At 62.2% G+C, this 105,585-nt stretch carries 97 protein-coding genes and 2 tRNA genes (1 of these 99 running past the window's edge); 62 read left to right on the forward strand and 37 right to left on the reverse strand.

Features of this window, described 5'->3' with window-relative positions:
• The 9 genes from QKW60_RS14635 to QKW60_RS14675 all read left to right on the forward strand — a co-directional run.
• On the forward strand, positions 1 to 20 hold the end of the coding sequence (locus QKW60_RS14635) for an ABC transporter permease (RefSeq protein WP_282369740.1). It extends 925 nt beyond the left edge of the window; the window shows 20 of its 945 coding nt (coding positions 926-945); its start codon lies off the left edge, out of view; it ends in the stop codon at positions 18 to 20.
• A gap of 11 nt (positions 21 to 31) precedes the next feature.
• Positions 32 to 916 carry an ABC transporter permease gene (locus QKW60_RS14640; RefSeq protein WP_282369744.1) on the forward strand — a complete coding sequence of 295 codons (885 nt, stop codon included), beginning with the start codon at positions 32 to 34 and terminating at the stop codon, positions 914 to 916.
• Positions 916 to 1,887, forward strand: coding sequence for an ABC transporter ATP-binding protein (locus QKW60_RS14645; RefSeq protein WP_282369745.1), 972 nt, complete (start codon positions 916 to 918; stop codon positions 1,885 to 1,887). Before QKW60_RS14640 ends, QKW60_RS14645 begins: the two co-directional genes overlap by 1 nt.
• Positions 1,884 to 2,870, forward strand: a complete 987-nt coding sequence (locus tag QKW60_RS14650; protein ID WP_282369747.1) for an ABC transporter ATP-binding protein — start codon at positions 1,884 to 1,886, stop codon at positions 2,868 to 2,870. Before QKW60_RS14645 ends, QKW60_RS14650 begins: the two co-directional genes overlap by 4 nt.
• On the forward strand, positions 2,867 to 4,504 hold the full coding sequence (locus tag QKW60_RS14655; RefSeq protein WP_282369749.1) for an amidohydrolase: 1,638 nt from the start codon (positions 2,867 to 2,869) through the stop codon (positions 4,502 to 4,504). Before QKW60_RS14650 ends, QKW60_RS14655 begins: the two co-directional genes overlap by 4 nt.
• Positions 4,501 to 5,931: a C69 family dipeptidase gene (locus QKW60_RS14660; protein ID WP_282369751.1), complete on the forward strand. Its 1,431-nt coding sequence runs from the start codon at positions 4,501 to 4,503 to the stop codon at positions 5,929 to 5,931. Before QKW60_RS14655 ends, QKW60_RS14660 begins: the two co-directional genes overlap by 4 nt.
• Positions 5,932 to 6,012: 81 nt before the next feature.
• Complete coding sequence (locus QKW60_RS14665) at positions 6,013 to 6,645, forward strand: CDGSH iron-sulfur domain-containing protein (protein WP_282369753.1); 633 nt, start codon at positions 6,013 to 6,015, stop codon at positions 6,643 to 6,645.
• A gap of 195 nt (positions 6,646 to 6,840) precedes the next feature.
• Positions 6,841 to 9,018, forward strand: a complete 2,178-nt coding sequence (uvrB, locus tag QKW60_RS14670; protein ID WP_282369755.1) for an excinuclease ABC subunit UvrB — start codon at positions 6,841 to 6,843, stop codon at positions 9,016 to 9,018.
• Between the two features lie 95 nt (positions 9,019 to 9,113).
• Positions 9,114 to 9,977: a hypothetical protein gene (locus QKW60_RS14675; RefSeq protein WP_282369757.1), complete on the forward strand. Its 864-nt coding sequence runs from the start codon at positions 9,114 to 9,116 to the stop codon at positions 9,975 to 9,977.
• A gap of 294 nt (positions 9,978 to 10,271) precedes the next feature.
• On the opposite strand, the gene QKW60_RS14680 is transcribed toward QKW60_RS14675, so the two are convergent.
• The 7 genes from QKW60_RS14680 to QKW60_RS14710 form a co-directional block, all read right to left on the reverse strand.
• Positions 10,272 to 11,156, reverse strand: a complete 885-nt coding sequence (locus QKW60_RS14680; protein ID WP_282369759.1) for a sulfotransferase domain-containing protein — start codon at positions 11,154 to 11,156, stop codon at positions 10,272 to 10,274.
• Between the two features lie 193 nt (positions 11,157 to 11,349).
• Positions 11,350 to 11,904 (reverse strand): F0F1 ATP synthase subunit B, encoded by a 555-nt coding sequence (locus QKW60_RS14685; protein WP_282369760.1) that lies wholly within the window; start codon positions 11,902 to 11,904, stop codon positions 11,350 to 11,352.
• A gap of 4 nt (positions 11,905 to 11,908) precedes the next feature.
• Positions 11,909 to 12,475, reverse strand: a complete 567-nt coding sequence (locus tag QKW60_RS14690; protein ID WP_282369762.1) for a F0F1 ATP synthase subunit B' — start codon at positions 12,473 to 12,475, stop codon at positions 11,909 to 11,911.
• An 80-nt stretch (positions 12,476 to 12,555) separates the two neighbouring features.
• Complete coding sequence (locus QKW60_RS14695) at positions 12,556 to 12,795, reverse strand: F0F1 ATP synthase subunit C (RefSeq protein ID WP_263720507.1); 240 nt, start codon at positions 12,793 to 12,795, stop codon at positions 12,556 to 12,558.
• A gap of 47 nt (positions 12,796 to 12,842) precedes the next feature.
• Positions 12,843 to 13,613, reverse strand: coding sequence for a F0F1 ATP synthase subunit A (locus QKW60_RS14700; RefSeq protein WP_282369767.1), 771 nt, complete (start codon positions 13,611 to 13,613; stop codon positions 12,843 to 12,845).
• 2 nt (positions 13,614 to 13,615) lie between these two features.
• Positions 13,616 to 13,945 (reverse strand): AtpZ/AtpI family protein, encoded by a 330-nt coding sequence (locus QKW60_RS14705; protein ID WP_282369768.1) that lies wholly within the window; start codon positions 13,943 to 13,945, stop codon positions 13,616 to 13,618.
• 181 nt (positions 13,946 to 14,126) lie between these two features.
• A complete protein-coding gene (locus QKW60_RS14710; protein ID WP_282369770.1) occupies positions 14,127 to 15,038 on the reverse strand; it encodes a DMT family transporter in 912 nt (303 codons plus the stop codon).
• Positions 15,039 to 15,189: 151 nt separating this feature from the next.
• Between QKW60_RS14710 and QKW60_RS14715 the strand changes: the two genes are divergently transcribed.
• Complete coding sequence (locus QKW60_RS14715; protein WP_282369772.1) at positions 15,190 to 15,528, forward strand: ArsR/SmtB family transcription factor; 339 nt, start codon at positions 15,190 to 15,192, stop codon at positions 15,526 to 15,528.
• A 27-nt stretch (positions 15,529 to 15,555) separates the two neighbouring features.
• Here QKW60_RS14715 and QKW60_RS14720 read toward each other — a convergent pair whose 3' ends face one another.
• Together QKW60_RS14720 and QKW60_RS14725 are read right to left on the reverse strand one after the other, a co-directional pair.
• Positions 15,556 to 16,467: a DMT family transporter gene (locus tag QKW60_RS14720; protein ID WP_282369773.1), complete on the reverse strand. Its 912-nt coding sequence runs from the start codon at positions 16,465 to 16,467 to the stop codon at positions 15,556 to 15,558.
• Between the two features lie 2 nt (positions 16,468 to 16,469).
• The gene (locus QKW60_RS14725; RefSeq protein WP_282369775.1) at positions 16,470 to 17,351 is read right to left on the reverse strand and encodes a LysR family transcriptional regulator; all 882 of its coding nucleotides are present in this window, start codon (positions 17,349 to 17,351) and stop codon (positions 16,470 to 16,472) included.
• Between the two features lie 239 nt (positions 17,352 to 17,590).
• Here QKW60_RS14725 and QKW60_RS14730 point away from each other — a divergent pair, with 239 nt between their 5' ends.
• The gene (locus tag QKW60_RS14730; protein ID WP_282369777.1) at positions 17,591 to 17,857 is read left to right on the forward strand and encodes a hypothetical protein; all 267 of its coding nucleotides are present in this window, start codon (positions 17,591 to 17,593) and stop codon (positions 17,855 to 17,857) included.
• A gap of 78 nt (positions 17,858 to 17,935) precedes the next feature.
• Here the strand turns inward: QKW60_RS14730 and QKW60_RS14735 are convergent, their stop codons facing one another.
• From QKW60_RS14735 to dapE, 3 genes are all read right to left on the reverse strand, one after another.
• Positions 17,936 to 19,192, reverse strand: a complete 1,257-nt coding sequence (locus QKW60_RS14735) for a lytic murein transglycosylase (RefSeq protein ID WP_419762689.1) — start codon at positions 19,190 to 19,192, stop codon at positions 17,936 to 17,938.
• 101 nt (positions 19,193 to 19,293) lie between these two features.
• The gene (rnr, locus tag QKW60_RS14740) at positions 19,294 to 21,549 is read right to left on the reverse strand and encodes a ribonuclease R (RefSeq protein ID WP_282369779.1); all 2,256 of its coding nucleotides are present in this window, start codon (positions 21,547 to 21,549) and stop codon (positions 19,294 to 19,296) included.
• Between the two features lie 98 nt (positions 21,550 to 21,647).
• Complete coding sequence (dapE, locus tag QKW60_RS14745; RefSeq protein WP_282369781.1) at positions 21,648 to 22,796, reverse strand: succinyl-diaminopimelate desuccinylase; 1,149 nt, start codon at positions 22,794 to 22,796, stop codon at positions 21,648 to 21,650.
• Between the two features lie 304 nt (positions 22,797 to 23,100).
• Between dapE and QKW60_RS14750 the strand changes: the two genes are divergently transcribed.
• Positions 23,101 to 24,186 (forward strand): Hint domain-containing protein, encoded by a 1,086-nt coding sequence (locus QKW60_RS14750; protein WP_282369783.1) that lies wholly within the window; start codon positions 23,101 to 23,103, stop codon positions 24,184 to 24,186.
• Between the two features lie 3 nt (positions 24,187 to 24,189).
• Here the strand turns inward: QKW60_RS14750 and QKW60_RS14755 are convergent, their stop codons facing one another.
• The 4 genes from QKW60_RS14755 to QKW60_RS14770 all read right to left on the reverse strand — a co-directional run bounded on the left by QKW60_RS14755 (position 24,190) and on the right by QKW60_RS14770 (position 28,035).
• Positions 24,190 to 25,245, reverse strand: a complete 1,056-nt coding sequence (locus tag QKW60_RS14755; protein WP_282369785.1) for a hypothetical protein — start codon at positions 25,243 to 25,245, stop codon at positions 24,190 to 24,192.
• Positions 25,245 to 25,661, reverse strand: coding sequence for a hypothetical protein (locus tag QKW60_RS14760; protein ID WP_282369787.1), 417 nt, complete (start codon positions 25,659 to 25,661; stop codon positions 25,245 to 25,247). The genes QKW60_RS14755 and QKW60_RS14760 overlap by 1 nt, the downstream gene beginning before the upstream one ends.
• Positions 25,662 to 25,663: 2 nt before the next feature.
• Positions 25,664 to 27,151 carry an FAD-binding oxidoreductase gene (locus QKW60_RS14765; protein ID WP_282369790.1) on the reverse strand — a complete coding sequence of 496 codons (1,488 nt, stop codon included), beginning with the start codon at positions 27,149 to 27,151 and terminating at the stop codon, positions 25,664 to 25,666.
• 95 nt (positions 27,152 to 27,246) lie between these two features.
• Positions 27,247 to 28,035: an exodeoxyribonuclease III gene (locus QKW60_RS14770; RefSeq protein ID WP_282369792.1), complete on the reverse strand. Its 789-nt coding sequence runs from the start codon at positions 28,033 to 28,035 to the stop codon at positions 27,247 to 27,249.
• Between the two features lie 140 nt (positions 28,036 to 28,175).
• Here QKW60_RS14770 and QKW60_RS14775 point away from each other — a divergent pair, with 140 nt between their 5' ends.
• Positions 28,176 to 28,718 (forward strand): hypothetical protein, encoded by a 543-nt coding sequence (locus QKW60_RS14775; protein ID WP_282369794.1) that lies wholly within the window; start codon positions 28,176 to 28,178, stop codon positions 28,716 to 28,718.
• A 77-nt stretch (positions 28,719 to 28,795) separates the two neighbouring features.
• A complete protein-coding gene (locus QKW60_RS14780; RefSeq protein WP_282369796.1) occupies positions 28,796 to 29,200 on the forward strand; it encodes a DUF6636 domain-containing protein in 405 nt (134 codons plus the stop codon).
• Positions 29,201 to 29,340: 140 nt separating this feature from the next.
• Here the strand turns inward: QKW60_RS14780 and QKW60_RS14785 are convergent, their stop codons facing one another.
• On the reverse strand, positions 29,341 to 30,027 hold the full coding sequence (locus tag QKW60_RS14785; protein WP_282369798.1) for a response regulator transcription factor: 687 nt from the start codon (positions 30,025 to 30,027) through the stop codon (positions 29,341 to 29,343).
• A gap of 159 nt (positions 30,028 to 30,186) precedes the next feature.
• Between QKW60_RS14785 and ribA the strand changes: the two genes are divergently transcribed.
• The 6 genes from ribA to QKW60_RS14815 all read left to right on the forward strand — a co-directional run bounded on the left by ribA (position 30,187) and on the right by QKW60_RS14815 (position 36,994).
• Complete coding sequence (gene ribA / locus QKW60_RS14790) at positions 30,187 to 31,275, forward strand: GTP cyclohydrolase II (protein ID WP_282369800.1); 1,089 nt, start codon at positions 30,187 to 30,189, stop codon at positions 31,273 to 31,275.
• Entirely contained in the window at positions 31,272 to 31,781 is a 510-nt protein-coding gene (locus QKW60_RS14795) for a L,D-transpeptidase family protein (RefSeq protein WP_282369802.1), read from the forward strand. The genes ribA and QKW60_RS14795 overlap by 4 nt, the downstream gene beginning before the upstream one ends.
• A 151-nt stretch (positions 31,782 to 31,932) precedes the next feature.
• Positions 31,933 to 33,186, forward strand: coding sequence for a sarcosine oxidase subunit beta family protein (locus tag QKW60_RS14800; RefSeq protein ID WP_282369803.1), 1,254 nt, complete (start codon positions 31,933 to 31,935; stop codon positions 33,184 to 33,186).
• A 13-nt stretch (positions 33,187 to 33,199) separates the two neighbouring features.
• Positions 33,200 to 33,487: a sarcosine oxidase subunit delta gene (locus QKW60_RS14805; RefSeq protein WP_282369804.1), complete on the forward strand. Its 288-nt coding sequence runs from the start codon at positions 33,200 to 33,202 to the stop codon at positions 33,485 to 33,487.
• A complete protein-coding gene (locus tag QKW60_RS14810; protein WP_282369805.1) occupies positions 33,484 to 36,435 on the forward strand; it encodes a sarcosine oxidase subunit alpha family protein in 2,952 nt (983 codons plus the stop codon). Before QKW60_RS14805 ends, QKW60_RS14810 begins: the two co-directional genes overlap by 4 nt.
• Positions 36,428 to 36,994, forward strand: a complete 567-nt coding sequence (locus tag QKW60_RS14815) for a sarcosine oxidase subunit gamma (protein WP_282369807.1) — start codon at positions 36,428 to 36,430, stop codon at positions 36,992 to 36,994. Before QKW60_RS14810 ends, QKW60_RS14815 begins: the two co-directional genes overlap by 8 nt.
• A gap of 4 nt (positions 36,995 to 36,998) precedes the next feature.
• Here QKW60_RS14815 and QKW60_RS14820 read toward each other — a convergent pair whose 3' ends face one another.
• Positions 36,999 to 38,006: a GlxA family transcriptional regulator gene (locus tag QKW60_RS14820; protein ID WP_282369808.1), complete on the reverse strand. Its 1,008-nt coding sequence runs from the start codon at positions 38,004 to 38,006 to the stop codon at positions 36,999 to 37,001.
• A 127-nt stretch (positions 38,007 to 38,133) separates the two neighbouring features.
• Between QKW60_RS14820 and QKW60_RS14825 the strand changes: the two genes are divergently transcribed.
• Positions 38,134 to 38,763, forward strand: a complete 630-nt coding sequence (locus tag QKW60_RS14825) for a helix-turn-helix domain-containing protein (protein ID WP_282369809.1) — start codon at positions 38,134 to 38,136, stop codon at positions 38,761 to 38,763.
• A gap of 3 nt (positions 38,764 to 38,766) precedes the next feature.
• On the opposite strand, the gene QKW60_RS14830 is transcribed toward QKW60_RS14825, so the two are convergent.
• From QKW60_RS14830 to QKW60_RS14845, 4 genes are all read right to left on the reverse strand, one after another.
• Complete coding sequence (locus QKW60_RS14830) at positions 38,767 to 39,807, reverse strand: heme-dependent oxidative N-demethylase family protein (RefSeq protein ID WP_282369810.1); 1,041 nt, start codon at positions 39,805 to 39,807, stop codon at positions 38,767 to 38,769.
• 11 nt (positions 39,808 to 39,818) lie between these two features.
• A complete protein-coding gene (locus QKW60_RS14835) occupies positions 39,819 to 40,784 on the reverse strand; it encodes a PDR/VanB family oxidoreductase (RefSeq protein ID WP_282369811.1) in 966 nt (321 codons plus the stop codon).
• Entirely contained in the window at positions 40,781 to 41,389 is a 609-nt protein-coding gene (gene dmmA / locus QKW60_RS14840) for a dimethylamine monooxygenase subunit DmmA (RefSeq protein WP_282369812.1), read from the reverse strand. The genes QKW60_RS14835 and dmmA overlap by 4 nt, the downstream gene beginning before the upstream one ends.
• A 72-nt stretch (positions 41,390 to 41,461) precedes the next feature.
• Positions 41,462 to 42,601 (reverse strand): aminomethyl transferase family protein, encoded by a 1,140-nt coding sequence (locus QKW60_RS14845; protein ID WP_282369813.1) that lies wholly within the window; start codon positions 42,599 to 42,601, stop codon positions 41,462 to 41,464.
• Between the two features lie 375 nt (positions 42,602 to 42,976).
• On the opposite strand from QKW60_RS14845, the gene QKW60_RS14850 reads away from it, so the two are divergent.
• The 6 genes from QKW60_RS14850 (at position 42,977) to glnT (ending at position 49,018) form a co-directional block, all read left to right on the forward strand.
• The gene (locus QKW60_RS14850) at positions 42,977 to 44,347 is read left to right on the forward strand and encodes an ammonium transporter (protein WP_282369814.1); all 1,371 of its coding nucleotides are present in this window, start codon (positions 42,977 to 42,979) and stop codon (positions 44,345 to 44,347) included.
• Positions 44,348 to 44,359: 12 nt separating this feature from the next.
• A complete protein-coding gene (locus QKW60_RS14855) occupies positions 44,360 to 44,575 on the forward strand; it encodes a hypothetical protein (protein WP_282369815.1) in 216 nt (71 codons plus the stop codon).
• A gap of 125 nt (positions 44,576 to 44,700) precedes the next feature.
• Positions 44,701 to 45,597, forward strand: coding sequence for a class II glutamine amidotransferase (locus QKW60_RS14860; RefSeq protein ID WP_282369816.1), 897 nt, complete (start codon positions 44,701 to 44,703; stop codon positions 45,595 to 45,597).
• Between the two features lie 2 nt (positions 45,598 to 45,599).
• Positions 45,600 to 46,283, forward strand: coding sequence for a GXGXG domain-containing protein (locus tag QKW60_RS14865; RefSeq protein WP_282369817.1), 684 nt, complete (start codon positions 45,600 to 45,602; stop codon positions 46,281 to 46,283).
• Between the two features lie 10 nt (positions 46,284 to 46,293).
• Positions 46,294 to 47,634 (forward strand): FMN-binding glutamate synthase family protein, encoded by a 1,341-nt coding sequence (locus QKW60_RS14870; protein ID WP_282369819.1) that lies wholly within the window; start codon positions 46,294 to 46,296, stop codon positions 47,632 to 47,634.
• 76 nt (positions 47,635 to 47,710) lie between these two features.
• Positions 47,711 to 49,018, forward strand: coding sequence for a type III glutamate--ammonia ligase (glnT, locus tag QKW60_RS14875; RefSeq protein WP_282369821.1), 1,308 nt, complete (start codon positions 47,711 to 47,713; stop codon positions 49,016 to 49,018).
• 345 nt (positions 49,019 to 49,363) lie between these two features.
• Here the strand turns inward: glnT and QKW60_RS14880 are convergent, their stop codons facing one another.
• A complete protein-coding gene (locus QKW60_RS14880) occupies positions 49,364 to 50,248 on the reverse strand; it encodes a LysR family transcriptional regulator (protein ID WP_282369823.1) in 885 nt (294 codons plus the stop codon).
• Between the two features lie 195 nt (positions 50,249 to 50,443).
• On the opposite strand from QKW60_RS14880, the gene dctP reads away from it, so the two are divergent.
• The 4 genes from dctP to QKW60_RS14900 all read left to right on the forward strand — a co-directional run bounded on the left by dctP (position 50,444) and on the right by QKW60_RS14900 (position 54,082).
• Positions 50,444 to 51,427, forward strand: coding sequence for a TRAP transporter substrate-binding protein DctP (gene dctP, locus QKW60_RS14885; RefSeq protein ID WP_282369824.1), 984 nt, complete (start codon positions 50,444 to 50,446; stop codon positions 51,425 to 51,427).
• A 71-nt stretch (positions 51,428 to 51,498) separates the two neighbouring features.
• The gene (locus QKW60_RS14890; RefSeq protein WP_282369825.1) at positions 51,499 to 52,008 is read left to right on the forward strand and encodes a TRAP transporter small permease; all 510 of its coding nucleotides are present in this window, start codon (positions 51,499 to 51,501) and stop codon (positions 52,006 to 52,008) included.
• Positions 52,008 to 53,309: a TRAP transporter large permease gene (locus tag QKW60_RS14895; RefSeq protein ID WP_282369828.1), complete on the forward strand. Its 1,302-nt coding sequence runs from the start codon at positions 52,008 to 52,010 to the stop codon at positions 53,307 to 53,309. Before QKW60_RS14890 ends, QKW60_RS14895 begins: the two co-directional genes overlap by 1 nt.
• On the forward strand, positions 53,309 to 54,082 hold the full coding sequence (locus QKW60_RS14900; RefSeq protein WP_282369829.1) for an alpha/beta fold hydrolase: 774 nt from the start codon (positions 53,309 to 53,311) through the stop codon (positions 54,080 to 54,082). Before QKW60_RS14895 ends, QKW60_RS14900 begins: the two co-directional genes overlap by 1 nt.
• 522 nt (positions 54,083 to 54,604) lie before the next feature.
• Here the strand turns inward: QKW60_RS14900 and QKW60_RS14905 are convergent.
• Positions 54,605 to 55,366, reverse strand: a complete 762-nt coding sequence (locus QKW60_RS14905) for an IclR family transcriptional regulator (RefSeq protein ID WP_282369830.1) — start codon at positions 55,364 to 55,366, stop codon at positions 54,605 to 54,607.
• Between the two features lie 309 nt (positions 55,367 to 55,675).
• On the opposite strand from QKW60_RS14905, the gene QKW60_RS14910 reads away from it, so the two are divergent.
• The 4 genes from QKW60_RS14910 (at position 55,676) to QKW60_RS14925 (ending at position 60,033) form a co-directional block, all read left to right on the forward strand.
• Positions 55,676 to 56,809, forward strand: coding sequence for an iron-containing alcohol dehydrogenase (locus QKW60_RS14910; RefSeq protein ID WP_282369832.1), 1,134 nt, complete (start codon positions 55,676 to 55,678; stop codon positions 56,807 to 56,809).
• Positions 56,810 to 56,880: 71 nt separating this feature from the next.
• Positions 56,881 to 57,975: a TRAP transporter substrate-binding protein gene (locus QKW60_RS14915; RefSeq protein WP_282369834.1), complete on the forward strand. Its 1,095-nt coding sequence runs from the start codon at positions 56,881 to 56,883 to the stop codon at positions 57,973 to 57,975.
• A 91-nt stretch (positions 57,976 to 58,066) separates the two neighbouring features.
• Positions 58,067 to 58,675, forward strand: a complete 609-nt coding sequence (locus tag QKW60_RS14920; protein ID WP_282369835.1) for a TRAP transporter small permease subunit — start codon at positions 58,067 to 58,069, stop codon at positions 58,673 to 58,675.
• Entirely contained in the window at positions 58,672 to 60,033 is a 1,362-nt protein-coding gene (locus QKW60_RS14925; protein ID WP_282369837.1) for a TRAP transporter large permease, read from the forward strand. Before QKW60_RS14920 ends, QKW60_RS14925 begins: the two co-directional genes overlap by 4 nt.
• A gap of 323 nt (positions 60,034 to 60,356) precedes the next feature.
• Here QKW60_RS14925 and QKW60_RS14930 read toward each other — a convergent pair whose 3' ends face one another.
• From QKW60_RS14930 to QKW60_RS14945, 4 genes are all read right to left on the reverse strand, one after another.
• Complete coding sequence (locus tag QKW60_RS14930) at positions 60,357 to 60,866, reverse strand: anthrone oxygenase family protein (protein WP_282369839.1); 510 nt, start codon at positions 60,864 to 60,866, stop codon at positions 60,357 to 60,359.
• A gap of 67 nt (positions 60,867 to 60,933) precedes the next feature.
• Positions 60,934 to 61,344: a DUF4345 domain-containing protein gene (locus QKW60_RS14935; protein ID WP_282369840.1), complete on the reverse strand. Its 411-nt coding sequence runs from the start codon at positions 61,342 to 61,344 to the stop codon at positions 60,934 to 60,936.
• 88 nt (positions 61,345 to 61,432) lie between these two features.
• Complete coding sequence (locus QKW60_RS14940) at positions 61,433 to 62,488, reverse strand: MBL fold metallo-hydrolase (RefSeq protein ID WP_282369841.1); 1,056 nt, start codon at positions 62,486 to 62,488, stop codon at positions 61,433 to 61,435.
• Between the two features lie 105 nt (positions 62,489 to 62,593).
• On the reverse strand, positions 62,594 to 63,598 hold the full coding sequence (locus QKW60_RS14945) for an AraC family transcriptional regulator (protein ID WP_282369843.1): 1,005 nt from the start codon (positions 63,596 to 63,598) through the stop codon (positions 62,594 to 62,596).
• 283 nt (positions 63,599 to 63,881) lie between these two features.
• On the opposite strand from QKW60_RS14945, the gene QKW60_RS14950 reads away from it, so the two are divergent.
• Complete coding sequence (locus QKW60_RS14950) at positions 63,882 to 64,286, forward strand: DJ-1/PfpI family protein (protein WP_282369844.1); 405 nt, start codon at positions 63,882 to 63,884, stop codon at positions 64,284 to 64,286.
• 9 nt (positions 64,287 to 64,295) lie between these two features.
• Complete coding sequence (locus QKW60_RS14955; protein WP_282369846.1) at positions 64,296 to 64,763, forward strand: GlxA family transcriptional regulator; 468 nt, start codon at positions 64,296 to 64,298, stop codon at positions 64,761 to 64,763.
• A gap of 415 nt (positions 64,764 to 65,178) precedes the next feature.
• Here QKW60_RS14955 and QKW60_RS14960 read toward each other — a convergent pair whose 3' ends face one another.
• Complete coding sequence (locus QKW60_RS14960; RefSeq protein ID WP_282369848.1) at positions 65,179 to 67,419, reverse strand: hypothetical protein; 2,241 nt, start codon at positions 67,417 to 67,419, stop codon at positions 65,179 to 65,181.
• Between the two features lie 462 nt (positions 67,420 to 67,881).
• The gene (locus tag QKW60_RS14965) at positions 67,882 to 68,193 is read right to left on the reverse strand and encodes an ETC complex I subunit (RefSeq protein WP_282369850.1); all 312 of its coding nucleotides are present in this window, start codon (positions 68,191 to 68,193) and stop codon (positions 67,882 to 67,884) included.
• 239 nt (positions 68,194 to 68,432) lie between these two features.
• Between QKW60_RS14965 and QKW60_RS14970 the strand changes: the two genes are divergently transcribed.
• The 5 genes from QKW60_RS14970 to QKW60_RS14990 all read left to right on the forward strand — a co-directional run bounded on the left by QKW60_RS14970 (position 68,433) and on the right by QKW60_RS14990 (position 72,096).
• Positions 68,433 to 68,714, forward strand: coding sequence for a helix-turn-helix domain-containing protein (locus QKW60_RS14970; protein WP_336619167.1), 282 nt, complete (start codon positions 68,433 to 68,435; stop codon positions 68,712 to 68,714).
• Positions 68,715 to 69,213: 499 nt separating this feature from the next.
• Positions 69,214 to 70,107, forward strand: a complete 894-nt coding sequence (locus tag QKW60_RS14975; RefSeq protein WP_282369851.1) for an SPFH domain-containing protein — start codon at positions 69,214 to 69,216, stop codon at positions 70,105 to 70,107.
• Positions 70,107 to 70,379, forward strand: coding sequence for an NfeD family protein (locus QKW60_RS14980; protein ID WP_282369852.1), 273 nt, complete (start codon positions 70,107 to 70,109; stop codon positions 70,377 to 70,379). The genes QKW60_RS14975 and QKW60_RS14980 overlap by 1 nt, the downstream gene beginning before the upstream one ends.
• Entirely contained in the window at positions 70,369 to 70,797 is a 429-nt protein-coding gene (locus tag QKW60_RS14985; protein WP_282369853.1) for an NUDIX hydrolase, read from the forward strand. Before QKW60_RS14980 ends, QKW60_RS14985 begins: the two co-directional genes overlap by 11 nt.
• A gap of 45 nt (positions 70,798 to 70,842) precedes the next feature.
• The gene (locus QKW60_RS14990; protein ID WP_282369854.1) at positions 70,843 to 72,096 is read left to right on the forward strand and encodes a DNA polymerase IV; all 1,254 of its coding nucleotides are present in this window, start codon (positions 70,843 to 70,845) and stop codon (positions 72,094 to 72,096) included.
• Here QKW60_RS14990 and QKW60_RS14995 read toward each other — a convergent pair whose 3' ends face one another.
• Positions 72,097 to 72,966 (reverse strand): N-formylglutamate amidohydrolase, encoded by an 870-nt coding sequence (locus QKW60_RS14995; RefSeq protein ID WP_282369855.1) that lies wholly within the window; start codon positions 72,964 to 72,966, stop codon positions 72,097 to 72,099.
• A gap of 152 nt (positions 72,967 to 73,118) precedes the next feature.
• Here QKW60_RS14995 and QKW60_RS15000 point away from each other — a divergent pair.
• The 4 genes from QKW60_RS15000 to QKW60_RS15015 all read left to right on the forward strand — a co-directional run bounded on the left by QKW60_RS15000 (position 73,119) and on the right by QKW60_RS15015 (position 76,488).
• Positions 73,119 to 73,193: transfer RNA gene (locus QKW60_RS15000), tRNA-Val, on the forward strand.
• A 68-nt stretch (positions 73,194 to 73,261) separates the two neighbouring features.
• Positions 73,262 to 73,387 (forward strand): type B 50S ribosomal protein L36, encoded by a 126-nt coding sequence (gene ykgO / locus QKW60_RS15005; protein WP_263739877.1) that lies wholly within the window; start codon positions 73,262 to 73,264, stop codon positions 73,385 to 73,387.
• A 444-nt stretch (positions 73,388 to 73,831) separates the two neighbouring features.
• Positions 73,832 to 75,994 carry a spermidine synthase gene (locus QKW60_RS15010; protein ID WP_282369856.1) on the forward strand — a complete coding sequence of 721 codons (2,163 nt, stop codon included), beginning with the start codon at positions 73,832 to 73,834 and terminating at the stop codon, positions 75,992 to 75,994.
• 74 nt (positions 75,995 to 76,068) lie between these two features.
• Positions 76,069 to 76,488, forward strand: coding sequence for a DUF6484 domain-containing protein (locus QKW60_RS15015; protein WP_282369857.1), 420 nt, complete (start codon positions 76,069 to 76,071; stop codon positions 76,486 to 76,488).
• Between the two features lie 6 nt (positions 76,489 to 76,494).
• Here the strand turns inward: QKW60_RS15015 and tssH are convergent, their stop codons facing one another.
• Complete coding sequence (tssH, locus tag QKW60_RS15020; protein WP_282369858.1) at positions 76,495 to 79,227, reverse strand: type VI secretion system ATPase TssH; 2,733 nt, start codon at positions 79,225 to 79,227, stop codon at positions 76,495 to 76,497.
• A gap of 152 nt (positions 79,228 to 79,379) precedes the next feature.
• Between tssH and QKW60_RS15025 the strand changes: the two genes are divergently transcribed.
• From QKW60_RS15025 to tagF, 14 genes are all read left to right on the forward strand, one after another.
• On the forward strand, positions 79,380 to 81,467 hold the full coding sequence (locus QKW60_RS15025) for a serine/threonine protein kinase (RefSeq protein WP_282369859.1): 2,088 nt from the start codon (positions 79,380 to 79,382) through the stop codon (positions 81,465 to 81,467).
• A gap of 76 nt (positions 81,468 to 81,543) precedes the next feature.
• Entirely contained in the window at positions 81,544 to 82,677 is a 1,134-nt protein-coding gene (gene tssA / locus QKW60_RS15030; RefSeq protein WP_282369860.1) for a type VI secretion system protein TssA, read from the forward strand.
• Between the two features lie 15 nt (positions 82,678 to 82,692).
• Positions 82,693 to 83,226, forward strand: coding sequence for a type VI secretion system contractile sheath small subunit (gene tssB, locus QKW60_RS15035; protein ID WP_282369862.1), 534 nt, complete (start codon positions 82,693 to 82,695; stop codon positions 83,224 to 83,226).
• Positions 83,227 to 83,229: 3 nt separating this feature from the next.
• A complete protein-coding gene (tssC, locus tag QKW60_RS15040; protein ID WP_282369864.1) occupies positions 83,230 to 84,735 on the forward strand; it encodes a type VI secretion system contractile sheath large subunit in 1,506 nt (501 codons plus the stop codon).
• Positions 84,736 to 84,798: 63 nt separating this feature from the next.
• Entirely contained in the window at positions 84,799 to 85,296 is a 498-nt protein-coding gene (locus QKW60_RS15045) for an Hcp family type VI secretion system effector (protein ID WP_282369866.1), read from the forward strand.
• A gap of 26 nt (positions 85,297 to 85,322) precedes the next feature.
• Positions 85,323 to 86,039 carry a type VI secretion system baseplate subunit TssE gene (locus QKW60_RS15050; RefSeq protein ID WP_282369868.1) on the forward strand — a complete coding sequence of 239 codons (717 nt, stop codon included), beginning with the start codon at positions 85,323 to 85,325 and terminating at the stop codon, positions 86,037 to 86,039.
• Positions 86,039 to 87,913: a type VI secretion system baseplate subunit TssF gene (gene tssF, locus QKW60_RS15055; RefSeq protein ID WP_282369870.1), complete on the forward strand. Its 1,875-nt coding sequence runs from the start codon at positions 86,039 to 86,041 to the stop codon at positions 87,911 to 87,913. Before QKW60_RS15050 ends, tssF begins: the two co-directional genes overlap by 1 nt.
• On the forward strand, positions 87,877 to 88,914 hold the full coding sequence (gene tssG, locus QKW60_RS15060; RefSeq protein ID WP_282369872.1) for a type VI secretion system baseplate subunit TssG: 1,038 nt from the start codon (positions 87,877 to 87,879) through the stop codon (positions 88,912 to 88,914). The genes tssF and tssG overlap by 37 nt, the downstream gene beginning before the upstream one ends.
• A complete protein-coding gene (tagH, locus tag QKW60_RS15065) occupies positions 88,911 to 90,185 on the forward strand; it encodes a type VI secretion system-associated FHA domain protein TagH (RefSeq protein ID WP_282369873.1) in 1,275 nt (424 codons plus the stop codon). The genes tssG and tagH overlap by 4 nt, the downstream gene beginning before the upstream one ends.
• Positions 90,178 to 90,624, forward strand: a complete 447-nt coding sequence (gene tssJ / locus QKW60_RS15070; protein ID WP_282369875.1) for a type VI secretion system lipoprotein TssJ — start codon at positions 90,178 to 90,180, stop codon at positions 90,622 to 90,624. Before tagH ends, tssJ begins: the two co-directional genes overlap by 8 nt.
• Before the next feature lie 21 nt (positions 90,625 to 90,645).
• On the forward strand, positions 90,646 to 91,977 hold the full coding sequence (gene tssK / locus QKW60_RS15075; protein WP_282369877.1) for a type VI secretion system baseplate subunit TssK: 1,332 nt from the start codon (positions 90,646 to 90,648) through the stop codon (positions 91,975 to 91,977).
• A gap of 4 nt (positions 91,978 to 91,981) precedes the next feature.
• On the forward strand, positions 91,982 to 93,370 hold the full coding sequence (icmH, locus tag QKW60_RS15080) for a type IVB secretion system protein IcmH/DotU (protein WP_282369878.1): 1,389 nt from the start codon (positions 91,982 to 91,984) through the stop codon (positions 93,368 to 93,370).
• Between the two features lie 2 nt (positions 93,371 to 93,372).
• Complete coding sequence (gene tssM / locus QKW60_RS15085) at positions 93,373 to 96,912, forward strand: type VI secretion system membrane subunit TssM (RefSeq protein WP_282369879.1); 3,540 nt, start codon at positions 93,373 to 93,375, stop codon at positions 96,910 to 96,912.
• Positions 96,894 to 97,415 (forward strand): type VI secretion system-associated protein TagF, encoded by a 522-nt coding sequence (gene tagF / locus QKW60_RS15090; protein ID WP_282369880.1) that lies wholly within the window; start codon positions 96,894 to 96,896, stop codon positions 97,413 to 97,415. The genes tssM and tagF overlap by 19 nt, the downstream gene beginning before the upstream one ends.
• 3 nt (positions 97,416 to 97,418) lie before the next feature.
• Here the strand turns inward: tagF and QKW60_RS15095 are convergent, their stop codons facing one another.
• The 4 genes from QKW60_RS15095 to QKW60_RS15110 all read right to left on the reverse strand — a co-directional run bounded on the left by QKW60_RS15095 (position 97,419) and on the right by QKW60_RS15110 (position 103,910).
• Complete coding sequence (locus QKW60_RS15095) at positions 97,419 to 99,746, reverse strand: type VI secretion system Vgr family protein (RefSeq protein ID WP_282369881.1); 2,328 nt, start codon at positions 99,744 to 99,746, stop codon at positions 97,419 to 97,421.
• Positions 99,747 to 99,862: 116 nt separating this feature from the next.
• Entirely contained in the window at positions 99,863 to 102,292 is a 2,430-nt protein-coding gene (locus tag QKW60_RS15100) for an ImcF-related family protein (protein WP_282369883.1), read from the reverse strand.
• 4 nt (positions 102,293 to 102,296) lie between these two features.
• Positions 102,297 to 103,151 (reverse strand): M15 family metallopeptidase, encoded by an 855-nt coding sequence (locus tag QKW60_RS15105; RefSeq protein ID WP_282369885.1) that lies wholly within the window; start codon positions 103,149 to 103,151, stop codon positions 102,297 to 102,299.
• A gap of 3 nt (positions 103,152 to 103,154) precedes the next feature.
• Complete coding sequence (locus QKW60_RS15110) at positions 103,155 to 103,910, reverse strand: PP2C family protein-serine/threonine phosphatase (RefSeq protein WP_282369887.1); 756 nt, start codon at positions 103,908 to 103,910, stop codon at positions 103,155 to 103,157.
• Positions 103,911 to 104,056: 146 nt separating this feature from the next.
• On the opposite strand from QKW60_RS15110, the gene QKW60_RS15115 reads away from it, so the two are divergent.
• Entirely contained in the window at positions 104,057 to 104,740 is a 684-nt protein-coding gene (locus QKW60_RS15115; protein ID WP_282369889.1) for an OmpA family protein, read from the forward strand.
• A 72-nt stretch (positions 104,741 to 104,812) separates the two neighbouring features.
• Here the strand turns inward: QKW60_RS15115 and QKW60_RS15120 are convergent.
• Positions 104,813 to 104,901, reverse strand: a tRNA-Leu gene (locus QKW60_RS15120).
• Between the two features lie 302 nt (positions 104,902 to 105,203).
• Between QKW60_RS15120 and QKW60_RS15125 the strand changes: the two genes are divergently transcribed.
• A partial coding sequence (locus QKW60_RS15125) for a hypothetical protein (RefSeq protein ID WP_282369891.1) occupies positions 105,204 to 105,585 on the forward strand: 382 nt, incomplete at its 3' end.

A 105,585-nucleotide genomic window follows, 5' to 3' on the forward strand; every position in this document is an offset into this window, starting at 1 on the left:
GTATCCGGGCGGGGAAATAGGGGGCGGGATCATGACAGACACAGCCGTATCACTGCCAAAGCCCCGTTCCGAACTGGGCGAAATCTTTCACCACCTTGTCCGCGATCCCCTCGGCCTTGCCGGGCTGATCATCGTGACGCTGATCGTTGCCTCCGCACTTTTCGCGCCCTGGATCGCGCCCTATGACCCGGTCGCGATGAACATTCCCGACCGTTTGCAGGGGCCAAACCTTGCCCATCTGATGGGCACCGACCAGCTGGGCCGCGACACGTTCAGCCGTGTCATCTGGGGTGGGCGTGTGGCCCTTCAGGTGGCTTTGCCGACCATCGCGGGGGCCATCGCCATCGGTCTGGTGCTTGGCATGATCGCAGGTTACGGGCCGAAATGGCTGGATAACCTGATCGTCCTTTTCTTCGACACCGTGCGATCCTTCCCGACCGTCATGTTCGCGCTGGCCGTCGTGGCGCTGGTCGGGCCCAGCCTGAACACCGTGATCCTTGTGATCATGGTCACCTCGATCCCGACCTATGGCCGCGTCGTGCGCACGCTGACCCAGTCGCTGAAGGAAGCGGAGTTCATTACCGCCGAGAAGTCTCTCGGCGCTTCGACGGCCCGGATCATGTTCATCCACATCGTGCCGAACGTTCTGGGGCCGCTGGCGGTTCTGGCCGCGATGGACATCCCGACCGTTGTCGGGCTTGAGGCGGGCCTGAGCTTTCTCGGCATGGGGGTAAAGCCGCCCACGCCGTCCTGGGGCTCGCTTTTGAATGACGGCTATTCGCTGATCCGAAATACGCCGTGGATCATCATCGCCGGGGGCATTCCGCTGATCCTGACGACGCTTGGCTTCACCTTCCTGGGCGAAGCGCTCCGCGACGTCGTCGATCCGAAACTTCGTGGCAAGGGGGGCAAGTGATGGCCGTTCTCGACATCCGTGACCTGTCGGTCAGCTATGCCACGCCGCGCGGGCCGCTGAAGGCCTTGCGCAATGCCTCGATGACGATCTCGGAAAAGAAGATCACCGGCATCGTCGGCGAAAGCGGCTGCGGCAAGTCCACACTGATTTCGTCGATCATCCGGCTGATGGCGCCCAACGCCAAGGTCGGGTCCGGCGAGGTCCGGTTCAAGGGTGAAAACCTGCTGGCGCGCTCTGAAAACGAGATGCGGGCTCTGCGCGGCACTGAAATATCGATGGTCTTTCAGGACCCGATGCAGACCCACAATCCGGTCCTGACCGTAGGTCGGCAGATGATCGACATCCAGTATCGCGACAAGCTGTCGAAGGCCGAAAAACGCAAACGCGCGGCGGAGATGCTGGCCCTTGTCGGCATCCCCGACCCCGAGGCGCGGCTGAACCAGTATCCGTTCGAGTTTTCGGGCGGCATGCGCCAGCGCATCGCCATTGCCATGGCCCTGATGGCGAAACCCTCGCTTCTGATCGCGGATGAACCGACGACCGCGCTCGATGCCACGCTGGAAGTGCAGATCATCAAGCGGCTGCGCGAGTTGCAGGATGAGATCGGCTGTTCGATCCTTTTCATCTCGCACCATCTGGGCGTTATCGCCGAGCTGTGCGACGAGGTTGTCGTGATGTATGCGGGCGAGGTGGTGGAAAGCGGCACGGTCCGCGATGTCTTCCACAACCCCGCGCATCCCTATACCCGCGCGCTTCTGGAATGCGATCCGGGTCATATCAAGGTCAGAACGCGCAACCTGCCCACAATCCCCGGCAATATCCCCGACCTTGTCAGCCTGCCCTCGGGCTGCATCTTCGCCGAAAGATGCGACAAGCGCCATGAGGCCTGTGAAAAGCGGCCCGCGATGGGAACCGCCGGCCCCGGCCATCACGCCGCCTGCCATCTGATTGCAGAAAGGGAAACCGCATGAGCGCGCTTCTTGAAATTCGCGATGTCTTTGTGCGGTTCAAACTCCGGGGCGGCGTCTTTTCCTCTGCCGGGACCATCGACGCGGTGTCGGGTGTCAGCCTCGATATCGAAGAGGGCAAGACCTATGGCATCGTCGGTGAAAGCGGGTCGGGCAAGACCACGCTGGCCCGCGCGGTGGCAGGGCTGCATCATGCTTCCGAAGGCTCCATCCTCTATCGCGGGCAGGAACTCGTCGACCTGCCGGAGGCAGAGTTCCGCAAGCTGCGCCGCGAGATCGTGATGATGTTTCAGGACCCGATCGGGTCGCTCAGCCCTCGTCTGACCATCAAGTCGCTGATCACCGAACCCTTCCGCATTCAGGGCATGAGCGACCGCGATCTGGAGGCAGAGGCGAAGCGGTTGCTGACCATGGTCGGCCTGCCGCCGGAATTCGCCGCGCGCTATCCCTACCAGATTTCCGGCGGTCAGGCCCGCCGGGTGGGTGTGGCGCGGGCACTGGCGCTCGATCCGAAACTGCTGATCGCCGACGAACCCACAGCCGGGCTCGACGTCTCGATTCAGGGTGAGATGCTGAACCTTCTGGCGCGGCTTCAGGATGAGCTTGGGCTGGCGATCATGATCATCACCCACAACCTGAACGTGGTGCGGCATATCACCGACAAGGTGGGGATCATGTATCTGGGCAAGCTCGTGGAGGAAGGTCCGACCGAAGAGGTCTTCGCCCGCCCGCAACACCCCTATACGCTGGCCCTGCTGGCCGCGAACCCCGAACCTGATCCGGACGCGCAACTGATGCGCGTCGAATTGCAGGGCGAACCGCCTTCGATCCTGCGCCGACCGACGGGGTGCGAGTTCCACACGCGCTGCCCCTTTGTGCAATTGCGCTGTTCAACAGAAGTGCCTGCGTGGACTGTGGTGCACGAAGGCGCACACCGCTGCCATTTCCCGGAAATCTGGATCAAAGAAGAAGCTCTCACGTCATGAATGCCAAGATCTTCACGGGCGGTTCGATCCTGACACTGGACGATGAAAATTCAGTGCCTGAAGCCGTTGGCATAGAGGGCGAACGGATCGTTGCAGTTGGGGCATTGGTCGATGTCCGCGCTGCCCTTGGCGGCGCAGAAGAGATTGATCTGGAAGGCCGTACCCTGATCCCGGCCTTCATCGACCCGCACGGGCATTTCCCTGACAGCGCCTTCGTGACGCTGCTGCGGGCCGATCTTGCCTCTCCGCCGCGCGGAGATTGCCGATCGCTCGCCGACGTTTTTGCCCGGCTCAACGCGAAGGCCGCCCAGACCCCGAAAGGCGAATGGGTCATGGGCGCAGCCTTGGATGAGACGCTGCTGGCCGAGGGCCGCATGCCCACGCGCGATGAACTGGACGCGGTGTCTCGCGACCACCCGGTCTGGGTCATTCATACTTCGGGCCATTGCGGTGTCGCGAATTCGATGGCTCTGGCGCATCAGGGGATCGGCGAAGGTACGCCCGACCCGGCAGGTGGTCGGTTCCTGCGCGATGCGGCAGGCCGTCTCACCGGTGGCATAGAGGGCCTGAGTGCGATGGGTGAGATGGGGGATACCCATTTCCTGATCGACCAACAAAGTTTCCGGCGTAGCTTCGATGCCGCCCGCGAGGAGTACCTCGCCCACGGCGTCACACTTGCGCAAAACTCTTGGACAGCCCGACCGCTTCTCGAATTGTTCGCAGCTGTGGCAGCAGAGGGTGATCCCGGCATCGACCTCGTTCTGTTGCCGGTCGCGGAGATAGAGCCGGATTTTTCAAAATCGGACCTCTGCCGCAATTGGCCGGGCGCCAACATTTCACTTGGCCCCCGCAAGTTGCTGACCGACGGGTCGTTCCTGATGCGGACGGCCTGGCTGACGGAGCCCTACCATACCGCGGCGCCCGGCAAGGCACCCGATACTGGCCTTGCCTATATGGATCGCGGGGCGCTCTTTGCTGAGGTTGGGAAGCTCCACGACATGGGCCATCAGATTCACACCCATTGCAACGGCGATGCGGCGTCGGACATGTATCTGGACGCCATCGAGGCGGCTTTGGCAACGAACCCGCGCAAGGATCACCGCCATACGATCATCCACGGACAGGTGATGCGCGAAGATCAGCTAGAGCGTTGCGCGCAACTCGGCGTGACGGTCAGCTTCTTCCCCGCCCATGTCTGGTTTTGGGGCGACAAGCATTATTCCGAATTGCTCGGGCCAGAGCGGTCGCAGAATATTTCGCCCACGGGCTGGGCCGAAAAGGCCGGTGTCCTTTTCACGATCCACAACGATGCCTCCGTGACGCCCACCCGGCCGCTCCAACTGATCCACACGACGGTAAACCGCGTGACGCATAGTGGCCGTACGCTCGGCGAGGAACAGAAGATCAGCGCCCTTTCGGCCCTTCGCGCCCATACGATAGATGCGGCCTGGCAGGTCTTTCAGGAAGACGAGCGCGGGTCGATCGAACCCGGCAAACTCGCTGACCTTGTCATGCTGGAGGCCAACCCCCTTGACCGCCCCGACAGGATCGACACGATCAGGGTAGACGAGACCTGGCGACGGGGTGCGCGGGTCCATCAGGCAGAAAACACGAAGGTCGGAGCACTGGTTTGAGTTACGCCATTTATGTCGGCAAGAACCACTCTGCCACCGGCCATGCCTGGCTTGGCGGCTATGGCGACGAACCGTCCTCGCACTGGCTGGAAATCATCCCGGAGGCCGATCATACCCCGGGCACGACGATCGAGGTGGGCGTGGGACCGGAGGCGGATATGCCTGGCCGCCGCACGCAGATCCCGCAGGTCAAGCGCACGCTCAGGCATATGCGCGTCAGCTATTCCTATTATCTTGGCGTGCCGGCCCCCATCACTAATGGCGGGCTGAACGCTGCGGGCGTGGCGGTGCGCGATGTCTGGTCGACCTCGCGGGCCGAACTGATCGCGATGACGCCGAAAGATCAGACCGGGCTGAACTATTCCGACCTCGCGCGGATCGTCATGGAACGCGCCACCTCGGCGCGTGAGGCGGTGGATATCTGCGCGGCCCTCATCGCAGACCATGGCGAGGCCACCTACGGAGGCAACTCGCACCTCTTTGCCGACGCTGATGAGGCCTGGGTGATGATCCAGTTCGCGGGCGGCAAGGGGCTCTGGGTGGCCGAACGGCTGGGACCCGACAGCATCCGCGCCTCGCGTCCCGGCTACGTGCTGGAAGTGCCGGTGGATCAGCCGGGTCACCCCGATTTCCTCTGGTCGCCGAACCTTGTCAGCTTCGCCCGAGAAATGGGCTGGTATGAGGGCGGCCCCTTCAACGCCAACACGATCTACGGCGACAGCAAGGGCCGGTGGGACGGTGTCCGGTGGATCGAGGCTGAAATGCAAGCCCGCGCCGCGCGGCCCGAAATGATCTGCCTCGCTGATGTGATCTGGGCGGTCAGAACCGAAAAGCTGACCGGCGACACCGCCGGTTACGGTCAGGTCGTACCCCTTGTGACCCCGTCCGACCCGGCGCTTTATATGATGTGGCATGCGGCGACTGGCGCCATCGCCGCACCCTTCGCCCCGGTCTTTCTCGGCCAATCCGCTATTCCCCCTGAATACGGCCAGCACCGTTACCTTACGACTGGTGAATCCCACCGTTTCATGGACCTCCGCAAGGCGGTTAGCGGCAATACCGACACTGTCTCGCTTGTCTCGCAGGCGCATGAGGCGCATCGCTCAGCGGTGCAGGAAGCCAAGCGGCTGATGTATCTGATGCAGCTACTTGGCCCCGAGGCGCTGGGCCGGGCCACCAGAGTCTTCGAGGCGCATGAGGCGCGTCTTGCACGCCAGACAGCGGCGCACCTGCGCATTGCCGATGCAGCCATTGCTGCCGGGCTGACCGACGACATGGTGGAGATTCTTGGGTCGTTCAGTACCGGAGCGCTTCTGGCGGGCTTGCAAACCGTCGCGGGCCTTGCTGCGGGGTTCGAAGTGGAGCTTTCGGCGCAGGACCTGACCTGGAGCCCGGGCACGCCGGTTGCCTTCCCGCAGATCTGGTGAATCAGTCCACTTACTGAACTTTCGTTTGACGTTCGATTGCATCCGTCCGACCTTGGGGACACGTCAGGCGTGGAGGGTGGTATGGACGATGACGTCAAGGTTGTAATCGAGACGCGGGAAAACGGTCCGCTTGTCGTCAAGGGACTGGACGAACTCACAGGTCCCGATGGTCAGCCGCTGGAGGTGAAGCCGGTCGTCGCTCTCTGCCGTTGCGGTGGCAGCAAGACCAAGCCCTTTTGCGATGGCAGTCACAAGACCAATGGGTTTCAAAGTTCAGGCGGCACGCCGTCCGGGGTGAACCGTATCCTGCGCTATGCGGGTGAGGAAGTGACGGTCACCTACAACCCTCTCATCTGTTCCCACGCCGCCGTATGTGGCCGCGTCGCGCCCGATGTTTTCAATCCGAACCAGAAGCCATGGGTGCAGCCGGACAAGGGCAGCCGCAACGCTGTGGAGTCGGTGATCGCCCACTGTCCCTCAGGCGCACTGGCGCTGGCGCTGGGCGATACGGTCACGCATCTTGTCGCCGACCGCGCCCGCATCGAAGTCGCCCGCGACGGTCCTTACTACGTGCGCGAGGCCGAGATCGCCGAACCGCATCCGGGGCAGGGCGCCTGCCACCGCAAATTTGTGCTTTGCCGATGCGGCAAGTCAGGGATCAAGCCCTATTGTGACGGCAGCCACCGTGACGCGGATTGGAAAAGCGGGGATTAAAACGACGCGCCGTGTCGTGCCGGCCATCGACCGTCACGCACCTCGTTGCGCTGTCGCATATCGCATGTGGAGCCGTGGTGACGGCTGAATTGAGCCTCCGCCTGTTTCCACAGCGATCTGCATGAACAATGCTGGCCGGCTGCCCTTGCACCAGAACAAAAACAGATCAAATCTGCGGGATCGGAGGAATCGCCCATGCCGCACAACAACACCAACGCCCTTACGGAGCATCCCGAGGTCCTGACCCGGCCGAAACTCGAAGGCGGGCGGCGGTTCGTGATGAAGACCGATTTCGCCCCCGCGGGCGACCAGCCCACCGCCATCGCCGAACTCAGTGCCGGGGTGAAGGAGGGTGAGCGGGATCAGGTGCTCCTCGGCGCCACCGGCACCGGCAAGACCTTCACCATGGCCAAGGTGATCGAGGAAACGCAGCGCCCCGCGATCATCCTTGCCCCGAACAAGACGCTGGCCGCCCAGCTTTACGGTGAGTTCAAGGGCTTCTTCCCCGACAATGCCGTAGAGTATTTCGTCAGCTATTACGACTATTACCAGCCCGAGGCCTATGTGCCGCGCTCGGACACATACATAGAGAAGGAAAGCCAGATCAACGAACAGATCGACCGGATGCGCCACTCGGCCACAAGGGCGCTTCTGGAACGCGATGACGTGATCATCGTCGCCTCGGTCTCGTGTATCTACGGCATCGGCTCGGTCGAGACCTATTCGGCGATGACGCAGGACATGGCGGTGGGGTCGCTGTACGAACAGCGCAAGTTCATCGCCGATCTCGTCGCCCAGCAATACCGCCGCGCCGATGCCGCCTTTCAGCGCGGGGCCTTCCGCGTCAAGGGCGACACGGTCGATGTCTGGCCCGCCCACCTTGAGGATCGCGCGTGGAAGTTCTCCTTCTTCGGAGAGGAGCTGGAGGGGATCACCGAATTCGACCCCCTGACCGGGCAGAAGACCGACACGTTCGAAAAGATCCGCATCTACGCCAATTCCCACTACGTCACTCCCCGCCCGACCCTGCAACAAGCCATTGTCGGCATCCGCAAGGAACTGGCGCTGCGGCTGAAGCAGTTGCAGGAGGAAGGCAAGCTTCTGGAAGCCCAACGCCTCGAACAGCGCTGCAATTTCGATCTGGAGATGCTGGAGGCGACCGGCGTCTGCAACGGGATCGAGAATTACTCGCGCTACCTGACCGGCCGCGCCCCCGGTGAGCCGCCACCCACGCTTTTCGAATTCATCCCCGACCATGCCATTGTCTTCGCCGACGAATCCCACGTCTCGGTCCCCCAGATCGGCGGCATGTACAAAGGCGACTACCGGCGCAAGTTCACGCTGGCCGAACACGGGTTCCGGCTGCCCTCCTGCATGGACAACCGTCCCCTGAAATTCGAGGAATGGGACGCGATGCGGCCCCAGTCCGTCTTCGTTTCGGCCACCCCCGCCGCATGGGAACTGGAACAGACCGGCGGCGTCTTCACAGAACAGGTCATCCGCCCGACCGGCCTTATCGACCCCGAGGTCGAGATCAGGCCGGTCGAGATGCAGGTCGACGACCTTCTGGATGAGGTCCGCAAGGTCGCGGCTAGAGGCTTCCGCACCCTCGTCACCACGCTGACCAAGCGCATGGCCGAGGATCTGACCGAATACATGCACGAACAGGGCATCCGCGTGCGCTACATGCATTCCGACATCGACACGATCGAGAGGATCGAGATCCTGCGCGACCTCCGCCTCGGCGCCTTCGATGTGCTTGTCGGCATCAACCTGCTGCGCGAGGGGCTGGATATTCCCGAATGCGGGCTGGTGGCGATTTTGGACGCGGACAAGGAGGGCTTCCTGCGCTCCGAGACTTCACTGATCCAGACCATCGGCCGGGCGGCACGGAACGCCGAAGGCCGGGTGATCATGTATGCCGACCGGGTGACGGGCAGCATGGAACGCGCTCTGGCAGAAACCAACCGGCGGCGCGAGAAACAGGTGGCCTATAATACGGAACACGGCATCACGCCGGCGACGATCCAGAAAAATGTCGAGGATATCCTCTCGGGCCTCTACAAGGGCGATGTCGACATGAACCGGGTGACCGCCAAGGTCGATAAACCCATGCACGGCGCCAATCTGGAGGCCCATCTCGACGGGCTGCGCGTTCAGATGCGCAAGGCCGCCGAGAACCTGGAATTCGAGGAAGCCGCAAGGCTGAGGGACGAGATCAAGCGGCTGGAGGCGGTCGATCTGGTGCTGTCAGACGATCCTTTGGCGCGTCAGTCCGCCGTCGAGGAAGCGGTGGAAGCGGCGGGCGTCAAGGCCGGACGGTCAACGGCCGGGCGGCCGGGGCAGAGAGGCGGGAAGAGGCGGAGGGGATGAAGTCTTATTTCGTCCTTTCATGGGAGCTTTTCAGAATCGAGGAACGATGATACTTTGGATTACTTTTGAAATTCCACGTTATTCGGAGCTTTGCTATGAGCGGACCTCCAACTCATGAAATAGTGCCTAAAGGTTTTCAGCTAGAGAAAGATAGATTAAGGAAGAATGCTGCGACACTCTTCTTAGGAATAATCTTGTTTATCGTTTTGGCGATACCGCTTTTGTCAGAAAGTACGTCTCGAATTGAACTTCTCCGAACTATTGATGCTCGCATAGAAAACGTAGCCTCGGAAAGCATCTCCAAGGGCACCCAAGGTGCTAATGGGGACACTTACCAGAAACTAGTCGCGCTACGGGATCGCGTCCAAAATTTGATGATTGCAGGAAATTGGACTGGGTCTAATTCTCTTGGTGATATCTTGTGCCAATTTCAAAACGCGACAACTCAAGCGTCCGGTGCCAGCAACGTCCCATGCAATGCTAACACTTGGCATTCATATTTTTTTAGCATTCAAGGGACACTTCGATCCGAAACTATTGTTGCCTTTCTCGTCGTGCTTTGCGGTGCAATCGGGGCATGCGCAAGCTTTTTGGTTGATGATGAAAGAAAGTTTTCGATTAGAAATGGCCCTCTTGTGTTAATATCTCTCGGGGCCAGCGCTGGTTTTTTTTGTTATTTACTTCTCAAGGGAGGTCGCTTTGTTTTCTTAATCGACCCGGGTGTCGCTGGCGAAATGGTGGCCAACCCCTACTCAATGGCCTTCGCGGGCTTCATAGTGGGGCTATTTGCTCATGATATGTATCAGACTCTTGAGAGGTGGCTGCGAAGGAAGACGAACGAAACCAGACCAGATACAGAGCCTTCTGATCCACCACAAACGCACGAGACCCAGCGCGTACCAGAGAACGATAGCCATCCTGCCGACATTGTGGCACGACCCATTTCCAGTAAGCCGTAGGGTGGATTTCCAAGCCGCCGTTACGGATCCCGGTGGGGTAACCCCACTCTCAGCCCAACCACAGCTCGCTATCAAACGTTTCGTAGGCATGACGCTGTTCATGGCCGAGGTCGAAAGGCGCAGCTATCAGGTCACCGAAACCGCAGGTCAACTCGTGATCTTCTGCAACCGTGCGCCCATCCGCTGGCTCACCCCTCACCGGTAACGCGGGCTCCCGCTTTCATGAAAAGAAAGCGGCCCGAAATCCTTGCAGGATTTCGGCACCCGCCCCCGAACGCATAGAACGTACCGGCGTTAGGGTTGTCCCTTCGAGCCCCAGAGCAACCATTGGGCCTGCGCCTCGGGCAGAAGCGCGCGGATGCGCGTGTCAAAGGCCTCCAGATCGGCCGCGTGGAGCTTGCCTTCCCACTTTTTCGACTTCGCGTCATTGAAGAATTTGGAGCCAAGATAGAATTCGGGGCTCTCGGCGTCACGGTCGGCGGCGGCGGCCTGTTTCTTGAGGTTTGCGAACTGCGTCCCTTCCACGATCGTGTCGATCAGCGGCGCGGTGTCGTCCATGCCGAGGATCCGGGCGATCCGCCGCACTGTTCCCGCCGCGTCGGCCACCATATCGGCGTAGTGGAAGAGGTGGACGTTCTCCAGATGCTCCCACCGTTTGAAGGACCTGTAGTGATAGGCGATCGAATGCAGGTCGAGCGCATCGTTCGAGCCGTTGTAGAGCTCATCCCGCAGGAACATGCCGAAGGCGGTCCGGATGTCCTCGGGGTAGCGCACCCGCATCACGTCGCTTTGCATGTGCGCCGCGTGATGGCGCATCGAGAAATGCACGTCGATTGGGTGGCGATAGACCGCGAGATAGGTGGCGCCGGGGTCGTAGGTGATGCCGTCGAACGGCGTGTGGCTCTTGATGCAGCGGCGGAAACCTTGCGCGTCAAGCAGGGCCTTGGCGTCATTCGGATCGTCCAGGGCGCAATCGAGCCAGGGCGAAACCTCGCCCATTTCCTTGGGGCTGAGCGGCCTGCCCGCGATCAGGCCCGTTACGATCATCTGGGTCCAGGTCGTGCCGCATTTCGGCGGGGTCACGACGATCACGTCATCGGGTCGGACGCTGAAATCCTCCCAGATGGCGGTTGTGGTGAGCGGCCCCTCATACCTGGCGGAACGTGTCGGAAATTCCATGTCTCAGCCCCCCAACTGATCAGGAACGGCGCAGCGCGCGGCTGTCAGCTTTGCGCGGTTTCGGGTGCCGATCAAGACTATTGCCATTTTGGCAGGCGTCGGAAGTAAACGGCGTTTCGGTCAGGGGAAGCGAAACGGAAAAAGAAAAGGCCGGGGATATCCCCGGCCTTGATATCTTGGCGTCTGTGACCGCTCAGTGCAGCTTGGTCTCGACCTCGCCGATCGACGCGTCGATCAGCTTGTTCTTCTCGGCCGCCGACATCTGCTTGGCGATCAGGTCGCCGGCCGCCGCCACTGCGATGTTGACCGCACTGTTGCGCACTTCGCGCACTGCTGCGGCCTCTGCCGAGGCGATCTGGTCCTCGGCCGCAGCAAGCCGCCGGGTGATGGAGGCCTTGAGGTCTTCCTTGGCCTGTTCGGCTGCTGCCATCGCCTCGCGCTTCGCGGTTTCGACGATGCGCTCGGCCTGGTCCTGCACTTCCTTCTGCTTGCGCTCGTAGGAGGCAAGGATCGAGCGTGCCTCGTCATGCAGCGCACGGGCCTCATCGAGGTCGGACTTGATGCCAGCCGCCCGCTTGTCGAGCATGTTGCCCAGAAGCGACGGGACCTTGAAGTAGACCAGCACGCCGACGAACAAGAGGAACGAGACCGTCACCACGAAGTCGGTGTTGCGGAGCGAGAAGAACGGCCCCGACGCCGCCATTGCGGGCGTTGCGGTCAGGGCAAGGAATGTCACGAGTGTCTTCATGTCCTTACCCTTTCAGTCGTTCAGTGATCGCCGCCGTCACCGTCTTGGCATCGGCCTTGGCGCCGAAAGCCGCAACGATATCGCCCGCCGCCGACTTGGCGACCTCGGCCACGTCCTTGGCAGCATTGGCGCGGATCTCCTCGATCCGCTTGGCCGATTCAGCGGCTTTCGCGGCAATCTCGGCATCCGCCTTGGCGGTGGCCTTATCGAGGTCCTTCTGGATATCGGCACGCGCTTCGGCGACGATCTTGTTCGCCTCGGCCCGCGCGTCGATCAGCGCTTGGTTATAAGCCTTCTCGGCCTCTTCGGCCTTGGCCTTCAGGTCCTCGGCTGCGGCAAGGTCATTGGTGATCGTCGACTGACGATCCGCGATAATCCCGCCGATCCTCGGCAGCGCGATGCGCGAGAGGATGAAATAGATCACGATCAGCGCAACCACGAGCCAGAAGATCTGGTTCGGGAAGTGATCGAAGTTCAGCTGCGGCATGCCCGCGGATTCCGCCGCGTGGCCCGCCGCTTCGGCCGCGTGGCCGGCAGCTTCGCTCGCCGCTTCTGTCGTTGTGTTTGCCATCTCGACCCCTTTGATACCTGTTATACAACCCGGATGGGCGCATGTGCACCCATCCGGCCGTAAGGATGGTCAGTCGAGGTTCAGACGGCGAACATCAGCAGAAGTGCCACGAGGAACGAGAAGATCCCGAGCGCTTCGGCAAACGCGATGCCGATGAAGAGGGTCGCGGTCTGGCCAGCGGCCGCCGACGGGTTCCGAAGCGCACCGGCGAGGAAGTTGCCGGCGACATTGCCCACACCCATGGCCGAGCCACCCATGCCGATACAGGCAAGGCCAGCGCCGATGAATTTGCCGAGAGCTGCTGCTGCTGCGAGTTCCATGTTGATCTCCTTACGATTGGATTAGCAGTGTTGGTGAAAGACCGGTGTCAGTGGTGCGGATGCAGCGCATCCTTGAGGTAGACACAGGTCAGGATGGTGAAGACATAGGCCTGGATGAAGGCCACGAGGATTTCGAGCCCGTACATAGCGGTGATGGCCAGGATCGATAGCGGCGTGACCACGACCCCGATGCCCGACAGAAGGATCAGCGGCGCGAAGGCCGCAAAGACCTTGATCACGGCGTGACCGGCCATCATGTTGCCGGCAAGTCGGATCGAGTGGCTGACGGGACGCACGAAGTAGGAAATGATCTCGATCAGCGCCAGAACCGGGCGCAGCGCGAGGGGCGCCGACGAGACCCAGAAGAGCGACAGGAAGCCCGCGCCGTTCTTGACGAAGCCGACGATGGTCACGGTCAGGAATACGGCGACGGCCATCACGGCGGTGACGGCGATGTGGCTGGTCGTCGTGAAGGCTTTCGGCAGAAGGCCGAGGAAGTTCGAGAACACGATGAAGCAGAAGAGCGTGAAGATATAGGGGAAGAACTTCAGCGCGTCCTTGCCTGCCACATCCTCAACCATCTTGTGGACGAAGCCATAGGCGAGTTCCGCCACCGACTGCATCCGGCTGGGGATGATCGCCCGGCCACGGGTGCCGAGCACGAAAAGCGCGGTGATGGCGAGAACCGTGAGGGCCATCCACAGTGTCACGTTGGTGGGCGTCAGCATGCCCACGGCATCGCCACCGAAGAGCGGCTTGACGATGAACTGATCCATCGGATGGAAAGTCAGACCTTCGCTTTGCTCTGCCGTCGCCACGTCTATTCCCCTTCGTCTCTGGCGGGCTTGCCCGCCGCCTGTGCATCCTGGATTTCCCGCGCCGTGCGAAGCATCGTCTTCACCCCGGCCACGAAGCCCAGCAATATGAACAGCACCAGAAACAGCGGCATGGTCCCGAAGACCGTATCCAGCCCGTATCCGATGCCGAAGCCGATGGCTAATCCGGCCACCAGCTCGATCACCATCCGCCAGCCTTGGCTCGCGGCAGAATAATGCTCATCCACACGGGGCTTTGGCGCGCTGGCCTTCTTGATCTCGGCGAGCCGTTTCTCAAGCGCCTCCAGACGCTCAGGATCGGGCTCGTCGGACATGAAAACGCCCCCTCGGACCGTCGCGCGATAGCTAGAGCGTGTCGGCGCGTGAGTCAATGCGGGTTTGGTGGTCGAAGACCCCATTTAAGGATTTGATTTTGTTATAACTTCCAGATCATGACCCCTGGGCCAGACGACGTAGCCAATGCCTGAGCCGGTAAATCAGGCCTCAGAGCCATATTCAACCGCGCGGTTGAGGATTGTTTTGCGCCCGCCCGAAGACGCGCCGCATGATCCGGCCGTCGATGAAGAGAAGCCCCAGAAAGATCAGCGCCATCCCGGCGATGTGTGCCGTGGTCAGAACCTCGCCCAGAAAGAGGATGCCCAGTGTCACCGCCGAGACCGGCGTAATGAACGTGATGGTCGATGTTGTCGTCGCGCCGACCCTTGGCAACAGCCAGAAAAGCAGGATGAACGAAGCTGCCGTCAGAACGAAACCGATGAAGAAGAGCGCCCCCCAGGTTGCCGCCTCGCGGATCACCGGCACCCCTTCCGTCGCCAGAACGACCGGTGTCAGCGCGAGTGTCCCGGCCAGAAGGGACCATGCGGTGATGACCACCGGATCGGTGCGGCCAAAACGGCGGAACCAGTTGACGGCGAGGCCGTAACAAAGCGGTGCGAGCATGCAGAAAAGAAGAGCGCTGAAATGGCTGCCCGCCCCCTCATCGAGTGCCGGAAGGGCCAGCGTGACGATCCCGGCAAACCCCGCCGCGACGCCCAGAGACTTGAGCCAGGTCGCCCGCTCGCCCCCCGGCCAAAGCTGCGAGACGGTGACGACCATGACCGGCGTCAGCGCATTGATGATCCCCGCCTCGCCCGAGGTGATGACCTGCTGAGCGGCGGGAAAGATCGTCAGCGGCACGGCATACTGCAGAAGACCGAAGATCGCCGCATCGCGCAGGAAGGCGCGGCTGACCTTGCCGATCTTTCCGCTGGCGGCCAGCCAGAGCCAGCAGCCGAGTGCGCCGAAGCCCACGCGGCCGAGCCCGGTCTGAAAGGGGCCAAGTTCCCGCAGGAGGATCTCGTTGAAGAACATCGACGAGCCCCAGCCGATGCCAAGGACGAAGATCAAGGCCCAGTATCTGAACGGCATAAGCGTTTCCCTCACCTGCGGCCACCAAACACTGCCGACGCACTGGCGTCCACCCGGAACTTGCGGGTTTGGATGGCGCTTTGTGCGGTGACGTATAACCACTATTGATCATGGTCTTCCGCGCCGTGCGCCGCCGGTCTAATCTGGCGTCATGACCCGGCGCACCCCGAGCCTTGACGCAATTTTTGCCGCCCTTGCCGATCCGACCCGGCGGGCAATTCTGACCATGCTTCTGGAAGACGACATGGCCGTCACCGATGTGGCCGAACCTTTCGAGATGTCACTTGCCGCGATCTCCAAACATCTCGTCGTTCTGGCTGAAGCCGGTTTGATCAGTCAGGAGCGGCGCGGGCGGGTCAAATGGTGCAAGCTTGAACCGGATGCGATGCGCGCGGCCACGGTCTGGATCCAGGGCTTCGGCCATTTCGACCCGGTCGACTTCGATGCGTTTGAACGGTTCCTCGCCACTGAACTGCCTGACCAACCGTAACCAAATTGAGTGCCCGCTTGTGTGCACTCAACTGGATCGGGCGGATCCTCGGAGTGCAGGTGTCTCTTCTTTTAGTAGCAGGATCAGAGCCAGCGCCGTCAGTGCGACACCGGCCGCGACAAGCAAAGGTGGGGCGGTTTGGCCGAGCGCGATCTGCCAGAGGATCACCCAGGAAGGTGTCAGGTAAGTATAGGCCATGACCTTGGAGGAGGGCAGGTGCAGGGTTGCGTATTGCAAAAGGAGGAAGGTCGCGGCACTGGCGAAGATTGTCGTATAGGCCAAGGTTACCCAGACGATCATGGGCAAAGCCGACCAGTCGGTCGCGCGGATCGCGACCCAGCCATAGATCGTGGTCACGATGCTTCCGGCGATCAGCATGCCGAAGGTGAAGACAAGCGGGCTTTCGCCCCGGTTTAGCCGCCGGACCAGCGGGGTATAGATCGCATGCGCTACGCAACCCACGAAATAGATCGCCTCACCGCGTCCGATCTCGAACCGCATCAGCGCCGCGATGTCGGCGCGGAAGATCACCCACAGAGCGCCTAGCGCGCCGATGGCAAGCGCCGCTGCAATGCGGGGTGTTGTGACCTGCCGAAGCAGGAGCCAACCGAACCCGGCCGAAAGAACGGGTGTCAGCGTGAAAACGGCCGCCGCAGACACCGCGGGGGCCGTCTTCAGCCCCTCGAACATCAGGATGAAGTAGCTCGCAAAGATGGTGCCGAGGACCGCATAACGCCATGGTGCTGCCAATGCCTGTCGCGTCAGACCTGTCGTCGCGAAGACGAGGGAGCCGATGATCACCCCGGCAAGCAGGAACCGCAGGGCCGTGAAGGCTGTGGGTGAAATCAGGTTCGCCATCAGCGCGCCGAGCGAGAACGACCCCGCGACCAGCGCCGAGAAGAGCAGCATCGCCAGATGGCCGCGCATGGGTCCCGACATGGTCAGCACATTCCGCAGCCCTGCGCGTCTTCCTTCAACGCCTTGAGGAAAAGCTGGATACGCGGTGTCCGATGAAGATCGACATGGGTCACAAGCCAGAGCGGGCTGTCCCAGTCAGCCCGCTGCGGCAGCGCCTCGACCAGATCCGGGTAACGCCGGGCCAGCAGCACCGGCAGGAATCCTATCGCCGCGCCACCCGTCACGGCCTCCAATGCGACCGAGTCCTCGTTGGTGCGGAAGGTGATGGCGTCGGGGGGCACCCGGCTCATCAGCCAGCGATTGAAGGGCGCGCGGCTTTCGGGATCGACTGGGCCGACGAAGCGATGCTTCGTGAGATCATCCTCGCTTTCGGGCAGACCATGACGATCGACATAGGTCGGGCTGGCATAAAGTCCGCGCCGGTGGGTGCAGAAGGCCTGAACCACGTTGTCCGGCTCTTGCGGTTTGCCGCCTGCGCGGATCGCCACATGCGCCTCACCATATTCCAGCCGGAAGAGACGCGCGTCCGAAACATAGCGGACCTTCAGGTCAGGATAGTCGCGCTGCAACCGGATCAGGGTCGGGGCAACCAGTTCCGCAAGTCCGGGCAGCAGGGTCACGACGATTTCGCCGGAAATGTCATTGCCCGCCCCGGTGATGCGGGCGGCGAGATGGGCGAACTGATCCTCGGTCGCCTGCGCAACCTTCAGAAGCTCCTGTCCGGCCTCGGTCGCGGTATAGCCACGCGCATGGCGCTGAAAGAGTTTCGCGCCAAGACGTCCTTCAAGCGAGTCAATATGGCGGATCACGGTGGCATGGTGGACACCCAGTACATCGGCGGCGCCGGATACGGTGCCGATACGGGCCACTTGGTAGGCTGTCCGTATCTCATCCCAGTTATCCATCGCTTAGCTCCTTGAAATATCTGACTTTGCGTCAAGGTTTCTCACGAAAAGTTATTGTGCATCCGTGAACATGACCTGGGAAAAAAGCCGCATTTTCTGCGCGAATGCAATGCCTATCTCGGTGTCATGAACGGCGACCGGCACTTTCGAACCAACCGGTCGGGTTCCCCTGAAACCGGCCCATCGCTCCCGGGCCACCCATATGGCGGGACATCCCGCGACACTGAAAGGACAGACCAATGATTGCTAAAGTAACCCTCTCCGCCCTCGCCCTTGCCCTTGCTGCCCCGGCCTTTGCCGCGACCCAGCTTGAACGCTCCGCTGGTGTTGAGCCGGGCGCCTATACGCTGGCGCAGATCGGTGAAATCGCCTCGGCTGATGAGGCAAATGAAGCGGCGCGGCTGAAGGCCTTCTATGCCGATGGCGGCAATACCGTTTCGCGCGCTGACTTCACGGCCACGGTTGCGGCCGAGCGTGGCGGGTTCAGCAAAGGCTCCGACCGCTGATCCGGTGAAACCGATGCACGGCGCGCGAAGGGTATCCTTCGCGCGCCGTTTGCTTTTCGCGCGGCCTGTTGATTGCGTTTACCTCAGCCGTTTAAGGATATCGAGGCTGGCATAACCATCCGGGACCAGACCTGCCTTGCGCTGAAAGGCGCGTATCGCTGCGATCGTGTTGGGACCGATCTTGCCGTCGACGCCCTGCGTGTCAAAGCCCGCGCTCGTCAGCCGTTCCTGCAATTCCCTCCGCTCGGCCAGCAGCAGCGCCCGATCTTCCCGCGGCCAGTCGGCGCGGATCGGGTCGCCGCCGCGGATGCGATCGGCAAGGTGGCCGACGCCAATCACATAGGCATCCGCCGTGTTGTAGCGCTCGATAACGTGAAAATTCTGGAAGATCATGAAGGCCGCGCCTTTCGCCCCTGCGGGAAGCAGGATTGACGCAGGCCCGTGATCCGAGACCGGGTTGCCCGCTACATCGCGGATGCCCAATGCCGCCCAGTCGGCAGGCGACTTCTTGATCCGCTCACCGGTCAGTTCCACGTCGAACCCGTCGGGCAGGCGCACCTCCACACCCCAGGGCTGACCTTTCGTCCAGCCGAAGCCGGAGAGATAGGCGGCCGTCGAGGCGAGCGCATCGGAAGGATCGTCCGACCAGATGTCTCGTTTGCCGTCGCCGGTGAAATCTACTGCGTAGTCGAGGTAGGAAGTCGGGATGAACTGCGTGTGCCCCATTGCGCCCGCCCAGCTTCCGGTCATGGCGCGTGGGTCCACATCACCCGCCTGAACAATCGTCAGCGCAGCGATCAGCTGGCTTTCAAAAAACGCGCCTCGCCTGCCATCATAGGCCAGCGTTGCCAGCGCCTCGATCATCGGCGTTGAGCCGCGAAAGGTGCCATAGGCGCTTTCCAGACCCCAGATGGCCACCACCACTTCCTTCTCGACCCCGTAGACTGCCTCGATCCGCCCCAGCAGGTCGCGATGCGCCGCCAGTGCCGCCTTGCCATTGGCGATCCGCGTGTCGGACGCCGCGCTGTCGAGGTAGTCCCAGATCGTCTTGGTGAATTCGCTCTGGTTGCGGTCCTTCTGAATTACATCGGCATTGTAGTCGATGCCGTCGAAGGAGCGGTCGAGCACGGCTTTGCTGATCCCCTGCGCCATGGCCCGGTTGCGGAACCCGGCGATCCAGTGATCAAAGCCTGCATTCGCGGTGACCTGCACCGGCTGTTCGGGTCCGCCCATGATCGTATCCTGCGCTTCGGGGGGCTGTGGCGTGATCCCCGCGGCCCCGGCCATCACCGGAAGCAGTACCGCAAGGGTCGCGATCCGAGCCTGTCTCAACATACCGCACCTGCCTGTCCGTTTTTTGTTGGACGAACTTTATCGTGACCGTGCCTTTCGGAAAAGCGGGGAGTTGCGGATGGGCGGGGCTCCGCCCCATCGGGTCACTTGCGGCGGCGTTCGACCTTGCGGCGGGTCTTGCCTGCCTTGATCCGCGCCGCACCGGCCCGGCGGCCGATGGGCTTGCCGCGCCGACCAAGCGCTCCAGCGGCCATCGGCGCGCCCTCAATCTCCAAAAGTTCCAGCATCAGTCCGCCGGTGACCGGCACCGCCTCGGCCAGCCGCACGGTCACGCGCTGGCCCATGCCGATCACCGTGCCGGTATCGGCGCCCATCAGGGTCTGGCTTTTCTGGTCGTAATGGAAGAATTCGCGCCCCAGCGTTCGGATCGGGATGATCCCGTCCGCCCCGGTTTCGTCGAGTTTCACGAAGAGACCGAACCGCGCGATGCCGCTGATCCGACCAGTGAATTCGTTGCCGACGCGCTCGGAGAGGTATGAAGCCAGATAGCGGTCGGTCGTGTCGCGTTCGGCCGCCATCGAACGGCGCTCGGTATCGGAGATATGCTTGGCGGTTTCCTCCAGCATCTCGATATCCTGAGGCGACAGTCCGTCCTCGCCCCAGCTATGGCCGAGGATCAGCGCCCGGTGCACGATCAGGTCGCTGTAACGCCGGATGGGCGATGTGAAATGCGCGTAGTTCTTCAGCGCGAGCCCAAAATGGCCGAAATTCTCGGCATTGTAGTAGGCCTGCGTCATAGACCGCAAAGTAGTGATGTTCAGCAGTTCGTCAAAATCGGTGCCCTCGGCCTGCGCCAGAAGCTTGTTCAGATGTTCCGTCCTGAGGACCTGCCCCTTGGCAAGCGTGAAGCCAGACGCCACCGCGACCTCGCGCAGTGCGTCGAGCTTGTCCGGTGACGGTTCCTCATGCACCCGGAACAAGAGCGGACGGCGGAGGCGGATCAGTTCCTCGGCGGCAGCGACATTGGCGAGGATCATGAATTCCTCGATCAGCCGGTGCGCATCCAGCCGATCCTTGAAGGCGACCGACAGGACCTCGCCCTCTTCGTTAAGCACGATCTTGCGTTCGGGCAGATCGAGATCCAGCGGTTGGCGCATTGCGCGAGCGGTCTTCGTCGCCTCGTAGGCGGCATAGAGAGGGGCAATCATCTCGGGCAGCAACTCAGCGCAGCGCTCGTTCGGGTTTCCGTCCTGCGCGTCTTGCACTTCGGTGTAGTTCAGGCTGGCAACCGATTTGATCATCGCGCGGGTGAAGCGGTGCGACACCTTCCGCCCTTTGGAATCAAGCTTCATCCAGACGGCCAGAACCGCCCGCGCGACACCTTCGTGCAGCGAACAGAGGTCACCCGAGAGCCGGTCGGGCAGCATCGGCACGACGCGGTCGGGGAAATAGGTTGAATTGCCACGGTGCCGCGCCTCGCGGTCAAGGGCCGAACCGGGAGTTACGTAGTGGGCCACATCGGCGATTGCGACCCAGACGATATGGCCTCCCTGATTCTTCGGGTCCTCATCGGGGTGGGCATAGCATGCGTCATCGTGATCCCGCGCATCGGCCGGGTCGATTGTGACAAACGGCAGGTGCCGCAGATCCTCTCGGTCGCCCAGGGGCGCGGGCTTCATCGCGTCGGCTTCCTCGATCACCGCATCGGGGAAATCGTCGGGAATGCCGTGTTGGTGGATCGCGATCAGCGACACGGCCCTCGGCGCTGAAGGATCGCCGAGCCGTTCGATGATCCGTGCCTTGGGCAGACCCATCCGGCCCTTGGGCCCGGCCTGCTCGGCCTCTACCAGTTCGCCGTCCTTCGCGCCCTGCGTCGCATCGGCGGCGACCAGCCATTCCTTTTCCGAGCCCTTGTCGATGGGCACGATCCGCCCGCCCTCCGTCGCCTTGCGGAAGATGCCGATGACCTTGTGGGGGTTCGCGCCGATCTTGCGGATCAGGCGCGCCTCATACTGGTAATCCTCACCCCGGACCTCGTTGACGCGGGCAAGGATGCGGTCGCCTTCGGCCACCGGCGCGTCAGCCTTGCGCGGGCTGAAGAGGACGCGTGGTTCCGGGCCTTCGCCTTGCCATTCCATTGCCTTGGCGAACTGGTCACCGTTGCGGTCGGGCGGCAGGATTGTGAGAATCGTGACAGGCGGCAGCTTATCGGGGTCGCGATAGGTCTTGCGGCGGCGCTCCAGCGTGCCTTCCGCCTCCAGCTCTTTCAGCAAGCGCTTCAGCTCGATCCGGTCGGCGCCTTTGATGCCGAAAGCCTTCGCGATATCACGTTTGGCGGTCAGGCCGGGATTGTCGGCGATCCAGTCGAGTATTTCGGTTTTGGAGGGGATACGAGCCATGTTGCCTCGCTAGCATGCCGGGAAAGCGCCGTCATGCGGAAAGCTACTCATGACGTTCAACGAAATGCGCAGGGTGTAACGCGGTCTTCTTGACCAGTTCAGGCGAAATAATCCCTGAGGATGCGGGAATAGATCGCCTTCAACTGGCCGATCTGCGCGACCTCAACCCGTTCGTCGACCTGATGCATGGTCTTGCCGACAAGACCGAATTCGACGACCGGGCAATGATCCTTGACGAAACGCGCGTCTGACGTGCCACCCGATGTTGAAAGTGCGGGGGTCACCCCGGTCTCGGCCTCAACCGAAACCGCCACCATTCGAACGAAATCACCCGGCGGTGTCAGGAAGCTTTCGCCGGAAACCTCCACGTCGAGGATGAAATTCACGCCCGTTTCCGCCTGAACTGCCAACGCATGCTCACGAAGCCGGGTAGCGAGGGTCTCCGACGTATGTGCGTCGTTGAAGCGAATGTTGACCCGGGCGATCGCACGGGCCGGGATAACATTGGTCGCAGTATTTCCGGTGTCGATCGTGGTGATGGCGAGGGTCGAGGCATCGAAATGTTCCGTCCCTTCATCCAGGGGCTCGGAGGCCAGCCGGTCCATCAGCCGCACCAGTGAGTGCAAGGGGTTCTTCGCGCGGTGCGGATAGGCCGAATGGCCCTGCACGCCTTCGGCGGTGAAGGTCACCGACATCGAGCCGCGTCGGCCGATTTTCATCATGTCGCCCATTCGCTCCGGGCAGGTCGGCTCCCCAACAAGGCAGACGGACATCGCCTCGCCCCGCTTTGCCATCCAGTCCAGAAGCGCGAGCGTCCCGTCTTTGCCCGGCCCTTCCTCGTCCCCGGTGATCGTCAGGACAATCGCTCCGTCGGGCGGTGTGTCGCGCACGAAATCCACGGCCGCCGCGACGAAAGCCGCGACCCCCGATTTCATATCGGTTGCTCCCCGGCCCCAGAGCCAGCCATCGCTGATCTCGCCCCCGAACGGATCGCACGTCCAGGCGGCGGCATCGCCCACTGGCACAACATCGGTATGACCATTGAAGCCAAAGGTCCGGTTTGCGCCTTGCCGACCCCACCGGGCAAAAAGGTTTGGCGTACCGTTCCTGTCAACCCGGTGACAGTCAAATCCGGCATCCGCCAGAAGCTTCTGCAACAGGACCAACGCCCCGCCTTCCTCGGGCGTAACCGACGGGCATCGGATGAGATCGGCGGTCAGTTGAACGGGGTCAATGTCGGTCGGCACGGGTGAATGCTCCTTCATATGTGCCCTAGCGATATCCCCTATGCTCCGGGCCTTCAATGCACCCGCTGTGATCCTGCTGCCACCTGATCTCTAATGGCATGAAACCGTTTCAGAAAAGGGATTCACAACTGCCCGCCTATCAGCCATAATGACCGCCACAACAAAGACCCGAGGCAGGGCAGACGCGACCGGGGCGGCAAACGCTCCGGACAGAGCAGGCAACCAGACCGGGACCAGCCCGCTTTTTTGCGTATGCCGATTTCGTGGGGCAGGAGGCAGGCATGAGGTCCGTGGAGCTGGCTGGATGAGCTGGCGCGCACTTCGCAACAACGACGGTACGATCCATACCCCCTGTTCGGGCGAGGTTCCCGGCTGCCTTGGCTGGGGCACGCTGGTGATGGAGATCAATCTCGCCGCGCTGGCCCGGTCGCGTACGCCACTGATCCGCCTCACGCCACGGCGCGAACCGGAACACATCTTTGCGCTGGAACGTACGCCGGATGGCCGACTGCAGCTCTTGCGGCGTCATGGCGGAGAGGTTGGGCATCTTTCGATCGGTCTCGGGCGTGAACCATCGATGGGTACGCTGCGGCTGTCCTATCACTGGGATCACCATCGCGGCGTCAGCCTCATGACGGCCGAGAACCTGTCGAAGGGCACCATTCGACAGCAGGAGGCGTCGCATGCGCTGCCGCTTCTCGATGAGGAGATCGCCGCGCTCTTTGGCGGCGGCGGGGACAGCCATCTGCATCCGGCGCTCGACTGGATCGGGCTGGCCGATCATTGGCAGATCGTCGGCCCGATGCCGGGTCTTGCGGCGAGCACGTTGGTTGAGACCGTGAACGGGTCCTGCCCCGTCGCGATGCTGCGGCCCGGCGACATGGTATTGACCGCCGATGATGGGTCGATGCCTGTACTTTGGCAGGGTCGCGTGTCGGTTCCGGCCATCGGCAGTTTCCGCCCGGTTCGCATTCTTGCGCCCTGTTTCGGACTTGCGCGCGACATGGTGGTTCTGCCGGGTCAGCGCCTTGCCCTGTCGGGCGCCGATGTCGAGTACCATTTCGGCGAGGAAGAGGTGCTGATCGAGGCGCGTCATCTGGCCAACGGCCAGACCGGGGTTTGGGAGCCCGAAGCCGAAGTGACCGCCTGCCACGGCGTGCTGTTCGATCGCCACGCCCTGATCCGCGCCGACGGGCTTTGGACGGAAAGCCTCTATTTGGGGCGCATCGCCCGCAATCCCGATCTCGCCCGGTCTATTGCGCCGGGTGCGCTGGTGGAAACCGGGAGTTTGCCGATCCATACCGGTCCTGCGCGGAGGGAGCTGATGGACTACGAGGCGCTCGCATTGATGCTGTCGATGCTGAACAGCCGCTCGGTGGTTGCGGCCTGATTCTCAATAGTCGTGGACATGTTCCAGACGCGCCTGGCCAGAGGTCAGCGTGCGGAGCGTCGGCCCAAGGTCGCTGACCGCGATCAGCAGCAGATGGCGGTAGTCATCGTGCCCCTGCCGCGCCATGGAGGCGAGTGCGCCGGGCCAGTCCGGATTGCCGGAAAGAACCGTCATCAATACGTCGTCATTGCCAGCGATTTCGACCATTTCCGCCCCACGCGATGCGAGGTTTTGCAGGATCAGCGTATAGGCGCGGTAGCGGTCGGTCTCGATCTCAACGCCCTCGGGCCGGGCACCGATCAGTGTGACGCCGGGCACCTCCGCCAACGTCTCGGGTGACAGCCCCTCGACAATGCTGCGCAGCCGCAGCTCATCGTGGCCGACGCCCTCAACCGCCGCCGCGATGACGCGGGCATAGGCCGCCTTCACCCGGTATTCGAGGCCAAGGGCGAAGGCCCGCTCGCGGTCGCGGAAGGCCGCAGTCCGTGCGGCATCCAACGCCGCCGCATCAGATGTGAAATCCCATCGATACCAGGGCACCTGACTGAGAAACGTCGCATAGTCTGACGCCTGCCGGGCGGAAAGCGTATCGAGCGGTGCATGGTCCGGCCCGCGCAGCCAGACCGCAAGCCGTCCGAGGGTTTCCTCATAGGCCGCCTTGGCCAGCATTTCGGCAGTGAAGCTGACGCCGATGGTATAGACCATCTGCTTGGTCTCGACCGGGAAGCCACCGTGATTGCCCGAGGCCGCCGACAGATCGCAAAGCGAGGACCAGAAGCCCCGGATCGAGGCGAGAAAGCCGAAATCCTGCGGATCGTCTTTGGCGATGACGGCGGCATAATCCTCATAGGCATGGACGATATGCCATTCCGGGTAGGTCAGAAGCGTCCGCGATTCCGGACGCTGCCAGTCCGGCGCGGTTATGATCGGGCTATACGTGTCAGCGACCGTCGTGCCGCGGCAGGCGGTTTCGATCCAGAGAACCGGGGCGAGGAGGACAAGCACCAGCAGCAAAACTGCCAGCAGCCCCCGTTTCAGCCAGCGCCAGAGGAACCGCATCAGGCCCGCCGGAACTTGAGGCCGGACAGGAACGCCACGCCACCCAGCACAATATGCGGCGTATTGGCCGCGATCTTGAAGCCGAACGAAAGGTCTTGCACGCCCCAGCGCCAGATACCGAGGTCAAGATATCCCGATCCCGTCGCGAGCCCGAGCAACCCGTCACCAAGATAGATCGCGCCGAAGGCGATGAGGTAGAAGACCGCCGCCCGCCGCGACAGGATCGCACCGAGGAAAGCCCAGAGGGCAGAGCCGAGATGCAGAAGGTCGTCAGCGATGTCGAGTTCGAAGACGCCGCAGATCAACCCCTGATCGTCCTTGAAACCGGGGATATAGTTCAGCCCCGCCACGAAGGCGAGGATCACGAAGTAGCCCAGCGCGATCTTCTGCGGCGTGGTCATCGGTTTCTTCAGCATGATCAGAGCATCCCCATATAACGGTCCCACAGCGCGTTCCGAAGCACCAGCCCCGGATCGGCCGCCCGTTTCGCCGCGACAAACTCATGCGAGCGGGCATACCCGGCGGTGAACTGGTCGGGCCGCGCATGGGGCCTGTAGGGCAGGTAATAGGTGCCGCCCAAGGCGATCACCCGGTCGATCAGTGCCTCGGTCATCCGCGCCATGTCTGCCTCGGCACGATTGGTCATTTCCTGACTGAAGAGCATCACGGCAGCGATACGAGGACCGGGCGCAAAGGCGAGAATGCTGTCGGTGTCAGGCTCCAGCCAGCGCAGGGTCACGTTCAGCAGTTCCTGATACGATCCCGGGATCACCTCGCGGCAGGCGGTCAGGAAATCGGCGAACCGCTCGGGCGGTACGAAATATTCGTGCAGGATGTCGGTGCGGTTTGGATCACGGTCATCAAGCGTGATGACCGGTTCGTTCAGCAGCGAATTGCGGGTGACCGCTCCGCCGCCGACCATCGGGCCAAGATCGGTTTCCGTCCACCAGCGCCAGCGTTTCACCCGTTCCCGCCCCAGCTGGGCGCGGAAGATGTGGCGCGACGCTTTCGAGATGAAGCCCGAGGTCGAGGCAGGCGGCAGGTCCGACTGGTCGGCAGACGGGCAGTAGGTGATCATCAGCGCGTCTTCGAAGAACCGTGCCCGGTCGACGTTCAGGCGGCCATAGGCCATGTTGACCGTGCCGTCTTTCACGGCGGCGGCGAAGGCCGACCCGAATGCCTCGCCCGGCATTTCCTGAAAGACCGGATCAAGGCGCAGGTTCGGCGCCATTTCGACCTCGAGCTCGGTGATCAGGCCGATGAGCCCATAGCCGCCCATCGCCGCGCGGAAGAGGTTTGCGTTCTCGTCGCGCGCGGCGCGGATCAGCGAGCCGTCGGGCCTCACCATCGTAACCGCACGCACAGTCGACCCCATCGGCCCCAAGGGCGCGGGCCAGCCATGGGCATTGACCGAGAATGTCGCGGCAACGCCGAAATCGTGGTTCGACTGCATGACCTTCGGCGAAAATCCGACAGGATCGAGTGCTGCAATGACCTCAGACCAGCGCGCCCCGGCATGGACGCGATAAACCCCCGATCCCGTGTCCGGCTCCACCATGGCATTGCGGAAGGTCACCGCATGGCCACCAATTGGGATCGCCTGTGCGCCCATCGAATGCCGCGCGGCACCGATATTGACCGGACGGCCCGCGGCGGCGGCTTCCTTCAACTCGGCGCGCAGTCGTGCCACCAGATCCTCACCCGGGTTCTCTTCCATCACCAGATGCCGGTGCACTGGTGTTTTCGAGAGAAGCGAGGCGTCGTTGAGTATCGTTTCGCCGCCCTTGGGGGCCATCACCCCGGCGCCCTCGAGCACTGGCAGGCGTGACGCGAGCTCCGTTGTCGCCCAGCCCCCCAAGGCCGCACCGCCCAGAAGCAGGGCACCGCGCCGCGTCAATCCCGCCATGATCTCCTCCCTCCGGGTCGGATCCTATTCAGAGGATGACTTGGGCCTTTGTAAGGCCGACGCACAGTCGGGTATTCCCCACCTGCGATCCGGTGTCAGAGGTCGAAGGTCGCGAAAACCGGCGCGTGATCCGAAGGCTGTTCCCAGCCCCGGACATGGCGCAGCACCCGGCTGCCATGCGCTGCATTGGAGATATCTGGCGTTGCCCAGACATGATCCAGCCTGCGGCCCTTGTCGGCCGCATCCCAGTCGGGCGAACGATAGGACCACCAGCTGTAGAGAAGCCCCTCGGGGATGTCCTTGCGGGTGACATCGACCCAGTTTCCTGCCTCCATCGCCTGACCGAGATGCTCCACCTCGATGGGCGTATGGCTGACGATTTTCAGAAGCTGCTTGTGCGACCAGACGTCGTCCTCGCGCGGTGCGATGTTCAGGTCGCCAACAAGGATCGACTTCTTCGGCTGGTCGGAATGCGCCCAGTCGCGCATCGCGGTAACATAGTCGAGCTTCTGGCCGAATTTCTCGTTCTGCGCGCGGTCCGGGATGTCGCCGCCGGCGGGTACGTAGAAATTATGGATGGTGACGCCGTTCTCCAACTGCCCGGCGATATGGCGGGCATGGCCGAGATCAACGAAATCATGGGCTGCCACTTCCTTCATCGGCAGTTTGGAGAAGATCGCGACGCCGTTATAGCCCTTCTGCCCACGTGCCACCATGTGGGTGTAGCCAAGTGCCTGAAACCCCTCGACCGGGATCTTCTCGACCGGCGATTTGCATTCCTGCAGACAGAGGATATCGGGCGCTTCCTCGCGCATCAGCTTCTGTACCAGCCCTTCGCGAAGACGGACGGAGTTGATGTTCCAGGTGGCGATGGTGAAGGGCATGCGGGTCTCCTCGTCTTGCGCCGCGCGACCTTAGCTGGCCCGGTGAGCGGCGGCAACGTGCCGGACGACAGGATCGTGACTTGAGCCTGCGGCACGTCCATGCAAGATCGGCGCCGATACCGATGTTGAAAGGATTGGCCATGCGTCTGCTGCTCTCCCTCGCTCTGTCCGCGCTCCTGGCGCTGCCCGCTGCCGCGCGACCGCTGACCGCGGCCGAGGGCGAAAGCCTTGGGAAGGCAGTTGACCTCTACCTCGCAGCCATCGGCAGGGGTGATGCGGTCAAGATCGTTGGCGCTTTGCCGCCGCGCATGCTCAATGTCTTTGCCGGGGCGACCGGGGTAGAGGCGGACAAGCTGACCGACACGCTCGTCGAACAGACCAAGGCGATGACAAAGGCCGCTAAATTCCGGGACCTGGCGGCGGGACGAACCGGCCTCAACGCCGAGGACGAGACGCTTGCGGACGGCAACCAGGCGACCTGGGTCCTCTTGCCGACGGCCTTCACGACCGAGAGCAAGGGTCAGAAGACCCGACATGAACAGCCGCTTCTGGCGCTGAACGAAGGTGGTGCATGGTATTTCCTGCGGATCGAGGGGCCGCAGAGCCAGCAGCTTGTTTCCATCGCCTATCCGTTTCTGGCCAAGGTGACGTTCCCGCCCGCAAAGGCCGCTGCCGTACAGTGACCGGCCGGGCACCCTGGAACTGACAAAACGTCCTGTCATTGATAGAACGAAAGGGTCGCTCTACCGGGAACGGACCTATGAAACGCTTTTTCCTTCTTTGTCTACTCGTTCCGCTTCCTGCTTCGGCGGATGTCTGGACATTCGAAACACCGTCGGAAAACATCCAGTGTTCGGTTGGTGAAGACGTAAACGCTTCTGACCTTTACTGCGTGATCATTGAACGCAACGGACCACCCGCGCTGCCCAGACCGTCTGATTGCGCCGAGGAATGGGGGCACAGCTTTTTCATGCAGGATCATGGTCCGGTACAGATGATTTGCGAGAATTTCAGCCGCAACAAGGACGCATTCGAACGGGCAGAATATGGCGTCACCGGAACATTCGGCGGGTTTCGGTGCGATTCGTCTACCAAGGGTCTGGAGTGCCGGAATCTCGATGGCCACGGCTTCTTTCTGTCGCGTGCACGGCAGTCGGTGTTCTGAGGGGCCGGTGCCCCGCACCAGTTGTCATTGAAAATGCTTACATTTCCGACGGACAAAAAAAGGCCGGGCACAAGGCCCGGCCAGTCCAACAGGGAGGATGCCGCATCATTACCCCGATGCGACCAAGGGATTCGATTGTCTCACGCAACTAAACGATAGCCACCGGATTCGGTCACAAGAAGGCGGGCGTTTGACGGATCTGGTTCTATTTTTTGTCTTAGCCGGTAGATGTGTGTTTCCAAAGTGTGCGTAGTCACACCGGCATTGTAGCCCCAGACCTCATGCAGAAGAACGTCGCGCGCCACTACGCCTTCGGTCGCGCGGTAGAGGAATTTAAGGATATTCGTCTCTTTCTCGGTAAGGCGAATCTTCCGGTCTTTTTCGTCGATCAGCATCTTCATCGCAGGCTTGAACGTATAGGGTCCAAGCTGGAAAATTGCGTCTTCCGACTGCTCGTGGGTGCGCAGCTGGGCGCGGATGCGGGCGAGCAGGACCGGGAACTTGAAGGGCTTGGTGATGTAGTCGTTGGCGCCCGCATCAAGGCCAAGGATCGTATCGGCATCGCCGTCATGGCCCGTCAGCATCAGGATCGGGCATTTCACGCCCTGCTTGCGCATCTTCTTGCAGAGTTCCCGCCCATCCGTATCGGGCAGGCCGACATCGAGGATGACCAGATCATAGATACCTTCCTTGACCTTCTCGATCGCGTCATGGCCATTCCCGGCCTCGAACACGTCGAAATCCTCGGTCGAAACCAGTTGCTCGGCCAGGGCCTCGCGCAGATCGTCCTCGTCATCGACGAGCAGGATTTTCTTCAGATTGGCCATAACCTTGTCTCCTTCTTCCCCCATCAGATGCGTGCGAGGGGGGCATTCGGCAAGTCACGCGCCCGCGATTTCACGCGCTCGTGTCGCAAGGGCGGGAAATGTTTCAATTTATGTCGCATCGGACTATCTAGGAGTGCAACTGACAGCGCGGAATGTAACATGCAGCTTGGCCCCGATATCGTCGAACGCCTGAACCGCGCCCGCGCCGATCTGCGCATGGGCGTGCCGGTGGTGCTGCGTGCGGGCGGCGATGCTGTGCTGGCGCTGGCCGCGGAGGCGCTGGTTCCGGCGCGGTTTGCGGCCCTTTCGGCGCTTGGGCCGACCATCATTGCGATCACGTCACGGCGGGCCGAGACGCTGAAGGCCCGCGCCTATGATGGCGATATCGCCAGGCTGACGGTGCCCGGCGATGCGACGCCGGCCTGGGTGACGGCCATCGCCGATCCGGCCGACGATTTGCGTTCGCCGATGAAGGGACCATTTCTATCGGTGCGCGAAGGCGATCCGACCCTTGCCCGCGCGGCGATTCAGTTGGCCAAATCCGCGCGACTTCTTCCCGCCGCGCTGCTCGTACCCGTACCCGATCCCGCCGGGATCGCCGCTGCTGAGGGCCTGACGCTCATCGATTGGGACAAGGCGGCCCCTGAGATCGCGCGTGCAAGTGCGCTGCATCCCGTTATCCATGCCCGTCTGCCAATGGAGGCGGCAGAGGCCGGGCGGCTGCATGTCTTCCGTCCTGAGGATGGCGGCGAGGAACACTACGCGATCGAAATCGGCCAGCCCCCGCGCGACAAGCCGGTTCTGGCGCGGCTGCATTCAGCCTGTTTCACCGGTGATTTGCTGGGCAGTCTGAAATGCGATTGCGGTCCGCAGCTACGGGCCGCCCTTGGCCAGATGGGGGCGGAAGGGGCTGGCGTTCTCCTCTACCTCAATCAGGAAGGCCGCGGCATTGGTCTTGCCAACAAGATGCGGGCCTATTCATTACAGGATCAGGGGTTCGACACGGTCGAGGCCAATCACCGGCTGGGTTTCGAGGATGACGAACGCGATTTCCGGCTTGGCGCGGCGCTTCTGAAGAAGATGGGTTTCGGCGCCGTCCGACTTCTGACCAACAACCCCGCCAAGATCCGCATGATGGAGGCGAACGGCATTACGGTTGCCGAACGCGTGCCCCTTAAGGTCGGCCGCACAAGGCATAACGAAGGTTACCTCGCCACCAAAGCGCGGAAGTCCGGCCACCTGTTATGAGTCCGTCCGACCTTGTCCTGACGCCGACCGGCCTGCGATTCATGGGCCGGACCTTCCCGGTCTCGATTGGTCGTGGTGGCATCAGCACCGACAAGCGCGAAGGAGACGGCGCAACCCCTGCCGGCATCCACCGGATCATCGGTCTTCTTTACCGCGCCGATCGGATTGCCGCGACTGCGCTGCCGCCCTGGGCCCGGCCGATCCATCTGGAGGACCGCTGGTGCGACCTCTCCGGCCATCCCGACTACAATCACCTGACCCGCAAACCCTTCGGCAAAAGCGCCGAACGCCTCCGCCGCGCCGATCCGCTTTACGATCTGATCCTGCCCTTGGACTGGAACTGGCCCGATGCGGTGCCCGGCAAGGGTTCGGCCATCTTCATCCACGGCTGGCGCCGACCGGGCTATCCGACGGCAGGTTGCCTTGCCTTTGCACGCGCCGACCTCTTCTTCATTGCCCGCCACGCGGCACCCGGTACGCGGGTCATCGTGGCACCTCGAGACTGACCCTTCGGCACCCCTTCCAAGCCCGGGACTGCGCGAAATTCGTGACGTCTGACCGGCGCGTGTCGGAATCCAATGAAAGGATGTCCGAAGCTGTCATAGCCCGATCGGGTACCGATGGGGCATTTAGCAAGCATGTAGCGCAGGGGACGACATGCACTATTCGGGCTTCAAGGTTATCAAAGAGGCGCTGACCGGCCACAAGGGCTGGAAACCAGCCTGGCGCGATCCGGAACCGCAGGACCGTTATGACATCGTCATCATCGGCGGCGGTGGGCACGGGCTTGCCACGGCCTATTATCTGGCCAAGGAATTCGGCAAGGCGCGCATCGCTGTGCTGGAGAAGGGCTGGATCGGCGGTGGCAATGTGGGCCGCAACACCACGATCATCCGGTCGAACTACCTTCTGGATGGCAACGAGCCCTTCTACGAGTTCTCAATGAAGCTCTGGGAAGGGCTGGAGCAGGATTTCAACTTCAACGCCATGGTCAGCCAGCGCGGGGTTCTGAACCTCTGCCACACGGATGCGCAGCGCGATGCCTACCGGCGGCGGGCCAATGCGATGCGGCTGAACGGCGTCGATTCCGAACTGCTGGATGCCGAGGGGGTGCGCAAGATGGTGCCCTTCCTCAATTTCGACAGCGCGCGCTTTCCGATCAAAGGCGGCCTTCTGCAGCCGCGCGGCGGCACGGTGCGTCATGATGCGGTGGCTTGGGGATACGCCCGTGGTGCCGATATGCGCGGTGTCGATATCATCCAGAACTGCGAGGTCACCGGTTTTCGCATCGAGAATGGCAAGGTCACGGGGGTCGAGACATCGCGCGGGTTCATCGGCGCGGGCAAGGTCGGTTGCGCGGTGGCGGGGTCTTCGGGCCGGGTCATGGCGATGGCGGGGATCAATCGCCTGCCGATCGAAAGCCATGTTTTGCAGGCCTTCGTCACCGAAGGGCTGAAGCCGGTCATTCCGGGCGTCATCACCTATGGGGCCGGGCACTTCTATGTCAGCCAGTCCGACAAGGGTGGCCTTGTCTTCGGCGGCGATATCGACGGCTATAACTCCTATGCCCAGCGCGGCAACCTGCCGGTGGTGGAGGATGTCTGCGAAGGCGGCATGAGCCTGATGCCGATGATCGGCCGTGCGCGTCTGTTGCGCATGTGGGGCGGGATCATGGACATGTCGATGGACGGCTCGCCGATCATCGACCGCACGGATACCGACGGTCTCTATTTCAACGGTGGCTGGTGTTACGGCGGCTTCAAGGCGACGCCTGCATCGGGCTGGTGCTTTGCCCATCTTCTGGCAACCGACACGCCGCACGACACCGCAAAAGCCTATCGTTTCGACCGGTTCCGCAAGGGGCTGATGATCGACGAAAAGGGTATGGGCGCGCAGCCCAACCTGCATTGATAGGGTCTGACAGATGATCATCAATCACCCACTTCTGGGTCCCCGCGACAGCCAGGAATTTACCTATCTCGGCGATGCGAGCCTGATCGACCGGCCCGACTGGCAGGCCGAGGACGCCGTGGACCGGTTCTATGACTATCTTTACGAACGTGAGAACCCGGCAGGCGAACACCGCGAATTGTGGTTCCACGAACAGGGCGACCGGTCCTGGCTCGTCGTGACCCGCAATACGCTCACGCATGAGATTACCAATGTCGAACTGGCCCGCGATGTGGCCCGGGCAAGGGGACGCGGCAAATGAGCCAGATCAACCGGATCAGCGGCGGTCAGATCGATCGCGCGAAATCGCTCAACTTCACCTTTGACGGCAAGAGCTATCAGGGCCATCCCGGCGATACGCTCGCCTCGGCGCTTCTGGCCAACGGCGTGCGGCTGATGGGGCGGTCGTTCAAATACCACCGCCCGCGCGGCCTGCTGAGCTCGGGCTCGGAAGAGCCGAACGCGCTGGTCGAACTGCGCACCGGCGCGCGGCAGGAACCAAACACGCGGGCCACCGTTGCCGAACTTTTCGACGGGCTGGAAGCCAAAAGCCAGAACCGCTGGCCGTCGCTCGCCTTCGACGCGATGGGGGTCAACGACAAGCTGTCGCCCTTCTTGGCCGCAGGCTTCTACTACAAGACCTTCATGTGGCCGAAAGCTTTTTGGGAAAAGCTCTACGAGCCGATCATTCGACGTGCCGCGGGCCTCGGCAGCCTGTCGATGGAGGTCGACCCGGATACCTATGACAAGGGCTTCCTGCATTGTGACCTTCTGATCATCGGCGCGGGGCCCGCAGGCCTTGCCGCCGCGCTGACGGCAGGCCGGGCAGGGGCCGACGTCATCCTCGCCGATGAGGATTTCGCACTGGGTGGGCGTCTCAATGCCGAGACCTTCACCCTCGGCGACGCTTCCGGCGCGGACTGGGCCTCGGCCACGGTGGCCGAACTCGCCAACCTGCCCAATGTGCGGCTGATGCCACGCACCACGATTCTCGGCGCCTTCGATCACGGGATCTATGGCGCGTTGGAGCGGGTGTCGGATCATGTCGCTGTGCCCGCCAGCGGCAAACCGCGCCAGACTCTTTGGCGGATCTATACCAAACGCAGCCTGCTGTGTGCAGGCGCGACCGAACGGCCCATCGCCTTCGACAACAATGACCGTCCCGGTATCATGCTGGCCGGATCGCTGCGGGCCTTTGCCAACCGCTGGGCCGCCGTTCCCGACCGGCAAGTCGCGATCTTCACCAACAATGATGACGGCCACCGCACGGCGACCGACCTTCTGGCCAAGGGCGTCCGCGTGGCTGCGGTTATTGATACGCGCGCCGACGCGCCGCGCATGGCGGATTGCGAGCTTCTGGCCGGGGCCGAGGTCATCGACTGCAAGGGGCGGCTGGGCCTGACGTCGATCACGGTGCGTTTGGCTGGTGGCCAGACGCGGCAGATCGCCTGTGGTGCGCTGGGCGTGTCTGGCGGCTGGAACCCGAATGTGCATCTGACCTGTCACCAGCGCGGCATCCCGGTCTGGAACGAGGCGCTGGCCGCCTTCGTTCCCGGCACGAACCCGGTGGGCATGAGCGTTGCCGGGGCTGCGAATGGCACATTCTCGACCGCCGCAGCCCTTGCCACCGGTGCCGAGGGTGCCGTCCGGTCGCTGGCTGATCTGGGGTTCAAGGCGAAGGCAGCCGACCTGCCGCCGGCCGAGGATGCGCCGGTCAACCTGTCGCCCTTCTGGTACGTGAAAGGCGCGAGCCGAGCCTGGATCGACCAGCAGAACGATGTGACCGTGAAGGACGTGAAGCTCGCCCATCAGGAAGGCTATCGTTCAGTCGAGCATCTGAAGCGTTACACCACGCTCGGCATGGCGACTGATCAGGGCAAGACTGCGAATATGGGCGGGCTTGCGATCATGGCCGAGATGACGGGAAAATCGATCCCGGAAACCGGCACCACGATCTTCCGTCCGCCCTACACGCCCGTGCCCATCGCGGCATTCGCGGGCCGCTCGGCGGGAGCCGATTTCCGCCCCGTGCGGCTGACGCCCAGCCATGTATGGGCCGCCGAACAGGGCGCGGTCTTTGTTGAAGTCGGCATGTGGAAACGTGCCCAGTGGTTCCCTAAGCCTGGCGAAACCCACTGGCGCCAATCGGTTGACCGCGAGGTTCTGGCAACGCGGCAATCGGTCGGCATCTGCGATGTGACGACGCTCGGCAAGATCGACGTGCAGGGCACCGATGCGGCCGAATTCCTCAACCGCATCTACGCCAACGCCTTCGGCAAGCTCGCCGTCGGCAAGGTCCGTTACGGGCTGATGCTGCGCGAGGACGGGATGGTCATGGATGACGGCACCACCGCCCGTCTGGCCGAGGATCATTTCGTCACCACGACCACGACCGCGAATGCCGTCAGCGTCTACCGCCACATGGAGTTCTGCCGTCAATGCCTCTGGCCCGATCTCGACGTGCAGATCATCTCAACGACCGAGGCCTGGGCGCAGTTATCGGTCGCGGGCCCGAATGCCCGCAAGCTTCTGCAGAAGATCGTCGATGCCGAGCATGACATCTCGAACGAGGCCTTCCCCTACATGGCCTGCGGCGAGATCACGGTTTGCGGCGGTCTCCGCGCGCGGCTCTTCCGCATCTCGTTCTCGGGCGAACTTGCCTATGAAATTGCCGTGCCGACGCGCTACGGCGACGGTCTGATCCGGGCGATGGTGGAGGCGGGCCGCGAGTTCGACGCGGTGGTTTACGGGACCGAGGCGCTGGGCGTCATGCGGATCGAAAAAGGACACGCAGCGGGCAATGAGCTGAACGGCACGACGACGGCGCTGAACCTCGGCATGGGCGGAATGGTGTCGAAAAAGAAGGACTCGATCGGCTCCACGCTCTCCGAACGCGAGGGGCTGACCCGCGACGACGCGCTGAACCTCGTGGGTTTCCGCCCCGTCGACCGCAGCCGGGCTTTCGTTGCCGGATCGCATTTCATCAACAAGGGCGATGCGGCCAATGCCGCCAACGATCAGGGCTACATGACTTCGGTCGCCTATTCGCCGAATCTCGGACATACGGTCGGGCTCGGCTTTCTCAAGAACGGTGCAAACCGCAAGGGAGAGATCCTGCGCGCGGTGAACCCGGTCGCCAATGAAGAGGTCGAAGTCGAAGTGGTCAGCGCCCATTTCGTCGACCCGGAAGGAGAACGTCTCCGTGCATAATCTGGCAGCCATCACGCCGCTTGGCGGCGCAAACGCCCGCGAGGACCGCATCGGCGGCATCACCATCGCCGAGAAACCGGATCGTGCCATGGCGTCTCTCGCCACCCGGATGGGTCGCGACGGCGATGTCGCGAAGGCAGCGAAAAAGCTCTTTGGCTTCGCCCTGCCGGAACCCGGACGGATGGAGTCCAAAGGTGACTGGGCCGCATTCTGGACCGGTCCCGGTCAATGGATGGTGACTGCGCCCTTCGTCAGCCACGAGGATATCGCCCCGATCGTCAAGGCTGGCCTCGGCGATGCCGCCTCGATCACCGAACAGACCGATGGCTGGGCGCAATTCGACGTGGATGGATCTGATGTGGTTGATATGCTGGAACGTCTCTGTCCGGTCCCGTCCCGCCGTATGAAGGCGGGCGATGCCACACGAACCTCCATCGAGCATCTCGGCTGTTTCGTCCTTTGCCGGGTAACTGGTGAATCTTTCACCGTGATCTGCCCGAGGTCTTCAGCGGCATCAATGCATCACGCGCTTTCCGTAGCGGCCCGAAGTATCGCCTGAGCACCTATATCGTCGGCAAGGGACGGCCTTCTTCCACCCGAAGGCGGTTGATCTGGGCGCGGTCCTCATTCGGGCTGACGCCGAATTCCTGCCTGTAATGGCGTAGCAGGGGTACGACGGTTTCATAGCCGACGGCCAATGCGATATGCGTCAGGTTCTGTTTGGAAAACAGAACCAGTTGCCGCGCGGCCTTCATACGCAGCGAGCGATAGTAGTGGGACGGACTTTGCCCGGTCGCCTTTTTGAACTGTCTTTCAAGCTGCCGTGTCGAAACCCCGGCCTCGCGCGCGACATCCTCGATGCCGACCGGCTCCGAGATTCTCGACGAGAGGATTTCAACGGCTTTTGCGACCGAGCCTGGCAGGGAATCCTCAGTGCTGTCACGGCGATAGGTCGGTATTTTCTGGCGCACACCCCGACCGCGGACGAGGGGGTGTTGAAACCAGCACGCGACCTCTGTTGCTGCCTCACTTCCCAGTCGTTCCTCGATGAAATATAACATCAGATCAAAGGCAGCGGCGGCACCCGACACCGTGTACCGGTTGCGATCGAAGACGATGACATCGTCCCGCATCGCGATGGCCGGAAACTCCGCAGCGAACGCTGCTTCGTAGCACCAGTGAACCGAACATTCATGGTCATCCAAGAGACCCGCGCGGGCCAGTGGGAAGACGCCGCCGCTGACTCCACCCATCGCCACGCCGTGCCGCGCGAGCCGACGCAATTTCCCTTCCGCAGTTTTCCGGTCGGCGAAGTTCGTTGCCGGACCGCTGAGCAGGAACAGATAATCGATGCCGTCCGCTTCGGCCAGGGAATAACCGGGATCAAAGCCGACGGCCGCGCTCGATTCCACCCGTTCGCCATTCTCGGAGAGGATTCTCCATGCAAAGGCCTGGTGCCCGACGATCTCGTTCGCGGCCCGCAGCGGTTCGATCATTGACGTCAGGCACGACATCGGAAAACCCGGGAAGACGAGCAGGCCGACGGTCGTGACGTGTTGAATTTGCTTCATAGGATTTATACTATCAGGAAACACGCCGGATCATTGGGGATTTTGTCAACCAGGACGGCGACACGCTATCGAAGTGGTCGGCGGCGCGTTCTGAAGGACAGGCAGAGATGATTTTGCGAGGCGGGATATGAGTGCGGCACTTTTGGATCAGGACCCCCACCGTGTACGGGAAGAGCGTGAGAATATTCTGGAAGTGGCTATTGGCCGCGAAGTCAGGGCGTTTCGTCATCAGGCTGGCATAACCGTGGCTGAGTTGTCCAAGCGTACCGGGCTGTCGGTCGGAATGCTTTCCAAGATCGAAAATGGCAACACGTCGCCGTCCCTGTCCACGCTTCAGGCATTGGCTCATGCAATGAGCGTGCCAATCACTGCATTCTTCCGTCAGTTTGAAGATGTGCATCATGCTATTCATACCAAATCTGGCGAAGGCGTCGAGATCGAACGGCGCGGCACACGGGCCGGACACCAGTACAACCTACTCGGCCATCTCGGGTCAAACTCGACTGGCGTGATCGTGGAGCCCTACCTCATCACGCTCAGTTCCGACGCTGATGTCTTTCCCACTTTCCAGCATGAAGGCATCGAGATGCTGTACATGCTCGAAGGAGAGGTCGATTATCGGCACGGAAAGCACGTTTATCCGCTTAAACCGGGCGATACGCTGTTTTTCGATGCCGATGCACCGCACGGTCCGGAGGTTCTGGTCAAACTGCCTGCACGGTACCTTTCGATCATCTCCTACTCGCCCGGTAAATAGCGGTCAGTCCGGCCAAACGCCGGGCGAGGTCGGTGAGCCGTCGTCGAATTTCGACAGATAGTCGACGATTATCGGCCGGTTGCGGATGAACCCCTTATAGGTTGCAAGTTCTTCGGGCAGATCGCGGATCACCCGGTGCAGGCGGCGGCCCCATTTCGGCACGGTCACGAGGTCTTCCAGCCGGATCAGGTAGCAGCGGATCGGGAAGACCAGCGCGTTCGAGCGCGGCAGGCGGAAGAAGGTCTGCAACTCGACCCGCAGATGCTGTTTTTCACCGCAGTTCTCCGGCGTCAGCGTGGTCTTCTGGATACCCCATTTGTGATAGTTCTCAGGGCTCGTATCCAGCAGCGGGTTGACCGTCATGGTCCAGTTCAGCCGCCGCGCGGGCGCGCCTTGCTGGATGTTGAGAAGGAATTTCAGCGCCCGTTTGAACACACCCATTTCATGGGCGAGCGGCACTGGCGCGTGCCATTCGAAAAAGTTCATGCCGATGTCGAAATCGAGCGACCAGTCGGCCTGCGTCGTCACCATACCGGCATCCATCCACAGATTGTCGTCGCGCTGATCCAGCACCGCGAAATCACCCTGGGTCTGGCGGGTGATGTATTCCATCGGCCCGTAGGGCAGCGTGGTTTCGTCCATGAAGACGAATTTCTGGTCAATGCCCATGGGCTTGTTGATCCAGTGCCAGTTGTTGCCATCGCGGTGAAGTTCGAAGAGGTCCGGGTAGTCCTCAGACTTCGCGACCATGATCAGTTCCAGCAGGTCCCAGCCCGCCAGCGTCATATGCGGCAGCGACTGGCAGCGCAAAGGGTCTTCGGCCAGAACGATGGCCCGGTCTTTCATCTCCGAGACATAGTGTTCGTCGACATCGAAACGGTTTTCATAGACCGAGCCTTCGCGCCCGCCCTTATGCGGTTCCATGTTCACCGAATACATGTAGCTGTCTTCGTGGAACGGGAACGGAAAGCGCCGGATCGCCCATTCGGAATTGCGGAACGTGTAGGTGTCGCGGAACGTCTCGTCGCGGAATTGGATGCTCATTTCCCAGTCTCCTAGCGGTCCAGGACCAGTTTCTTGCCCTCGAAGCGGCTGACGCAGGGCATGATCTTGCCGCAGCCCTTGCGCTGGTCGTCCTCCAGCCAGTGGTCGCGGTGAATGAAGGTGCCGTCATGTTCCAGCACATCGGTTTCGCACTGCCCGCAGGCACCGCCACGGCAGAGATAAGGCGCATCGACGCCCGCCGCCTCAATGGCTTCCAGCAGGCTTTGATGTTCGCCGACTTTCACGGTCTTTTTCGACTGGGCGAGATAGACCTCGAACGGCTTGCCTGATTGCGGGGCGAGGAATTCCTCGGAATGCACGGCCTCATCCGGCCAGCCCAAACGCCTGGCGGTATCCAGCACCCAGTTGATCATGCCCTTCGGACCACAGACATAGACATGCGTGCCCAAGGGCTGGCCGTCCAGCAGATGCTCAAGGTCGATCGCCTGCTTCTGGTCGTCGTAATAGATATGGACGTGTTCGGGGTGCTTTTCGGTCAGCTCATCGATATAGGACCCCAGCGCCTTCGTCCGCACCGAATAATGCAACTCAAACCGACCGTTCATCGCCGAAAGCTGCTTGATCTGGGCCAGGAACGGCGTGATGCCGATACCGCCCGCCAGCATCAGATGCTTTTTCGCACGCAGGTCGAGCGAGAAGAGGTTGACCGGATAGCTCAGCACCATCTTGTCGCCGGGCTTCACGTTCCGGTGCATGAAAAGTGACCCACCCCGCCCCTGATCGTCGCGCCGGACCGAGATCGTATAGGCGCTCTGGTCGCGCGGGTCGGACATCAGCGAATAGGGGTTCAAGCGGGTGATATCGCCGTCCTTCATCTCGACGACGGTATGGGCGCCGCCCGAGAAGGTCGGCAGCGGCCCGCCATCGGTGCGGACAAAGCGGAAGCGTTTCACCAGGTCGTTGACCTCGACCACATCGGTGACGGTCACGGCGATCTTTTCGGTTCCGGCGCTCATTTGTACAGCTCCACCGGTTCGGGCACCTCGCCGGGATCCTCGGCGTCGATGCAGACGCCCTGAAACGCGGCCAGACGGCGGGAATAATGATCGCGGACGAAGAGGTTCAGCCCGCAATGCGAACAGACGAAGGGATCGGTCATCACGTCTTCGGTGATGCCCTTGCAGTGGACGCATTGCATGCGCCGCGCGACGGATCCGCGATGTTCGGTCTGGATCGCCGAATGTGGGATCCCGGCGCTGACGGCTTCCTGCATCGCCTGACCCATCAGGCCCTCGGTCCCCGCAAGGTAAATCTGCAAGCCCATATGTGCGTCCGAAAGAATGCGCTGGAAGCGTTGGACGGAGGAACCATAACTTGGGCTAATGTGCAGGATCGCGGGTTTCAGCGCGGCGAGCTGGTCGGAATATTTTGTGCCTGTTCCCTTGGGGATGTAGATCACATGCGCCTTGGCCATCACGCCAGGATCGGCCTTTGCCAGATCCAGTAGTGCCTCTGCCCCCTCGGCATCGGCGATCATCAGATGTGACTTGCCGGGTCGCGGTTCCAGCGTTCCGTAGACGGGCCTACTGGTAATCGAATCAGGAAAATTGAACTTGGACATATCGCGGATGTCTTCCTGTCTTGCGTCGTCATGGAGAAAGGGGCCACGAAGGGCAGCCCCTTTCGTTCGAAGTCAGCCCTTGACGGTACGGCGCTTCTTTTCGACGTCGTAGAACGGCATCGAATGGGTCGTGGCCGCGATCTCGCCATGTGTGTCGCAGCGGACGGTCAGCTTTGTGCCGTTGTTGGCGCAGTCCACGGGTACCCGTGCGATGGCGATATTGTGCTTATTGAGCGAAGAATACATCGCCTGCGTGACGACGCCGACCTGCTTGTCGCCTCGGAAGACCGGCGCGCCATTGCCCGGCGCACCGGTACCGTCGAGCTTCAGCCCCCAGATCTTGAAGCGTTCCTTGCCTTTCAGCCGGTAATGCTCCTCCGCGCCCCGGAAGCCGGTCTTGCCCGGCGAGACGGTGAAGTCGAGCCCAAGTTCCCACAGCGTATCGCCGGGGCCCTCATCCTCGAACGGATACATCTCGGAATTGTCGTAGGGGAAGAACAGAAGGTAGCTTTCGGTCCTGAGAAGGTCGAGCGTCGTGAAGCGGCAGGGGATGATCCCCATCGACGCGCCTTCCTCCAGGATGCGGTCCCAGATCGTCGGGGCGTCCTGCCCCCGGCAGAAAAGCTCATATCCACGCTCGCCGGTATAGCCGGTGCGTGAGATCATGACCGGGAAGCCGAACAGAGAAGTCTGCATATGGCTGAAGTAGTTGAGGTTACGAATGCCCTCGACATGCTTTTGCAGATAGTCCACCGCCAACGGCCCCTGCAACGAAAGGTCGTGCAGGTTGTCATCGAAGCGGATGGAGACATCGCGGCCGGTCGCGGCCATGGTCAGTTGCTCATGCGCGCTGCCTGAACCGTGAACGACCATCCAGCTGTTGGGACCCATCCGGTAGATGACGCAATCGTCGACAAACTTGCCTGCGTCATTCAGCATCGTGGCATAGACTGACCGGCCCGGCATGATCTTTTCAACATTGCGAGTCGTCGCGCGGTCGATGACGTGGCTGGCGGCGGGACCGGTGATGTGCACCTTCTTCAGGCCCGAGACATCCATCAGGCCTGCCTTGGTGCGGATCGCCAGATATTCCTGTTCCGGGTCACCCTTGCTGTAGGACCACGCCGTACCCATTCCACTCCAGTCCTCAAGGTCCGAGCCGAGCGCGCGGTGACGGTCGGCAAGCGCCGAAAACCTCCATGATGCTGTCATTTGTATCTCCCTGATGCGTCTTCAGATTGTGGATGCCAGTTCTCGGTGTGACCTGGCTTTTCGTCGGTATTCTGTCGCGAATCCCCCGTTTGGCAGCGAAGAATTTTGCCGGGCGATGGCCCGAATTCTTGAAGGCAAGCGCTCTTTGAAAGGCAGGATGGCTGTATCCCATGCGCCCAGTCAAGAAAAAAAGTTTCCCACGAGGATATCTACATTCTCAGACACAACAGCCCTGCACATTGTTGTGCAATCCTCTTTGAACCCAACGGGGAAGTGCTGAAAATTTCATCAAAGGAATAATTGTTGACTTGATTGCCCGCCTGCATGTTCAATGTCCGGAAACAATAACCACTGCAGCGAACGGGGAGAATGAAAGTGGACGGAAATCTAAACGCACTGACGACAGTGTTCACCGAGTTCTATTACTGGGTAACTGTCGTATTCATGTTTCTCATCCATGTGGGCTTCTGCATGTATGAGGTCGGCGCGAGCCGCCGGCGTAACCATATGCACACGCTGATGAAGAACGTGATGATCATTCCCTTGGTCACGGTCACATTCTTCTTCTTTGGCTGGTGGATCTATTGGGCCTTCCCCAATGCCTTCCCAGGCATGGGCGGTATCGGATGGGAGGCCGGCGCCCCCTATGCACCGTGGTCCGAAAACATGGGCACCCATCTTGGCGACCGTATCACCGGCGTCTTCTGGGCAGCCTTCCTGCTGTTTTCCTGGACTGCGGCCTCCATCGTCTCGGGTTCGGTGATCGAGCGCATCCGCTCCAGCGCCCTTTGGCTGCATGCGGTGATGATCGGTTCGGTCTGGTGGATCATCGACGCCGCCTGGGGCTGGCACTGGGACGGCTGGATGGTCAAGGTTCTGGGCTATCACGATGCCTATGCATCCGGCGTCATCCATGCCATCGCGGGCGGCTATGCGCTGGGCGTGATCATGGTACTGGGGCCGCGGATCGGCAAGTTCGCCGCCGACGGTACACCGCGCGATATCCCGCCGCATAACCCGTGGATGCTGACCATCGGTCTCTTCCTGATCTATACCGGGTTCTGGGGCTTCTACGCGGCCTGCAACGTGCCGATCATTGCGCCTGAAGTGATCGATGGCCAGATCGTCGGGACTACCTGGACGGCGACGAACATCTATCTGGCACCGACGACATTGTCGGCCATCACCTTCAACTTCCTGATGTCCTTGTCGGGCGGATTGATGGCAGCCTATATCGTATCCAAAGGCGATGCGTTCTGGACCTTCTCGGGCGGTCTTGCAGGGGTCATCACGGCGTCGGCCGGGAATGACCTTTACCACCCGATCCAGGCCATGCTTGTTGGCGCGGTCGGTGTCGTGATCGTCTACAAGCTGCACTACTGGGTTGAGCGCAAGTTCAAGCTGGACGATGCAGTGGGCGCGGTCGCGGTGCACGGTTATTCCGGCGTCATCGGCCTGATCCTTGCGGGCTTCCTTCTTTGGGGCGCGCCGTCCTCACCCTATGAAGGGTATGCGACGATCAATCCGATCGGCAACACCATTGGCGCGGCGATCATGTTCGGCCTTCTGGGCTTCCTGCCCGGCTGGGTTCTGGCCAAGATGCAGGCCGCCGCAGGCGTGCTGCGCATCCCCGAAGAGGTGGAACTGCAAGGTCTCGATTACGCCGAGCATCACGCCTACGAGGATGCCGTGCACACGATCATCGAGGCCGACAAGGCGCATCTTGCGTCCCGCGTCAAAGCATAAGGAGAGCGCATCATGTCTACGATTGGTTACGATAGCTGGGCAGTGGATCTTGCCGAGGTTGGCGCGGTCTATCCCTTCCAGGGCACTGAAACGTTCATGTTTATCCTAGGTCTGGTGTTCTGGATTGGCTGGCATCGCGTTCAGTATGTCCGCGAAGGCAAGCACTTGGATGAAGCCCGCAAGATGGGCGATGCCGAGAAGGTTGCTAAAATGTTGGAACGGTACTGACCGTTCCCTTTCCGGGCGGGTTCACAGCCCGCCCGGATATTCTGACGTGAATATTTGTTTCTTCATAGTTGATAGGCTGAAAACTTCCTGCTAGCTTTTCGAGGCACTCAGAAGGGAATCAAAACATGTGCGGAATCGTCGGATTATTCCTCAAAGACAAAGCACTTGAACCGCAGCTCGGCGCGCTTCTCACCGATATGCTGATCACGATGACGGATCGTGGGCCGGACAGTGCCGGGATCGCGATTTACGGCACGGATGCGGACGGGAATTCCAAGCTGACGGTGCAGTCGCCGAACCCGGACGCGGATTTCAAAGGGCTGGCCGCTGAGCTTGGGAAAGCCATCGGCACCAAGGTCGCGCAGCGCGACAAGGACACCCATACGGTTCTAGAGATGCCCGCCGAAAAGATTGCCGAGGCGCGCGAGGCGCTGAAGACGCTTCGCCCCGACACGCGGGTGATGAGCACCGGCGATACGATGGAGATTTATAAGGAGGTCGGCCTGCCCAAGGATGTGGCCTCCCGCTTCGACGTCGCGAAGATGAGCGGCACGCATGGCATCGGCCATACCCGCATGGCGACCGAATCCGCCGTCACTACGATGGGCGCGCATCCCTTTTCCACCGGGTCGGATCAGTGCCTTGTCCATAACGGTTCGCTCTCCAACCATAACAGTCTACGCCGTCAGCTTGCCCGCGAGGGCATCCTGACCGAGACGATGAACGACACCGAAGTCGGCGCCGCCTACCTGACATGGAAGATGCGCGAAGGTGCCACGCTGGGCGAGGCGCTGGAAAGCAGCCTCGACGATCTCGACGGGTTCTTCACCTTCGTCGTCGGCACCAAGGACGGGTTCGGCGTGGTGCGCGATCCCATCGCCTGCAAACCGGCCGTCATGGCCGAGACCGATCAATATGTCGCCTTCGGCTCGGAATACCGGGCGCTGGTGAACCTTCCCGGCATCGAGACCGCAAGGGTCTGGGAGCCGGAGCCCGCAACCGTATATTTCTGGAACCACTGAACATGCAGACAATCGACCTTGAGGCCACGGGGCTGCGCGATCTTAACGCAACGCTTCAGGCGCAGAGCGCCGATACCAACCAGACCGCCTGGGAAATCGTCAATGCAAAGGGCAGCCATGCGCTGGCCGTCGGGCTGGATGCACCGATCGACGTAACCGTGAAAGGCTCCACCGGCTACTACTGCGGTGGCATGAACAAGCAGGCGACGATCCGCATCCACGGCTCGGCGGGGCCAGGCGTGGCCGAGAACATGATGTCCGGCACCGTGATCATCGAAGGTGACGCCAGCCAATATGCAGGGGCCACCGGGCATGGCGGCCTCCTGGTGATCAAGGGCAACGCCTCATCCCGCTGTGGCATATCGATGAAGGGCATCGACATCGTCGTGCAGGGAAATATCGGACATATGTCGGCCTTCATGGCGCAATCCGGCAACCTTGTCGTCTGCGGCAATGCTGGCGATGCTTTGGGCGACTCGCTCTACGAGGCGCGGCTTTTCGTGCGTGGCACCGTAAAAAGCCTTGGCGCCGATTGCATCGAAAAAGAGATGCGGCCCGAACATCTGGAGATTCTGCGCGACCTGCTCGATCGTGCCGGGATCGATGCAAAGCCTGAAGAGTTCAAGCGCTACGGCTCGGCCCGCAAGCTTTACAACTTCGACGTCGACAACGCGTCGGCCTACTAAGGACATGGCAATGAAAGATAAAATTGATCGCAAGATCCCACAGACGGTGCCGCGCCAGTCCTGGACCTTCTCGAACGAAATCAACTCCGAAATCCGCCGTGCGGCAGCGACGGGTATCTACGATATCAGGGGCGGTGGCGCGAAACGGCGGGTGCCGCATTTCGACGACCTGCTGTTTCTCGGGGCCTCGATCAGCCGCTATCCGCTGGAAGGCTACCGCGAGAAATGCGGAACGAATGTGACGCTGGGCACGAGGTTCGCACAGAACCCGATTGAGCTTGATATCCCGGTGACCATCGCGGGTATGTCATTCGGTGCGCTTTCTGGCCCGGCCAAAGAGGCTTTGGGCAGAGGCGCGTCGGCGGCGGGTACATCCACGACGACCGGCGATGGCGGCATGACGCCCGAGGAACGTGGGCATTCCTCGAAACTCGTCTATCAATATCTGCCTTCGCGCTACGGGATGAACCCTGACGATCTTCGTAAGGCCGACGCGATTGAGGTCGTGGTCGGTCAGGGCGCGAAACCCGGTGGCGGGGGTATGTTGCTGGGCCAGAAAATCTCCGATCGGGTCGCGCAGATGCGCAACCTGCCGAAAGGGATCGACCAGCGGTCGGCTTGTCGGCATCCGGACTGGACCGGACCGGATGATCTGGAAATCAAGATCCTTGAACTGCGTGAGATCACCGGCTGGAAAGTGCCCGTCTATATCAAGATCGGCGGCACGCGACCCTACTACGATACCGCGCTTGCGGTGAAGGCCGGGGCCGATGTCGTGGTGCTGGACGGGATGCAGGGCGGTACGGCGGCGACGCAGGACGTCTTCATCGAACATGTCGGCCTGCCGATCCTCGCTTGTATCCACGGCGCGGTGAAGGCGCTGCAGGACCTTGGCATGCACCGCAAGGTGCAGCTCATTGTCTCGGGCGGTATCCGTACCGGGGCTGATGTGGCGAAGGCCATGGCTTTGGGCGCGGACGCGGTGGCCATCGGCACGGCTGCACTGATCGCGCTTGGCGACAACGACCCGCACTGGGAAGAGGAATACCGCAAGCTTGGCACCACTACCGGCGCCTATGACGACTGGCACGAAGGCAAGGACCCGGCGGGCATCACCACGCAGGACCCTGAACTGATGGCCCGCTTCGACCCGATCGAAGGCGGTCGGCGGCTGAAGAACTACCTGAAGGTGCTGACACTTGAGGCGCAGACTATCGCGCGGGCCTGTGGCAAGAACCATCTGCACAATCTGGAGCCGGAAGACCTTTGCGCCATCACGATGGAGGCGGCGGCAATGGCCCGTGTCCCCCTTGCCGGGACCGACTGGTACCCCGGAAAAGGCGGTTTCTGAACGATTCGAATTGCGGGCGCGATCCACAAGGGTCGCGCCCTTCACAAATCAAAAACAGGGAAAGGAAAAGCAGACCATGGCGACAGATCTGGCGGCTTTTGCAAAAAAGAACGGCGTAAAATACTTCATGATTTCCTACACTGACCTCTTCGGCGGCCAGCGCGCCAAGCTGGTCCCTGCCGAGGCGATCGCGGACATGCAGAAGGACGGCGCCGGCTTTGCCGGCTTTGCCACATGGCTCGATCTGACGCCGGCCCATCCCGACATGCTCGCCGTTCCCGACCCGGAATCGGTCATCCAGTTGCCTTGGAAGCCCGAGGTCGCCTGGCTCGCTTCGAACTGCATCATGGAGGACAAGGAGGTCAATCAGGCGCCACGCAATGTGCTGCGCAAGCTGATTTCCGAGGCCGCCGAGGAAGGCATGCATGTCAAGACCGGGGTAGAGGCGGAGTTCTTCCTCCTGACCCCTGACGGAGAACAAATCTCCGATCCCTACGACACGGCAGCAAAGCCCTGCTACGACCAGCAGGCGGTGATGCGCCGCTACGACGTGATCAAGGAGATCTGCGACTATATGCTCCAGCTTGGCTGGGGCCCTTATCAGAACGACCACGAGGATGCGAATGGCCAGTTCGAGATGAACTGGGAATTCGACGATGTGATGGCCACGGCGGACAAGCATTCGTTCTTCAAGTTCATGACCAAGTCGGTCGCGGAAAAGCACGGGCTGCGCGCAACCTTTATGCCGAAACCCATCAAGGGGCTGACCGGCAATGGCTGCCACGTCCATATCTCGGTCTGGGACAAGGCGGGCAAGACCAACGTCTTTGCCGACAAGTCGAAGGAACTTGGCCTGTCGGACAAGGGCCGCAACTTCCTTGGCGGGATCATGAAACACGCCTCGGCACTTGCCGCGATCACCAATCCGACGGTGAACAGCTATAAGCGGATCAACGCGCCACGGACGATTTCCGGGGCGACATGGGCGCCGAACACCGTGACCTGGACGGGCAACAACCGCACCCATATGGTGCGGGTCCCGGGGCCCGGACGGTTCGAGCTGCGCCTGCCCGACGGGGCGGCAAACCCCTATTTGCTTCAGGCGGTCATCATTGCCGCCGGTCTCGACGGCGTGCGCAGCAAAGCCGATCCGGGCAAGCGTTGGGACATCGACATGTATGCCGAGGGACACAAGGTGAAAGGCGCGCCGAAGCTGCCATTGAACCTTCTCGACGCCTTGCGTGAATATGACAAGGACAAGTCGCTCAAGGCCGCGATGGGCGCTGATTTCTCATCCGCCTATCTGAAGCTCAAGCAGCAGGAATGGAATTCTTTCGTTTCTCATTTCTCCAGATGGGAGAAGGAGCACACGCTCGACATTTGAGTCCGGCTGCGAACAGAGAGCCCCCGTTTATCACGGGGGCTTTTTTGTCGCTCAAGCCCCTACAGCCGATGCCTTCGTTCCGACTGAATGAAAACAAGTGATGACCGAGGGCCGTCGCCGCAGCCGTGAACGCCATCCGTTACGCGGGACAGATCCCCAATTCGCCGACCTCGTGCCGAAGACCGCTGTAGGCGCTTCGCGACCGTGGCGCGGCACCTCGGATGCAAAATCGACCTTCCCCGCACCTGCGATGCAGCAAGTGGAAAATCAGCCAGCTGTCATTGGCTGCGCCTCACAACAACGGCAACATCGTAAGGCAAGATGATGCGGTCATTGCACGACCGCCTAAAGTGTTTCCCAAACGTCGCGGCCTGTCTTGTCAAGACGATCGGGTGAGCAGAAGAGCGTGAGTGTCAGCGTGGCTTCCCAGCTTTCACCACCCACACGCGCGATCCGCCCATCCGCTATCTCGTCGGCAACGACACTCTCGGGAAGCCATGACACTCCGCTGCCCGACAGTGTCCGGCGCTTGATCGCCTCTGTAAGCGCGTCCATGTAGCACAGCGCAAGCGGCGGTTCGCGGCGTCCGATCGTCTGGTCGACCACCGTGCCGAGAAAGCTGGAAGGATCATATCCCAGATAGGGCATTGGCGCGACGGTTGCAGTGTCCAGACTCCATCCGTACCGATGCGCGGCCTCAGCCTGAGCCACGGGGAAAATCTTCTCGGTGCCGACGTCTCTTCGCGCAAACTGCGCGCCGTCGAATATCGGCAGCACGTCCTGATGGCTATAGCACAGCAGGAAGTCGCAAGCGCCGTCCGACAGCATCTGGCAACAAGCGCGCAGGTTGTCCGAATAAACCCGGACGCGCAGGTTCGGGATGTCGCGCTCCATCTGGCCGATGCGGCGGGAAAGGTAGTTGACCGAGATCGTGTGCAACACCGCAAATCGCTGAAACGCAGTGACGCCCCGTTCCTGGGCGCGGATTGTCTGGCGGATATCGGTGATTTCCGCGATGGCGTTGCGGGCGACCGGCAGGAATTGTTGTCCGGCTTCTGAAAGCTGGACGGGATAGGTGGATCGCTTGATCAACGGCACGCCAATCCAGTTTTCAAGCGCTTTGATCCGACGGCTGAATGCTGGTTGAGTGATATTGCGCTCCTCGGCCGCCCGCGTGAAGTTCAGTGTCCGCGCGAGACAGACAAAGTCCTGCAGCCAGTTCAGGTCCATCTACGCCTCCCCCTTTTAGGGTGATGGTACATCTCCGACAGAATTATGCAAATTCAGTATAGTTGGATGACATGTTTGAATTGGCGCGGTTTGTCTGAGCCTGCGTAGACTTGCTGACAGGCTGCGCCCGGCGCAGTTGGCAAGGGCCATCGGTATCAACGACTGTCGAAAGGCCTGCTAGAACAGGAGAGGACCATGACACCGAAATTCATCAATACAGGTGCGCTCGCCATCGCGACGATGGCCGCATTACCTGCCGCAGCCGAGACCACGGTACGTCTCAGCACTTACGTTAACGAAGCCGATATCCGCTACGAAGGCTTTACGCATTTTGCCAGTCTCGTCGCCGAAAAGACCGGGGGTAGCGTTAAGATCGAGGTATTCCCGTCGGCGACACTCCACGGCTGGTCAGAAGGCGTTGACGCGCTTCAGGGCGGTGTCTCGGACATTTCATGGATCAACGCGGACAACCGCCTGCCGTGCTACGCCGTGACGTCGCTCTATCCGGCACTCATCGATCTGTCCGAGCAGCCGAAGCTGGATGCGGATTATGCCAATCTCATCCGTGATGAGGCCGCCCAGCAGGGCCTCGTACCGCTCATCAACTCGAACTATTCCTATGACCAGGAGTGGTGGTTCGAGGAGCCGATGGACGACATCGGCAAGCTGGATGGCAAGCTTGTCCGCTCGATCGGCCCGCTCGTGTCCATGATGATTGAAACCTGGGGCGGCGAGCCGGTGTTCGTGGCGCCGAAGGAAGTGTTCCAGTCCGCCGAACGCGGTGTCGTCGACGGCATCAACATGGGTGTCGCGACCTATTCATCCTGGAAGCTCTGGGATGTCATGCCGCACATGGTCAATGCGAACCTGTTCTACGGCAACATCATCTACATGATGAACAAGGACAAGTTCGACGCCCTTACCCCCGAAGAACAGGCCGCGATGACCGAGGCAGCCGCAGAGACCGAGGTTTGGCTTCAGCCGAAATACGAGGGCTGGGTTGATGAGCAGGTTGCGGCCGCAGTTGCCGCAGGCGGCACGGAAGAGAACCTGTCGGCCGAGACCAGTGCTGCCCTGATCGCCAGTGTCAAGGACACATGGGACGTCACTGTTGACGAGGCTTGCGGCGCCGAACTGGCGGGTGAAATCCGCACCCTTCTGGCAAGCCACGCTCCCTGAGCGGAGCATTTCCTGGCGGCTCCGGACCGTTCCGGGGCCGCCTGTAATCTCTCTGCCGAAAGAGGCTTATCATGGATGAGCGTTTGGACCGCCTGATCCGTAGCGTGGAACGGATCGTTGTCTGGGCAGCCGCTGCCGGTGGCATTATCGTGCTGATCCAGATGCTCTGGATATCCTACGGCGTATTCACCCGCTACGGATTGGGCAAGCCCGACCGGCTGGTGACCGAGGCAACCGCGCTCCTGCTGTTCCCGGTTGCCTTTGCCGGCCTCGCCTTCGCGCTTCGTGAAGACGCAATGCCGAAAGTGACAATGCTGATCGACCGCTTCTCGCAGCGGGTCCAGCACATCTTCGCGATCATCAATCACGTCATCATGCTGGGTGTCGGCGTCTTCTTTGCCTATGCCGGTGTCAGCGCCACGATCCGCTCCTTCAACTCGGGCGTTGCATCCGAAATCCTGCACTGGCCGCGCTGGTGGTTCTGGGCTCCCGGCGCTGCAGCGCTTGTGCTGTTCGCAATTTACGTCGCGCTCAGGCTCACTCGTCTGTTTATGACCATCGCCGCGGAAGGAGAGGTCTGATGGAATGGTATACTGTCGGCCTCGGGCTCTTGGTCCTTCTGATGTTCTTCATCGTCATCGGCCTGCCGATCCCCTTCGCCCTTGCCGCCGCATCGCTGCCCTTTCTGTGGGACATCCAGGGGTGGAGTACCTCGGTCGTGTCGTCCGAACTGAAACTCTGGGGGGTGTGGATCGACTACATCCTTTTGGCGGTTCCCTTGTTCGTCTTCCTAGGAGAACTCATAGGAAAATCGAATATCGGGCCGAACCTTTACCAGTTCCTGCATCAGGGTGTCCGGCTCAGGGGCTCTGCCGCGTACGGCTCAATCGGCGCGAGTGCCGGTTTCGGCGCGGTCTGCGGATCGTCGATGGTCGGCGCACTGACCATCGGCGGCGTCGCACTGCCCGAGATGTTGCGCCTTGGCTATGGAAAGCGGCTGTCATCAGGTGTTCTCGCTGCGGGAGGTACGCTGTCGGTTCTGATCCCGCCGAGCCTGATCCTGCTGTTTTACGGTATCGTCACGGATCAGAGCATCGGTGATCTCTTCATCGCGGGCGTCATCCCGGGGATCATACTTGTCAGCGGCTTTGTCATCGTGGTGCTGATCTGGGACAGGATGCGACCCGAGGACATTCCGTCGAGCGAAGACGCCGTGAAGATGCCGTTTATGATGATCCTGAACACCGTCGGACCGGTGGTCCTGATCGGTCTCGTGATCACGGTGGCAATTTATGCCGGGATCGCGACGCCGACCGAGGCGGCGGCTGTGGCGGCTCTCCTGACGGTCATCCTGGCCTTTGGCGTCGGCGGTCTGACCTGGCAGGCATTCAAGGATGCTCTGTTTTCCACGATGCGGACGATGGGATATCTCGGCCTTCTTCTGTCAGCCGGCGTGCTCTTCGGTTTCGTCCTGACCTATTACCGGGTGCCGCAGCAATTCACTGAACTGTTCCTGTCCTTCGATCTGTCGCCCTATACCGTGCTGGCGATTGTCATCGTTTTCTACATCGTGCTGGGCATGTTCCTTGAGCCGGTTTCCATGACGTTCATCACGCTTCCGACGATCTTTCCCCTGATGGCAGCAGCGGGGTTCGACCTGATCTGGTTTGGCGTCGTGTACACGATCACCATGGAGATCGCGGTGCTGACACCGCCAGTGGGGCTGAACCTCTACGTCATTCAGGCTATCAGCCGGGATCAGGTGAGCATCGGCGATGTCATCATGGGCTGCCTACCCTTCATCGGGGCGATGGTGCTTTTGATCCTGATCCTGATTGTGGCGCCGGACGTGGCGCTCTGGCTTCCGGAACAAATGCGGTGATGAACGGTCTGCCCTATCTCCGTGCCGGAAACGGACCGCCATTTGTTCTGGTCCACGGCTATCTCGGCGGAGCGGAGCAATGGCATCGTGAGATGGACCATTTCTCCGACCGGTATGACGTGATCGCACCAAACCTGCCAGGCTTCGGCGCGGCGGCTGATCGTAGGGGGTGCGACACAATTGTCGGAATGGCAGAGGCGGTCTACGGGCTGCTCGACGAACTGGCGGTCGACGATTTCACCCTGCTTGGCCATTCCATGGGCGGCATGATTGTTCAGGAGATGGCGCGGATGCGACCGCAGAGCGTGTCGCGACTCATTCTCTACGGGACAGGGCCGCTTGGCTTGATGCCGGACCGGTTCGAACCGCTGGCCACATCGCGCGAACGCCTGCTGTCAGACGGGGTCTCTGCGACGATTGCCCGGATCGGCGCGACCTGGTTCAAAAGAGGTGCCGATGCGGGAGGTTACCCGCTCGTGACCGAAATCGGCGCGCGCGCGGTTTGCCAAGCGGCCGAGGCTGCACTCGGCGCGATGGCGGACTGGGACGGACGCGCGGCGCTAAAGCACCTCAACATTCCAACCCTCGTGGTTTGGGGCGATGCCGATCGTTCCTATCGTTGGCCGCAGGTCGAGACGCTTTGGACCAATCTGCCAGATGTGCGTCTGTCGGTCATTCCCGGCGCGGCACATGCGGCACATCTTGAGAAGCCTTCATTGTTCCATTCTCTGATTGAAGATTTCCTCTCAGAAACTGCGCCTGTGGAGTGCTAACACTATTACTGAAGGGATGGCCCGGCGGCGAAAGGTCGACACACAAGGATTCCCCGAGTTCGAATTACCGGAGGCCGAGATATGTGGAGCGTCGGCAGTGGACTGGGAGCAGTCATTGGCCCACCCGTGAAAGGGCGACTTTCAGGGCTGCACCTTGGGTTTGCGTTCTTCTCGCAGCCTCAGATCCGCCCGCACAACCTCGCTCACCGATCAGCTGCGACGTCGCGAAGTCGCCCTTCGATAAAGCCGGTGAAGTGGTCCCCGAGCGCCTCCGACGTGTACTTGGTCATGTATTGCCGCCTGCGGCAAAAGATGTCCCGATAAATACTGCTCTTCAGCTCAGCCATGCTGGGTAGTATGACCTCGCCGACATGCTGTTGGTGCTGGGGTGGCACGTAGCTCTGGACATTCACGACCCGCACGGCTTTCCGAGACCCGCTGATCTGTAGCTTGTGACCGTTCGCGGTTCGGTTGTCCGGACACATGCTTACATCGCACCCATCTGCGACGAGTAGTGTTTGGTCACCCGAGCATGCAGGCCTTTAGCTTTCCCGCTATGTCGATCATCACGGGAATGTCTTTTTCCAGATCGCCGATCGTTTTTCGTGTTGTCAACGCATGGGTCGAGAGGCAGGCAACGAGTGCTCCGCTATCGGCGTAGATCGGCACTGCGGCGCCGACCATATCGTCGAACCACTCTTCCCGGTCGAGGGCGAACCCGTCCTTTCGGATGCGGGCCAGTTCCTCCCCGAAGGTGGCCTGATCAGTAATCGTGCCGCGCGCTGACCCCTTCTCAGCGATCCGGTCGAAGATGCCCGATGCGACATCGGGCTCCAGCGACGACAGGTACAGCTTGCCCGAGGCGCAGCAATGCAGGGGCAGCGGCGCACCGACCTTGAGGTTGACCTGAAACGGCCAGTGTGATTCCAGCCGGTCGAAATAGATCAGCTTGGTGCCATGCGGGATCGACAGGCTGACGGTTTCGCTAAGCACCTCGGAAAGCTTCCGCATGAGCGAGCGGCGTTCGGTTACCTTTGGTTCGTATTGCAGGCTGTTCAGCACCAGATTGCGGAACCGTTCGCCGGGCATGTAGTGGCCTGATGTATGGGCGACGATGAACCGTTCCTCGCATAAGGTATCCAGCCAGCGATAGATCGTCGGTGCAGGAATCCCCAGGCTTTGCGACAACCGCGTCGCCGTCGCCGCCTCGGGATTCAGACAGATCGCCTCGATGATCTCAAGAACGCGTCGGGGAGAGTTGCGGGTGTTCTTCTGCTCGGTCACGGCATGTCTTTCTGCAGTCTTGGCTGAAGGGTCAGCCATCTGGCAATGCGCTTTGGAAAACACATTGCCATCAGGGTTTTGTCGGGCGCGTCTGGCCGGTGGCCAAGGCGGTTCGGAGAAAATAGCTGCGCCCCGAGAGTGCGGCAAGGGTGGGTGAATGTCAACTAAATGGGAATTATTCTATCGTTTAGTTGACATGCGGGAGGATCGGCCCTTACCCTTGAGCCATCGGATGCAACGCTGCGAACTGGCGGCGGCATCGAAGGGGGGACGATGCGAAGCTCGGTCCGCATATGCGCACCACGGTTCATGACTGTTGGCAAAGGCGCTCTGGACGGAATTCCGGTGATCCTCACGCGGATGGGCGGGGTAAGAAACCCACTAATCGTGACCGACGCGTTCATGGTGTCCTCAGGCGTGGCCGGGCGGGTTCAGGAGCTTCTGATTTCGGTCGGGCTGACATCGGCGGTCTTCGACAAGGTGCTGCCCGATCCGACCGATACAATCGTGCTGGCCGGGATCGAAATGCTGGAAGCAGGGGGCCATGACGCAGTGATCGGGCTTGGCGGCGGCAGCCCCATCGACGCCGCCAAGGCGATTGCGGTGATGGCCGCAGGCAGCCGCGATATTCAGGATTACCGCCCGCCCAAGCAATCGGATGAAGCCGGGTTGCCGATGCTGGCCATTCCGACAACCGCCGGAACCGGATCGGAAGTGACCCATCACGCGGTCATCATTCATGACGCGACGCGCGAAAAAATCTCATGCCGGGGCGAGGGCTTCGTTCCGACCGCCGCCATCGTCGATTATGAGCTGACCCTGTCAAAGCCCAGACGGCTGATCGCGGATAACGGGCTCGATACGCTGACCCATGCGATCGAGGCCTATGTCAGTCGCAAGGCGACGCTATATTCCGACCGGCTGGCTCTTGACTGCATGCGTCTGGTGGCGGGCAATCTCGATGCCGCCTATCGTGACCCCGAAAACATGTCCGCGCGTGAGGCGCTGATGCTGGCCGCGACCTTTGGCGGTTTGGCTTTCTCTAACGCCTCAATCGCGCTTGTCCATGCGATGAGCCGCCCGTTGGGCAGCCTCTTTCACGTCCCTCACGGGATGAGCAATGCGATGCTGCTGCCGTCGGTCACCGCCTATTCGAAATCCGACGCATTAGGGCGCTATGCCGATTGCGCCCGGGTGATCGGGATGGCGGGGGACAAGGACAGCGACGCGGCAGCGGCTGACGCGCTGGTCGAAGGGCTTTACGCCTATAACCAGCGGCTCGACGTGCCGACCCTGTCGGGTTTCGGCATCGACCGGAACGCCTATCTGACAGCCGCCGGAAAAATGGCTGAGGATGCCGTCCGCTCGGGCGCACCGGCCAACAACCCCCGCATCGGAAATGTTGAAGAGATAACAGACCTCTACAACAAGGCATGGGCCTGAAGGCCAAGGGCCGAAACACCAAGGAGAGCTTTCGCGACCCACGACACAGAATTTCAATGGAGGAGACGAAGATGACAACCCTGACCAATACCCTTTCCCGCTACGGCCGTCGCGCCGTCGGCGTGGCGACCCTGTCGGCGCTGAGCCTTGGCGCGGCCGGTGTGATGACCACCGCCAGTGCGCAGGAAAAGATCCGCTGGAAGGTGCAGGCGACCTTCAACACCGGCTGGCCGGCGCTTGGGGATCCGATTTCCCGAGTGTCGCAAATGCTGGAAGAGGCGACCGACGGCCGTATCATCCTGAAGGTGTTCGAGCCGGGCAAGATCGTCCCGCCCCTGGAAATCTCTCCCTCGATCAGCAATGGCAGCCTGCCTGCCGCCTACAACTATCTTGCCTACGATCAGGGCCGCATCCCCTCTGCGGTGCTGTTTTCCGCAGTCCCCTTCGGGATGGAGCCCTGGGAATATGCCGCTTGGTGGTTTGAGGGCGAAGGCCACGGGCTGGCCGAGGAAATCTATCACGCCCAGAACATCCACCCGCTTCTCTGCAGCACGATCGGGCCGGAAACCGCCGGCTGGTACCGCAAGCCGATCAACAGCCTCGACGACCTCAAAGGGCTGAAGATCCGCTTTTCCGGTCTCGGCGGCATGGTTCTGGACCGCATCGGCGCCTCGGCCACCCTGATGGCGGGGGGTGAGATCTTTGCGGCGTTGGAAAAGGGCACGCTGGATGCGACCGAATATTCGATGCCCGCTATTGATGAGATCCTCGGCTTTCACAAGATCGCCAAGTTCAACCTCTTCCCCGGCTGGCACCAGCCTTCAACCTCGACCCATCTTCTGATCAATCTTGATGAGTGGAACAAGATGTCACGCCCCGATCAGGCCCTGTTCGAAATGGCCTGCACCGCAGCGACAATGCGGGCGCTGACAACGGGCGAGGCGCTTCAAGGCGCGCAGATCAAGAGCTTTCCTGACAAGGGCGTGACAGCTGCCAAACTGCCGGACGACGTCATTCAGGAACTGAAGCGCGTGACGCTTGAGGTGATGACCGAAGAGGCAGCGAAAGATGCCGACTTTGCCCGGGTCTGGGAATCGCAGAAGGCGTTCCACGACGACTACCAGATCTGGAAGGAACTGGGTTACCTGCCGCGCGACTTCAACTAGCGGCCCGTCCACCCGAACGACTGCGGGCCATTCTGCCGGATACGGTGCAGGATGGCCCGTTGACTGATAGGCTGAGCCACGGGGAGGGCGCATGCGCAACGATGACGAAGACAGTGTGCATGGTGCTGTCGATGCAGGTGACCGGCCGCATCACGCGGCGGACCCGCTGCGCGACAACGGGTTGGCCCGTGCCATCGACCGGATGGTCGGGCTGATCGGCGAGGCATTCAGCTGGCTCTGGCTGGCTCTTCTGGTCGTGATCATCGCGAATGTCGTGCTGCGTTACGTCTTCAGCCAGGGCATGATCGAGCTGGAGGAACTGCAATGGTATCTCTATGCCGCCGCCTGGCTCGTCGGTCTGTCCTACACCTTCCTGTCGGACGGACATGTCCGCGTTGATGTGCTGCATGACCGGCTGTCGCTGAAGGCGCGCATGTGGTTGGAACTGATCGGCCTGACCGCGTTCTTCCTGCCATTCGTCTGCTTCGTTCTCTACTATGGAATGCCCTTCGTTGAGCTCTCTTGGCGCACCGGCGAAACCTCGACCTCGGCCAACGGACTCGGGGCGCGCTGGCTGATCAAGGGCTGCCTGCTGTTCAGCTTCGGACTTCTGTTTCTGGTCGGGCTGGCGCGACTGACGCGGGTGGTCGGAACGTTGAGGCATGGACCGGCCGAACCGGCGGTAGGGGCCTCAAGATGATCTCCGATCCTGCCCAGTACATGGCCATCGCGCTGTTCCTCAGCTTCGTCGTTCTGATTTTCACCGGCTACCCGGTCGCCTGGCTGATGGGTGGGCTTGCCGTCCTGTTCACGGCGATCTCGGTCCTGTCAGACACTTATCTAGACACGTTCTTTGGCGTCGACTGGGGGTACAGCTCCATCGTGATCGAACGCATCTATGCGGTGATGAACAATTGGGTTCTCGTAGCCCTGCCAATGTTCGTCTTCATGGGCATCATGATGGACAAATCGGGCATTGCCGAAGATCTGATGACCGATCTCGCCAAGCTCTTTGGCCGGGTGCGCGGTGGGCTGGCGATCACGGTCGTGGCCATCGGCGTGTTGCTCGCGGCCTCCACCGGGATCATCGGGGCGGCGGTCGTGCTTTTGGCCATTCTCGGCATCCCGCTGATGCTGAAGCACCATTACGACGCCGCGCTGGCCTGCGGCGTGGTCTGCGCGACCGGCACGCTCGGCATCCTCATCCCGCCCTCGATCATGCTGGTTCTCATGGCCGACCAGATCAGGGTTTCGGTCGGTGACCTATTCATGGGTGCGATGCTGCCCGGGCTGATGCTGGGCGGGCTCTATGGATTGTTCATCCTGATCTATGCATGGCTGCGGCCGTCGGCTGCTCCCGCGCCTAAGGATGCCGAGCCTGTGACCCTCGGCCTGTTCCTCAATGTGTTGAAGTCCACGATCCCGCCCGCGCTGCTGATCGTGGCGGTTCTTGGCAGCATATTCTTCGGCATCGCCACACCGACCGAGGCCTCGGGTGTCGGCGCTCTCGGGGCGACCCTGCTGGCGCTGCTGCGCGGACGGCTCAACTTTTCGGGCCTGCAAGAGGTGCTTCTCGGCACGATGAAGACGACGTCCTACATCTTTGCCCTCTTTGTCGGGGCGACGGCTTTCGCACTGGTCCTGCGTGGTTTTGGCGGGGATGAGTTGATCGAGGATGCGCTGACCAGCCTGCCGTTTGGTCCTGACGGCATCGTCGTCGTTATCCTCTTTGTCGCGTTTTTGCTTGGATTCGTGCTCGACTGGATCGAGATCACATTGATCCTACTGCCGCTGATCGCACCAGTTCTCGTTGGTCTCGACGTCGATCTCATCTGGTTCGCGGTTCTCTTCGCGGTCACGTTGCAGACATCATTCATCACCCCTCCGGTGGGGTTTGCGCTCTTCTACATGAAAGGCGTGGCACCGAAGGGAGTAACGACTTTGACGATTTATCGTGGGATCATTCCCTTCATGCTTATCCAGTTACTCGCAGTTTTGTTGATCTACGTCTTTCCAAGACTCGCGACCTGGCTGCCGGAGGTTGCTTACGGTCTATAGGATCAGCCGCGTCTGGCGACGTGTACCCCGGACGATGCAGACCAGGATCTGCCCAACCTCAAAGGTTTGAACCGCCACTCGCATTTCCCCGGCGAGTCATACTCGCGCGGGATATCGTCTTGTGGAACAGCTTAAAATTTCCTTTGTGCGTATGGCCGAAGTGTGTGGAAGGCATCGGAGGGCACGGCGATCGCCCCTGTCCAGAATCTGACGGCCAATTCGACGATGAAGTATGTGCCCGTCAGCCACGCAGAAATGACCAAGACCTTTCCTGCTGCATTTCCGTGCTGAGTTTTGGGTAGTGTCTCTTTTGATGGTCGTTCTTAAGCCGGTTGAACTTGCGTTTGTGTCAGCCAGATGAGGCCGACAAGCAGGAGTGCGGCCGACACCGTTGACGCAACAGTGCGCACGGTGTTCCAGAAGGTCCAGCGCGGCACGTAAGTTTGCAACCAGTAGTCCCGCGTCACCTCTGTGGACAGGTCCTTACCCGCAAGCGCTTCGTTCATCGGTAAGTTGAACATGATTGTGACGCCGAAGCAGCCGATAAGGTAAACGACGGCTGCCGACAGGATCAGCAGACCCGATGGACCGCTCAGATTGATCCACGCATACCCGGCCATCACGAGGGAAATGGCCGCCATGCCGAGGAATAGTGCCATGAACACCCAGCGGAACACTTCGCGGTTGATTGCCTGCATGGCTTCGACGCCGCCACTTCCGCTGGCAAGGGCCAAAGACCGCATGATGAAGTCGGAGAAGGCAAGAAAGACGCCCGCGACCAGTGCATATGCGACGATGGCGAATTGAAACAAGAAGAAGATGACAGGTGACATGGTTCGGGTCCTTTTCGGGGGAAAGATGCGGCGAGAGCTTGGCTGTCCCGCCGCAAGGAAATGATGTTCAGCGTGCGGCAAGGCCGCCGACGGCTGGACCGGTGCCGCGCCGGAACGCGAACAGGCACAGCCCGGCGATCGCGAGTTCCAGACCCAGCGCGGCAAGGATGCCGCCTGACGGCATTCCGTCGATCAGAAGACCCAGAAGGCGGCCCGTCGGGAAGGCGAGGAAGATGGTCAAGGCCACTACGACCGCGGCCTGCCGCAGCGAGGGCGTGACAATCCCGGCCAGTATGACGCCTCCGAAAGCGGCAAGACCGGCACCGGGCGCGCGCAGTTCGCTCAGAAGGCTGGGGCCGGGACCGAGAGCGATCCCGTAGCTTGCGTAGAACGCCTGAGGGGCGATCAGGATAAGGGAGCCGATGCCCAGTGTGGTGATGCCGGCGACGCCGAGCGCAATCTTTTGTATGTAAGTCATGTGGTTTTCCTTGATTTCAGGTGGATATGAGGATCGGGGCCGCGCTTGCACGCGCGTCCGGGAAACCGGAGCCGGCCCGATCCTCGTTTCAGTGCATGATCGCGTGCAGAACGACGGTTTCGCAGTGACTGTCCGCCCATAGGTCGACGACCGAAAGCGTTCCGTCCCATCGGTCAATGATCTCCACCGCGCATTCGTCACGGATCTCTTCCATGGTCAGGCGGTAAGCGAGGTTGCCGTGCTGGAACTCGGTCAGTTCCATATGCGCCATGAACCGATCCAGAAACTCCGGCCAGATCCCATTCACGGTATCCTTGACGTCATGCGCGTAATCACGGGCGGTCTCGACATCCTGCCGCGTCCCAAGCACCGAGACATGGCCTGAAAGGAAATGCTCGAAGTTGTAGGACAGGAACGTATCGAAGCTCGCCATGTAACCTTCGAGATTGCTGGTCGCTCCAAAGTTCATGAAAGGCGCTTCGCCTGGTGTAATCGTATCGACGGCCATGAGGAATTTCTGCTCTGGCAGGTAGATCATGACATCCGTGTCGTTGGCGTGGAAATTGGCCGCCTGGAGCTCAATCGGGACGCCGCCAATGGAAAGCGACAGGGCTTCTTCGAAGGTCTCGTTTGGTGTCAGGACGCCGCGCAAAGGATTACTGGCGAGGCTGTCGGCGCTGTCTTGCGCCGCGATGACCGTCAGCCCTTCGATATCGGCAAATGCAAAGCCCCCGCCATTGTGATCGGCATGCTTGTGGCTGAGCACGAAATGGGTGATTGGCACGCCCGGCGCGGATATCTCTATGGCCATCCTCAGGCGTTCGCCGTAGCTGGGCGGCGCGTCGAAGACGACGACGCCCTCATCGGTGACCAGAAAGGCGGATTGATAGATCAGGTCTGTCACGAAGAACAGGCCGGGCTCAATTTCGCTGACATGCAGGCCGAAATCGGTGTTGATCTGCGCCGCACGTTCCCGCATTGCAGGCAGTTCGGACGCGAAGTGACGGAAGCTATCGGGGTGATCGACTTCGGTGGAGATGGTGTTTGCCGGATTGTGCTCGTGGCCCACACCGGCCGTTGAGATGCCAGCTGACCCGAGGATAGCAAGGCAGGCAACTGCCGAAACGGAAGCAAAGTATCGCATGGAAGGTCTCCTCTGTTACGCGTGTGTTCAGAGGATTAGGCGAGTGGCCGCTGTCCGGTATTGACCCGACCGGCCAACTGTTTGACCGAACTTGCCAGATGCTGATCAGAGGCCGAGCAAGACCTTTCTGTACGCCAAAGGACTGCGGCCGATCCATCGCTTGAACGCGCGGTTGAAAGCACTTTGCTCGGAAAACCCGGTCAGAAATGCGACCTCTGACAGAGAATACCGTTCGTCGCGAAGAAGCCCTTCCGCCAGTTCCTTCCGGGTTGTTTCGGTCAGTGTCCGGAAACTCAGGCCGTCGTCGGCCAGGCGGCGGTGGAGGGAGCGTACGCTCAGGCCAAGGCTGCGGGCGACATCGCCCATTTTCGGGATACCTTCACTGAGAGAACGCGCGATCACGTCCTTGGCGAGCTTTTCGATTGTCGCGTCATCCACGACTTGGCGGAGCTCCCCTTCCAGATGGCTGTCCAGAAATTCGGTGATCCCCTTGTCTCCAAGCTTGTTGGGCTGAGCGAGGGATTCCGGCGACAGCAAGAGAGCATCGAGGTCCGAGCCGAATAGAACCGGGCACCCAAAGTAGCGTTCGTGGAACTCCCTCGTTCTGGGCGGGCGGTGCTTTATATGGACTTCAAGTGGCGCAAACGGCATTGGTGAAACCTGGCGACTGAGAGAAACTGCGCTGGCGAGTGTCGCCTCGTTCGAAAGTCTGAGGCCCAGTCGTCTCTCACCCGTTCTGTGCAGGATGAAAAGCGTGCCACCGTTCGCGGGCCGAAGCTCGTATTCGACCACGCTGGTCCAAAGACGGGCATACCTTTCGACTCTGGAGTAGGATCCGAGCAAGGTCGGCGCGGCCTTCCAGGCCAGACCCAATGCACCATATTCGTCAAGCTGCATTGATTCCCCGGTTCGGATACCGAGATCCGTCACATCGATCATGCGGGCCATACGTTCCAGCAGATCGTAATAGACAGTGTCGACCAACATTTTCTTCGGGTCGATTTGTGCCTCAGGGTCCAACCCGACCGAGGCCAAAAGGCTGCGTTGATCAACGGCAGAGCCCGCCGCAGCGATCATTTTGTGCGCAAAGAGAGACGTTATGACACCCATGGTGGAACTTTATCGCGCAACGCCGTTCATTTCACCCGGTGATCTGTTTCCTTAACCAAAGCGATCTCTCGCTGCGCAGGAAGCACTCAAACTGGTCATTCAATTGCTTGATTTCCGCAATTGACGCAGCGACCAGATCACCTTCCTTCACCACGAAGCTTCCCCGGTTCGGCGCCCGGCGGCACAACGGTAGAGACCTCTCCCAATGCGATGGTCAGGTTGTGCTGTATCTGGCGGATCTCCTCACATACGTGACGGTGGAGCTTCGCGTCTAGTTTCGACTGTGTTTCAGGTCAGCCTCAGAACCGGCGATGGCGCGCCCTATTGGGACATCAACGGGCGAAAGATCACCCCGGATGCGATGTTGCGCGAGGAGCCGCAGCCCGATCTTGTCATCGTGCCTGACATGCATTTCGACCCCAACGGCGGGTTGCCGGAGGAATGCGCGCGCCTGACGCAGTGGCTCCGTGACGCCCATGCGCGCGGCGCGATTGTCACGTCGGTCTGTTCAGGGGCGGTCCTTCTGGGCACGGCGGGCCTGCTGGATGGGAAAGAGGCGACGACGCATTGGGGCTATGCCGACATGCTGGGGCGGAACTTCCCCGAGGTCACGGTCTGCCGCGAACGTATCCTTGTGCCGTCCGGCGAAGGCCACCGGGTCGTGACCGCGGGCGGCGCCTCGGCCTAGGAAGACCTCATGCTCTATCTCATCGGGCGCTTTGCGGGCGCGGACACGGCGCGCCGGATCGCGAAGATCTACCTGATCGAGCCTCACAGCGACGGCCAATTGAGCTATGCCTCGCTGACATCCGGGCGTCAGCACGAAGACCAGCTGATCGCCGATGCGCAGGTCTGGGCCGCGCAGAACTACGACACGCCGAGCCCGGTCGCCGCCATGGCGGAACTGACCCGTCTGACCGAGCGCGGGTTCCATCGCCGTTTCAAGAAGGCGACCGGGCAGGCCCCAGCAGATTATGTTCAGACATTACGTGTCGAGGAAGCCAAGCAATTGCTGGAAACCACAGGCATGCCAATCGACGACATCGCCGCCGAGGTGGGATATTCCGAACCCTCGAGTTTCCGGGCAGCGTTCCGCAAACGTGTAGGCATTTCTGCCTCCTCCTACCGCAAGAAATGGCGAGCGCTCGCGCCAGTTGCCTACTAAATACGCAGTTGATTAAGCGGATGGGCCGAAGAGGGCGCCGGTGGAAACGCCTCATAGGCATAGTCGCAAGATCTCCGTGCCATAGGCAGTGCCGATATGCCTTTCGAACCAGTTGGCGAGGTCGGCCCCGTTCCAGACTTTCGTCGAGATGCCGCGCGCGGCGGTGCAGTTCCACGAAGCTGCCATTCGTTCCCTGGCGCAGTATTCTCGACCCGCCAACGCCTGATTGCGGACCAAGCGGTCGTTGCTGCGCTTGGTACGAACGACCGCATCTCGCAGACTCATACAGCTATTGAGCCTTATTTTGGGGCCTGTATGTCTGATTGCAGGCAGCGGGGCCCGCCATACGGAGTATTGGAGGTGGAGCATGCCGCGCGATTGGTGAGAACCAATCACCCGACGTACGATCGTGCCCTCAGATCGGCAACAGGAAGCTGCTGACGAACCGCACAATCCCGCTGCCCGGACCGTCACCGCGCTTGGTTGAGCTGTCCCAGACCACACCGTCTCCCTTTGAAACGCGCAGGTTGTAGCCGCTGAAAAACGTATCGATCCGGGTGAGAGCCGCATGAATGGCAAAGCGCGACCCGCTACCCCAGGCAACAAGTTTCGGCATTGGCGCGGGGCGCTCTGCGGTTTCTTCGGGGCTCACACGTGCGGCCGCATTCGTACGCAGGATCAGTGTGCCCGGGCCCTCAGCGGCATAGAAGATCATCCGCCCCAGCACCAGCGTCGTAATGCCGAGCGAGGTTATGCGACGGACTCGAATACCTACGGACATTCCGATGAAATCGGGGAAGCGGAAGACCACGCGTTCGCCTCCCTTTAGGGTCCATGTGACGATCTCCGCCGGCTCATCAACCTTGAGCTCGGCGTCGAACTCGTCCGCATCAAGGTCCCTGTTGCCCTCGATCCGGTTCATTGACCAGCGGAAGGCAAGGATGCGCGCGACCGGAAATCGGAAACCCAGTGGGCGACGGCGTGCAGGCGGCGGTCCTTCTAGCGTGACGCCCCAGCGGGATACATAGAACGCTTCCGAATGATCACGCGGAATGGAGAATACCTGACCGTGACGATGCAAGCCAACCGGGTCGGTGGGTGGCTCGGGCAGAAATTGCGCGGCTGTCTCCCTGGGCGCGAAGATCACCCGAGAGAAAACAATGATGAGTGTTTTAAGCAGGATAATCGCACTGTAGAGGCCCGACAGAAGTGCGATGTTCCGCCACGTGCGAAACGCCCCGGAAATGGCCTTGATGCTGGTTGATACGGAATTGTTCGCCGCGGCTTCCAATCGAATGAGCGCCGCGGATTCGCGGGCGTTAATGCTGTCGACCGCACCTTCCGCCGGCTGGGTTGCGGCGGAGTGAGCCGCGCCGATCAGGTCGCTCCGTGTGTTCCTCATCATATCATTTGCGGCGTTCTTCAGAGACCGTTCGGTATTGCAGACCGGGTCGAGGAAGAAGCACCAACCTGGCGGGTCCAGAAGCGGCAGGTCGCTTTCGGGAAACCCGCTTTCCATGGCGACTTTCAGGTTTTGCGGGAAGTCCTCGATGGTTCTTCCGGCTGCAGCAGCATCACGGATCGCCTTTTCGTACTTCAATTCAGAGAAGCGGATCTGACGGATGTTCAACGCAATCAGCGCAGCCTCTAGCGGATCGGTGGCGCTCGGGATTTCGACATCCCAATCGTCGAAATACTCTTGCCGCGTTTGAGGGGACATCGGTTCGCCATATTCGATGAACCAGTTGAACAACTCGGAACTGACGGTTTCGGTCCGGGCTTCGACCTCTGCCAGCACACGTGGCTTCAGCCAAAGGTTCGCCACTGCCCACCAAGACATCCCCGCCACGGCGAAGATCAGAAACATCGGAAACCAAAGGGCGAGGGATTTTCCCAGGGCAGCCCGGAAGGCGCCTTTCGGAAGGCTTTTATAGAATGGCCGGTTGTCACGAACCATTAGCCATAGCATCCGGATCATCACAGCGATCGCAACGAAAAGGAGGATATTGGTCAGGTTGGGCTGATACCCTGCGAAAACGGCACCCAGCAGAGAAAGAGGCTCTTCCCGCCACAAGCCAGAGAGGCGGAAGAAGAGGAGGTCGAACAGCAGCAGGGCCACATAACCCTGGAAGCTGAGGGACAGGAGGTGCCCGTGCCGCAGGAAAAGATAGCTGCACCAGATTGCGAAGCCTGCATAAAGAGCATGCACGGCCATATCGAGAGGACCGCCAAGCCCGGCTTCATTGAATAGGTGAATCTGGGTCGACACCACGAGGAAAACTGGCACCGGCAAAAGCGGCCACCATCTGAGCTTCGTAAGGACCAGAGCTGATAGAAGGGCCGCGACGGTCAAGATTCCGATCGCGGGATGTCCCCAGGGCACCTGTTCATAAAGGGTGATCGTGGCGGTCAGGGTTTCGACAAGGCCGTCATTTACCGCTCGCCCCGGGTCCAGCACGAAGGCGTAGGAGGCCATGTAGGGTACCCAGCCGATGAACAGTAGAAGCCAAAATACCTGGCCGAGAAGGCTCTCATCTTTGGAAATTTCTTGCCTCATTGGGTCGTAATCCCTTTCAGCTCGACTGCCAGCCAACTTCGCCAAAATCCATATGCCACAGAAAAAGGCGACTATTGCAGCGCGGGCGCCGCCGGGCAATCGGAATCTGTTGAATAGCTGGCTTGCGGGACTGTGACGCAACAAAGCGTTGGATGTGAGGGCGCGCCAAACGCGTCCAGCAAAATCGCCATTCAAAAAACGAGCCGAAAACCAAAACCGATGCGCAAGTCTACATCTCGTCGACTGACTGGGTAAGAGCCGTCCTCACCCAATCCAGTTTCGGCCTCCTGCGGTATGCGGCCCATTCCCGACATTCGAGGCGCTGCAGTTCGGGTCAGTCCCACCCAGCAGGTCGTCGAGATGTGAACGGTTACTCGTCAGTCTGGAAGAGACTGGTCTCGAATATGTAGGCATGCGTAGACATGGGCGCCAATCGGACAGCACACAAGATGTAGATTGTGGTGCGCACTCAAGCCGATACGGTGACAACTCGAACAGGGGTTATACTCTTCGCGGGATCTTTGCCCGATTCCGAGATAACTTTGCCCCGATGAATAGATGTCAGTGAGTCCAAGCGCCCTTGCGGTCCGTGGCGAAATTCTCGCCGTAGCCTCGGGGGCGGATGTTCGGCTTGCGTTTATGAGGCTCGGTTACAGCATAGTCGATGCCGTTGGATCTGGCATATTCCTCAGCAGCCTCGCGACTGTCGAATCTCAGCCTGACCTGCGCCTGAGTGTCGCCTGATCCGGTCCAGCCCATCAGCGGATCGACCTCACGAGCTTCGGCCGGAGCGAAGTCCAAAATCCACTGCCGGGTCTTTGCGGTGCCGGACTGCATGGCATTGCGGGCCGGCTGATAGATGCGCGCGCGCATGGGCTGTCTCCGTCTTGGTCCGTTTCCTTATCGTGAAAGAGGCGGGCGTTCGCAAGAGGGTAGCACCGCGACGGCGCTCTGAACCGGCTGCAAAACAGATCCGCTAAGCTCAACTTAACTGCTAAGAATAATTTGCAATCTTTTCTTTGTAATTTTGCAATTGCGACATTCCGAAAACGTGAGACCCGCCCCGCGATATTGCCGAAATCGTCCCCAACACCACTGCGCTCAAGGCTTTGGTGCATCCGGACCGTCTGCGCATGCTTGGGCTCCTGCGTGTTGGCGGTCCCGCAACTGCCACCGGCCTCGCCGAGCGTATGGACCTCAATTCAGGCGCTACCAGTTACCATCTGCGCCAACTCGCCTCCTATGGCTTCATCGAGGCGGTGGACGAGCTCGGGACCCAGCGCGAGCGTTGGTGGCGTGCGCGCCACGACGCCACCCTCTATCTGGCGACGACGATGGCGCCGCTGGTGCTGCCCAGCTTCCGCGCCATGCCTGTCCGGCGCGAGAGCACATGACATGCGATCATCGTACAGATGTCGAACGCTTCATCCGGTGATCTTTGGGGGGTGCAAGGCTGACTGCCGGTCAGCGCTCTAGGGAGCGAAGGTGGGTGGTGGTGGCTGGGTGGGTGCCGATGACCGGCAGTCAGTTGCTGCTTGCAAAACCAAGGCTACGCTTGGTCGTCAGATATTGCAACCTAAAGTTGCATATTTCGGGTGACTTCACGGATTGGCTGCTAATATAGAACAATGATGCAAAATGAAGCGTCATTGTTCGCGATCTGATGGCGATGATAGTGTTGCCGCCTGTGAATCCCCATAACGATAGGCCAGAAACTCTTGCAGGCGCAGCATACCTAATCCCGGTGCACGGCTGACGAAAAGGCGGCCCCTCACGCCATAGATGCACATCTCAAGAATCGGAAGTATCGGGGGGTCTGTCTCAGGGGCTTTTCACTGACTGGACCTGAGGGCATAGTCACGCCTGCGTGAGGATGTTGTCCGGGAGACCAAAATGAATTTTGATCAGGTATTGGGTGAGGTGATCGGCGGCAATGGCGTGCTGATCGCGATTGCGGTTTTCATCATAATCTGCGTCATGCTCGGCGTGCGGATCGTGCCGCAGTCGGAAAAGCATGTGGTGGAAAGGTTCGGGCGGCTGCGTGCCGTTCTGGGACCGGGGATCAACTTCATCGTGCCGTTCCTCGATCGCGTGGCGCACAAGATTTCCATTCTTGAACGCCAGCTTCCGAACGCGCTTCAGGATGCGATCACGACCGACAACGTGCTGGTGAAGGTCGAAACATCCGTCTTCTACCGCATCACCGAGCCGGAAAAGACCGTCTACCGTATCCGCGATGTTGATGGCGCCATTGCCACGACGGTCGCCGGCATCGTCCGGTCCGAAATCGGTAAGATGGAACTGGATCAGGTCCAGTCGAACCGCGCCGACCTGATCGCCAAGGTCCGCGAACAGGTCGCGGCGATGGTCGATGATTGGGGGATCGAGGTGACGCGGGCTGAGGTTCTGGACGTTAACCTTGATGAGGCGACCCGCGCAGCAATGCTGCAGCAGCTTAACGCGGAACGGGCCCGGCGGGCTCAGGTCACAGAGGCCGAGGGCAAGAAGCGCGCGGTTGAGCTTGCCGCCGACGGCGATCTTTATGCTGCCGAACAGAAGGCCAAGGCGCGCCGCATATCGGCCGAGGCCGAAGCCTATGCAACTCAGGTTGTCGCCGTGGCGATCAAGGAGAACGGGATCGAGGCTGCACAATATCAGGTCGCGCTGAAACAGGTGGAGGCTTTGACGGCAGTGGGGCAGGGCGCGGGCAAGCAGACCGTCATCGTACCAGCCAACGCACTTGAGGCCTTCGGCGACGCGTTCAAGATGCTGAAGGGACGGTCGTGATGCTCTGGCAGCAATGGTGGGTCTGGATGATCGCGGGGGCCGTTCTTGGCATTCTTGAGGTCGTGGTGCCGGGGTTCATCCTGCTTGGCTTTGCCATTGGCGCCGGTCTGACCGGGCTTTTGATCTGGACCGGGCTTCTGGGGGCGACGCTGGCATCGACCGTGCTGGTCTTCGCCGTCGCCTCGCTGGTGGCCTGGCTGGTTTTGCGCAAGGTCGTGGGCGTCCGCCACGGTCAGGTGAAGGTCTGGGACCGCGATATCAATGACGACTGACCCCGGCTTCGTCGGCGCGAAGCTCGCGCTGATCGGGGCCGGACGGGTGCTGACCTGTCTCAGGGATGACCGGGAAGGGCTGCCCTTTCCCGGGTTCTGGGATCTGCCCGGAGGCGGGCGTGAAGGATCGGAAAGCCCCGAAGATTGCGTGTTGCGTGAGTTGCACGAAGAATTCGGGCTGGTCTTGCCGAAGTCCCGGCTCCTCTGGCGGCGCGACTATGCGTCGGAACACGTGCCCGGAGGCCGCGCCGCGTTTTTCGGGGGCCGGATCGCACCCGACGAGCTCGATGGGGTCGTTTTCGGCGACGAGGGGCAGGGATGGCAAATGATGGAGATCGGAATATTCGTAGCCCACGACCGTGCCGTTCCATATCTGCGGAAACGGTTGGAGGACTTTCTTTCAGCCGGAGTGATGTGAAGGCCTGTTCAACCCAGCACGCGACTGGGGCATAATCGCGCGATCATGCAAGCCCTTTGCCGCGACTGCCTGCACATGTTCGAGACCGGCACGCGCTGCCCGGTCTGCCGGTCGCCGCGCGTCCTCTCGCATCCTGAACTTTTCTCGCTTTCCATAGCGCATATGGATTGCGACGCTTTTTACGCGAGCGTTGAAAAGCGCGATACGCCTGAACTGCGTGACACGCCGGTCATCGTCGGCGGCGGCAAGCGGGGGGTCGTCTCCACCTGCTGCTACCTCGCCCGGATCAAGGGCGTGCGGTCGGCTATGCCGATGTTTCAGGCGCTGAAGCTTTGCCCCGAAGCGGTCGTGGTCAAGCCGCGCGGCAGTCACTACGCCGCCGTTTCGCGTCAGATCCGCGCGCTGATGGATGAACTGACGCCGGTCATCGAGCCCCTGTCGCTGGATGAGGCGTTCCTCGACCTGACCAGCACCGAGCGGCTGCACAAGGCGCCTCCTGCGGTCCTCCTGTGCCGCCTTCTGAAACGGATGGAGTTGGAACTGGGGCTGACCGGCTCCGTCGGCCTGTCCCATAACAAGTTCCTCGCCAAGATCGCCTCGGACCTCGACAAGCCGCGCGGCTTTTCGATCATCGGCAAGGGCGATACTGCGGCGTTCCTGAAGGGCAAGCCGGTCAGGATGATCTGGGGGGTCGGAGCGGCGACCCAGGAGCATCTGAACGCGGCGGGTATCCGGACCTTCGACGATCTCGCCCGATGGGACCGCAAGGACCTGCACCACCGCTTTGGCCAGATCGGCGACCGGCTCTGGTATCTCGCGCGGGGCGAGGATTATCGGCGCGTCAATCCGCATGAGCCGATGAAGTCGATCTCGGCCGAAACCACGTTCGATGAGGATATCGCCGACCGTGATCTTCTCGATGGTCACATCTGGCGACTGGCCGAGAAGGTCGCCGACCGGACCAAGGCCAAGGGGCTGGCGGGGCGGACCGTGACTCTGAAGCTGAAGCGCGCCGATTTCACCACGATCACGCGTCGCCATACTTTGCGCGAGCCGACCCAGATCGCCGACCGGCTCTACCGCGAGGCGGCCGACCTTCTGGCGCAGGTCAAGGGGCGGGACGCCTACCGGCTGATCGGTGTCGGCCTGTCGGATATCGTGTCTGCGGGTGAGGCGGATCTGACGCCCGACCTGCTCGACCCTCAGGCAGCGAAAAGGGCGGGTGCGGAACGTGCCACCGATGCGATCCGGGCAAGGTTCGGCCCTGACGCAATCGTTAAGGGCCGGTCGCTCAGGTGATCATTCCGCCGCCAGCGGAATCGTGGACGGTTTGCCGCGACCGATCTCGGCGATCTCGGCCAGAATTCCGGTCAGGATCCGCTTGAAGCCAAGAAAGTTGCCGTTCGGCCGGATTTCGCGTTCGTTCATGTAGAGGGAGCGGTCCATCTCGATCTGCACTGCATGCATCCCGCGCGAGGGGCGGCCATAGGTCTGGGTGATATAGGCCCCGGCAAAGGGTGCATTACGCTGCGTGCGGAAACCTGCCGCTTCAAAGGCCGCCTCGATCCGGTCTACGATTTCGGGTGCCGCCGCCGAACCGAACCGGTCTCCAAGCACGATTTCGGGTCGCTTTACGCCCGAAGATGCGATGGAATCCATCGCTTCATGCGGCATCGAATGCAAATCGATCAGAATCGACTGACCAAAGGACGCACGGGCGTCGTCGAGCAGACGGCGCAGGCAGTCGTGATAGGGATGCCAGACCTGTTCGATCCGGGTGGCGGCCTCGGACATAGGCAGCTTGCCGCGATAAATCGCGCGCCCACCCGCCACGACGCGCGGAATGACGCCAAGGCCCGAGGCAACGCGCGGATTGTGAACCGCAATCCGCACCCCTTCGAACAATGCCGGGTCCATCTCGTCCGCCGCGCGGTTGACATCGACATAGGCCCTCGGCGCACGGGCCGTAAGCAGTGGCGCCCCGAACGACGTCACGCCGTCGAGAAGTTGATCGATGAAGGCGTCCTCGGACGATCGGATGGAATGTTCGTCGAGTATCGATGTTTCGAGAAAACCCGCCGGATAGTCGCGGCCTGAATGCGGCGAGGCAAACACGACGCCGGTCAAGCGCCTTTTGGGCATGGTCAAATCATACGGCGAACGGGTCATGGCCGCTCCTTGCGAATGCGCTAACTATAGCGACAAATTTCCACGCACTGAAACCCCTTGAAAGCCGCAACGACTCCTTTTATAGACCCGGGACCGAAGCGGTTGCGACCGCGCACCCAATGGGGTCAGCGCAGCGGAATCGTTGACGGAACGGGCGGTTAGCTCAGCGGTAGAGCACTACGTTGACATCGTAGTGGCCACTGGTTCGATCCCAGTACCGCCCACCATCCGCCCCCGATTCGGGGGCATTTGAGTTTCAACAGGCGCGACGCGCGCCGCGAATAGGAGAAGACCGATGAAGGTCAAGAACTCGCTCCGCTCGCTGAAGTTGCGCCATCGCGACTGTCAGATCGTGCGCCGTAAAGGCCGCGTCTATGTGATCAACAAGACGCAGCGCCGCTTCAAAGCCCGTCAGGGCTGAAGTTGCGGTCAGGAATGCAAGAAGGGGCCGCCGGTTTCCCGGTGGTCCCTTTTGCTTTGGCCATATGAAGGTTCCCTCGGGTCGACGTGACGACTTGGGTCAAGGATGGTCGGGTAGGTAACTTTAGGGCGCTGATCCGAATACCGGACCCGAACTCCACACACAATTCACTAGGGAATCCGTGCTGGAAACGCTCAAAGGTTCCGGCAATCTGCAGCAGACTCTCCTATTCCTTCCCGTTTCGCTAAAGGTTTTTCCAACCGCTCGCCTTGCAGGGCGCTGGCCCAAAGAACTGTGGTTTTGGATCATTATGCGCCCGATTTCCCGAACCGACCGTCTTTCTGCCTCATTGTAAGCAAGATTGGCGGCTTTTGTCCCCGTTACCGAGACAATGGGGCGCCGCGAATGCATAGTACTGACATTAGAGAAGTCCGGAGCACGGGTATGTTCGTGCCGGTGGTTTTTACGGCCACGATATTTCTTTCGGCTTCGTTGCTGTTTTTCGTTCAGCCGCTCTTTGCCAAGGTTGTCCTGCCGCAGATCGGCGGTGCGCCTGCGGTCTGGACGACAGCAATGCTGTTCTTCCAGAGCGTGCTGATCGGCGGTTACCTCTATTCGCATCTGAGTACGCGGTATCTGGGAACGCGCGCGCAAGTCGCGCTGCATCTCGCGCTTTGGGCCCTTGCGCTGTGGTTCCTGCCGCTGTCGATACCCGAAGGCTGGACCTATGATGCTGAAACCTCGGTTGCCTGGCAGACATTGGTCCTGTTCGGTGTCGGTGTGGGCGTTCCCTTTGGTGTCCTTTCGGCCAATGCGCCATTGATCCAGGCTTGGTATGCGCGCAGTGACGGACCATCTGCCGATGACCCCTATTTTCTTTATGGCGCCAGTAACCTCGGTTCGCTGGCGGCCTTGCTCGCCTTTCCGCTTGTTGCTGAACCGCTGTTCGGCGCAACGCGCATCGGGCAGGGCTGGGCGATCGGATTCCTTGCCTTGGGTGGCTTCCTGCTCGTGAGTGGACTTTGTGCTGCCCGCGGCGGATCCGAGGCCCGACCCGTGCTGGCCGCCGCGAGTGACGAAGCGCCGGTTCCACTGACGCAGATCGGCCATTGGCTGCTTCTGGCCTTCGTGCCTTCGTCGATGATGCTGGCCGTGACCACGAAGATCAGTACCGATCTTGGCGCGATTCCGCTGATCTGGGTGGTTCCGCTGTCGCTGTACCTGCTGAGCTTCGTCCTGACCTTCAGCCGCCGGAACTACACCACGACCGGTGGCCTGCGCTGGGCCTACCTCATTGCTCTTGGCTGGCTCGGAGCGGTCTTTTCCGGCATCACCGGGCCCCATACGAATTTTTATGGCATTGCCGGGCTGGTCGTCGCCTTCTTCGTCGTCGCCGTATTCGCCCATCGCAGATTGTATGAAAGCCGCCCCGCAGGCGCGCACCTGACACTCTTTTACGTTGTCATGTCGGTCGGCGGGGCCTTGGGCGGGCTCTTCAACTCGATCGTTGCACCGGTGGCGTTCGACAGTCTTGCCGAAGGCGGTGTGACGACGCTGGTGGCAACAACCCTGATCCTGAGCGCCGCCATGCGGCCGACCTGGACGACCGCCCGCACCGGCATTCTTGTCGGCCTGGCGGGGGTCGTCCCGCTCATGATCGCCCTTTTGGTTATGGGCATCGACAACCGCCCACTGCTGAAGGCCGTCGTCTATGCATCGGCCGCAGTCGCAGCGCTTGCCCTGCGCCGGTCCATGTCGTCTGCCGCGATCGCTGCCCTGATCATTGCCGGGACCGGCACCTATGCCGTTCCCGACGGGGCGCTTTTCCAAGGGCGCAGCTTCTTTGGCACCCATGGTGTCAATGAATTCGGAACCATGCGCCAATATACCAACGGTACGACGATCCACGGGGTGCAGCGCCTTTCGCAATACGGCGACATGCGGCCAGATCCGCTGTTCTACTACCACGAAAATGCCCCGATGGCGCAGGTTCTGACCTCGGACATTGGCGATGCGGCTCGCAAGATCGGTGTTGTCGGTTTGGGCGTCGGTTCGCTTGCCTGCTATCGGCAGCCCGGGCAGGAATGGCAGTTTTACGAAATCGACCACCTTGTGGACGATATTGCGCGCAACCCCGCCTATTTCACCTTCATGTCGAACTGCGCCGGGGACACGCCGACCAATTTCGGCGATGCGCGGATGGTTCTGGCGCGGCAGGACGGATTGCAATACGACATTCTGGTGATCGACGCCTATGGCTCGGACGCGGTGCCGATCCACCTGACGACGCATGAAGCGATGCAGGTTTATCTCGACCGGCTGGCCCCGGATGGCGTGCTGCTCTACCACATCTCGAACCGCTATTACGCGATCCAGCGGCCATTGGCGCGCAGCGCCGAGGCATTGGGTCTTGTCGCGCGCATTCAGGAATATCCCGGCAATCCCAAGCAGGACCCGGGCGACATCCCATCACGCGTCGTTATGCTGAGCCGGAGCGAGGCAGCCCTTGGCGCGATCGCGGACGATGCCCGCTGGGTGCCGCTGATGTCCGATGGCGGACGCATCTGGACCGACGACTACGCCAACCTGCTGTCGGTTCTGGAGTAACGGCATTTCATCCCAAGGTTGCCGCGGGTCCCGCTTCGTGAGAGGATGAGGGCCCGTCAGCCGAGGGTCTTGCCATGAGTGTGACGAAGGAAATCGACGGAGTCGTGATCGGGCTGCTGCTCGGCTTCGAGAAAGGCGCGCCGCTGGTGGTCTTTCCCGGTAACGCTTCGGATCACGCCATTCGGGCCCGCAGCCTGCGCCATTTGTCTGAGGCCGATATCGGCGCTGAGATGGCGCTTCTCTTCGAGGATGGGCGGCGCGACCGTCCGCTGATCGTTGGCCGGATCGTAGAGCCGGTGCGAAGCGACGCCACGACTGTGATCCGCGATGGCGAGACGGTGAAGCTGACGGCGAAGGAGCGGATCGAGCTGAGGGTCGGGAAGGCTTCCCTCATCCTTGAAAAGGACGGCCATGTCACGATCCGGGGCACCCATCTGGTCAGCCACGCCACCGGGTCGAACCGCATCCGGGGCGGATCAGTGAACCTGAACTGAGCGCGTTCAGTCGAATTCATAGCCGAACCCGTCCGCGCCGCCAGTGACGGTGACGCGGGTCAGGGCCTTGCCCTCCAGCTTGCGGTTGAGCACCTGGCGGCTGAGGTCCGGCAGCAGCGTGTTGGTCAGGATCGCGTCGATCATCCGCCCGCCGCTTTCGATTTCGGTGCAGCGCGCCCTGATCAGGTCCATCAGCCCGCCGCCAATCACAAGTTCCGCATCATGTCCTTCGATCAGGCGGCGTGCGATTGCCTTCAGCTTGTGGCCCGCGATGGCTTCGATCATCTCATCCGACAGCGGATAGTAGGGGATCGTGACGACACGGCCGAGCAAAGCGGCCGGGAAGGTTTTCAGGAGCGGCGCGCGAAGCGATGCGGTCAGGTCGTCGAGGTCAGCCTTCGTCTTTCCCACTTCGGTCATCGCCATGATTTCGTCGGTGCCGACATTCGAGGTCAGGAGGATCAGCGTATTCTTGAAATCGATCCTGCGGCCCTCGCTGTCGTCCATCATGCCCTTGTCGAAGACCTGAAAGAAAATCTCGTGCACGTCGGGATGCGCCTTTTCGACCTCGTCGAGCAGGATCACAGAATAGGGCCTGCGGCGCACCGCTTCGGTCAGGATGCCGCCCTTACCGTAGCCTACGTAACCCGGCGGCGCGCCCTTCAGGGTAGACACCGTATGCGCCTCCTGAAACTCGCTCATATTGATCGAGATGAGGTTCTGCTCGCCGCCGTAAAGCGCCTCGGCCAAGGCCAGGGCGGTTTCGGTCTTGCCGACGCCGGAAGGGCCACAGAGCATAAAAACACCGATGGGTTTTTCCGGCGCGCCGAGACCGGCATAGGAGGTCTGGATGCGGTTCGCGATCATCTCCATCGCGTGGTCCTGCCCAACGACGCGGCTCGAGAGGATACCGGCAAGTGCCAGCGCCCGTTCGGTCTGGCTGGCCAGCATCCGCCCCATCGGGATGCCGGTCCAGTCCTGCACGACCGACGCGACCGCATTGCGGTCGACGGACGGAAGGATGAGCGGGCGTTCGCCCTGTGCCTCGGTCAGTTCTGCCATCTTCGCGCGCAGATCGGTCAGGGTCCTGTCACGCTCTTCCGGGCTGAGGGCGGCGGGCGGCGCCTCGTCGACCTCCTCCTCGGCCCCTTCCCCCGGCGGTTCATCGGGTGGCAGGTCGCCGCTGGTGCCGGTTTCGTCCAGTTCCACACCCGACCGGCGAAGCTGGCCGCGCAGGTCGAGGATCGCGTCGACCAGCGCCTTCTCCGCCTCCCACCTTTCGGTCGCGGCGGCAAGTTCCGTTTCCGTATCGGCGAGCGCCGCGTCCACCTCGGCCCGGCGTTCGCCGGTGTCGATGCCGATAGCCTCCTCGCGTTCGATGATGCCCGCCTCGATCTCCAGCGCCTGCTTGCGGCGCTCTATATCCTCCACCTCGGCTGGTGTCGCATGCTGGCTGACGGCGACACGGGCGCAGGACGTATCGAGCAGGCTGATCGCCTTGTCGGGCAGTTGCCGCGCTGGGATGTAGCGGTGCGACAGCGTCACCGCCGCCTCGATGGCCTCGTCGAGAATTTCGACCTTGTGGTGCTTTTCCAGAACCGCGGCGACACCCCGGCACATGCGGATCGCGGCCTCTTCTGAGGGTTCTTCGACCTTCACCACCTGAAAACGGCGGGTGAGTGCGGGGTCCTTCTCGATATGCTCTTTGTATTCGGCCCATGTGGTCGCGGCGACGGTCCTGAGTTCGCCGCGCGCTAAGGCCGGTTTCAGAAGGTTCGCGGCATCGCCCGTGCCCGCGGCCCCGCCCGCGCCGATCAGGGTATGCGCCTCGTCGATGAAAAGGATGATGGGCTTGTCGGAGGACTGAACCTCATCGATCACGGTCTTCAGCCGCTTCTCGAATTCGCCCTTCACCGACGCGCCCGCCTGCATCAGTCCGACATCGAGCATATGCAACTCGACCGCGCGCAACTGCGGCGGCACGTCGCCCCGCGCAAGCCTCAGTGCGAAGCCTTCGACCACGGCGGTCTTGCCCACCCCGGCCTCGCCCGTCAGGATCGGGTTGTTCTGACGCCGCCGCATCAGGATGTCGATGATCTGACGGATCTCCATGTCGCGTCCGACGACCGGGTCGATCTCGCCCGCCTTGGCGCGTTCGGTCAGGTTCGTGGCATATTGATCCAACGCTGATTGCCCGCCGGGTCGCGCCTTGGGCTTGTCGTCCTTTGCGGGTGCGGCGGTTGCCTCGATGGATGCGGCCAGCAGGTCCGACAACTGCCCCGCCATCGCATCCGGGTCGATCTTGTCGAACTCAAGACTGATCTTGAAAAGCAGCCCCTCCAGAACCGGTGTCTTCAGCGCGCCCAAGAGAAGGTAGGCCGATCGCACCGTATCGTCGCCGAATTCAAGCGATCCGAAGGTCCACGCGTCCTGAATGGCGCGGAAGATGTGGTCGGAAAACTCCTCGACCGAACCCGCGCCATGGGGCAGCGCGTCGATGGCGCGGGCGATGTCGCCTTCCAGCCGCGCCTCATCAACGTCCGCCGATTGCAGGAGAATCTCGAAATCCGATCGTGCCGACCGCGCCAGTTCAGCGACGAAATGGACAAGCTCCACATAGGGATTTCCGCGCGTCTTGGCCGTCTGCGCCGCGGCAGAAAAAGCCTTCAGGCACAAAGGGTTGAGTTTGCCCACAAGCTCCTTGCGCTTGATCGTCTCGGGCGAACCGCGTTGGGCCATAATCCTTGCCCCCAATTGGTTAAATGTATGATCTGACTTGGTCGAACTGAAAAAATATAGGTACGCTGACCCTCAGGCAGTTTATGCTGGAATCGCGCTTTAAGCGACCATTTTACACATACCGCAGCCTCGCGGTCATTCAGGGGCGTATGATGATTGATGCGATGCCCGGCGATATTTTCAGCCGGGGACAGGTTCTGAACAACACTTACGAGATCGAGGGCGTCCTTGGTCGCGGCGGCACGGGTGAGGTCTATCGCGCCACAAACCAGATCACCGGACGGACGGTGGCGATCAAGGCGCTGAACAGCCAGTTTTCCGGCAATGACGACTATGTCGACCTGATGAAGCGCGAGGAGCAGATGCGCGACATCCGCGACGATGCGGTCGTGCGCTACACCGAATGTTCGCGCTCGGATCAGGGGCATGTGTTTCTGGTCATGGACTATATCGACGGGCCGTCGCTGAACGACGAGATGGCGGCGCGGCGGATGGAGGTGCGCGAGCTTCTGATCATCGCACACCGGGTGGCATTGGGCCTGCGCGTGGCGCACCGGAACGGGATCGTGCATCGGGATCTGTCGCCCGACAACGTGATCCTGAAGGGCGGCAGCGCCGAACAGGCGGTGATCATCGATTTTGGCATCGCCAAGGATACCGGCGCGGGCGCGCGGACCATCGTCGGCAACGATTTCGCGGGCAAATACGAATATGCCGCACCCGAGCAGGTTGAGGGCCGGGCCGAGAAGCGGTCGGATTTCTACGCGCTGGGTGCGCTGTTGCTGGCAGCGTTCCGGGGTGCGATCCCGTTCGCGGGCGCGACGCCGGGAGAGATGGTGCGGCGCAAGCAGCAACCCTTGGATACGTTGGGCGTGCCGGAGCCGTTGAAGGGTCTGATCGACTGGCTGTCCGCCCCTGATCTTGCGGGCCGCCCCGCCTCGGCCGATGAGATAGTCGGCAGGCTGGACGCGCTGCTTGACCCGAAAGGGCGCGGCGCGGCACCGAAAGTGCAGGCGCCCCGGCCACGTGGGCGGCTTGGATGGTTGGTGCTGCCGGTTCTGCTGCTTCTGGGCGCCGGGGCCTATTTTGGCGGGGTGGCGGACTGGATCGGACCGCCGGAATTGCCCGTCGCCGAACCGTTCCGGTTCGAGGCCCGCGCGGGCGTGGACGGGGTGGCTTTGTCCGGCAACGCGCCCGACGCCGAAAGCGCGGGGATGCTGGTGGACGCTTTCGCAGCGCGGGCGGGATCGCCGCCGCCACCCGATGCACTGACACTGGCGCAGGGCGTGCCTTCGGACACATGGCCCGGTTCGGTCGCCGATCTTCTGGGAAGGTCGGACGGGCTGGAGGATTGGCGCATCGATGTTGCCGGGATGAATGCGCGGGTCGCGGGCCTTGCCGCCAATGGCGCTGCCCGGCGGGAGGCGGAGGACCGGCTACAGGACTGGGCGCGCGCCGGGGGGTTTGCTTTGGCCACATCCATCGTCGCCGGACCAAGGGACCTGCCGGTGGCAGAGGTCGCCGCGCTGCTGAAAGAGGTGGCCGATTGCGGTACGCTCGTACAGAACGCAGCGGGCGAGAGCTATGCGCTGGGCGACACGATCACCGTCACCGGGTCCGTGGCGCAATCTGCGACGAAAGATGTAATTCGTTCGCGTCTGGCCGACGCGGTCGGTGACCGTCATGTGCGGGTGGAGGTGTCCGAGCTCAATTCCGACATATGCACCGTCCGGCAGGCGCTGCCCGACCTGGCGCAGGCCGGGCTCTCGATCTGGCTGGGCGACGGCGCGACTGGGGCGGCGAACCTGTCGGGTGCCTATCATGTCGATGACAACCCCATCATCGAGGTTCACGCCCCGGCCAGTCTGACCGAAGGGTCGCTGTGGGTCGTCGTCGTCGACAATACCGGCAAGGTCTTTAACCTTTTGCCCAATATAAACTTCGAGGAACAAAGGATCCACCGGCTGGGTGTCGTGGAAGACGGAATAAGGCGAATCCGGGTTCTTCACTCCATCGACGAGTTCAGGGCCGACCCGCGCGTGATGGCGATGAAGATCGCGCCAACCGATTTCGGCAAGAGTGAGATCGTGGCGATCCTGTCACGGGAAAACCTGTTCGACATCCGGCGTCCGAGAGATGAGTCCACCGCGTCATTTGCCGAGGCACTAACGGCGATTCAGGCTCAAAGTCCGGAAAACATTACCGCCGTGGCCACCAGACTACTGGATTCCGGACCTTGACGCAGGGTCAAAAGGGGCGAACACTCTAACGAGTTTTGTGAATGTTTTTTTGAAGTCGTTTTGAAAGGTACGGGATATGAGGGACCTGGAAGCGTTCCTCGCCCCGGTGGATAATGCGAATCCCTCTGGGGTTGAGTTACGCAACGACGCCCGGTTTCATGCGATCGAACGGCTGTTGGAGCCCGCGTCGCGCCGCTACAGGCTTGAGGATCTGACATCCGGCGGGACCGGTGCGGTCACGCTCGACTGGGACGGTCTTATTGCGGACGCGGAGGAGCTGGCCGCCACCGGGCGGGACCTTCGTCTGCTGGTGATCGTCGCGCGGGCGGCGGCGAATGAGGCGGGTTTTGCCGGGCTGGCCGCCGGGCTGACGCTGCTGGCCGAGACGGTAGAAAAGAACTGGGATCACTTGCATCCCGCTTTGCGCGACGGCGGCACCAAGCGCGAGGCGGCGACGCGCCGGATCAACGCGCTTTACCAGATCGAGAATGACGAGAACGGTGTTCTGGGCGATCTGCAGTTCAACATCGTGATGACCCCGCGCGGCATCGGGCCGGTTTCGGGCGCGGACCTCGCCGCCGGGATGGTCAACCGCAACACGGTCCTGAACGAGGCGCCTTCGGGACTCGGTGATAAAGAGCGCGCAACTTTGGTGGCCGAGCATGAGGTACGGGTGGCCCGTGTGCGTACCGCCTGCCGGGCGACGGCGGCGGAACGACCCGAGGAATTGCAGGCGCTGGCAAATGATGTGGCTGCGGCGCGCGATGCGCTGACCGCGCTTGAAACGGCGCTGAACGCGCAGGTTGCCGACAATGGCGTGGGCGTTGGGTTCAAGTCCCTCGCGACCTTTCTTTACCGCGTCGCCACCACTGTCGCGGCCGCGCAGGAGGACGACGACAATGCAACCGAAGAGACCGAGATGACCCCGGCCCCAGCAGAGCAGGCGACCGTAGGCGCGCCGCAGACCGCCCCGACACCGCAGGCCGCGATGCCGGACCAGATCAATTCGCGCCGCGATGTCGAACGCGCGCTCGACCAGATCATCGCATTTTACGAGCGCACTGAACCGTCGTCGCCCATCCCGCATCTGGCCAAGAGGATGCGCAAGATGGTGCCCATGAACTTCGTTGAACTGATGGAAGAGATCGCGCCCTCCGGAATGAAGGAATTCCGCAATGTGGCGGGCGTTTTTGATGAGAAATCCAAATAAGGGAGAAGCGGACAGATGAGCGAGAGCAAAGCCAAGGTGATCGAACGCAATCGCGCGCCGCGGGTGCAGATCGCCTATGATGTCGAACATTACGGCAGCCCGACGACGATCGAACTGCCCTTCGTCATGGGCGTGATGGCGGACCTTGCCGGCGCATCGGAAACGCGTGAGGCGCAGAAACCGCCGGCGGAGCGGACCTTTGTCGAGGTCGATGCGGGGCGCTTTCCGAAATTCATGGAAGCGCTCGGCCCCCGCGTGAAAGCGCGCGTGCCGAACAAACTGCCCGCCGGGGAAGGGGCGGATGCGGATGAAGAGATGTTCGTCGATCTCAGCTTCAAATCGATGGGCGATTTCGCGCCTGACAAGATCGCCGAACAGGTTCCCGCCCTTTCGGAACTTCTGAAGATGCGCCGCCAGCTGGAGGAACTGCTGTCCTACATGGACGGCAAGGTGAACGCCGAAAAGCGCATTGCCCAGCTACTGACCAATGAACCCCTGCTCGCGCAGGTCGCCGAAGAGGCGATGAAATCCGGCAAGGCGGAGGAATAAGTCATGGCCGAGACCAAGAAAGACACCGCCGTCGCCGAGGCTGAAGCACTCGATCTGGGGGAATTCAGCGACCTTCTTGAGAAGGACTTCCGCGTCAAGGAAGACGACAGCGCCAAATTGCAGAAGCTGGTGCAGAACCTCGCACTGGCGGCGAAAGAAAAGGCAGGGACCGCGACGATTTCCGGCAATGCGGTCAAATCGATCAAGTCGCTGATCGCCGGGATCGACAGCCTGCTGTCCACCCAGATGAACGAGATCCTGCACGCCCCCGAGGTCCGGCAGATCGAGGGAACATGGCGCGGGCTGCATTACCTTTGCAACAACACCGAGACCGACCAGAAGCTTAAGATCCGGGTGATGAACATCACCAAGGATCAGCTTGCCGATCAGCTGGAGGATTTCGAAGGTCAGATGTGGGACCAGTCCCCGGCCTTCAAGAAGCTCTACACCGAGGAATATTCGATGTTCGGGGGTGAGCCCTATGGCTGCCTGCTGGGCGCTTACGAGTTCTCGCACCATCCCCGCGACGTAGGTCTTTTGCGCAATCTCTCAGGTGTCTGTGCCTCTGCCCATGCGCCCTTCATCGCGGCAGCTGCGCCGCAGCTTTTCCGCATGGAAAGCTGGCAGGAATTGCCGAACCCGCAGGACCTGCAACAGATCGTATCGTCACCCGACTACGCAAGCTGGCAGTCGCTGCGTGAAAGCGAGGACAGCCGCTATATCGGCCTGACCATGCCCCGCGTTCTGGCGCGTCTGCCCTATGGCGCGGCAACGGTGCCGGTGAAGGGTTTCGCCTTAGAGGAAGAGATCGACGGCAAGCACGACCACTATGTCTGGATGAACGCCGCCTTCGCGATGGGCGTGAACATCAACCGCAGCCACAAGCTCTTTGGCTGGGGCACGCAGATCCGGGGTGTGGAATCCGGCGGCACGGTGATCAACCTGCCGGTCCACACCTTCCCGACCGATGATGGCAGCGTGGCGATGAAATGCCCGACCGAGATCGCGATCGACGACCGGCGCGAGGCGGAACTGGCCAAGCTTGGCATGATGCCGATCCTGCACCGCAAGAACACCGATGTCGCGGCCTTCATCGGCGCGCACAGCTTGCAGGATGACGAGGCGCGGGCCGGGCGGCTGGTCGATCCGGACGCACAGGCCAATGAAAGACTCAGCGCGAACCTGCCCTATCTCTTCCCGGTCAGCCGGTTCGCGCATTATCTGAAGGCCATCGCGCGCGACAAGATCGGCACGTTCAAGGAACGCGCCGACATGCAGGTCTGGCTCAGCGAATGGATCAACCGCTACGTCCTGGCCAACACCGCAATGGCGACCGATGCGCAGAAGGCCAAGCGTCCGTTGGCCGCGGCAGAGGTGCAGGTGGACAGCGTCGAAGGGCGCCCCGGCTATTACAACGCACGGTTCTACCTGCGTCCGCATTACCAGTTGGAAGGCATTAACGCGAGCCTGCGGCTCGTCTCTGAACTGCCCTCGGTCAAGGGGGCCTGAGGCGGGGCGGCAGCGCCCCTCCTTTCACCACCGGCATTCTTTGTGACCTGAAAGGAATAGGAAATGGCATTCAGCGGATACATGAAGATCGACGACATACAGGGCGAATCCAAACGCGCCGATCATGAGGACGAGATCGACTTTTTCGGAATAGGCTGGGGCGCGGCACAGACCAGTTCGGCCGCGACCGGATCAGGCCGGACGCGCGGCCGCGCGGTAATCTCGGACGTTAAGATCGAGAAGTTTTACGACGCGTCTTCGCCGCTTCTGGCACTGGCCTGCATGCAAGGCAAAAGCTTCCCAGAAATCATCGCCTATGTCCGCAAGGATTCCGGCGACGCGCATCTCGACTACCTCGTCATCACAATGACGGATGTGATCGTCAGCAGTTATCAGATGCATGGCAGCGGCCCGAAGGAAACCGATGACGACATGATCACGGAAGAGGTTTGCCTGTCCTGCGAGACGATCAACATCAAATACGTCAAGCAGGCCGGCGATCATTCGGCGGGCGATGAATTCGAGGTCGAATACGACATCGTGGCCGGTAAGGCGGCCTGAGTGCCCTGACCGTGGAAGGGTAACCAGTGTCCGACCAGATCCAGCCCCTGCAATCGCGGCGCGAAGCCGTGCAGCCGAGCCTTTGGGACCGGCTGGTCGACGATCTGCCGGGGCTGGTCGCCGAAACCGACCGGCGGCGGAAAGAACTGGAAAAAGAGATCGGGGCGGACCGTGTGGCCCGCCTCGTTGCGGGCGGGCGGCGGGCCCTGGAACGCGAAGCCTCGCTCGATCAGGAAGAACGGCGGCTTGCGCATGTCTTTCTCACCCAGATCGAGCGCCGCGCCGCATTAGAGGAACGCGGGATCGTCGTAACGCCCTCGATCCTGCGCGAAGCGGTGCGGCGCGATATCGAGGCTTTGTTCAATATCGAGCGGTGGCAGGCAAGTCACCTTCTGGGCGATGCCGAGCGTCGCGGGGCCGAGGACCCCGAAGACCTTCTGGCCGATTTCCCGCATGTCCGCCGGTCTGTCCTGAACTACGGCGTGCCGTCATTTTCCGGCCGCCGCGCGCGGGATTTCGATCCCGATGCGCTGGCGAAAGAACTGAAGGAAATCGTCGCGGTTTTCGAGCCCCGCCTGAAGCGCGACACGATCAGGGTCAAGGTCGCAACCGGCGACAAGACCGGCCTTCGAATCGATATAGAGGGCGTATTGATCATGTCGCCGGTGCCCGAACGGCTGAAGCTTTCGACCACCATTGATCTCGACAATGGCAGCGCCATCACCGCGCTCGGGGAGGTCTGATGGATCGGAACTTCCTAACTTATTATGAAGCCGAACTTGGACATATCCGCGACCTCGCCACCGAATTCGCTGCGATGCATCCCGAAGTGGCGCGCAATCTGTCTGTCGATGTCGCGCCCTGTCCGGACCCCTATGTCGAGCGGCTCTTGGAAGGTGTCGCTTATCTTGCCGCCCGCACGCGGCTGAAGGTTGATGCGGAAAGCACGCGGTTCGTGCGCAACGTTCTTGATGCGCTTTATCCCGATCTCGTCGGCCCGGCCCCCGCGATGACGACGGCAGTGCTGCATCCCGGGCCGCAGGTGCAGACGATGATCGATGGCCATACCGTGAAACGCGGCACACGCATGGCCTCGGCCTTTCGCGACGGGCTGACGACACGGGCGACCTATACGACCGCGCAGGACGTGACGCTTTGGCCGGTCGCGCTCGATGGTGTTGACTATCTGCCCGATCGCGGCGCGCTGAAATCTGCCGGAGTGCCGGAGGGCAGCGGTGCCGAGGCCGCGTTGCGCCTGATGCTGAAGCGGGCGGGGCCGGGATCGCTGTCCGAGCTTGGCCTCGATCGGCTCGACATGTGTTTTGCGGGCAGTGCGCGGGCGGGCGGGATATTCGATGCGGTTTTCGGGGCGAGCACCGGCATTCTTGCCCGGCCCGCGCGGTCCGGCGCCGTATTCCGCCGCGCGGCGGGCCCCGAAATGGTCGGGATCGGCGATGGCGAGGCGCTTTTGCCGCGCGTCCGCCCTGCCTTCGAAGGCTACCGGCTGATGCGGGAATATTTCCTGATGCCAGAGCGGTTCTACTATCTTCGCCTTGGCGGGCTGAACCCGGCGATCCGCGATTGCGGGGATGACCGGCTGGAGATTCTGCTTCTGCTGGACCGGCAGCGCCCGCATCTTGCCGATGTCACTGCGCGCGATTTCAAGCTTTTCGCGACGCCGCTGGTCAACCTTTTCGAAAAGGAATGCAACGTCGTCGAGATCGACGGCCGCACGGCGACACATGTCGTTCATGCCGATCGCACGCGGCCGCGCGACTTTGAAATCTACCGGCTGATCCGGGTCGAGGATGCCGATGACGACGGGCCGGACGCCGCCCTGCATCAGCTTTACGCCGCCGATCAGATGCGCGGCTCGGGGCTTGTCTATACGACCGAGCGTCGCCCCCGCCGCGCGGGCGAAGATGAAATCCGGCGGGGCCAGACGCGCACCTCCTATACCGGCGATGACCTGTTCATCTCGGTCGCGCGGCCCGCCGGGGCGCGGGTGTCGCGGGCGGTCAGACGGCTCGACATCCGCGCGCTTTGCACCAACCGCGATCTGCCGATCCTCGACGACAGCCCGAAACTGACACTGGAAAGCGGCGATCCCGTCGGTCGCGTTGAACTGCTCGGCGCGATGCGCCGTCCGCGCGGGTCGCTGGTGGCCAGCCTTCCGAAATCCGCCGGAAAGGGCGAGGCCTCGCTCGACGATCTGGCCTGGCGGCTGATCGCGCAGCTGTCACTTAACCACCTGTCTTTGGGCGAGGAAATCCGCGACGCCGAGCCCCTGCGTGCCATGCTTGACCTTTATGCCGACCGGGGTGATCCCGAACTGGCGCGCCATGCCCGTTCCATCACCCGCGTGACCTCGCGCCCGCTGATCGAGAGGCTGGGCATTCCGGGCCCCGTCTGTTTCGGCAAGGGCATGGAGGTCACTCTTCACGTCGATGGATCGGTACTGTCGGGGGCTTCGGCGCTGTTACTGTCGGCGCTCCTCAATCAGCTTTTTGCCCGCCATGCCGGCATCAATTCCTTCATCCGAACGCGGATGCGGTCCCTGCAAACACAGGAGGAGGTGACATGGCCGATGTCGCCGGGCAACCGCGCCCCGATCTGACGGGGGCGGCGCCTGAGCCCGAAAGCATGGGATTCTTTGAGCTGCTGCGGCGGCTTGAGGCCGGGAGCCTGCGCTTTGGCCGTGCCGGCGGGCCGGAGCGGGAACCGGCGCGGCTTGGCCAGCGGGTGCGGCTGTCGGTGGCGACGAGGGACGTGGCGGGGTTTCGCCCCGGCGATGACAAAAGGCCCGCAAAGGTCGATGTCGAGGTTCTGGGCCTTCTTGGCCCCGAAGGCGCGATGCCGCTGCATCTCAGCCGCTGGGTGCTGACGCGCCTGTCCGAACGCTGGTTCACCGAGGCGGCAGATACCGCGACCGCTGACACCACCTTCCTCGATTTCTGCAACATGCTGCAGCACCGGATGCTGGCGCTTTATTGGCGGGCCTGGGGCGATGCGCGGCCGGAAGTGCAGGTTGAGCATGGCGAGCGGGGGCACGGGCAGGCGATGCAGGCGGCCCTTGCCGGGCTTGGCCTGCCGGGGATGGCGGGGCGTGACGACGGCCTGAAACTGCGCCATGCGACCGCGCTTGGTCAGGGCGTCCACGGGCCGGAGCGTCTGACCGGGTTTCTCGCGGATCTGCTCGGGGTCAAGGTGACGCTTGTCGAATTCGTCGGCCACTGGCTGGAAGTACCGGCGCCACTTCAGACCCGGCTTGGTCGGGCCCATGCGGCACTTGGCGAAAGCGCCGTCGTCGGGGCGTGCAGTTTCCAGCGGCAGGGGCGGGCGGAGCTTCGGTTAGGGCCGCTGACCCTGCAGCAATACCGGCGGCTACTGGAGGATGACGGGTTACGCGACCGGCTGGCCCATGCGATCCGCTTCGCGGTCGGGACCGAGATCGACTTCGATCTGCGCCTCGTTCTTGCGAAGGGTGATGTGCCCGATCCCTGCCTCGGCACCTGCCAGCTTGGCCGCACGACATGGGTTTCGCCCACCTGCCGCGCTGATGCGGGCGATCTGCGCCTGCCGAATTTTGCCGATCCGGGTGGGAGGGCAGCGGCATGACCCTGCGCCTTGTCATCGAACATTCCGCCCATCCGCAGGCCAGGCCCGAAATGCGCCACCCCGGCGGTGACCTGTCGATCGGGCGGGGGGCGGATTGCGACTGGCAGATCGACGACCCGGACATGTTCGTCTCGCGCCGCCACTGCGTCGTGTCGGAGAGTGACGGCAGCTATGAAGTGACCGATGCCAGCCGGGGCGGGCTATTCATCGACGGGGCGGATACGCCGCTCGGCCCCGGCAATTCTACTGCTTTGGAGCCGGGGATGCGACTGAGGCTCGGCGACGTCGTGATCCGGGTCGAACTTGGCGAGGCGAAGGCAGAGACCGCCCGGCCCGCAGCGAAAGTGGCCTCCCGCGCCGACGGGTTCGACGCCGACGATTTCTTTGCCCAGCCGGCCGCATCAGCGACGAGAGCACCCCGCCCCGAGACGCTGCCGGAACCGTTCGACAGCGGCCGCCCCGCAAGCGCCGCTCCCGAGGTCGAGGAGCGAAAGCGTCCGCCAGAGTTCGATGACCCCTTCACGCTCGATCCCGTGCGTCCGGCGGACCGGCCGGTGGAGCCGAAGGCGGACGCGGCGGATTTCGGATTTGGCGATTTCTTCGACAAACCCGCCGCGCCGCAGGCGATGCCTGCACCAGCGCAGAAACCCGAACCGGCGGCACCCGCCCCGCAAGCGGTGGAAGCCGACGGGCTGCACGCCGCTTTCTTCCGGGGCCTTGGCCTCGATCCGACAGAGATGAAGGCGGTCGCGAGTCCCGAGGAGATGGAGGCGCTGGGCCTGCGCTTCCGGCTGCTTGTCGACGGGCTGATGCACCTAATGCGTGCCCGGGCCAAGGAAAAGGGAAGTGCAAGGGTTGCCCAGACCACGATCGGCAGCGCCGACGTAAACCCGCTGAAGTTCCTTGCCACGACCGAGGACGCGCTCGCCGCCCTCATCACGCCGCGCGGGCGCGGCTACCTGCCGCCGGATGAGGCCATCACGGGTGCGTTCCGCGACCTGACCGATCACCAGTTGCGCACCTGGGCCGCACTTCAGGCTGCACTTCGCCGCATGGTCGACCGGTTCGACCCCGAGGAGTTCGAACACGAGGCCGAAGCGGAAGGGCTGATGAAGGCGCTGCTGTCGGGCGGGCGCGGCGCGCAGCTCTGGCAGCTTTACCGCGCCCGCTACCGCGAGATCGCCAAAGCCGCCGAGGAACGGTTTCTGGGCGAGGTCGGCGCGGATTTCCGCGACGCATATGAAGGCAAGAGGAGGACCGGAGATGATTGACAGACGCGACTTCCTTTCGGGCGCGGCGGCGCTTGCGCTTGTGGCCTGCACACCCAAGACGGGCTCGGTCACGCTTTCGGCGACCGGTGCGGCGGGGATGAATCCCGGCCCGGGCGGCGCCGACCGGCCGCTGACCCTGCATATCGTGCAACTGAGGGCGACGGGCGCCTTCGACAGCGCCGATTTCTTCGCGTTGCAGAATCCGGCCGGGGCGCTTGGCGGCGATCTGGTGAAGGCCGAGCAGATGGTTCTGACGCCGGGCGCGGGCGCGACAAAGACCATCGCACTCGACCCCTCGACCACCGCCATCGGTGTCATCGCGGGCTTCCGTGATCCGGGCGGTAAGGCGTTCCGCGCGAAAGGCCCGGTTTCGCCAACGGCGAATGTCAGTTTCGCCATCGAGATCGGGTCGGGCGGCATCGCGCTGAGACCGGCCTGAGCCGGCAGAGAGGGAACGGGAATGACGGAACGCAACAAGGTTGTCTGGTCGGAAGGGCTTTTCCTCAGGACCCAGCATTTCCAGCAGCAGGACCGCTATGCCGAGGCGCTGATGCGGGCGGGCCTGCGCGCGGGCCATCTGCAGACCTACGGGTTCTCAGCGCTGGAGCTTGATACGGCCGCGCTCGATGCCGGGCAGATAGCCGTGGCGAAGGCTGAGGGACTTTTCCCCGACGGCTCGCCCTTCGCCATTCCGGGCGACATGGAGCCGCCGCCGGCGCTTGCGGTCAAAGGCGATGCGGCGGGTCTCGTTTCGCTGGCGATCCCCGTGGAAAGCCGGGGCGCGGCCTCGGTCGACCCCGCCCATGCCGAGCCCACGGGCGCGCGCTATCGCGGCACGATGATTACCGCGCGCGATGCCGTGCGCGGCGGGGCCGAGACCGAAGAGATCGAGGTCGCCCGCCTTGCCGCGCGGCTGATCGCACCGGGCGATGAGATGGCGGGCTACACTACGCTCGCCCTTGCCCGGGTTGAGGGGCTGAAGGCCGACGGCTCGGTCGCGCTGAGTGACGGCTACCTGCCGCCCGCGCTGACCATCGGAGCCGCGCCCTGGTATGCCGGGCTTTTGAAGGAACTGGTCACGGGGCTTGAGCGGATCGCCGAGGCCCATGGCGGGCTGGTGCGCGGCGGCGCCGGACGGTCGGTGGAAAACCTCCTGATCCTCGAACTCGCGAATGCAGCCCAGCCCCGGCTGGCGCATCTTCTGACCCAAGACCTCTGCCATCCGTCCGATCTTTTCGGTGAGCTTGCCGGGCTTGCGGGCCGCATGGCGACCTACGGCTCATCGTCCCGCCGTCTGACCGATCTGCCCGCCTATGACCATGCCGCCCCGCAGTCGGCCTTCGCGGCGCTCGCCGATACGCTCCGGTCCATGATCCTGTCGCTCAGGCATGTGGAGCCGAAATCCCGCGCCCTGCCGGTGGCGAAGCATTCCCAGAACATCTGGAAAGTCCGCATCGACAATCCCGAGCTTTTGAAATCCAGCCGCATCGTGCTGCGCGTGGGATCGGAGATGTCGGACGAAAGCCTGCGCCGGATCTTTGCAGGTCAGGCCACGGTCGGGGCGGCGGATGAATTCGAGAAGCTCTGGAAATCGCGTCTGCCGGGGATCGCGCTGAAACCGCTGCATTCGCAGCCGCGCGAGATCCCCTATGACGGCGAACGGCTGTGTCTGGAACTTGACCAGAAATCGGAACACTGGACCCAGTTGCTGGAGGCGCCCGGTTTCGTGATCGGCGTGTCCGGCAAGCTGGAACGCGAACCGCAGATCGACTGCTACGCGGTCAGCAGGTAGGCAGATGGTGAACAAGGACGATCCCTTTGGCCTGTCGGACGATGCCGGACGCACACGCATCCGCCCGGTCAAGGGCGCGCGGCCCGCGACCGCGCGGCCGGTGACGCCCGGCACGGGGCGGGTCGGCGACCACAACGCGCCGCCGGTTGCCGCGACACCGGGGCATCGCCGCCGCCACGCGCGGGCGCATCCCAATCCGCTGGTCGCGGCCTTCGCCGTGCCACTGGAGCTTGCCCCCGAACTGGAACGCGCCGCCGCCCCGCCCGAGGCCGGGACATTGCGGGTCCGCCTGCATGACACTCTGATCGAGGCCCGCGACGCGGCGGTTGGCGCAGGCGTCCCGCTGGCCCGCGCCGATCAGGCCGCATGGTTCGTGGCGGCGCTTCTCGACGATATCGCGCTCAACACGCCCTGGGGCGGGCACAGCGACTGGCCGAGCCAGCCGCTGGTGACAATGCTGTCGGGCGATGTCGATGCAGGCACGCGGTTCTTCGACCGGCTGGAAGAGCTGATGCGTTACGCCAACCGCGACCCCGAGATGCTGGAACTGGCTTATTACTGCCTCGGCCTAGGATTCCGCGGCAAGTACCGGGTGCAAGGCGGCACGGGCGAAGCCGCGCTGATGGCACTGCGCACCCAGATCGCGCGGGTGATGCACGACCCCGACCGGGCGCAGGCGGCGCTGTCACCGCATTGGCAGGGCGTCGTGGCGCCGGACGAAAAGCGCCGGTTCACGGTGCCGCTCTGGACCGTGGCGCTGGCCGCCATCGGCCTGATTACCGCGATGTATATGGGCTTCAGCCTCCAGCTTTCGTCCCGCGCCGAACAGCTTTACGCGCTGGCCGCCCGCATTCCCCCCGCCGAACGCGCCGCGATCTTCCGCCCGGCGCGCGAAACCCCCGATCCTCCGCCCGAGATCGTGATCGAGCCGGTGGTGATCGAACTCTTGCCGGAATTTGCCGCCAAGGCCCCGCCCGATCGGCTGGCGGCGCTCAAGGGGCGCGAGGATGCGGCGCTGGCGATCCTTGTCGTGCAGGCGTCCGACCCGGAGGTGTTCCGGTCCTCCAAGGCCGATATCAATGATGTCTATGGACCGCTCATCACCTCCATCGCTGCGGTGATCGTCGAGAATGACGAGGTGATCGGTCAGGTCACCGTGATCGGCCATACCGACAGTATCCCGGTGCAAAGGTCCAATCCCTTCGTCTCCAATCAGGGCCTGTCAGAGGCCCGCGCGGCGACCATCGCCCGGCTTCTGGCGGCGAATGGTGTGCCGCCCGGGCGGATCGCATCGGAAGGGCGCGCCGATGCCGAACCGATGGCGGATAACGGCACAAAGGAAGGCCGGGCGCAGAACCGCCGGGTCGAAATCCGGATCGAGAAGAGGCTATAGGCATGCGGTTTCTGAAAGCGATCTTCGGGTTCCTCATATCGCGCCGCTTCTGGACCTTTGTCGGCATCGTCCTCCTGTGCGCGCTGATCTGGCTCTTTGGCCCGCTGATCGCGGTGGGCGAGGCGGTGCCCCTCGCCTCAGACCTGACCCGGATGATCGTGATTGGGGTGATCGTGCTTTTCTGGCTGATCTCGATCCTCATCGGGCTTTTGCGTGCGGCGCGGCGGAACCGGATGTTCGTGGCCGATCTGGCGGCGCCTGAACCCGTGGCAGAACCGAAACCGGGCGAGGCGAATGTGGCCGAGGTCAATACACGCTTCCAGTCGGTTCTGGCCGAGATGAAGCGGTCGAAACTCGGCAGCCGGAAATTTCTGCGCGACATGCCATGGTATCTGATGATCGGCCCGCCCGGGACCGGCAAGACCACCGCGCTCAGGCAATCCGGCCTGCATTTCCCCATTGACCTTTCGGACGACATCAAGGGTGTCGGCGGCACCCGCAACTGCGACTGGTTCTTTACCGATGAGGCGGTTCTGGTCGACACGGCTGGCCGCTATGTCCAGCAGGCGAGCGATCCCGGGGTTGATGCCGCCGAATGGGACGGCTTTCTCGCGATGCTGAAGAAACATCGCGGGCGGCGGGCACTGAACGGTGTCATCGTGGCCCTGTCGATGCGGGAACTCCTGGGATCGGCGGAAGAGTTGCAGACCCATGGCCGCGAGATACGACGGCGTCTGTCCGAACTGCGCGAAAAGCTCGGCCTGCATCTGCCGGTCTATCTGATGGTCACCAAATGCGACCTAGTGCCGGGGTTCGAGCCCTTCTTTGCCGATCTCTCCACCCGCGACCGCGAACAGGTCTGGGGCGCGACCTTCGGCACCGAGGCGCGGGTCGATGGCGTGGCGGTGGAACGAGAGGTCAAGGCGCTGATGGCCACGGCCGAGGCGCGGCTTTCCGCCCGCATGGCCGGGGATGCGGCCCTGCCGGAACGGGCCGAGACCTTCCGCTTCCCAGCGCAGATGGCGGCGGTGGAGGGGCCGCTTAAAAGCCTGATCAATACGGTCTTCGGCGAAAGCCGCTATGAGGAAAGCCCGTGGTTGCGCGGCTTCTATTTTACCTCGGCCACGCAGGAAGGGTCACCCATCGACCGGCTGGTGGGGGAACTTTCATCGGCTTTCGGGCTGTCGGCCGAACCGCCGAAGCCCCGCCGGTTCGGCGAGACCCGGTCATACTTCCTGCGCGATCTCCTGGCCGAGGTGATCTTTTCCGAAGCGGGCCTTGGCCTCTTCGACCGCGCGGCCGAGGAGCGGCGGAAATGGCTCTGGCGCGGATCGGTCGCAGGCGCTGCATTGGTAACAAGCGTCGCGGGCCTCGCCTTCCTCTTTTCCTTCCTGCGCTATTCCGGTGCCATCAACGACCAAGAACGGCTGATCGCCGACCTTTCCGGGCGTTTGTCGAACGTCGCCGCGCGGCAGGCACCGACCGATCCCCTGGATCTCGACATCGCACTTGATGCGATCAACGCGGTGGCGACGGCACGGACGGAGGTGCCCGCCTCATTCCTCACCGCCCTTGGCCCCACGGCCGAGGCTGAACTTGCCGAGGCCCAGCGCATCGCCTTTGACCGCGCCGCCCGCAACATCGTCGAGCCGCGACTGGTCGCGGTGCTGGAGGCGACAATGTGGCGGCATGTGCGCGACCCGGAGTTCCTGCTCGGCGCACTCAAGACCTATTTCATGATGACGGGCATGGCGCCCTATGACCGCGATTACGTGGCAAGTTGGTGGCAGGAGGCACTGCCTGAAGCCGCCGCCATCGACCTCTTCCCGACGGATGCGGCGCTGGATCACCAGCTTTCCGCCATTGACCGGCTTGCGGGGGAGGAAACCAAGATCGCGCCCGACCCCGACCTGATGAACGCGGCCCTGCAAAGCATCTGCACCATTCCCCTGTCGGTGCGTGCCTATGGCGCGCTCAGGCAGGACCCTGCCGTTGCCGCGCTTACCGACTGGATTCCGGCGGAAAAGGCAGGCCCCAACGCACCGCAGGTTCTGACGCGCCTGTCGCAGCAGACGTTGCGTGTCGGTCTGCCCGGCGCATTTACCTATCGCGGTTTCCACGATGTGGTGCTGCCGCTCATTCCCGAAGTCGCGGCGCAGGCGGCACTGGACCGGGCGGTCTTTGCCGGTGGCTGCGCCGAAAGCTCGGATGCCTCTGTGGCGACGCTGGAGGCGGATATCCTGAAGCTTTACAGCGACGATTTCATCGCCCAATGGGACGGGCTGCTGCGTGACCTGCGGCTGGCGCCCATCACCGATCTGCGCATCGCGACCGCCAATCTGAAGGACCTCGCGAGCGCTGACAGTACGCTGAAGCGGCTGTTGCGCGCGGTGGTGGAGGAAACCGACCTGACCCGGGTAGAGGAGGACGGGGGCAGTGGCGGCGGGGTGCCGAAAGGGGTGATCAGCAAGGCGGCCTCGAAGCTCGGCAAGGTCGGCAAACTGGCCAAGAAGGGCGCCAAGCTGGTGGCCTTGGGAAAATCGGGCGGGGCAGAGGTTCTGCCCGGCGCGGTCATCGCGGGCCATTTCGCGCCGTTGAAAGCGGTGATCATTGAAACAGATGGTGTGCCGCCGCTGATCGGGGATGCAGAGCTGGCGATCGGTGCGCTTGCGAATGAACTTCAGACCGTCGCGGCGAGCCCCGACCCCGAGGCCGCCCTTCTGGCGCGGGGCGGGTTGCCCGAACTGACCGGGCAGGTCGCCAATGTCGCGGCTACCCTGCCGGACCCGGTGGATGACTGGATAAGGGGCATCGCGGGTGAAACCATCGCGGTCACGCGCGAGGCGGTGATTGCCCAGCTCAATGCCCGCTGGCGGGCCGATGTGCTGCCCTTCTGCACCTCGGCCACGGCGGGGCGTTACCCTTTCGTCGCGGGCAGCGCCATCGACGTGAATGTCGCCGACTTCCAGCGGCTGTTCGGGCCGGGTGGGCTTGTCGACGCCTTCACCAATGAACTTCTCCTGCCCTATATCGACACAACACGCCGGCCCTGGACCTGGCGCGCCGATTTCGGGCTGGATGCCGCGACGCTGACGCCGTTCGAACAGGCCCGAGCGATCCGTGATGGCCTCTTCCCCGGCGGGGCCGGGCCGATCATGGCCTTCACGCTTGAGCCCAAGGATCTTTCCGCCAATGCCAGCCGCGTGACGCTGAACGTGGACGGACAAACCCTTGTCTATTTCAACTCCGCGACGCGCCCGACGCCGATGACCTGGCCGGGACCGGATGGCACCAACCTGATTTCTCTTTCCTTTGCGCCCATCGAAGGCAGCGCCGAACTCATCGCCTCGGAAGCCGGTGCCTGGGCCTGGCTCAGGATGATCCGGGGCGGCAATCTGCGCCGGACCGATCTGCCGGAATTGTTCCGGCTGACTCTGGCGCACGGCGGGTATCGCGCCGAGTTTGAACTTCGGGCGAATTCGGTGGATAATCCTTTCGACCTCACCATGTTCGGGAATTTCAGATGTCCGGAGAGGTTCTGACACCGCCCTGTGCAGGCTTCTTCGGGAAGCTGCCCGCCACTGGCGATTTTGTGACGCGCGGATTGCCCGATGCGTTCCGTAGGTCCTGGGATGCATGGATCACCCGCCATGTCGCGCCAAGGCTGCGGCTGGGGACCGGTTGGCCGCAAGGTGGGTTACGGGTCCGGCTTGTCTCAGGCTCGCGCGTGGCGGCGATGGTGATCGTGCCGGGCGTCGATAGTGCCGGGCGGGTCTTTCCGCTCAGCCTTTGTCTGATCGGTAAAACACTTCCCGGACCGGCTGGCCTCTGCCCGTGGTTCAGTGGGGCCCGGCGCTGCGCAGAAACCGCGATGGCGCGGCGGATGGAAGCCGACGCGCTTCAGGACGCACTGGAAGCGCTGGAACCACCCGAGGGTGGGAATGGCGATACGCCGCCGATGCTGGTCTGGACCCGCCGTCACCCGCCGGAAGAGGTTGAGGTCGAGAATCCCGGGGCGGTGCTGGACCGGATGCTGGAGCACTGATCCTCAGTTATTGTGCACTGTCGAGCCCTTGATCTTGACGTCGCCGCCCGCCTTCACGTTGATCTTTCCGCTGCCCTCGACGGTGACGTCGGTGCCTTTGATCGAAATCTCGCCTCCGCTTTTCATCACGATGGAAGCACCGCCGCATTTCAAAGTGATCTCGGCCCCGACATCGAGCACATATTTGCCGCCAATCTTGACGGAACCGTCGCCACCCACATCCGTGCCATCATTGCCCGAAATCGAAAGTCCCCGGTCGCCGCCGACGCTGGTCGTCTGACCGCCGCCGACCGACACGCCCTGATCGGCGCCGACGCTGACTGTCTGGCCCGCGCCGATACTGACGGTCTGACCCGCCCCGACACTGACGCTCTGTGACGCGCCGATATCCCAGCTGTCCGACGCCCCGATGCTGTGCGACTGCACCGCGCCGACGCTGACCGAGCGGGCAAGGCCCACGGTCTGCGACTGCGCCGCACCGACGGTGCGGGTTTCCGCCGCGCCGACGGAATCGATGCGGGCGGCGGCGACGGTGATGGTCTGGATCGCGCCCACTGTCTGGCTGTGATTGGCCCCGATCGTCTCGGTCGAATTGCCGCCGACGGAAATCGTCTCATCCCCGCCGACGCTGAGCGCGCGGTTGGCGCCGACCGTCTCGGTATCGTTCGAGCCGATACTGACCGTCCGGTTATTGCCGACGCTCGTCGATTTGTCATTGCCGACGCTTTCGGTGCGGTCATTGCCGACGGACTGGGTGGCATCGACGCCGACATCTTCGCTGAAGTGACGGCCGATCTTGCGGCTTTCGTCGTTCTTCACCAGTTCGTTGTGATCCTTCTGGGCCTGAAAATAGACCTCTTCCGACCCAGCCTTGTCCTCGAACCGAAGCTCGTTCCAGCCGCCGCCACCGGGGGTCGAGTTTGATTTCCAGCCCGATTGGCTGGCACTGCCTGGCAGCGCGTAGGGCGGCATCTGTTCGGCGTTGTAGACCCGGCCGGTGATGATCGGCTGATCAGGGTCGCCTTCGAGGAAATCGACGATCACCTCCTGCCCGATGCGCGGGATCTGGATGAAGCCCCAGCCAGCGCCCGCCCAGGTCTGGCTGACTCGGATCATGCAGGTCGTGTTTTCGTCCTTCGCGCCCAGACGGTCCCAGTGGAACTGAACCTTCACGCGGGCATATTCGTCGGTGAAAATCTCCTCGCCCGCCGGGCCGACCACGACCGCCGTCTGCGGCCCTTTCATCACCGGTTTCGGGGTGACCCGGGGCGGACGGTAGGCGATGGCCTTGGGCGCGACCGTGAAGCGCGCGGAATACCCGAAATCGCCCGGAACCTGACCGGAGCGGAACTGGGCGTCCCACAACTCGTAGTCCACGCGAAGTACGATGTAGTCGTCGTTCTCGGCCTCGCGCGGAAAGAGGTCAAGCGTGAAGGCCCGCCCCGACCAGAGCGGCCGCGCGGTGCCTGCCGCCGCGATGCGGCGCTGTGAGGCCTGCAACTCTTCCAGCCGGAGCGCGGAGAGCGTGTCGCCGCGGGCGAGTTCGGTATAGGTGCCAGGATAGTGGTAGTTCTCGCTCGCATCCTGCGCATGGCCGACCGGGTTTTCGGTCTTCGACATGAGGTCGGAGGACGGTTTGATGAAATCATAGTCGGTTTGTGCGAAGCCGCCCGGCTGGACGCGGCTGACGGGTAGCCAGGTGGTGATGAAATCGCCGTCCTCGAAGCTGATGCGGCTGTCAGGTTCGAAAGGCAGGGTTTCGGCGCCAGCCGCCGGTGTCAGCGTGGTGCTGTCATCGGCGAGGATCAGCCTGTGGGCGCCATTCTCATGTTCGAAGAAATAAAAGATGCCTTCGTGTTCCAGCAGCCTTTGTACGAAATCAAGGTCGCTTTCACCGTACTGCACGCAGTAAACACGCGGCGGATATGATCCCGTCAGGCGCTTTTCGAAATCGGCATCGGGATAGTCGCCGAAGACGGCCTCGACGATATCCACCACGCTTTGGTTCTGGAAGATGCGGTTGTCGGTCTTCAGCGACAAAAACCAGAGCCACGGGACGAGCGCGAGCCGGTAATGGGCAAGATCGTCGCGGATATCGGCCAGCGCGAACTCGGACACGAATCCGTCGAAATGCCGCTCAGGATCGCCCGAAACGACGATGGTCGCGCGGGTGCCAAGCACATCCGCGGCCTTCAGGTCGAGGTTTTTTGAAACGAGTGAAAGGTCGAAATGGAAGGGACGGCTGACCTCATCGAACCCCTCCATCCGGGCGAACGAGACATCCTCGCCGAAAGCGGGCACGGAGGCGGAAATCACGCGGGTGTCGGGCACAAGTCCAGTCCTTTATGAAATCGCCCTTGCGGGCCGGTTCTGAAATACAGTGTCAGTATAGCCGAACAGCCCCTGAAATCAGAGGCGGGATTTCCCTCACCGGCCTTGCGCTGGCGTCAGAGGACCTGAGGGCAGACGAACCCGCTCAGGATCGAGTGGCGCGACACCGGATTGCCGGGCCGGTCGAAGGTAATTTCGAGAAACAGCCGCGCGTCGCCTTCGCGCAGGTCGACGAGTATCCGCTGCCCGCCGTCGCGTTCGCGCAATCTGAGGGGCGCGAGTAGCCGCAGCAAACCCCATGGTCCCGGTTCCGCGATCCGCGCCGCGCCCTCGGCGGTCTGAAAGCTGACCTCGGCCCCTTTCGCCGGTTCGGGCCCGGGCCAGTGCAGATCAAGCGCCTCGCCCGTCGCCTCGACCGCGCCGCCGGTGCCGCCGATCGCCATGAACGCCTTGCCGCGTTCGGCCAGCGCGGCGAGGCCGAGATCGGTGCCAAGCGTGCCGTCCGGCCCGTAGAATGCTGCCGAGATCACACTGGCACGCTGAAGAAAGATCGCGCTTTCCGGGGCGAGACCGGAGAACCGCGCTTCGGGCTTCCAACGCCATTCCGGTCCCGTCATGTCGAGATAGGGTGCCGCGCGGCTGCGCAGATAGCGGTCAATGGCGCCGCCCGGCGCCAGCAGTCGTGTAACCATTGTCGGGTCGGCATCCGGCCCCTCGGCGAAGGGAAACCGCGCCTCCATGTCGCGGCAGGCGGGCAGCACTTCGGCCTGCCAGGCGCGGGTCAGCGGGTTGGTCAGAAGATCGGCATGGGCCGCGCTGGTCTGCGCCAGGACGTCCTCGACGATCCCGACCACCACCGGCGGCGCCTGCCGGAGCGCGGCAATGGAGGCGGCGCGGTCCTGCGCACTCATCAGCCGCTGCAATCCGGTCTCGGCATCCAGGTCCATCGCGCCAAGGGCCACGTTCAGACCGGCGAAAAGGTCGGAGATGTCGCGCATCCGACCCTGTTCGAGATACTGGATCATCGGCGCGAACGCGGTTGCTACGGCCAGTTGCTGATCATGGCTGCGGCGTCGGTCCAATCCGCCCGCCTCGGCCCAGACCGCGCGCAGGAGCGCGTCGAGTGGCGAGGGGGCGCGGGAAAGCTGGCCCGAGATCAGCACGGCCCGGTCTGGATCGGAGAACGGCTGAACCTGAAGATCGGTCAGATAGCTGCGCCAGGCTGCCACCGTATCGCGCTGAAGCCTATCGAGCAGCCGGTCGGGCGTGTCGTTGTGGTTGGCGGGTGGCGTCGGGAACAGCGCGGCGGCCTCGGCCCGTGCCACCTGAACCGCGCTGCCCGCACCGATATCGCGGGCATGATCCCAGCCCGCCACGGTGAAGAGCGCAGGCAAGGGCGCATCCATGGACAGGCCCGAGCGGCGGTGCAGGAGGCTAGAGAGCCCCGGCACAGCCGCGTCGGCCTGCCATCCGGGAATAGCTGCGATACCTGCCGAGCGGCGCAGTTCCAGATAGGCGCGTTCGACCTCATCCGCCTCGGTCGCGATATGCCGGGCTTGTTCCATCAGGTCCGCGTCGGGTCGGGGCAACGGGGTTTCGGGCGGACGGAGCCACGCGACGTGCTCGGACAGCGCAGCCCCCTCGCGGTCTTCGATCCAGCCTGCGAGATAGGCAGGCGACCAGTCGCTTTGCCCGGCAAGAACCGACCAGGCGCGCAGATCGTCGTAAAGCAGGACCGGTTCGCCCTCGGTCGCGATGGCCGCGTCGATCCGCTGCGCGAGAAGGAACGGCAGGTGGCGCTGCACGGCCGCGTCATAGTCGTTCCCGGCGCTGGCGACGGCGTCAAAGCCCAGCGGGCCCGCGAAGAGCCGGATCGGGGCGTGTTCAGCCTCGGACGCGACCCTTCGGACGGTGGTGCTCAGACGGTCCAGCCGCGGGGCGAGATCGGGTATGGTGCCCTCGCGGTCCAGCCCGATGGTCAGCCGCTCGGCTGCGAAGACACGCGAAAGTTCGCGGTGGAACCGGTATTCGACCCAACCGATCCATGCCAGCATCGCGCAGCAGAACCCTAGAACCAGTACCGCCGTTATCCCGGCCCAACCCGGGCCGATTTTGCGGTCGAAATGCCGTCGTGCGCCTTCGATCCGGGCGAGGCAGCTTTCGAGAAACCTGAGGACGGGCTCGAATTCTGCCCCCGCTGACCTTGCCCGGTCCATGAGGTCGCGGATCTTGGCGGGCGACATCTCGCGCCCGTCGAAAAGAAGCCGATGGGCCGCTGCCGACCAGTTTCGTGCATCGATCCGGCGATTGGCCCTGAGCTGTGCGTCGATGATCAGGGCGAGCGCATACCGCGCCGGTGCGACCGAGGCCGCGGGCACGCTTGCATGGCGCAGCGCTTCGCTGAAGCGATCCAATCGGGCGACGGCCTCGTCCAGCACCGTGCGGGGGTCGGCATTGCGCAATCTCGGCAGGGTTTCGGCCCAGTCGAGGACCGGCCCTGCGGCGCGGTCGTAGGGGGTTACCGGTTCGGCACCGCGCCCCGCCATCAGCTCAGAGCTTCCCGTCGGCGGCCCAGGCGCGCAGGGTTTCCTCACCAACCTCGAAATGCATGGAATCCTCCCGCCCGTAGGTCGCGCCCCAGAACCAGCCCTCGTCATTGAAATATTCGGCGAGGATCAGCAGGCCGAACTGGGTGCCGCCATCGGCGAACGGGTCAAGTTCTCCGGCCAGTGTCAGGTCGATGGCCGTGCCCCAGGAATGGTTCGACACTGACGTGGTCGATCCGCGGATGAACCGCGCGCAGACCGCGCCGGCGGTGCCAATCTTGTCATGAATGTCAGGGTCGCTTTGGTTCAGCCGGTCCATGATGCGCTCAAGCGAGTCAAGCGCAGGGCGCAGCATCGTCACCCGGATCGGGCCGATCTGACGGGTTTCCATCAGGGCCTTGAGGCGCGGATTGGTGACCGACTGACAATCGGTCGAGTAATTGTCACGAGGGGCTCCGAGCACCTCCATCATCACGCGGTTCTTCGGCTGGGTGACGCCCTTGTTGAAGCGGGTCTTGGCAAGAAGCATCGCCTCGGTCAGTGCCTCGGTCTCGGGCGGGTTCTCGAAATCCTCGTCGGGCAGGTCGAAGCCGGTCGGGTCCGGGGTGGCCGTTCGGTTCGCCATCAGGCTCATATCCTCGCGCAGCCGCGCCAGATCGGTGCGCAGGCCCGCAAGGTCCGCCCGCAGCCGGGCCCGGTCGGCCTCGGCGGTCGCAAGGGCTTCTTCCAGCCGTGACATGCGCAGGTCCGCGCCCGCATCGGCAGTCTGCAAAAGGGTGGAGATGACGGCGAAGGCGATGGCGGCGATGACAACGCCGATGGCAACGATGACGGGCCCGACAATGTTTCCGGGCTGCATCCTCTACCCCTCCTCGATATCGATCACGATGACCGAGACATTGTCTGGCGCACCGGCCTCCAGCGCGGCGCGGACAAGGTCGCGGCAGGCTTCGTCCGGGGTTGCGGCAGCGGAAAGGAGCCCGGCAATCGCCGGTTCAAAGACGCAGCAGGTCAGGCCGTCAGAACACAGCAGCAGCCGGTCGCCGGAGGTGACCGGAACGGTCATCTGCTCCGCCTCGAACCCCTCGTCTCCACCGATCGCGCGGGTGACGATATGTGCCTCGGGATGGGTCCCGGCCGCGTCGGGGCTCAGCTCGCCTCTGTCGACAAGATCCTGCACCAGCGAATGATCGCGTGTCAGAAGCCGCAGACGGTTTCCACGCAAGAGGTAGGCGCGGCTGTCACCGGCCCAGGCAATCTGGGCATGGGCCCCGCTGATTATCACGGCCACGACGGTGGAGCCCATCGGGCCCATCCCCGGTTCTGCGGCGCGGGCTTGCATGATCGCATTGGCATCGGCGAGCCGATGTGCCAGCGCCTCGGCAGGGGGATCGCCATCGTCGATGGTTTCAAGGCTGTCGATCACAATATCCGACGCCACATCGCCATGGCCATAGCCGCCCATCCCGTCCGCAACCGCCCAGAGCCGCCCGCCGGGATCGGTCAGGATCACGTCCTCATTGCGATCGCGAACGAGGCCGCGATGGGTCAGACCGGCGCCCCGCGCAACCGGGAGGCGAGACCGGGTGACAGGGATGACAGTTGTGGCGCTGTGCATCGGGGTCACCGGCAGGGTGCGGTCGGGTCGCAATAAGGTATGGGTTTCATGACTATGGATGCATCCGGACAATGGGCGAATTGAAAACAAGGCCAGTATAGCGTAAACTCTGCGGTGATTTAATGCCTATTTCTTGGATGGATTTCATGCTCCGCTTTCCGCTCGTTCCGGCCCTGCTTTGCCTTGTCGCGACCGGTGTTCCGGCGTCAGCGCAATCCTTTACGGATGATGAACTTCTGCAGGTGTTCCGCAACCAGAGGGATGCGTTCCGAGCGGCGTCGGAAAGCGGTGTCGGGCAAACCCGGGGGCTGACGCTGGTCACCGTTGACGATGTCGAGGTGGCGACGGAAGCCGCCGAGCCCACCACATCGGGAGATACCGGCGGCGGCGTGACGGTTGAACTTGAGCCGCTCACACTCGATGTTCCTGATCAGGCGCAGACCGGAACCCCGGAGGAGGCGCCGAAGCAGGTGGTATTCGGCCAGTTGGCGCCCGAATTGCAAATCAACGTCAATATCCGGTTCGCTTTCGATTCCGCGGCGCTGACCGAGGATCAGAAACCGCTGCTGGCGCAGCTGTGTTCCGTCATGCGCGAAAGCGACATCCAGCTTTTCCGCATTGCCGGCCATACAGACGCATCCGGGTCGGATGCCTATAACGAACGCCTGTCGCAACTCCGCGCCGAAGAAGTGCAGCGATATCTGGTCCGCGATTGCGGCATCGCCGCCACGCGGCTTGAGGCGGTCGGCCTTGGTGAACGCTTCCTCGCCGATCAGGCCGACCCGAAAGCCCCGGAAAACCGCCGGGTGGAGTTTCAGGCGTTGAGCTGAGGCATCTCTGGTACCCGCGGCCGGATTTGAACCGGCACGGCCTTTCGGCCTAGGGATTTTAAGTCCAATTAGTGGTGCGGACTGCGGGACTCGAACCCGCACTTTCCGTAAGGAAAACAAGATTTTAAGTCTCGGGCGTCTACCAATTCCGCCAAGTCCGCTCTGGCACAGTGGCACACTTTTGGCACAGGTAGTGGCACAAGACAATTGGTGATGACGTTCCGCGCCGTCCATACTACTTCTAGAAGATGATGACGATGCTTAGGGTATGAACGTGGCAAGGGTGCCAGAAAAATATAGTCGACCAGCTCACACCATTTCGGGTTATTGCGCTGCCTGCCAGGGAGTTGCTAACTCGCAATACAAAATCTTCAAAATCACAACTTTGGCGCATTCCACGAGAAGGTCACAGAGCTTAGCGCCCACACATCAAGCAGTAGGAGCGTGCGTTGGGTGCGAGCAGATGGCGTTGTTCTATCTTAGGGTGACCAAGGGCGGGAAGTTAGCCAGCATCGCATCCATTGATCAGAGCGATGGCAACATACTACTACGAAATGACATTTCGGCACGCCTTATCTCACAGCTTCCCGGGCGAAAGTCACCAATCATTCCAGAGTTTCTTCCGGCAACCGTAGCGCGAGCGTTTGAGGATGCGGAGAACTCGTTTCTCGCCGGTCATTGGAACCAATCTGCTGCTTCCTTTCGTAAGGCAGTCGATCGCGCGATTTCACCGATGGTGGCTGAAGACGAACAGCTTCAGAAAAATACTGGACTTGCCCGGCTTTGGTGGAGAGCGTTTAGCTCACTTCCCGGGCCTTTCGCTCGAAGGCGATGGGGCTCTGGAA

The organism is Albidovulum aestuarii (assembly GCF_029961185.1).
Classification (GTDB): domain Bacteria; phylum Pseudomonadota; class Alphaproteobacteria; order Rhodobacterales; family Rhodobacteraceae; genus Albidovulum; species Albidovulum aestuarii.

Coding starts and splice junctions, on each gene's coding strand:
- QKW60_RS14640 (WP_282369744.1), top strand. CDS start 32: ATGACAGACACAGCCGTATCACTGCCAAAGCCCCGTTCCGAACTGGGC.
- QKW60_RS14645 (WP_282369745.1), top strand. CDS start 916: ATGGCCGTTCTCGACATCCGTGACCTGTCGGTCAGCTATGCCACGCCG.
- QKW60_RS14650 (WP_282369747.1), top strand. CDS start 1,884: ATGAGCGCGCTTCTTGAAATTCGCGATGTCTTTGTGCGGTTCAAACTC.
- QKW60_RS14655 (WP_282369749.1), top strand. CDS start 2,867: ATGAATGCCAAGATCTTCACGGGCGGTTCGATCCTGACACTGGACGAT.
- QKW60_RS14665 (WP_282369753.1), top strand. CDS start 6,013: ATGGACGATGACGTCAAGGTTGTAATCGAGACGCGGGAAAACGGTCCG.
- uvrB (WP_282369755.1), top strand. CDS start 6,841: ATGCCGCACAACAACACCAACGCCCTTACGGAGCATCCCGAGGTCCTG.
- QKW60_RS14675 (WP_282369757.1), top strand. CDS start 9,114: ATGAGCGGACCTCCAACTCATGAAATAGTGCCTAAAGGTTTTCAGCTA.
- QKW60_RS14680 (WP_282369759.1), bottom strand. CDS start 11,156: ATGGAATTTCCGACACGTTCCGCCAGGTATGAGGGGCCGCTCACCACA.
- QKW60_RS14685 (WP_282369760.1), bottom strand. CDS start 11,904: ATGAAGACACTCGTGACATTCCTTGCCCTGACCGCAACGCCCGCAATG.
- QKW60_RS14690 (WP_282369762.1), bottom strand. CDS start 12,475: ATGGCAAACACAACGACAGAAGCGGCGAGCGAAGCTGCCGGCCACGCG.
- QKW60_RS14695 (WP_263720507.1), bottom strand. CDS start 12,795: ATGGAACTCGCAGCAGCAGCAGCTCTCGGCAAATTCATCGGCGCTGGC.
- QKW60_RS14705 (WP_282369768.1), bottom strand. CDS start 13,945: ATGTCCGACGAGCCCGATCCTGAGCGTCTGGAGGCGCTTGAGAAACGG.
- QKW60_RS14710 (WP_282369770.1), bottom strand. CDS start 15,038: ATGCCGTTCAGATACTGGGCCTTGATCTTCGTCCTTGGCATCGGCTGG.
- QKW60_RS14715 (WP_282369772.1), top strand. CDS start 15,190: ATGACCCGGCGCACCCCGAGCCTTGACGCAATTTTTGCCGCCCTTGCC.
- QKW60_RS14720 (WP_282369773.1), bottom strand. CDS start 16,467: ATGTCGGGACCCATGCGCGGCCATCTGGCGATGCTGCTCTTCTCGGCG.
- QKW60_RS14725 (WP_282369775.1), bottom strand. CDS start 17,351: ATGGATAACTGGGATGAGATACGGACAGCCTACCAAGTGGCCCGTATC.
- QKW60_RS14730 (WP_282369777.1), top strand. CDS start 17,591: ATGATTGCTAAAGTAACCCTCTCCGCCCTCGCCCTTGCCCTTGCTGCC.
- QKW60_RS14735 (WP_419762689.1), bottom strand. CDS start 19,192: ATGTTGAGACAGGCTCGGATCGCGACCCTTGCGGTACTGCTTCCGGTG.
- rnr (WP_282369779.1), bottom strand. CDS start 21,549: ATGGCTCGTATCCCCTCCAAAACCGAAATACTCGACTGGATCGCCGAC.
- QKW60_RS14750 (WP_282369783.1), top strand. CDS start 23,101: ATGAGCTGGCGCGCACTTCGCAACAACGACGGTACGATCCATACCCCC.
- QKW60_RS14755 (WP_282369785.1), bottom strand. CDS start 25,245: ATGCGGTTCCTCTGGCGCTGGCTGAAACGGGGGCTGCTGGCAGTTTTG.
- QKW60_RS14760 (WP_282369787.1), bottom strand. CDS start 25,661: ATGCTGAAGAAACCGATGACCACGCCGCAGAAGATCGCGCTGGGCTAC.
- QKW60_RS14765 (WP_282369790.1), bottom strand. CDS start 27,151: ATGGCGGGATTGACGCGGCGCGGTGCCCTGCTTCTGGGCGGTGCGGCC.
- QKW60_RS14770 (WP_282369792.1), bottom strand. CDS start 28,035: ATGCCCTTCACCATCGCCACCTGGAACATCAACTCCGTCCGTCTTCGC.
- QKW60_RS14775 (WP_282369794.1), top strand. CDS start 28,176: ATGCGTCTGCTGCTCTCCCTCGCTCTGTCCGCGCTCCTGGCGCTGCCC.
- QKW60_RS14780 (WP_282369796.1), top strand. CDS start 28,796: ATGAAACGCTTTTTCCTTCTTTGTCTACTCGTTCCGCTTCCTGCTTCG.
- QKW60_RS14785 (WP_282369798.1), bottom strand. CDS start 30,027: ATGGCCAATCTGAAGAAAATCCTGCTCGTCGATGACGAGGACGATCTG.
- ribA (WP_282369800.1), top strand. CDS start 30,187: ATGCAGCTTGGCCCCGATATCGTCGAACGCCTGAACCGCGCCCGCGCC.
- QKW60_RS14795 (WP_282369802.1), top strand. CDS start 31,272: ATGAGTCCGTCCGACCTTGTCCTGACGCCGACCGGCCTGCGATTCATG.
- QKW60_RS14800 (WP_282369803.1), top strand. CDS start 31,933: ATGCACTATTCGGGCTTCAAGGTTATCAAAGAGGCGCTGACCGGCCAC.
- QKW60_RS14805 (WP_282369804.1), top strand. CDS start 33,200: ATGATCATCAATCACCCACTTCTGGGTCCCCGCGACAGCCAGGAATTT.
- QKW60_RS14810 (WP_282369805.1), top strand. CDS start 33,484: ATGAGCCAGATCAACCGGATCAGCGGCGGTCAGATCGATCGCGCGAAA.
- QKW60_RS14820 (WP_282369808.1), bottom strand. CDS start 38,006: ATGAAGCAAATTCAACACGTCACGACCGTCGGCCTGCTCGTCTTCCCG.
- QKW60_RS14825 (WP_282369809.1), top strand. CDS start 38,134: ATGAGTGCGGCACTTTTGGATCAGGACCCCCACCGTGTACGGGAAGAG.
- QKW60_RS14830 (WP_282369810.1), bottom strand. CDS start 39,807: ATGAGCATCCAATTCCGCGACGAGACGTTCCGCGACACCTACACGTTC.
- QKW60_RS14835 (WP_282369811.1), bottom strand. CDS start 40,784: ATGAGCGCCGGAACCGAAAAGATCGCCGTGACCGTCACCGATGTGGTC.
- dmmA (WP_282369812.1), bottom strand. CDS start 41,389: ATGTCCAAGTTCAATTTTCCTGATTCGATTACCAGTAGGCCCGTCTAC.
- QKW60_RS14845 (WP_282369813.1), bottom strand. CDS start 42,601: ATGACAGCATCATGGAGGTTTTCGGCGCTTGCCGACCGTCACCGCGCG.
- QKW60_RS14855 (WP_282369815.1), top strand. CDS start 44,360: ATGTCTACGATTGGTTACGATAGCTGGGCAGTGGATCTTGCCGAGGTT.
- QKW60_RS14860 (WP_282369816.1), top strand. CDS start 44,701: ATGTGCGGAATCGTCGGATTATTCCTCAAAGACAAAGCACTTGAACCG.
- QKW60_RS14865 (WP_282369817.1), top strand. CDS start 45,600: ATGCAGACAATCGACCTTGAGGCCACGGGGCTGCGCGATCTTAACGCA.
- QKW60_RS14870 (WP_282369819.1), top strand. CDS start 46,294: ATGAAAGATAAAATTGATCGCAAGATCCCACAGACGGTGCCGCGCCAG.
- glnT (WP_282369821.1), top strand. CDS start 47,711: ATGGCGACAGATCTGGCGGCTTTTGCAAAAAAGAACGGCGTAAAATAC.
- QKW60_RS14880 (WP_282369823.1), bottom strand. CDS start 50,248: ATGGACCTGAACTGGCTGCAGGACTTTGTCTGTCTCGCGCGGACACTG.
- dctP (WP_282369824.1), top strand. CDS start 50,444: ATGACACCGAAATTCATCAATACAGGTGCGCTCGCCATCGCGACGATG.
- QKW60_RS14890 (WP_282369825.1), top strand. CDS start 51,499: ATGGATGAGCGTTTGGACCGCCTGATCCGTAGCGTGGAACGGATCGTT.
- QKW60_RS14895 (WP_282369828.1), top strand. CDS start 52,008: ATGGAATGGTATACTGTCGGCCTCGGGCTCTTGGTCCTTCTGATGTTC.
- QKW60_RS14900 (WP_282369829.1), top strand. CDS start 53,309: ATGAACGGTCTGCCCTATCTCCGTGCCGGAAACGGACCGCCATTTGTT.
- QKW60_RS14910 (WP_282369832.1), top strand. CDS start 55,676: ATGACTGTTGGCAAAGGCGCTCTGGACGGAATTCCGGTGATCCTCACG.
- QKW60_RS14915 (WP_282369834.1), top strand. CDS start 56,881: ATGACAACCCTGACCAATACCCTTTCCCGCTACGGCCGTCGCGCCGTC.
- QKW60_RS14920 (WP_282369835.1), top strand. CDS start 58,067: ATGCGCAACGATGACGAAGACAGTGTGCATGGTGCTGTCGATGCAGGT.
- QKW60_RS14925 (WP_282369837.1), top strand. CDS start 58,672: ATGATCTCCGATCCTGCCCAGTACATGGCCATCGCGCTGTTCCTCAGC.
- QKW60_RS14930 (WP_282369839.1), bottom strand. CDS start 60,866: ATGTCACCTGTCATCTTCTTCTTGTTTCAATTCGCCATCGTCGCATAT.
- QKW60_RS14935 (WP_282369840.1), bottom strand. CDS start 61,344: ATGACTTACATACAAAAGATTGCGCTCGGCGTCGCCGGCATCACCACA.
- QKW60_RS14940 (WP_282369841.1), bottom strand. CDS start 62,488: ATGCGATACTTTGCTTCCGTTTCGGCAGTTGCCTGCCTTGCTATCCTC.
- QKW60_RS14945 (WP_282369843.1), bottom strand. CDS start 63,598: ATGGGTGTCATAACGTCTCTCTTTGCGCACAAAATGATCGCTGCGGCG.
- QKW60_RS14955 (WP_282369846.1), top strand. CDS start 64,296: ATGCTCTATCTCATCGGGCGCTTTGCGGGCGCGGACACGGCGCGCCGG.
- QKW60_RS14965 (WP_282369850.1), bottom strand. CDS start 68,193: ATGCGCGCGCGCATCTATCAGCCGGCCCGCAATGCCATGCAGTCCGGC.
- QKW60_RS14975 (WP_282369851.1), top strand. CDS start 69,214: ATGAATTTTGATCAGGTATTGGGTGAGGTGATCGGCGGCAATGGCGTG.
- QKW60_RS14980 (WP_282369852.1), top strand. CDS start 70,107: ATGCTCTGGCAGCAATGGTGGGTCTGGATGATCGCGGGGGCCGTTCTT.
- QKW60_RS14985 (WP_282369853.1), top strand. CDS start 70,369: ATGACGACTGACCCCGGCTTCGTCGGCGCGAAGCTCGCGCTGATCGGG.
- QKW60_RS14990 (WP_282369854.1), top strand. CDS start 70,843: ATGCAAGCCCTTTGCCGCGACTGCCTGCACATGTTCGAGACCGGCACG.
- QKW60_RS14995 (WP_282369855.1), bottom strand. CDS start 72,966: ATGACCCGTTCGCCGTATGATTTGACCATGCCCAAAAGGCGCTTGACC.
- ykgO (WP_263739877.1), top strand. CDS start 73,262: ATGAAGGTCAAGAACTCGCTCCGCTCGCTGAAGTTGCGCCATCGCGAC.
- QKW60_RS15010 (WP_282369856.1), top strand. CDS start 73,832: ATGTTCGTGCCGGTGGTTTTTACGGCCACGATATTTCTTTCGGCTTCG.
- QKW60_RS15015 (WP_282369857.1), top strand. CDS start 76,069: ATGAGTGTGACGAAGGAAATCGACGGAGTCGTGATCGGGCTGCTGCTC.
- tssH (WP_282369858.1), bottom strand. CDS start 79,227: ATGGCCCAACGCGGTTCGCCCGAGACGATCAAGCGCAAGGAGCTTGTG.
- QKW60_RS15025 (WP_282369859.1), top strand. CDS start 79,380: ATGATTGATGCGATGCCCGGCGATATTTTCAGCCGGGGACAGGTTCTG.
- tssA (WP_282369860.1), top strand. CDS start 81,544: ATGAGGGACCTGGAAGCGTTCCTCGCCCCGGTGGATAATGCGAATCCC.
- tssB (WP_282369862.1), top strand. CDS start 82,693: ATGAGCGAGAGCAAAGCCAAGGTGATCGAACGCAATCGCGCGCCGCGG.
- tssC (WP_282369864.1), top strand. CDS start 83,230: ATGGCCGAGACCAAGAAAGACACCGCCGTCGCCGAGGCTGAAGCACTC.
- QKW60_RS15045 (WP_282369866.1), top strand. CDS start 84,799: ATGGCATTCAGCGGATACATGAAGATCGACGACATACAGGGCGAATCC.
- tssF (WP_282369870.1), top strand. CDS start 86,039: ATGGATCGGAACTTCCTAACTTATTATGAAGCCGAACTTGGACATATC.
- tssG (WP_282369872.1), top strand. CDS start 87,877: ATGGCCGATGTCGCCGGGCAACCGCGCCCCGATCTGACGGGGGCGGCG.
- tagH (WP_282369873.1), top strand. CDS start 88,911: ATGACCCTGCGCCTTGTCATCGAACATTCCGCCCATCCGCAGGCCAGG.
- tssJ (WP_282369875.1), top strand. CDS start 90,178: ATGATTGACAGACGCGACTTCCTTTCGGGCGCGGCGGCGCTTGCGCTT.
- tssK (WP_282369877.1), top strand. CDS start 90,646: ATGACGGAACGCAACAAGGTTGTCTGGTCGGAAGGGCTTTTCCTCAGG.
- icmH (WP_282369878.1), top strand. CDS start 91,982: ATGGTGAACAAGGACGATCCCTTTGGCCTGTCGGACGATGCCGGACGC.
- tssM (WP_282369879.1), top strand. CDS start 93,373: ATGCGGTTTCTGAAAGCGATCTTCGGGTTCCTCATATCGCGCCGCTTC.
- tagF (WP_282369880.1), top strand. CDS start 96,894: ATGTCCGGAGAGGTTCTGACACCGCCCTGTGCAGGCTTCTTCGGGAAG.
- QKW60_RS15100 (WP_282369883.1), bottom strand. CDS start 102,292: ATGGCGGGGCGCGGTGCCGAACCGGTAACCCCCTACGACCGCGCCGCA.
- QKW60_RS15105 (WP_282369885.1), bottom strand. CDS start 103,151: ATGCAGCCCGGAAACATTGTCGGGCCCGTCATCGTTGCCATCGGCGTT.
- QKW60_RS15110 (WP_282369887.1), bottom strand. CDS start 103,910: ATGCACAGCGCCACAACTGTCATCCCTGTCACCCGGTCTCGCCTCCCG.
- QKW60_RS15115 (WP_282369889.1), top strand. CDS start 104,057: ATGCTCCGCTTTCCGCTCGTTCCGGCCCTGCTTTGCCTTGTCGCGACC.